97 protein-coding genes, 2 pseudogenes and 1 riboswitch (1 of these 100 running past the window's edge) are annotated in these 115,343 nt (G+C 51.5%); of the genes and pseudogenes, 58 read left to right on the top strand and 41 right to left on the bottom strand.

All coding sequences use genetic code 11. From position 1 onward, the window contains the following. Positions 1 to 316 precede the first annotated feature (316 nt). Complete coding sequence (locus WFJ73_RS26000) at positions 317 to 1,081, top strand: hypothetical protein (protein ID WP_336775859.1); 765 nt, start codon at positions 317 to 319, stop codon at positions 1,079 to 1,081. A 57-nt stretch (positions 1,082 to 1,138) separates the two neighbouring features. Here the strand turns inward: WFJ73_RS26000 and WFJ73_RS26005 are convergent, their stop codons facing one another. Both WFJ73_RS26005 and WFJ73_RS26010 read right to left on the bottom strand, forming a co-directional pair. Then, positions 1,139 to 5,515 carry an endo-1,4-beta-xylanase gene (locus WFJ73_RS26005; RefSeq protein WP_336775860.1) on the bottom strand — a complete coding sequence of 1,459 codons (4,377 nt, stop codon included), beginning with the start codon at positions 5,513 to 5,515 and terminating at the stop codon, positions 1,139 to 1,141. Between the two features lie 362 nt (positions 5,516 to 5,877). Beyond that, positions 5,878 to 7,140 (bottom strand): MFS transporter, encoded by a 1,263-nt coding sequence (locus WFJ73_RS26010; RefSeq protein ID WP_336775861.1) that lies wholly within the window; start codon positions 7,138 to 7,140, stop codon positions 5,878 to 5,880. Between the two features lie 125 nt (positions 7,141 to 7,265). On the opposite strand from WFJ73_RS26010, the gene WFJ73_RS26015 reads away from it, so the two are divergent. Further along, positions 7,266 to 7,628 carry a DUF423 domain-containing protein gene (locus tag WFJ73_RS26015; RefSeq protein ID WP_336775862.1) on the top strand — a complete coding sequence of 121 codons (363 nt, stop codon included), beginning with the start codon at positions 7,266 to 7,268 and terminating at the stop codon, positions 7,626 to 7,628. Between the two features lie 139 nt (positions 7,629 to 7,767). On the opposite strand, the gene WFJ73_RS26020 is transcribed toward WFJ73_RS26015, so the two are convergent. Both WFJ73_RS26020 and WFJ73_RS26025 read right to left on the bottom strand, forming a co-directional pair. Then, on the bottom strand, positions 7,768 to 8,046 hold the full coding sequence (locus WFJ73_RS26020; RefSeq protein WP_336775863.1) for a DUF2277 domain-containing protein: 279 nt from the start codon (positions 8,044 to 8,046) through the stop codon (positions 7,768 to 7,770). Positions 8,047 to 8,229: 183 nt separating this feature from the next. Beyond that, positions 8,230 to 8,859, bottom strand: a complete 630-nt coding sequence (locus tag WFJ73_RS26025; protein ID WP_336775864.1) for a YfbR-like 5'-deoxynucleotidase — start codon at positions 8,857 to 8,859, stop codon at positions 8,230 to 8,232. A 225-nt stretch (positions 8,860 to 9,084) separates the two neighbouring features. Between WFJ73_RS26025 and WFJ73_RS26030 the strand changes: the two genes are divergently transcribed. From WFJ73_RS26030 to WFJ73_RS26040, 3 genes are all read left to right on the top strand, one after another. Beyond that, the gene (locus WFJ73_RS26030; protein WP_336775865.1) at positions 9,085 to 11,862 is read left to right on the top strand and encodes a glycoside hydrolase family 3 C-terminal domain-containing protein; all 2,778 of its coding nucleotides are present in this window, start codon (positions 9,085 to 9,087) and stop codon (positions 11,860 to 11,862) included. Positions 11,863 to 12,002: 140 nt separating this feature from the next. Beyond that, positions 12,003 to 13,160: a YecA family protein gene (locus tag WFJ73_RS26035; RefSeq protein ID WP_336775866.1), complete on the top strand. Its 1,158-nt coding sequence runs from the start codon at positions 12,003 to 12,005 to the stop codon at positions 13,158 to 13,160. Between the two features lie 157 nt (positions 13,161 to 13,317). After that, entirely contained in the window at positions 13,318 to 15,072 is a 1,755-nt protein-coding gene (locus tag WFJ73_RS26040; protein ID WP_336775867.1) for a methyl-accepting chemotaxis protein, read from the top strand. Between the two features lie 32 nt (positions 15,073 to 15,104). On the opposite strand, the gene WFJ73_RS26045 is transcribed toward WFJ73_RS26040, so the two are convergent. Both WFJ73_RS26045 and WFJ73_RS26050 read right to left on the bottom strand, forming a co-directional pair. Further along, positions 15,105 to 15,974, bottom strand: a complete 870-nt coding sequence (locus tag WFJ73_RS26045; RefSeq protein WP_336775868.1) for a chemotaxis protein — start codon at positions 15,972 to 15,974, stop codon at positions 15,105 to 15,107. A 1,006-nt stretch (positions 15,975 to 16,980) separates the two neighbouring features. Then, positions 16,981 to 17,865, bottom strand: a complete 885-nt coding sequence (locus tag WFJ73_RS26050; RefSeq protein WP_336775869.1) for a LysR family transcriptional regulator — start codon at positions 17,863 to 17,865, stop codon at positions 16,981 to 16,983. A gap of 136 nt (positions 17,866 to 18,001) precedes the next feature. On the opposite strand from WFJ73_RS26050, the gene WFJ73_RS26055 reads away from it, so the two are divergent. Then, a complete protein-coding gene (locus tag WFJ73_RS26055; RefSeq protein ID WP_336775870.1) occupies positions 18,002 to 19,252 on the top strand; it encodes an MFS transporter in 1,251 nt (416 codons plus the stop codon). 73 nt (positions 19,253 to 19,325) lie between these two features. Here WFJ73_RS26055 and WFJ73_RS26060 read toward each other — a convergent pair whose 3' ends face one another. Then, on the bottom strand, positions 19,326 to 19,685 hold the full coding sequence (locus tag WFJ73_RS26060; RefSeq protein ID WP_336775871.1) for a winged helix-turn-helix transcriptional regulator: 360 nt from the start codon (positions 19,683 to 19,685) through the stop codon (positions 19,326 to 19,328). A 138-nt stretch (positions 19,686 to 19,823) separates the two neighbouring features. Between WFJ73_RS26060 and WFJ73_RS26065 the strand changes: the two genes are divergently transcribed. Continuing rightward, a complete protein-coding gene (locus WFJ73_RS26065; protein WP_336775872.1) occupies positions 19,824 to 20,462 on the top strand; it encodes an FMN-dependent NADH-azoreductase in 639 nt (212 codons plus the stop codon). Between the two features lie 45 nt (positions 20,463 to 20,507). Here WFJ73_RS26065 and WFJ73_RS26070 read toward each other — a convergent pair whose 3' ends face one another. Further along, a complete protein-coding gene (locus tag WFJ73_RS26070; protein ID WP_127497302.1) occupies positions 20,508 to 20,873 on the bottom strand; it encodes a winged helix-turn-helix transcriptional regulator in 366 nt (121 codons plus the stop codon). A 135-nt stretch (positions 20,874 to 21,008) separates the two neighbouring features. On the opposite strand from WFJ73_RS26070, the gene WFJ73_RS26075 reads away from it, so the two are divergent. Continuing rightward, positions 21,009 to 21,362 carry a DoxX family protein gene (locus WFJ73_RS26075; protein ID WP_336775873.1) on the top strand — a complete coding sequence of 118 codons (354 nt, stop codon included), beginning with the start codon at positions 21,009 to 21,011 and terminating at the stop codon, positions 21,360 to 21,362. A gap of 60 nt (positions 21,363 to 21,422) precedes the next feature. On the opposite strand, the gene WFJ73_RS26080 is transcribed toward WFJ73_RS26075, so the two are convergent. Together WFJ73_RS26080 and WFJ73_RS26085 are read right to left on the bottom strand one after the other, a co-directional pair. Beyond that, complete coding sequence (locus WFJ73_RS26080; protein ID WP_336775874.1) at positions 21,423 to 21,935, bottom strand: DUF302 domain-containing protein; 513 nt, start codon at positions 21,933 to 21,935, stop codon at positions 21,423 to 21,425. Positions 21,936 to 22,010: 75 nt separating this feature from the next. Beyond that, the gene (locus tag WFJ73_RS26085) at positions 22,011 to 22,865 is read right to left on the bottom strand and encodes a LysR family transcriptional regulator (RefSeq protein WP_336775875.1); all 855 of its coding nucleotides are present in this window, start codon (positions 22,863 to 22,865) and stop codon (positions 22,011 to 22,013) included. 135 nt (positions 22,866 to 23,000) lie between these two features. Between WFJ73_RS26085 and WFJ73_RS26090 the strand changes: the two genes are divergently transcribed. Next, entirely contained in the window at positions 23,001 to 23,510 is a 510-nt protein-coding gene (locus WFJ73_RS26090) for a GNAT family N-acetyltransferase (RefSeq protein WP_336775876.1), read from the top strand. A gap of 29 nt (positions 23,511 to 23,539) precedes the next feature. On the opposite strand, the gene WFJ73_RS26095 is transcribed toward WFJ73_RS26090, so the two are convergent. The 3 genes from WFJ73_RS26095 to WFJ73_RS26105 are packed head-to-tail and all read right to left on the bottom strand — an operon-like array spanning position 23,540 to position 26,232. Continuing rightward, positions 23,540 to 24,028, bottom strand: coding sequence for a hypothetical protein (locus tag WFJ73_RS26095; RefSeq protein ID WP_336775877.1), 489 nt, complete (start codon positions 24,026 to 24,028; stop codon positions 23,540 to 23,542). A gap of 9 nt (positions 24,029 to 24,037) precedes the next feature. Further along, the gene (locus WFJ73_RS26100; RefSeq protein WP_336775878.1) at positions 24,038 to 24,736 is read right to left on the bottom strand and encodes a response regulator transcription factor; all 699 of its coding nucleotides are present in this window, start codon (positions 24,734 to 24,736) and stop codon (positions 24,038 to 24,040) included. Next, the gene (locus WFJ73_RS26105; RefSeq protein WP_336775879.1) at positions 24,733 to 26,232 is read right to left on the bottom strand and encodes a sensor histidine kinase; all 1,500 of its coding nucleotides are present in this window, start codon (positions 26,230 to 26,232) and stop codon (positions 24,733 to 24,735) included. The genes WFJ73_RS26100 and WFJ73_RS26105 overlap by 4 nt, the downstream gene beginning before the upstream one ends. A gap of 182 nt (positions 26,233 to 26,414) precedes the next feature. Between WFJ73_RS26105 and WFJ73_RS26110 the strand changes: the two genes are divergently transcribed. From WFJ73_RS26110 to WFJ73_RS26120, 3 genes are all read left to right on the top strand, one after another. Beyond that, entirely contained in the window at positions 26,415 to 28,952 is a 2,538-nt protein-coding gene (locus tag WFJ73_RS26110) for a beta-mannosidase (protein WP_336775880.1), read from the top strand. Between the two features lie 617 nt (positions 28,953 to 29,569). Beyond that, positions 29,570 to 30,670, top strand: a complete 1,101-nt coding sequence (locus tag WFJ73_RS26115) for a glycosyltransferase (RefSeq protein ID WP_336775881.1) — start codon at positions 29,570 to 29,572, stop codon at positions 30,668 to 30,670. Continuing rightward, entirely contained in the window at positions 30,667 to 31,266 is a 600-nt protein-coding gene (locus WFJ73_RS26120) for a glycerol-3-phosphate acyltransferase (protein WP_336775882.1), read from the top strand. Before WFJ73_RS26115 ends, WFJ73_RS26120 begins: the two co-directional genes overlap by 4 nt. An 83-nt stretch (positions 31,267 to 31,349) precedes the next feature. On the opposite strand, the gene WFJ73_RS26125 is transcribed toward WFJ73_RS26120, so the two are convergent. After that, complete coding sequence (locus tag WFJ73_RS26125; protein ID WP_336775883.1) at positions 31,350 to 32,636, bottom strand: WD40/YVTN/BNR-like repeat-containing protein; 1,287 nt, start codon at positions 32,634 to 32,636, stop codon at positions 31,350 to 31,352. A gap of 279 nt (positions 32,637 to 32,915) precedes the next feature. On the opposite strand from WFJ73_RS26125, the gene WFJ73_RS26130 reads away from it, so the two are divergent. Both WFJ73_RS26130 and WFJ73_RS26135 read left to right on the top strand, forming a co-directional pair. Then, a complete protein-coding gene (locus WFJ73_RS26130) occupies positions 32,916 to 36,368 on the top strand; it encodes an Ig-like domain-containing protein (RefSeq protein WP_336775884.1) in 3,453 nt (1,150 codons plus the stop codon). A 22-nt stretch (positions 36,369 to 36,390) separates the two neighbouring features. Continuing rightward, positions 36,391 to 38,226 (top strand): S-layer homology domain-containing protein, encoded by a 1,836-nt coding sequence (locus WFJ73_RS26135; protein ID WP_336775885.1) that lies wholly within the window; start codon positions 36,391 to 36,393, stop codon positions 38,224 to 38,226. Between the two features lie 52 nt (positions 38,227 to 38,278). On the opposite strand, the gene WFJ73_RS26140 is transcribed toward WFJ73_RS26135, so the two are convergent. Further along, positions 38,279 to 39,184: an AraC family transcriptional regulator gene (locus WFJ73_RS26140; protein ID WP_336775886.1), complete on the bottom strand. Its 906-nt coding sequence runs from the start codon at positions 39,182 to 39,184 to the stop codon at positions 38,279 to 38,281. Between the two features lie 139 nt (positions 39,185 to 39,323). Further along, entirely contained in the window at positions 39,324 to 40,244 is a 921-nt protein-coding gene (locus WFJ73_RS26145; protein WP_336775887.1) for an aldo/keto reductase, read from the bottom strand. A 278-nt stretch (positions 40,245 to 40,522) separates the two neighbouring features. On the opposite strand from WFJ73_RS26145, the pseudogene WFJ73_RS26150 reads away from it, so the two are divergent. Beyond that, a pseudogene (locus WFJ73_RS26150) lies at positions 40,523 to 41,381 on the top strand (patatin-like phospholipase family protein). A gap of 240 nt (positions 41,382 to 41,621) precedes the next feature. Further along, positions 41,622 to 42,275, top strand: coding sequence for a FusB/FusC family EF-G-binding protein (locus tag WFJ73_RS26155; RefSeq protein WP_336775888.1), 654 nt, complete (start codon positions 41,622 to 41,624; stop codon positions 42,273 to 42,275). 46 nt (positions 42,276 to 42,321) lie between these two features. Here the strand turns inward: WFJ73_RS26155 and WFJ73_RS26160 are convergent, their stop codons facing one another. Continuing rightward, a complete protein-coding gene (locus WFJ73_RS26160) occupies positions 42,322 to 42,774 on the bottom strand; it encodes a DUF4395 domain-containing protein (RefSeq protein WP_336775889.1) in 453 nt (150 codons plus the stop codon). A gap of 198 nt (positions 42,775 to 42,972) precedes the next feature. Here WFJ73_RS26160 and WFJ73_RS26165 point away from each other — a divergent pair, with 198 nt between their 5' ends. Both WFJ73_RS26165 and WFJ73_RS26170 read left to right on the top strand, forming a co-directional pair. Then, positions 42,973 to 43,428 (top strand): HPP family protein, encoded by a 456-nt coding sequence (locus WFJ73_RS26165; RefSeq protein WP_336775890.1) that lies wholly within the window; start codon positions 42,973 to 42,975, stop codon positions 43,426 to 43,428. A gap of 117 nt (positions 43,429 to 43,545) precedes the next feature. After that, positions 43,546 to 44,943: an MATE family efflux transporter gene (locus WFJ73_RS26170; protein WP_336775891.1), complete on the top strand. Its 1,398-nt coding sequence runs from the start codon at positions 43,546 to 43,548 to the stop codon at positions 44,941 to 44,943. A gap of 276 nt (positions 44,944 to 45,219) precedes the next feature. On the opposite strand, the gene WFJ73_RS26175 is transcribed toward WFJ73_RS26170, so the two are convergent. From WFJ73_RS26175 to WFJ73_RS26205, 7 genes are all read right to left on the bottom strand, one after another. Beyond that, positions 45,220 to 45,459 (bottom strand): DUF6953 family protein, encoded by a 240-nt coding sequence (locus tag WFJ73_RS26175; protein ID WP_442955992.1) that lies wholly within the window; start codon positions 45,457 to 45,459, stop codon positions 45,220 to 45,222. 135 nt (positions 45,460 to 45,594) lie between these two features. Beyond that, positions 45,595 to 46,029, bottom strand: coding sequence for a hypothetical protein (locus WFJ73_RS26180; RefSeq protein ID WP_336775892.1), 435 nt, complete (start codon positions 46,027 to 46,029; stop codon positions 45,595 to 45,597). Between the two features lie 39 nt (positions 46,030 to 46,068). Further along, a complete protein-coding gene (locus tag WFJ73_RS26185; protein ID WP_336775893.1) occupies positions 46,069 to 46,974 on the bottom strand; it encodes an ABC transporter ATP-binding protein in 906 nt (301 codons plus the stop codon). After that, complete coding sequence (locus WFJ73_RS26190; protein ID WP_336775894.1) at positions 46,961 to 47,992, bottom strand: ABC transporter ATP-binding protein; 1,032 nt, start codon at positions 47,990 to 47,992, stop codon at positions 46,961 to 46,963. Before WFJ73_RS26190 ends, WFJ73_RS26185 begins: the two co-directional genes overlap by 14 nt. Positions 47,993 to 48,049: 57 nt before the next feature. Beyond that, positions 48,050 to 48,895 carry an ABC transporter permease gene (locus tag WFJ73_RS26195; RefSeq protein WP_336775895.1) on the bottom strand — a complete coding sequence of 282 codons (846 nt, stop codon included), beginning with the start codon at positions 48,893 to 48,895 and terminating at the stop codon, positions 48,050 to 48,052. 4 nt (positions 48,896 to 48,899) lie between these two features. After that, complete coding sequence (locus WFJ73_RS26200; RefSeq protein WP_336775896.1) at positions 48,900 to 49,850, bottom strand: ABC transporter permease; 951 nt, start codon at positions 49,848 to 49,850, stop codon at positions 48,900 to 48,902. Positions 49,851 to 49,976: 126 nt separating this feature from the next. Further along, positions 49,977 to 51,593, bottom strand: a complete 1,617-nt coding sequence (locus tag WFJ73_RS26205) for an ABC transporter substrate-binding protein (RefSeq protein WP_336775897.1) — start codon at positions 51,591 to 51,593, stop codon at positions 49,977 to 49,979. Positions 51,594 to 52,018: 425 nt separating this feature from the next. Between WFJ73_RS26205 and WFJ73_RS26210 the strand changes: the two genes are divergently transcribed. The 7 genes from WFJ73_RS26210 (at position 52,019) to WFJ73_RS26240 (ending at position 59,798) form a co-directional block, all read left to right on the top strand. Next, positions 52,019 to 52,906 carry a hypothetical protein gene (locus WFJ73_RS26210; protein WP_336775898.1) on the top strand — a complete coding sequence of 296 codons (888 nt, stop codon included), beginning with the start codon at positions 52,019 to 52,021 and terminating at the stop codon, positions 52,904 to 52,906. 139 nt (positions 52,907 to 53,045) lie between these two features. Beyond that, positions 53,046 to 53,954 (top strand): ArsR/SmtB family transcription factor, encoded by a 909-nt coding sequence (locus WFJ73_RS26215; protein ID WP_336775899.1) that lies wholly within the window; start codon positions 53,046 to 53,048, stop codon positions 53,952 to 53,954. 203 nt (positions 53,955 to 54,157) lie between these two features. Further along, positions 54,158 to 55,879, top strand: coding sequence for an ABC transporter substrate-binding protein (locus tag WFJ73_RS26220; protein WP_336775900.1), 1,722 nt, complete (start codon positions 54,158 to 54,160; stop codon positions 55,877 to 55,879). Between the two features lie 60 nt (positions 55,880 to 55,939). Then, positions 55,940 to 56,893 (top strand): ABC transporter permease, encoded by a 954-nt coding sequence (locus WFJ73_RS26225; protein WP_336775901.1) that lies wholly within the window; start codon positions 55,940 to 55,942, stop codon positions 56,891 to 56,893. A 17-nt stretch (positions 56,894 to 56,910) separates the two neighbouring features. After that, positions 56,911 to 57,843, top strand: coding sequence for an oligopeptide ABC transporter permease (gene opp4C / locus WFJ73_RS26230; RefSeq protein WP_336775902.1), 933 nt, complete (start codon positions 56,911 to 56,913; stop codon positions 57,841 to 57,843). 13 nt (positions 57,844 to 57,856) lie between these two features. Next, the gene (locus tag WFJ73_RS26235) at positions 57,857 to 58,840 is read left to right on the top strand and encodes an ABC transporter ATP-binding protein (protein ID WP_336775903.1); all 984 of its coding nucleotides are present in this window, start codon (positions 57,857 to 57,859) and stop codon (positions 58,838 to 58,840) included. Continuing rightward, positions 58,833 to 59,798: an ABC transporter ATP-binding protein gene (locus WFJ73_RS26240; protein WP_336775904.1), complete on the top strand. Its 966-nt coding sequence runs from the start codon at positions 58,833 to 58,835 to the stop codon at positions 59,796 to 59,798. Before WFJ73_RS26235 ends, WFJ73_RS26240 begins: the two co-directional genes overlap by 8 nt. Positions 59,799 to 59,899: 101 nt before the next feature. Here the strand turns inward: WFJ73_RS26240 and WFJ73_RS26245 are convergent, their stop codons facing one another. From WFJ73_RS26245 to WFJ73_RS26285, 9 genes and pseudogenes are all read right to left on the bottom strand, one after another. Then, the gene (locus WFJ73_RS26245) at positions 59,900 to 60,301 is read right to left on the bottom strand and encodes a helix-turn-helix transcriptional regulator (RefSeq protein WP_336775905.1); all 402 of its coding nucleotides are present in this window, start codon (positions 60,299 to 60,301) and stop codon (positions 59,900 to 59,902) included. A gap of 51 nt (positions 60,302 to 60,352) precedes the next feature. Then, positions 60,353 to 60,772, bottom strand: coding sequence for an SRPBCC family protein (locus WFJ73_RS26250; protein ID WP_336775906.1), 420 nt, complete (start codon positions 60,770 to 60,772; stop codon positions 60,353 to 60,355). A 2-nt stretch (positions 60,773 to 60,774) separates the two neighbouring features. After that, entirely contained in the window at positions 60,775 to 61,104 is a 330-nt protein-coding gene (locus tag WFJ73_RS26255) for an ArsR/SmtB family transcription factor (RefSeq protein ID WP_336775907.1), read from the bottom strand. Between the two features lie 39 nt (positions 61,105 to 61,143). Then, a pseudogene (locus WFJ73_RS26260) lies at positions 61,144 to 61,564 on the bottom strand (DoxX family protein). Positions 61,565 to 61,865: 301 nt separating this feature from the next. Continuing rightward, on the bottom strand, positions 61,866 to 63,497 hold the full coding sequence (locus tag WFJ73_RS26265; RefSeq protein WP_336775908.1) for an S-layer homology domain-containing protein: 1,632 nt from the start codon (positions 63,495 to 63,497) through the stop codon (positions 61,866 to 61,868). A gap of 57 nt (positions 63,498 to 63,554) precedes the next feature. Then, positions 63,555 to 65,732 carry an amidase family protein gene (locus tag WFJ73_RS26270; RefSeq protein ID WP_336775909.1) on the bottom strand — a complete coding sequence of 726 codons (2,178 nt, stop codon included), beginning with the start codon at positions 65,730 to 65,732 and terminating at the stop codon, positions 63,555 to 63,557. 486 nt (positions 65,733 to 66,218) lie between these two features. Further along, positions 66,219 to 66,758, bottom strand: a complete 540-nt coding sequence (locus tag WFJ73_RS26275) for a DinB family protein (RefSeq protein ID WP_336775910.1) — start codon at positions 66,756 to 66,758, stop codon at positions 66,219 to 66,221. Positions 66,759 to 66,824: 66 nt separating this feature from the next. Continuing rightward, on the bottom strand, positions 66,825 to 67,772 hold the full coding sequence (locus WFJ73_RS26280; RefSeq protein ID WP_336775911.1) for a helix-turn-helix transcriptional regulator: 948 nt from the start codon (positions 67,770 to 67,772) through the stop codon (positions 66,825 to 66,827). Between the two features lie 17 nt (positions 67,773 to 67,789). Then, on the bottom strand, positions 67,790 to 68,230 hold the full coding sequence (locus WFJ73_RS26285; protein ID WP_336775912.1) for an oxidoreductase: 441 nt from the start codon (positions 68,228 to 68,230) through the stop codon (positions 67,790 to 67,792). A 243-nt stretch (positions 68,231 to 68,473) separates the two neighbouring features. Here WFJ73_RS26285 and WFJ73_RS26290 point away from each other — a divergent pair, with 243 nt between their 5' ends. From WFJ73_RS26290 to WFJ73_RS26355, 15 genes are all read left to right on the top strand, one after another. Then, on the top strand, positions 68,474 to 69,697 hold the full coding sequence (locus WFJ73_RS26290; protein ID WP_336775913.1) for an ABC transporter substrate-binding protein: 1,224 nt from the start codon (positions 68,474 to 68,476) through the stop codon (positions 69,695 to 69,697). Positions 69,698 to 69,718: 21 nt separating this feature from the next. After that, the gene (locus tag WFJ73_RS26295) at positions 69,719 to 71,545 is read left to right on the top strand and encodes an ABC transporter permease (protein WP_336775914.1); all 1,827 of its coding nucleotides are present in this window, start codon (positions 69,719 to 69,721) and stop codon (positions 71,543 to 71,545) included. 2 nt (positions 71,546 to 71,547) lie between these two features. Next, positions 71,548 to 72,915: an ABC transporter ATP-binding protein gene (locus WFJ73_RS26300; protein ID WP_336775915.1), complete on the top strand. Its 1,368-nt coding sequence runs from the start codon at positions 71,548 to 71,550 to the stop codon at positions 72,913 to 72,915. Next, complete coding sequence (locus tag WFJ73_RS26305; protein WP_336775916.1) at positions 72,887 to 73,648, top strand: PHP domain-containing protein; 762 nt, start codon at positions 72,887 to 72,889, stop codon at positions 73,646 to 73,648. The genes WFJ73_RS26300 and WFJ73_RS26305 overlap by 29 nt, the downstream gene beginning before the upstream one ends. 28 nt (positions 73,649 to 73,676) lie before the next feature. Next, positions 73,677 to 74,525 (top strand): MurR/RpiR family transcriptional regulator, encoded by an 849-nt coding sequence (locus tag WFJ73_RS26310; RefSeq protein ID WP_336775917.1) that lies wholly within the window; start codon positions 73,677 to 73,679, stop codon positions 74,523 to 74,525. A gap of 377 nt (positions 74,526 to 74,902) precedes the next feature. Continuing rightward, positions 74,903 to 76,177, top strand: a complete 1,275-nt coding sequence (locus WFJ73_RS26315) for a hypothetical protein (RefSeq protein WP_336775918.1) — start codon at positions 74,903 to 74,905, stop codon at positions 76,175 to 76,177. Between the two features lie 84 nt (positions 76,178 to 76,261). Further along, positions 76,262 to 79,423: a DUF3427 domain-containing protein gene (locus WFJ73_RS26320; protein WP_336775919.1), complete on the top strand. Its 3,162-nt coding sequence runs from the start codon at positions 76,262 to 76,264 to the stop codon at positions 79,421 to 79,423. A gap of 12 nt (positions 79,424 to 79,435) precedes the next feature. Beyond that, positions 79,436 to 79,834, top strand: a complete 399-nt coding sequence (gene mutT / locus WFJ73_RS26325; RefSeq protein WP_336775920.1) for an 8-oxo-dGTP diphosphatase MutT — start codon at positions 79,436 to 79,438, stop codon at positions 79,832 to 79,834. Continuing rightward, a complete protein-coding gene (locus tag WFJ73_RS26330; protein ID WP_336775921.1) occupies positions 79,824 to 80,690 on the top strand; it encodes a phosphorothioated DNA-binding restriction endonuclease in 867 nt (288 codons plus the stop codon). The genes mutT and WFJ73_RS26330 overlap by 11 nt, the downstream gene beginning before the upstream one ends. An 82-nt stretch (positions 80,691 to 80,772) precedes the next feature. Next, positions 80,773 to 81,435 (top strand): DUF2625 family protein, encoded by a 663-nt coding sequence (locus WFJ73_RS26335; protein ID WP_336775922.1) that lies wholly within the window; start codon positions 80,773 to 80,775, stop codon positions 81,433 to 81,435. 34 nt (positions 81,436 to 81,469) lie between these two features. Continuing rightward, positions 81,470 to 81,757 (top strand): hypothetical protein, encoded by a 288-nt coding sequence (locus tag WFJ73_RS26340; protein WP_336775923.1) that lies wholly within the window; start codon positions 81,470 to 81,472, stop codon positions 81,755 to 81,757. A gap of 290 nt (positions 81,758 to 82,047) precedes the next feature. Then, complete coding sequence (locus tag WFJ73_RS26345) at positions 82,048 to 84,399, top strand: family 78 glycoside hydrolase catalytic domain (protein WP_336775924.1); 2,352 nt, start codon at positions 82,048 to 82,050, stop codon at positions 84,397 to 84,399. Further along, positions 84,330 to 84,758 carry an alpha-L-rhamnosidase C-terminal domain-containing protein gene (locus WFJ73_RS33485; RefSeq protein ID WP_442955993.1) on the top strand — a complete coding sequence of 143 codons (429 nt, stop codon included), beginning with the start codon at positions 84,330 to 84,332 and terminating at the stop codon, positions 84,756 to 84,758. Before WFJ73_RS26345 ends, WFJ73_RS33485 begins: the two co-directional genes overlap by 70 nt. 143 nt (positions 84,759 to 84,901) lie before the next feature. Next, positions 84,902 to 85,471: an RNA 2'-phosphotransferase gene (locus WFJ73_RS26350; protein WP_336776052.1), complete on the top strand. Its 570-nt coding sequence runs from the start codon at positions 84,902 to 84,904 to the stop codon at positions 85,469 to 85,471. Positions 85,472 to 85,473: 2 nt separating this feature from the next. Next, positions 85,474 to 86,259 (top strand): TatD family hydrolase, encoded by a 786-nt coding sequence (locus WFJ73_RS26355; RefSeq protein WP_336775925.1) that lies wholly within the window; start codon positions 85,474 to 85,476, stop codon positions 86,257 to 86,259. 158 nt (positions 86,260 to 86,417) lie between these two features. Here WFJ73_RS26355 and WFJ73_RS26360 read toward each other — a convergent pair whose 3' ends face one another. Next, a complete protein-coding gene (locus WFJ73_RS26360) occupies positions 86,418 to 86,705 on the bottom strand; it encodes a hypothetical protein (RefSeq protein ID WP_336775926.1) in 288 nt (95 codons plus the stop codon). Between the two features lie 138 nt (positions 86,706 to 86,843). On the opposite strand from WFJ73_RS26360, the gene WFJ73_RS26365 reads away from it, so the two are divergent. The 3 genes from WFJ73_RS26365 (at position 86,844) to WFJ73_RS26375 (ending at position 88,011) form a co-directional block, all read left to right on the top strand. Next, a complete protein-coding gene (locus tag WFJ73_RS26365; protein WP_336775927.1) occupies positions 86,844 to 87,380 on the top strand; it encodes a hypothetical protein in 537 nt (178 codons plus the stop codon). Between the two features lie 144 nt (positions 87,381 to 87,524). After that, positions 87,525 to 87,725: a cold-shock protein gene (locus WFJ73_RS26370; RefSeq protein WP_012772304.1), complete on the top strand. Its 201-nt coding sequence runs from the start codon at positions 87,525 to 87,527 to the stop codon at positions 87,723 to 87,725. Between the two features lie 79 nt (positions 87,726 to 87,804). After that, positions 87,805 to 88,011 carry a cold-shock protein gene (locus tag WFJ73_RS26375; protein WP_132312856.1) on the top strand — a complete coding sequence of 69 codons (207 nt, stop codon included), beginning with the start codon at positions 87,805 to 87,807 and terminating at the stop codon, positions 88,009 to 88,011. Positions 88,012 to 88,050: 39 nt separating this feature from the next. On the opposite strand, the gene WFJ73_RS26380 is transcribed toward WFJ73_RS26375, so the two are convergent. After that, entirely contained in the window at positions 88,051 to 88,347 is a 297-nt protein-coding gene (locus WFJ73_RS26380) for a hypothetical protein (protein WP_336775928.1), read from the bottom strand. Between the two features lie 146 nt (positions 88,348 to 88,493). Here WFJ73_RS26380 and WFJ73_RS26385 point away from each other — a divergent pair, with 146 nt between their 5' ends. Beyond that, a complete protein-coding gene (locus WFJ73_RS26385; protein ID WP_336775929.1) occupies positions 88,494 to 89,315 on the top strand; it encodes a (2Fe-2S)-binding protein in 822 nt (273 codons plus the stop codon). A 202-nt stretch (positions 89,316 to 89,517) separates the two neighbouring features. On the opposite strand, the gene WFJ73_RS26390 is transcribed toward WFJ73_RS26385, so the two are convergent. After that, positions 89,518 to 90,444 carry a LysR family transcriptional regulator gene (locus WFJ73_RS26390; protein WP_336775930.1) on the bottom strand — a complete coding sequence of 309 codons (927 nt, stop codon included), beginning with the start codon at positions 90,442 to 90,444 and terminating at the stop codon, positions 89,518 to 89,520. A gap of 120 nt (positions 90,445 to 90,564) precedes the next feature. Here WFJ73_RS26390 and WFJ73_RS26395 point away from each other — a divergent pair, with 120 nt between their 5' ends. The 3 genes from WFJ73_RS26395 to WFJ73_RS26405 all read left to right on the top strand — a co-directional run bounded on the left by WFJ73_RS26395 (position 90,565) and on the right by WFJ73_RS26405 (position 92,509). Beyond that, positions 90,565 to 91,320, top strand: coding sequence for an SDR family NAD(P)-dependent oxidoreductase (locus WFJ73_RS26395; protein ID WP_336775931.1), 756 nt, complete (start codon positions 90,565 to 90,567; stop codon positions 91,318 to 91,320). 41 nt (positions 91,321 to 91,361) lie between these two features. Continuing rightward, a complete protein-coding gene (locus tag WFJ73_RS26400) occupies positions 91,362 to 92,105 on the top strand; it encodes an SDR family NAD(P)-dependent oxidoreductase (RefSeq protein WP_336775932.1) in 744 nt (247 codons plus the stop codon). A gap of 125 nt (positions 92,106 to 92,230) precedes the next feature. Then, the gene (locus WFJ73_RS26405; protein ID WP_336775933.1) at positions 92,231 to 92,509 is read left to right on the top strand and encodes a hypothetical protein; all 279 of its coding nucleotides are present in this window, start codon (positions 92,231 to 92,233) and stop codon (positions 92,507 to 92,509) included. Between the two features lie 65 nt (positions 92,510 to 92,574). Here the strand turns inward: WFJ73_RS26405 and WFJ73_RS26410 are convergent, their stop codons facing one another. Beyond that, entirely contained in the window at positions 92,575 to 93,825 is a 1,251-nt protein-coding gene (locus WFJ73_RS26410; protein ID WP_336775934.1) for a YibE/F family protein, read from the bottom strand. A gap of 159 nt (positions 93,826 to 93,984) precedes the next feature. Here WFJ73_RS26410 and WFJ73_RS26415 point away from each other — a divergent pair, with 159 nt between their 5' ends. The 3 genes from WFJ73_RS26415 to WFJ73_RS26425 all read left to right on the top strand — a co-directional run bounded on the left by WFJ73_RS26415 (position 93,985) and on the right by WFJ73_RS26425 (position 99,232). Next, positions 93,985 to 95,094 (top strand): HupE/UreJ family protein, encoded by a 1,110-nt coding sequence (locus tag WFJ73_RS26415; RefSeq protein WP_336775935.1) that lies wholly within the window; start codon positions 93,985 to 93,987, stop codon positions 95,092 to 95,094. Between the two features lie 171 nt (positions 95,095 to 95,265). Beyond that, a complete protein-coding gene (locus WFJ73_RS26420) occupies positions 95,266 to 97,461 on the top strand; it encodes a metallophosphoesterase (protein WP_336775936.1) in 2,196 nt (731 codons plus the stop codon). Positions 97,462 to 97,531: 70 nt separating this feature from the next. Then, complete coding sequence (locus WFJ73_RS26425; protein WP_336775937.1) at positions 97,532 to 99,232, top strand: S-layer homology domain-containing protein; 1,701 nt, start codon at positions 97,532 to 97,534, stop codon at positions 99,230 to 99,232. 204 nt (positions 99,233 to 99,436) lie between these two features. On the opposite strand, the gene WFJ73_RS26430 is transcribed toward WFJ73_RS26425, so the two are convergent. Continuing rightward, positions 99,437 to 100,552 (bottom strand): PdaC/SigV domain-containing protein, encoded by a 1,116-nt coding sequence (locus WFJ73_RS26430; protein WP_336775938.1) that lies wholly within the window; start codon positions 100,550 to 100,552, stop codon positions 99,437 to 99,439. Between the two features lie 91 nt (positions 100,553 to 100,643). After that, a complete protein-coding gene (locus WFJ73_RS26435) occupies positions 100,644 to 101,042 on the bottom strand; it encodes a VOC family protein (RefSeq protein WP_336775939.1) in 399 nt (132 codons plus the stop codon). Positions 101,043 to 101,893: 851 nt separating this feature from the next. On the opposite strand from WFJ73_RS26435, the gene WFJ73_RS26440 reads away from it, so the two are divergent. Further along, on the top strand, positions 101,894 to 104,056 hold the full coding sequence (locus WFJ73_RS26440; RefSeq protein WP_336775940.1) for a glycoside hydrolase family 3 N-terminal domain-containing protein: 2,163 nt from the start codon (positions 101,894 to 101,896) through the stop codon (positions 104,054 to 104,056). Between the two features lie 294 nt (positions 104,057 to 104,350). After that, a riboswitch (cyclic di-AMP (ydaO/yuaA leader) is annotated at positions 104,351 to 104,544 on the top strand. Between the two features lie 153 nt (positions 104,545 to 104,697). Beyond that, the gene (locus WFJ73_RS26445) at positions 104,698 to 106,524 is read left to right on the top strand and encodes an APC family permease (protein ID WP_336775941.1); all 1,827 of its coding nucleotides are present in this window, start codon (positions 104,698 to 104,700) and stop codon (positions 106,522 to 106,524) included. Positions 106,525 to 106,566: 42 nt separating this feature from the next. Here the strand turns inward: WFJ73_RS26445 and WFJ73_RS26450 are convergent, their stop codons facing one another. Beyond that, the gene (locus tag WFJ73_RS26450) at positions 106,567 to 107,025 is read right to left on the bottom strand and encodes an Lrp/AsnC family transcriptional regulator (RefSeq protein WP_127498721.1); all 459 of its coding nucleotides are present in this window, start codon (positions 107,023 to 107,025) and stop codon (positions 106,567 to 106,569) included. 302 nt (positions 107,026 to 107,327) lie between these two features. On the opposite strand from WFJ73_RS26450, the gene WFJ73_RS26455 reads away from it, so the two are divergent. Genes WFJ73_RS26455 through WFJ73_RS26480 form a run of 6 tightly spaced genes read left to right on the top strand, consistent with a single transcriptional unit; the run spans position 107,328 to position 114,463 of the window. Further along, positions 107,328 to 108,713: an amidohydrolase family protein gene (locus WFJ73_RS26455; protein ID WP_336775942.1), complete on the top strand. Its 1,386-nt coding sequence runs from the start codon at positions 107,328 to 107,330 to the stop codon at positions 108,711 to 108,713. A gap of 22 nt (positions 108,714 to 108,735) precedes the next feature. Further along, positions 108,736 to 109,908, top strand: a complete 1,173-nt coding sequence (locus WFJ73_RS26460; protein WP_336775943.1) for an ABC transporter permease — start codon at positions 108,736 to 108,738, stop codon at positions 109,906 to 109,908. Continuing rightward, a complete protein-coding gene (locus tag WFJ73_RS26465) occupies positions 109,905 to 110,843 on the top strand; it encodes an ABC transporter permease (protein ID WP_336775944.1) in 939 nt (312 codons plus the stop codon). The genes WFJ73_RS26460 and WFJ73_RS26465 overlap by 4 nt, the downstream gene beginning before the upstream one ends. Positions 110,844 to 110,854: 11 nt before the next feature. After that, positions 110,855 to 112,378 carry an ABC transporter ATP-binding protein gene (locus tag WFJ73_RS26470; RefSeq protein WP_336775945.1) on the top strand — a complete coding sequence of 508 codons (1,524 nt, stop codon included), beginning with the start codon at positions 110,855 to 110,857 and terminating at the stop codon, positions 112,376 to 112,378. A gap of 34 nt (positions 112,379 to 112,412) precedes the next feature. Beyond that, complete coding sequence (locus tag WFJ73_RS26475) at positions 112,413 to 113,447, top strand: BMP family protein (RefSeq protein ID WP_336775946.1); 1,035 nt, start codon at positions 112,413 to 112,415, stop codon at positions 113,445 to 113,447. 17 nt (positions 113,448 to 113,464) lie between these two features. Next, complete coding sequence (locus tag WFJ73_RS26480) at positions 113,465 to 114,463, top strand: aromatic ring-hydroxylating dioxygenase subunit alpha (RefSeq protein WP_336775947.1); 999 nt, start codon at positions 113,465 to 113,467, stop codon at positions 114,461 to 114,463. Positions 114,464 to 114,589: 126 nt separating this feature from the next. On the opposite strand, the gene WFJ73_RS26485 is transcribed toward WFJ73_RS26480, so the two are convergent. Beyond that, on the bottom strand, positions 114,590 to 115,343 hold the final stretch of the coding sequence (locus tag WFJ73_RS26485) for an MMPL family transporter (RefSeq protein WP_336776053.1). It continues 1,451 nt past the right edge of the window; only the last 754 of its 2,205 coding nucleotides appear in the window; its start codon lies beyond the right edge, outside the window — the gene reads right to left on this strand; its stop codon occupies positions 114,590 to 114,592.

The raw sequence follows: 115,343 nt of genomic DNA on the forward strand, positions 1-115,343 counted from the left end.
GAATAGGTTATAGCTTTGTCGCTTACATTCTTGACGTTTTTGTTCTTAGAGAGCAGCTCCTGATCTGCCTTGGAGAAAAGTTTCTTACTCATGATAACCTCCTTAGATGCCAATACCAGTATACAAAAAGGACCCCACAGCCTAAACACTTTTTTTTTCAAGTGTTCAGTCTATGGGGTCCAGTTTAACATACCCCTCCTTCTTTCTTTTTTTGTCCAGACAAATAAATGCCAAATAGAGGGAACTTTTGGATCTATTCGGAAGTCTAATAGATAGTAATTGCAAAGAATACGAACAGAGACGAGGGAATCCGATTTTGCTGAAACGTAAAACTAGCGCATGCCAACTCCTTATGGGGTTAGCGGCGGCTTCATTATTATTTACAGGCTGTTCATTTGAAAAGGAAGCCGCTTATTCTTCTTCAGCAGCAGATGAGAAAGCTGGAGCTCCGCTGGCATCGCTGCCTGAACACCATATTTTTCTGTATGCTGGAACAAATGACACGGTAAGGCTGCAAATAGAGGATAATGAGCATGAGATGAGTTGGATTCCTACAACGCCAAGAGGAATGATGCCAGAGCTAAAGGTATATGATTTTGACGAGGATGGAAAAGAAGAGCTTGCTGTTATTCTTAATGTCGGGTCGGGAACGGGCATTAGCCTTTATGAGCTTCATGTTGTTGAATATCAATCTACGGGAGTACACGCAGGTCAAGAACTGCTGGACTACATCTTTGCGCAGGAAGACTACAAGAGAAAACTTGCAAAGGCAATTCAATTCAAAAAATCCATAAAAAACAATGAATTAATTGGACAGATTGCCCTTGATGGTCAAACGTATGAAGTAAATCTAGGTGCTTATCAAAAGGATTATGGAGAAGAGAAAATTGGTAACCAGCTTGGTTATGGCGGAATTGTACGTTTTGAAGCCGTAGAACAAGGACTAAAAATAGTCGTAGCTGTAGGTCTGGTAATAGAGGGTGTTGCAGAACCCCAGTATATTGGCGAGGTAGAAGCGAAAGTGACCTATTCTCCCGAAGGTATTTTTGCCTTGGGGGATTTTCAATTTAGAGCAGTCTGAAAATAAAGAAGGAGGGGGCAGTTTGCCTCCTCCTTCGACTTTTATTCCTATTTTTTCTTACAGCTTCCAGATGCGGTACAGAATAACCGCTGCTTCCGCGCGTGTCAGCTGGTCTTGCGGAGCAAGCTTGCTGCCGCTGCCTTGAACAACACCGGCTTTTACAAGCGCTGCTACGCTGTCTTGCGCATAGCCCGCAACGCTTGCTGCGTCGGAGAATGCGTTCAGGGAACCGCCAGCCGGCAGCTGCTTGCCGAGTACGGCAAGAGCGCGCGTGGTCAGCACCATCATGTCTTGGCGGGAGATACTGCTGTCCGGTTTAAAGGTATTGTCTTCAAAGCCAGTCGCGATGCCAAGCTGCTTCGCAACAGCCAGTTCATTATAGTAATAAGCGTTTGCCGGTACATCGCTGAACATGGCGTTATTCGTGGTAACGGTACCTTGAAGCTCAAGCGCTCTAACGAGAAGAGCGATAAAGTCTGCCCGCTTAATGGAGGAAGCAGGGGAGAAGGTGTTCTCTCCGGTGCCATTAATCACGCCGCGGGAGGCCATAGCGTCAATCGCTTCTTTGGCCCAAGGTACTTTTGCCAGATCGCCAAATGTCTTGAAGACGGATACGGCTGCATAAGTGCTGAAATGCGTCGTTTGGAAAACGACGGCTCCAAGCGTTGCGTCGTAGCGGCTGTTTGGTACCGGCGTTGCTTTGCCGCTGCCATCGATATACCAGATTACAATATGCTCCGGATGCTTCAGCTCATCCGCTGTTGGCGAATAAGGAATAGCTACCGTGACCGGAGCAGCAGGGTTGTTCCATGCGATCACATTGCCGCCCGCAACAAGGCTCAGGTCGATAACCGGACGGTTGCCGATCAGCTCGCGAGTCGCGGCATCCACATTATCAAGAGATGCTTTCGCTACCCGGATCGATACTTGATCCGTTGTTACGTTCGTGTTCGCAAGCATATTGCTTGGAATTTGAATAAAAGCGTTGGCGATTTTCGCCGTCAGCTGGTAGCCGTCTTGGCTCTTTAAGCTTTGCGTCGGCAGTTGAACGGCATACGTAGCGGCATTGGCCTGCAGCGGCACGTCAATAATGACTTGCTTCTTGCCGCCTGCAGCCGGAGCTGCTTGCTCAAGCGCTTTTTTTAGATCGTCGCCGGTAACCGTACCAACGGCATTGCCGCTAGCGGTCTGGACTTCAGGCTTCAGCGTTGTGGAGCCATCAGGATTCTTCACCACGTTGCTCGTTTGCGGTATGGAGGTACTGCCTGTGCCTCCTGTGCTTTTGCCAGTGAGCGTGAGCTCGCCGTATACCGAAGTGTCCTGGTAACCGTTGCCGGTTGTATCGTTCCAAGCGGCAACGCTGGTGCGCGCTCCGTCCGTTGCGTCATTGATTTGTACGTCAAAGCCAAGCTTTTTCTGGTTGGCAGGCGTTACAGCCGTAAGCGGAATTTTCAGCTCAACGGTGTAGCTGTTAGCCGTTTTCTTGGTTTGCGATTCGAAGCCCGCTGCAATGCTTGGCGGACTAAACGAAGTTTCGTTGTCAAAGTTAACGCGGTATTGTCCGTCATCGCTTTGATAGGAGGTTGTTTTCCCATTGTTTTGGTCCAGGAAGACCTCCACGGAATCCTGTTCCCATGCGTTGTCGTTAGCCTTGTTGAGCTGAGTGTCACTGACTTGCACAAGCACGTACAGGTTCTGATCGTCCCAGAGCGCTTTAGCGGTACCCGTTGCACCCTGCCAAGCCATCTGATAACGGTTGACCGGAATAGTCTGTGCGCTGTTCCATAAGGAGTCTACGGTGCCGTCAATAACCGGCGTACCGTATTGGGCATTTGCCTGGTTGGCATCCTTGGACTCAGGCGCATGTTCTTCCATGTATTTGTCCGGATCGATAACGCCGTAGTAGGCCGGTTTAGCCTGCAGGTTCTTATCGAACAGGAGCGGGTTGTTCTCGGCTCTCCAGCTTGTGTTGTCGTCCATGCCCCAGAACGTTACGCGTGCGATATGATCCGCATGCTCATGGTAAAGCTTGAACAACTGGGCGTACAGATAGGCCTGAGCTGTAGACAGATTTTCAGGAAGCGTGTAGTTGGTTCCTGCTGTAACGTCAAGCTCGCTTACGCTGACTTCAACGCCCAGAGATATAAATTTCTCCAAGGAAAGCTTCACGTTCTCCGGATTGGTGTTGATGTTGTAATGCCCCTGCATGCCAATACCGTCGATCAGCAGCTTGCCGTTGTGGGCTGCCGCGTAACGATCGTTAATATCTTTTACCATGTTGTAGATAGCCGTTGCTTTGTTCTGGTTGTCATCGTTGTAATCGTTGTAGTACAGCTTGATGTTCCAGCTAGGATTTTCGTCAAGCACTTCTCTTGCGGCAAGGAATGCCTGCTCCACGTAGTCCGGCCCGATGGCTTGATACCAAGGAGTCTGACGCAGCGAAGCCTTATAATCCGCCGGATTCGGCGGGTTATCATTCATGGCTTCGTTTACAACATCCCATGAGATAACCTTGTTGCCGAAATGCTTCATAACGGTCTGAATATGCGTTCTCAGATTGTCGAGAGCTTCCTCGCGTCCGAGCGGTACCGTGTTGTTATTGTCGTCTTTCTTGGTATTCAGCCAAGCAGGCGATTGCTGATGCCAGACAAGCACGTGGCCGTGCATTTTCATGCCTTCCGCCAGCACTTTGTCAACCATGGCGTCTGCTGCCGTAAAGGTAAAGTTGCCCTTCGTTGGCTGCAGGGCATCCGGCTTCATCGCATTGCCCGCGGTTACGACGTCATGATGCATTTTCAGCAGCTCAAGACGTGTTCCTTCCAGATCTTCGGCGGAGATCGCGTTGCCGATCAGGAAGTCGTTTTTATATACGTCTTTAAGCGGAGCGAGATCCTTCTGAATGCCGACAGGGCCGGACCCCGTGCTTTCAAAGCTGATATCGTCGATATAGTAGGATGCGGTTGCATTGGAGCTTTGCACGTAAATGGTCAGATATTCGCCGCCTACGCTGTTATAGCGATAGTTGCCTTGCAGCTGAACCCAGCCGTCGGCTGCGGTAATCGTTTTACTTGCCAGGCTTGGGTAGTTGGCGCTGCCGCCGTCTCCGACTTGGGAGGCGAGCTCCAGCTTGGTGCTGGTTTCAGGAGACAACAGCTTCACCCAAGCGGTCACCTTATACTCGTAGCCTTTATTCACGTACTTCTCTACGCGTAGGGAAGGGCCATGCCAGCTTGTTGTTCTGCCTTCTACCTTCAGGGAGTAGGAGCCGTCTGCCGTATGGTTAGCTTCGTTCGTAACCGTCAGAGTCTCGGTACCTGCACGGCCCGTAAAACCTCCGGTTGTTTGATCCTCAAACGTAATCGTGTTGAAAGGCAAGGCTGGAGGTCTAGTAGGTTCTTCCCCACCGCCCGAATTGACGGTCTCGGTGATCAGAATATCTCCGATGTAGAAAGGAACGGCTTTGCCTTCCTCGCTTGACTGAACTCGTAATTGCGTGCTCACGCTTGTATCGACCGTGAACTCTTTGGTCAGCGTAAAGGCGGCTCCTGCCGCGATAGCTGAGCTTGTTAAAAAGCCGTAGTTTTTGCTGTCCACTGCTTGGAGATAGGCTTGCGCGCCCGCAGGCACGGTCACATCCCCATCCACATAGCCTTTTACGGTTACGGTATAGGTTTTGCCGTTTTCCAGCCCAATGTCAGAGAATTTGAAGTCGGCTGCATCCCAGCTGTCCTTCCGATTACTTACGTACAAAGCTTTTCCGTCATCGTTGCCATCAAATACTTTGTTGGCAACTTGGGATAGTACAGCACCACCTGATTGAGTTGCTTTTCCTTTGTCGATAGAAAAGTCCTCGTGGTACACCGTTTTTGTTGTTGTGGTTGGTTGTGCCGTAATTGAAATATCGCCGATATAGAAGGGAACGGCTTTGCCCTCTTCGCTTGACTGAACTCGTAATTGTGTGCTCACGCTTGTATCCACGGTAAACTCTTTCGTTAGCGTGAAAGCGGCACCTGCCGCGATGGTTGAGCTTGTTAAAAAGCCGTAATTTTTGCTGTCCACTGCTTGAAGATAGGCTTGAGCGCCTGCAGGCACCGTCACATCCCCATCCACATAACCTTTTACGGTTACGGTATAGGTTTTGCCGTTTTGCAGACCGATGTCAGAGAATTTAAAGTCGGCTGCATCCCAGCTGTCTTTCCGGTTGCTTACATATAAAGCGCTTCCATCATTGTTGCCGTCAAAAACCTTCCCTGTTACCTGCGTCAGACTGGCACCGCCGGATTGAATAGCCTTTCCTTTATCAATAGCAAAGTCTTCGTGATAAACAACGGTTGGATTCTCTGCAGCTGCCGCAACCGGTGCAAGTCTGCCAATCGGAATCAGCAGGGCCGCCGCGAGCAGGATCGAGACGAACTTTTTCAAGGATCTACTCATTTATTGCATTCCCCTTCGAAAAGAATTTTTATTAAGCGCTTACAAAAAGTTGTGGAAGTCCCTCCTTTCCTAGAGAGATTATAGCGTGTATTAAATTTCGAGTTACTATAAGAACTAAATGACTTACTGCACTTATTTAACATTTTGTGAAAAAAAGGGGGCTGCAGGGGGGGAGCAGTTCGAGTTGGAAAGGTCGGGCATATCTAAGCAGTGAGGGAAGAGCGTGTGAGGGGGATGCGTGTTCGAGCAGGGCCCTTAACGATGCAAAAGTAGTAGAAAATGAGTGGCTTAATGATGTGCGACATCGCTAAGCCATACGAAAGGCCCGTATATCGTATCAAAACACGGTATACGGGCCTTTATTAACCGGCAAGCTTCTTCCGCTTTTCGCGGAAAAGCACTAAGAAGAGCAGCGAAGCCGTCACGTATAGGCATCCCGTGATGCTGAACGTAATCGCATAGCCCCAGTAGTAGCCGTGGGACGCGATAATATGCGATTGCACCGGGCCCATGGTGGCCCAGCCCATCATGAAGGCGGTCTGCATAACCGAGTTGGCCAGGCTTTGACTTCGGGCGGATACCCGGTTCATGAGTGTCGCGGACAGAAGCGGGTTTGCCGCGTTCATCAACGCCTGGCGAAATAAGAAGCTGACCGAAGCGACAAGCAGCATATTCGTAAAGCCGGTAATAAGCAGGAACGGCAGCGACAACGTCTGGAAGATGACGATGGCCTTCACCTGTCCGACCCGGCTGGCTAGCGTTGGGCCAATCAGCATGGAGAAGATGGTCATCACTTGCCCAAGCGAGAGCAGGAAGCTCATGCCGCTGAGCGAGATTTCGAAGCGGTTCGTGAAATACAGATTCAGGTAAGGGATTACGAGCCCGGAACCGATGCCAATCAGCAGCTCTACGGCGGCAAAAGCGGCAATGAAGCGCAGCTCCTTGTTAACCGTAACGGGCGGAGACGCTGCTGCCGGTTGGTTGCGCTGCTGTTCTGCCCCGTCGTTTGCCCGCAATTTGCTTTCCCGCATCGCCTGCAGCGGCACGAATGCCCCGATTGTCGCGATACTGCCCGCCAGCAGGACAAGCTTGAACGAGAGCAGCGTGCTTACTCCGGCATCCTGCAGCACATCGGAGATAACTCCGCCGCCAAGACTGCCGGCGACTTGGGCTGCCAAGACAAACGCGGAGTAGATGCTGAAGATGCGCAGACGGTCTTTTTTATCGATGTTGTCGGCAAGGAAAGGAATGGCCAGCACCTGAAATACGGTCGCGAAAATCCCGGTCAGAACGGCCATCGTTACCAGACTGCTCTCCGATTCGAACAGCGAACGCCCGGCCAATATGATGCCGCTGCATAAGGCGCCGATAACAAGCAGCCGCTTGCGGCTGATGCGGTCTCCAAACAGGCCAATCGGAATAAAGCAGATTGCCGTTGCGAGAGACTGCATGCTGACGACCGTCCCACTCATGGCGTCGGGGTAGCCTAGCTCGTGGATATATAAGTTGTAGAGTACCGAGAACAAGCCCGTACCGAATTGATATAACATGTTCGACAGGAAGAAGAGACGGATGCTGCGTGACCATCCTCTCCATTCCGCAGTGGTAGATTGAATGAATTTCATGATGTAGGTGCCTCCTGATGCTGTTCCAACCAACAACAATACTACCGGTCGGGCTGTAAAGCAATCGGAAATTATTGCGGATCATGATATGCTAGAGGAAAAAATTGAAGAGATGAGGGAACAAAATGCAGACGTTTGTTGTGCTGGGTTGTATTTTGATGGCTGTAGCGGTAGCCATTGGCGCGTTCGGCGCCCATGCGCTGAAGAGCCGAATCGAACCGGACAAGCTGAAGGTGTATGAGACCGGCGTGCAGTATCATATCATTCATGCGTTAGGATTAATTGGCGTTGGTCTTCTGGCGGACCGTTATCCGGATTCCGGCATCATCGTAACGGGAGGCTGGCTCCTGGCGGTGGGGATTGTATTGTTCTCCGGAAGCCTTTACGTGCTCAGTCTAAAAAGAGTACGACTGCTTGGTCCGGTTACGCCGCTTGGCGGCTTGTCCTTTATTGTAGGCTGGGTGCTCATTGCGATTGGCGTGCTGTAAAAAATGGGACAGCGTCCTGTATTCGACACTTTGCTTGCTGCTAGGTGTTTGTCTTATCATCATCGCTTCTTCGAAGTAACGCAGAGGAGGCAGCCAAGCTTCGCATGGAACATGGCTGCCGCTGCCATTCCAGACGCATCTACTCGGAACCGTTGCCAAAACGCTTTGCGTTTCGAATCCGAGCGCGCTCGATCTCGATCTCGCGATTGCGCGGCTCGGCATTCGTGACCAGCGAGCCGAGCAGCTTGCGCGCCGCCTCCGTGACCTCCTCGATCGCTAGATGGAACACTTCCTCATTCGCCTTGGACGGCGTGTTGAATCCAGACAGCTTGCGGACGAACTGGAGCGCTGCCGCCTTAATTTCCTCATCGGATGCCGGCGGATCGAAATTATACAGCGTCTTAATATTTCGGCACATAAAGCTTCTCCTTTCGGTTGTCCAGCGTTGCCTTTATGATACTATATCGACTGCGGCCGGGCCAGCCGGGTTCTTGCCGCTCCATGTTTATCGCGCCGGTCATGAAGGATGATGGGCACCAAATCTAAAAAGCCAGCCGCAAGAGGCTGGCTTTTGTGCGTAAGGATAAAGAGAGAGAGGAGATTACTCGGCTAAAGCTTCTTTCGTAATCTGTTCGATATCAATCGGGGATTTTACGCCCTGCGAGACGAGGTCGGGGAGAATATGCGCGAGGAAGTAATCGACGCAATGGAGCTTGATTTCTTTGATTTTGATCAACGCCGACCGGTACATCACGATAAATTCTTTTTCCGTGTTGCCCAGCTGCAGCTCGATAAAAGCTTCGTAGATCTGATCCAGCTTATCCGCCACTTCGAGGATTTGGCCCTCCACGGACTGGTCCTTCCCTTCGCGCAGCTGTCTGCGGAAAGTCGGTTTGAACTCCTCGGGAATATGATCGTCGATAAAATGCGCGACCATGCCTTCCTCCACCTGCAGCAGCATCGAGCGCAGCTCCATGGAGTAGTGCTTAACCGGGGTCTTGATGTCTCCGATGAAAATCTCGCCATAGTCATGACTGCTCGTAATTTCATAGAGCTTCTTCCAATCCACGGCAACGCCGTTCATTTCTTCAATATCCGCCAAGGTCTTCGCATATTGAACGACCTTCCAGGAATGCTCGGCTACGCTATGCGCTTGAAATTTAAATTTCCCCGGGCAGCGAATAATCCTCTCGAGGTCGGTTAACGACTGAAAGTACGTATGAATTCCCATAGGCTGAATTCCTTTCTTGGAATAAGGTAGTTTATATTCTGCTGCACTGCTCCAGTATATATCCCAATTGTTATTGGATCGTTAACGACATTTGGGAATTAATGTTTAAACCCGCATTTGTACAATTAATAGGGGAAAATAGTTAAATGTTTATTATGTTTTCGCGATATAGAATTTGTTATGATAATACCTAGTGCTTGTAGAAACTGATTAGGAGATAACATAATGAATACACATGGCATTCCATTAGAGGGTTTTGCGGCGTTCAGCAGGAAGGTAGCGGCGGAAGGCGCGGTGCTGCTTAAGAACGACGGACAAGTGCTTCCGGTTCGAACCGGTGAAAGCGTTGCAATCTTTGGCCGGACGCAAGTGAATTACTACCGCAGCGGAACAGGATCGGGCGGCAGCGTAAACGTAACCCATACGACAAATCTGCTGGACGGCATGCGAAGCAAGAAGAACGTTAAGGTTAACGAAGAGCTGGCAGCTGTTTATGAGAAATGGATTGAGCAAAATCCTTTCGATAACGGCGGAGGCGGCTGGGCGGCAGAGCCTTGGCATCAGAAGGAAATGCCGCTGTCGGCAGAGCTTGTATCGCAAGCTAGAAGCCAATCGGACAAGGCAATTGTTGTGATTGGACGTACGGCAGGCGAGGATCAGGACAATGCGGCAAAGCCGGGTAGCTATCTGCTTACGGATGAAGAGATCGCTATGCTGCAAGCCGTTGCGGCTCAGTTCGAGCAAACGGCGGTCGTGCTAAACGTATCCAACATTATCGATATGAGCTGGTTAAACAGAGAGGAAATGAAATCGATTCCATCCATTATCTACGCATGGCAAGGCGGTATGGAGGGTGGCAACGCGATTGTTGACGTGCTGGTTGGAGACGTAACGCCAAGCGGCAAATTAACGGATACGATTGCTTATTCGATTGACGATTACCCGTCGACGCGCAACTATGGCAATGAGCTCAACAACTTGTACGAGGAAGATATTTATGTCGGCTACCGCTACTTCGAGACGTTTGCGCCGGAGAAGGTTCAGTACGAATTTGGATATGGCTTGTCTTACGCAAGCTTCACCAGCTTGCCGGAGCAGGCGAAGCTTGCGGTCAAAGACGGGCAGGAATTTATCGAACTTGGCGTTACGGTGACCAATACCGGTTCGGTCCACTCGGGTAAAGAAACGGTACAGGTCTACTACGAAGCGCCTCAAGGCCAGCTGGGCAAGCCTGCAAAAGCACTGGCGGCATTCGCCAAGACCAAGGAGCTTGGGCCGGGCCAGTCGCAGCGGCTTACGTTAACCTTCCCGGTTCATGCAATGGCTTCCTATGATGATGCGGGCGTAACGGGTTATCCTTCCGCTTACGTGCTGGAAGCGGGAACGTACCGCATTTTTGTCGGGAACAGCGTGCGGAATGTCTCGGCGGCAGCCGTGGACGGTAAAGAAGGCTATATCGTAGACGCTCTTCAAGTGGTAGAGCAGCTGGCGGAAGCGATGGCCCCAACGGTTAACTTCTCGCGTCTGAAGCCGGGCGCCCGCAAGGAGGACGGCACGTATGAGCTGACTTCCGCGGAAGTGCCGGTTCGCAAGATTTCACTTGCGGAGCGAATCGAGAAGAATCTGCCGGCGAGCCTCGCGCAGACGGGCGACCAAGGATACAAGCTGCAGGATGTAGCGAGCGGCAAAGCAAGCATGGAGGCCTTCATCGCGCAGCTAAGCGATGAGGATCTGGCCGCTATCGTCCGGGGTGAAGGCATGTCCAGCCCGAAGGTAACGGCCGGTACGGCGTCGGCATTTGGCGGGGTCAGCGAAAATCTACTTGGCTTCGGCATTCCGGTTGCCTGCACAGCGGACGGTCCATCGGGTATCCGCATGGACAGCGGCCATAAAGCTACGCAGGTAGCCATCGGTACCCTGCTTGCAGCGACTTGGAATACGGAGCTTGTAGAAGAGCTGTATGTGCTGGAAGGGCGGGAGCTGCTCAGCAACGATATTGATGCCCTCCTTGGACCGGGTCTTAATATCCGCCGCAGTCCGCTCAACGGCCGCAACTTCGAATATTTCTCCGAGGATCCGCTGGTATCCGGAGCCTTTGCGGCAGCATGCACGCGCGGTATTATGAAAGGCGGCTCGAATGCGACGCTGAAGCATTTCGCCTGCAACAATCAGGAGCAATACCGTCACCGCGTGAACGCGGTTGTATCGGAGCGCGCGCTTCGCGAGATTTATCTGAAAGGGTTCGAGATTGCGGTCAAAGAGGGCGGTGCCAATTCGATCATGACCTCCTACAATCCGATTAACGGCCATTGGGCAGCCTCGAACTATGATTTGAACACAACGGTTCTTCGCGGCGAATGGGGCTTTAAAGGTATCGTCATGACCGACTGGTGGGCGATGATGAATGATGTTGTAGAGGGCGGCCAGGCTGACCGCAAGTACACGAACTGGATGGTCCGCTCCCAGAACGATCTGTACATGGTCGTGTCCAACTACGGCGCGGAATCCAACGTATGGGGAGACAATACGCTGGAATCGCTGGAGAACGGAATGTTAACCCGCGGAGAGCTGCAGCGCAGCGCCATGAACATCTGCGATTTTATTATGAAAGCGCCGGTATTCGGGAGAGAGCTGGTGACGGAGGAGAAGGCAGAGCGGTTCGAGCCTGACGCGGAGCTGTCCGCGCCGCAAGCGCAGTCGCTGACCGACCGTGCTCAGGTAACGTTTACGGCGGGAGAGCCGGCTGTGATGAAGGTCGAGCAAAACGGCGTATACCGGATTACGGTGCATTTGATGTCGACCGAGTTCGCGTGGGCGCAAAGCGCATGCAACGTGCTGATCAACGGCGAGCTGATGACCACCGTTCAGACGAACGGCACGGAAAGCGCCTGGATCCGCCAGAAGTTGGTGAAGGTGGAGCTCCAGGCAGGTTTATATGAGCTTAAGCTGGATTTCGTGAAGCCGGGCATGCAGATTGACTGGATTGAGTTCGTGCAGGAATAACAGCCGTCCGTATGCGAAAGGGATGCCTTTGGGCATCTCTTTTTTACGGCTTTATTTGAAATTCGTCAGCTGTCCGTGTATGGTAGAAGCAGCAGATAAGGGATATTTACCGATATCGTACAAAGGAATGGTGTGAAGTCTTGGAATTATTAATAAAAGAATTGCAGCAGATGAACATCCAGTATGCGATTAAAGGCGAGGTTAAGACCAGGCTTGCGGAGATTTTGCAGCTTCTGACGAAGGACAAGCTGAATCTGCTGGCCGGTAATTACGAGATTAAAGGACGCTCCAAGCTGAAGAAGCAGGAGCTTGCGGATGCGGTTCAAGTATCGATTATGGCTTCGGAAGAATTGAACATGGCGCTGCTCATGGCTACTTCCCAAGAGTGGGAGCTAATGCAGAAGCTTCTGCCTGTTCCATCACTGCAGGATGACACTTTGGTTCCCGGGGCATATATTTTTCTGATGAACGCAGGACTTGTCTACTCGTTCTACGAAGAGGACAAGCTGTATTACGTGTTGCCCGAAGAAGTAAAGGAGACATACGCGAAGGTTGTGAATCCGGCCTTGCTGAAAGAGCGCGAACGCTGCCAGCAGGTATTCGACTATATTCTTGCGGCCACGAATTTATATGGAACATGCACGTTTGATCAATTGATCGAGATCTATAATGCGCAGAATGAGGATCAGCTGAATGAAGCGGAGCTTGACCGCATCTGCCAATTGCTGACCCGCCGGGAGCAAAGCTGGCATGTAGAGGGCAACAGACTGCTTGCGGACTATTATGATGAGGACAATCAGGAGGAACTGGAAGAGCTGCTGGCGAGCGTTGCCGGCAAGCCCTACTATATCCCGGACAAACAAGAGTTTCTCCGTTACGCGGAATATGGCTATTATGAGGTAACGCCTCAATTGGCCGGACTCGAGAAGTATGTTCTCCAATATTTATGCCCGGAGACGGAGGTTGTCGAGGATCTCATCTCGGAGATTCAATTCGACTGCTCCATGGCAAAACCGCTCGAAGAGATCATGATGGGGTTCGAGGCACGGGGAATCGAAATTCCGTCGAGAGAGCAGCTGGAGATGGTTGTTCATCTGGTTATCAATGTCTACAACAATACCCGGATGTGGTCGAATGGCGGCTTCAAGCCTAATGAACTGGATTCGTTTGGCGTAGGCGTTGCGCCTGTCAATAACGTTGTGCCGATGCAGCAGCGTGCCGGATCGGTCAAGGTTGGCCGGAATGAGCCTTGTCCATGCGGAAGCGGGAAAAAATACAAGAAATGCTGCGGCGCTTAATCTCGCCTAGGCGAGAACACCTTTAACCTTTACGGTTAAAGGTGTTTTTGTTTTTGCCCAATGGAGGAAAATGCCAAGGTTATGTCGAAACCTAAGGAAAATTAGGGAAATTTGTAGGATGACAATTGGAATAATTAGTCGAAGGGGTAAAGACAGCATGTATATGTTTCGGAGCCGGTTAATACTGAAGTTAGCTGTGATGATATTGGCGATTCTCGTTCTTCTGTCATCTGCCTTGATCTACATTCAGGTTCAGAATACGAAGAAGGCAAGCGAGGAAGCGATCGGCAACTTCAATATTCATATGGCGAAGGCTTATGCCGGGCAGTTTGATGTAAGCGCTTATGCGGATTTTTTGAAAGACCAGCAGGAGAATGAACTGTACTGGACGATCCGGGAGCAGATGAATGCGTACCGGGAACGTATCGGGGCGATGTACGTCTATACGGTGCAGATTAATGATAAGGGAGAGCCTATTCTGCTTATCGACGGGCAGCCGAAGGATTCGGATTCCGCTTCGCCGATTGGCGAAGTAACGGATATTCCATTGGACGCGATCGGGAAGCTGAATAACGGGGAAACGGCAAAGTCCGGCATCATCCGCAATGAGGAGTACGGAGATTATATTTCTTCGTACGCTCCTTTGCTCGATGCGGGCGGTAAGATGATCGGCGTGCTTGGCATCGATACCGACGTATCGGTATCGAAAACGATCTATAAGGACGTTATTGTGGACAGCGTGCCTCTTTTTATCATTATGGGAGTGCTCACCCTACTCGTGTTCCTGTTTATTGCTTTCTTCCTGGCACGTACGCTTAGACCGCTCGGGGTTATCGTAAAAGGAGCCGAAGCGATCGCCAATGGCAATCTTGCAGAGGCGCGGCAGCAGCTTCAGGTAACGAAAGTGAAGTCGAAGGACGAAATTGGACAGGTCTATTCGGCCATGACCCAGATGATCGCGCGGCTTGGGGTTACGCTTGAGGATGTCGTCCGCGACATGGCGTTGACGACGCAAAGCATTGTTCATTCCACGGAGCAGTTCGGAACCGAAGCAGCCCAGATGGTCGCGATGAACGAGAAGCTCGAGCATTCCGTAACAACGATGGCCGATGGCGCGCGTCATCAACGAATTGGAGCGGAGGAGAGCGCCAGCTCGATGGAGGATATCACGCAGGCGATTCAGCGGGTATCCGAAGCTTCCATGCAGGTATCAAGCGTATCGCATGATGCGCTGGAGTCGGCCGAGCACGGAAGGGAATCCATTCACGGGTTGCGGCAGCAGGTCGAGCTGATGGCCTCGGTAGCCAAGCAGACGGCAGACTCGGTGGACCTTCTGCAGAGCTATATGCAGCAGATTGAGCCGGTGCTTCAGTCGATTACGAGCATCTCGGACCAGACGAAGCTGCTTGCGCTGAACGCTTCCATCGAAGCGGCTCGCGCAGGCGAGCACGGTTCGGGTTTCGCCATTGTAGCGGGAGAGGTGCGCAAGCTGGCCGAAGCGTCCGCTATCTCGGCCTCCCAGGTAACATCTTTACTGGAACAGATTGGACAGGAGTCCGTCCATATCGGAGTGAGAATGCAGGCGGGCAGTGCCGAGATGGTAAAAGGCACGGAGCTGTCGGGCCAAGTAGAAGCATTGTTTGACCGGACGATGAATCAGTTCATTCATGTAAACAGCCAGATTCAGGAGATATCGGCGGCGGCTGAAGAGGTGCTGGCCGGCTCCGAGGAAGTAGCGGCTTCGGTGGAACAGATCGCCCAGATCTCCCGCACGACCGCCGACAGCTCGGCCACGCTAGAGCAGATGTCGAAGCATCAGCTGGAAGCGGCCAAGCGGATTGCCGATACCACCGCACAGCTGAAGAGCCGCAGCGCGGGCTTGGAAGCGGCGGTAGGCAAATTTAAGCTCTAGTCTTTTCTATATAAAAGAAGAAGCCCGGCCTCTTATGGTCGGGCTTCTTCCTCTTCTTCTTCGTAATACACTTGCAGCGTGCTCAGAGAATGAACAATCCGGTCGATGACGGCTTGCGTTTGAAAGTATCTGCGGTGGGATAATGGCGTCCAGCTTAGCAGACCCGGGCACTCTACCTCGATATCCGCGGTGACGACTTTTTTATAGCGTTCGTTCAATGGCTTGATGGGATAGGCGATGACATCATCGGTGTCGTAGAAGTTCACCCACTCGCCAATCCCAAGTCCTTGAAGCGGTGGGGCGGGAACCGCAATCGGCACGCCAAAGTCCTTAAAGCGCAAAGCCCATACGGCAAGCGGGCTTCCAAGCGTATAAAAGTGAGTCAAGGTCTTGCCATGCACCAGCCTGGACTCGCTTGCCCCGATAACCTCCGAGACCTTAGGCGTCAGTTTGTTACATTGCAAGTCGTGGAAAAAGTTGCTCGATATGATAGACCCCAGGCTGTGAGAGATAATGCAGAGCGGAGCATCTTGTCCCGCGAGATCGGACAGGCGCTGCAGGCATACGGCAAAACGCCGGTGAATCTCGTCATATATATAATCATCGGGTGAAGGATCATTGTCGCGGGGGACAGCCTGATAGGCAATGGCTTCGCCCAGCTGGTTAACGAAGAAGGGTCTTAACCGCATCCATTTGGCCCAGCGCAGCGGCTTGCCCCGAATTCGGCTCCATAACCTTTCCTCCAGCCGGTTCACAATATCTCCCCAATAGATGCCTTCCACATACAGCTTTACGCTCGGATTCACAATAGCCATCTGGGCACACAGATTGTTGGCCAGCTCGGCATGGAAATTCTCCCTGCTCTGTCCGATCCCATGTATGACAGCAACGGCAATTTTCACGGGGACAACCCCTTCCTATGCGTAGATCATACATTAATGTATTCGCATACATTCGCTTTCGTCAAAGCTAGAGCCCTGCTAGATACGGGAAGATGATGCCTTCCTATGGGCGCTTAAAGGGATTTACGTTGGTGATAGAGGAGGGCGGTGGGCTGAGGTGGAACGGAGAATGGCTTATGCCCGAATGGGTTTTTTACGCTACGCTGGATTTCATCCAGCGTAGCGTAGGTTAAATGTATCGCAACCCGTCTACATTGGATTCCGTGCAGTAAAATTCGCTTATATCGCCCAGTAAACTCGCTTTTGGATGATTACGCTGGAATGAATCCAGCATAGAGGCTTGATAGCAGCGGAATAGCACAATATTACTGAAGAGATTCCAACGTACGCTGCGGTGAGGTGTTGTTGGTTGCAGGTTAAGGTCCTTAAGGGACCTTAAAAAAGCCAAATAGCTGGCCAGATAAGAGGATAAAGTCCCTGAGGGACCTTAAAGTCTGCTGAATGCAGCAAAACCCGCCGATATTCGGCCGCTACAGGGCGGTTAAGGTCCCTAGGGGACCTTAAAAAAGCCAAATAGCTGGCCAGATAAGAGGATAAAGTCCCTGAGGGACCTTAATTTCTGCCGAATGCAGCAAAACCTGCCGATATTCGGCCGCTATAGGGTGGTTAAGGTCCTTAGGGGACCTTAACCTAGCGAAATAGCTGGCTAGATAGGAGGATAAGGCCCCTTGGGGATCTTATCCATACCAACTCCAAACGATAAGACCCTGCCAGGGTCTTATGCAATCTAAAAAAGTCATCAGGTAGCTCGATAGGGGATCAGCAGGGTCTTATTTCAAGCGAACCGTTAGTTAAGGGAGTGAAGTCGGCCGGGTTACCAGACGATAAGACCCTGCCAGGGTCGTATCCAATTGAAAAAAGCCATCAGATAGCTCGATAGGGGGCTTGCAGGGTCTTATTTCATATTTCATTCGGATATAGTGCATGCGGGGTGACTTGAGCCTGCTTACATTTTCCCGAAGAAGCTGATCACGAACTCGCGGAAACGGACCGCTGCTTGGGACAGGTAATGCTTCCGGTTCCAGGCGATGCCGAAGGTGCGGCGGCAGACCGGGTCCGAGATCTTGAGCTGCACGGTACCCGGGCTGGATGCCCGGTTGCCTAGCGACAGCGGTAGGGTAAAGGTGATGCCAAGACCCATCTCGACAAGCGTCTGGATGGAGCTGACCTCTTCAAGCTCGAAGGCGATCCGCGGCTCGAAGCCGGCTTTCCGGCAGAAGCCGTCCGTAATTTCGCGGAAGTTGGAGCGGGAGGAGAGCGAGATAAACGGCTCGTTCGCCGCTTCAATCAAGGAGATGCTTTCCCGAGAAGCGAAAGGATGCCCTTTTGGTACCGTCAAGCAGAGTTCCTCTTCCGCAAGGGTAAGCCACTCAATGTCGGGTCCGTTCATTTGGGTGGTTGAAATGCAGAAATCGATATCCGCATTCTCCAGCTCGCTAAGCATGTCCGAGACGGAGCCAAGCTGATGCTGGATAATCCGGACATGCGGATGCTGCGTCAGAAATTCCTTCAGCATCATGGGCAGCACATAAGGCAGCGTAACGGAGATGGACACGGTGCCATGCTCAAGACCCGCCATATCCGTAATTTCGCGCTCGCCTTCTTCCAGCTCAAGGAAGGCTCGTTCGACGCGTTTGAGATAAGTCTTGCCGAAGGCATTCAGCTTCACATGCCTGCCTTGCCGCTCGAAGAGAGGCACGCCAAGCCGCTTCTCCAGCCGGTTGATGGAGTTGCTGAGCGACGGCTGCGAGACGTTCAGTTCCTTCGCGGCTTTCGTAATATGCTCATGCCGGGCGACGGCTTGAAAATATTTTAACTGGAGAAACTCCAAGCGGATCACTCTCCCCTATATAACTTCCATGTGATGATTTCATTATAAAATAAGTATTATACTTTATAAATTTGAGATTTTATAATGATTCAGCATATACAGAAAGTTTCAAAACAGGGATTGGAGAGCGTTGACCTTGCTAAGAGAGAAAATCTGGACGAGAAACTTCGTCACTATTTGCGTGAGCAGTTTTTTCATGTTCCTGACCTTTTACGTCCTGACGACGGCGTTTCCGCTGTATGTCCGGGATAGTCTGCACGGCGGCCAGCAGCAGATGGGTCTTGTCATTACGATTTATGTCATCGGCGGCGTGCTGATCCGGCCGTTCTCCGGCCAGTGGGTCGACCGCTTCGGCAAACGAAAAATGGCGATTATCGGGATGGTTATTTTCCTGCTCGCCTGCCTTAGTTATTTCGGAACAAAAGGCATTATTCTGTTCCTTATTGTCCGCTTCATTCACGGCATGAGCTACGCGGTTGCCTCAACGGCGATGAGCACGGTTGCGGCAACGATCGTTCCCGTATCCCGGCAGGGTGAAGGAATGGGCTATTATACGATGTTTATGAGTATCGCGATGGTCGTGGGTCCGGCGCTGGGGCTGTTCCTGTGGAAGGACCAGAATATTAACGTGCTGTTGCTAGCGATAAGTATCATTGCGGCATTGTCTCTTGGCTTCGCCTTTGTGCTGAAGATGCCGGGCGAAAAAGGCCTGAAGACAGCGGCCGTTCAAGCCGCTGCTGCAACCGCCGATCCAATTGTCCAGGAGCAGCCGGCGAAAAAAGGCTGGCGCCTGAGCAGCTTCCTTGAGCCCGCGGCACTGCCGATTTCGCTTGTGGGCTTTATTCTTTCTTTTGCCTATAGCTCTTTATCCAGCTTTATGGCCTCGTTTACCGATGAGATTCACCAGTCGCAAGTGACGGGCACCTTCTTTATGGTGTTTGCCGTGATGATCGTTGTTTTCCGGCCGGTTATCGGCAAAGTATTCGACCGTTACAAGGAGCATTATTTGTATTATCCGGGCATTGGCCTGTTTGCGGTGGGCATGTTCCTGCTGAGCCAAGCGCATTCCGCGGCTATGGTATTGTTCGCCGGCGTCATTATGGGGATCGGCTATGGCGCCTTGCTTCCGTGCTTTCAGACGCTTGCGATCAAGCTGTCGCCGGAGCATCGGCGGGGCAGCGCCAACGGCACGTTTTTCCTCATGTTTGACCTTGGTTACGGGCTAGGCTCGTATTTCATGGGGATGATCGCATCCCTGACGGATTACCGGATGATGTACCTGGTGGCGGGCATTATAGCTGTTATTTGCGCCGGAGGTTACTACATTCTTCATCACCGCCCTCGGGCAAGAGAAGCTGTTCGCACTCAGCAAGCAGATGTTGCGTAAGGCAGGGGATAGACAAAAGAAGAGGCCATGACGGGCCCGATGCAAACGGAAACGGACTAGCGCAACACGAGCGCTAGTCCGTTTTTGTTTGTTCATTTTTCGCCTTTTTGAGCTGGTTTCGCTCGACATGGACTTTTCCCCACTGATGCAAGGACTCCAAAATCGGAGACAGGCTTTTGCCGTATTCCGTGATGGAGTATTCCACTTTCGGCGGTATTTGCGGATAAATGACTCGTTTAACGATTTCTTCCTCTTCCAATTCGCGCAGATGGAGCGTAAGCATCCTTTGGGTGATATCGGGCAGCAATCTTCTTAGTTCATTGAACCGCAAAGGTTCGCCTTGAAGCAAATGATAAAGGATTATCGGCTTCCATTTGCCTACGATCGAATCCAGCGCCGCAACGAATTGACATTGGACAGGATTCTTTTGCATACCGTTCGCCTCCTCCGTTTACAGTACCTTTTTTAATACTATACTACAATATTGTGCGTACTTAAAATAAGTGATTATATATATTATCATCTACCTAGCAAGGTATTTCATTTCACAACAGAAGGGAAGTTTCGAATCATGGCAACAATATTGTACATCACCGCACACCCCCTTGATCCAGAGCAATCCTATAGCCTCGCGGTAGGCAAAGAATTTATTGAAGCGTATCGCAAAGCAAATCCAACGGATGAAGTTATTCATTTGGATCTGTATAACGAACATATTCCGCAATTTGATGCTGATGTTTTGAGAGGCTGGGAAAAGCTTCGGTCGGGTTCCTCTTTCGATCAGCTGACGGATGGTGAGAAAACAAAGACAGCCCGTCTTGAGGAGGTTGTTGATCAATTCGTGGCAGCCGATAAGTACGTCTACGTGTCCCCGATGTGGAATTTCACGGTTCCGCCGGTTTTGAAAGCATATACGGATGCGACTTCAATTCCGGGCAAGACTTTCAGATATACCTCGAGTGGTCCCGAAGGCTTGTTAACCGGTAAAAAAGCGTTACACATTCAAGCTAGCGGTTCCGTGTACTCGGAGGGTCCTTTAGCTCCGCTTGAAATGGGCTACAGCTATCTGAGAAAGATTTTACAGTTCTATGGGATTCAATCCATGGAGGCCATTTTTGTCGAGGGAACGGCGTTACAATCACAGGAGCAAGCACCCGCTATCAAAGAAAAAGCAATCGCGCATGCTAAAGAGGTCGCCAAACGCTTCTAATAGGTTTGATTTCCTAATAAAAAATCCCCACTTAGGTGGGGGTTTTTATTTCGTTTCGGCGTCCTCGAGCTTGCGATCCTCACTGTACAGCTCGTTCAGATGCTGGATATGCATGGTGCCCCATGCATTAATCGCTTCCAGGAGAGGGGTCATTTTCATCCCGTATTCGGTAATCGAATATTCGACCTTTGGAGGGATTTGCATATAGATTTTCCGGTGCACGATGTCGTGGTATTCCAACTCTCTGAGCTGAGAGGTCAGCATCTTTTTCGTAATGTCCGGCAGCGCCCGTTGGAGCTCGCTAAAGCGCATCGTGCCGTTGGTGAACAGCTGATATAAAATAACAGGCTTCCATTTGCCGACTAAAATTTCTAATGCGGTCTCCACCCGGCTGCAGTTTTCGTCTGCCATAATTCCTCCAATCCCAAGCGGGGCTTAAGGTTTCTTTTTGGATACTAGGTTTATTTGAGGTGCCTACTTCCGCACCTTAACCCTTGGGTTTATTATATCGCTATAAACAACACGTTATCAAGGAGGACCTATCTTATGAATATTGCATTGTGGATCGCGCAAGCATTGTTAGCTTTAATGTTTATTCCGGCAGGCGTCATGAAAACCTTCCAGCCTAATAAAGTAAAAAGCACGATGCCTTGGGCAAAGGATGCTTCTACGGGCTATGTTGCTTTTATCGGCTTGTCCGAGCTGCTTGGCGGATTGGGATTAATTCTTCCGTGGGCAACCGATATCGCGCCGGTACTGACGCCAATCGCGGCAATCGGAATCGCGGTCATTATGCTGTTTGCCGCCGTATTCCATGCCAGACGCGCGGAATACAGCAGCATCGGGATGAACATTATTATGCTTGCCGTGGCTTTGTTTGTGGCAATCGGCCGTTTTTAAGCGCGCCGAATGAAAGAAGGAGGGTACTGCCTCAGGCAGTACCCTCCTTCTATTTTCTCGCTACATCATAATGGCTCGCACAACGCTGTAGATCTTCGTATCCAGCAGCTTGCCGTATGGCGCAAGAGCCGGCTGATGGAGCGCGCCAAGGAACGAAGATGGCCGGTCAAACGAGATGATCGCCCCGCGCGGGCTGCCATTATCGTACAAGGTGACGCGGAACGGAACGTACAGGCTGGCTCTTCGGTCAATAGCAAGGATAGGCTCCGCGATAAGCGGATTGCCAACCAGATAAAGACGGCTTTGCTTGATACCGTTCTGAAGCGACAGGAGCTCTCCCTGGTTCACCTCAGAGAAAATCATCAGTCCATGCGGGCCTTCCATCTGTTTAACAGCTGATTCTACCTGTTCCCAGGAAGCCTGCTGCTGGACCAGCCGGTTCCCGATATACGGATCCCATCTTCCCATCTGCCGCTCGAATGCGGCGACAAGCGCTTCATAAGAAAGTCCTGTCGGAATATCGTCTCTTACGATCATCGCATAACCAGCTGTTATTGGCTCTCCGTGTCTCATCCGCGATCCTCCTTTTTTGCCGGATAAGCAGTCAGCAAATTGTATGAGAGGAAGAGGAAGCATATGACAGAAAAATTACGATAGGCCAAGCATCCGGAGAGCAAGCATAACGCTTATGCTCTGCCGCTGGTCGGTTAAATAGGTGGCGTATGCCCGGATCGGCGGCGCCTTGACGGCACAAGACAGCTCGAACAAAGTCTGCGAATCGAGATAAGGCTGCGCAATGGCGCGTGGCAGGAACCCGAATCGATCGCCTTGCAGCAGAATGGTCAGCATAATGGAGGAATGATCGAGCTCCAGGGCAGGGACGTAACCCGTGCCTGCTAGCTCGGCGAACCATTCCGGAAAAGGAGCGCCCCACGCAAGGTGGCAATAATCCGGAGACCGGAAATCCTCTTGCCGCATAACCCCGGCTTCAGGCTGCTTGGACACGAGCAGGAGCTCATCCTCGAACAGCAGCTGCCGGGTTACTTTCGGATGCTCGGGCGGATCAAACCGGATCGCTAGATGCACCATACCATCCAGGAGCAGGTCGCGGACCATATAGCTGGGGTCGATATGACTGAAGAATTTCACGGCGACCTGAGGATTGTCCCTCTTGAAGGCGAGAATCCGGGACAAATACCGGTAGTGCCAGACCGAGCCGGGACCGCTCATCACAACCGAATGCTCGAACGTATCCGACAGCGTCAGCTTGCTTTCCTCGAAAAGTCGGAGCATTCTTTCGGCATAAGGGTAAAAGGCGATGCCTCCTTGAGTCAGGCTCACATTCCGGTTATCCCGCTGAAACAGCTCTTTGCCGACCGCTGCCTCCAGTGCCTTGATCCTTGCGGTTATGGCCGACTGGGAGATATGAAGATGCTCTGCCGCTTTCGTAAAGTTAAGAAGGTGAGCGACCGCGATAAACGCTTCAAGCTGGGAAGAATCCATAGGAATGATTAACGCCCTTTCATTATCGAAAATATGAATCACATCAACCTATATTATTCGTTATACAAATGATAATCATGCCATTATGATGGGGGTATAGGCAAGCTTTGAAGAAAGATGGAGGGAGACAGCAGTATGAGCAATGATATCGTTATCGAACAATTAACATCGTTAGAAACCTCGCTTGAGGAACTGGCAACCGTGCTGGTTCAAGTCGTTGAGGACGGTGCATCCGTCGGGTTCCTGCCGCCGCTCAGCCAAGAGGAAGCGATAGAATACTGGAGGAGCGTAACGGATCCGGAGGTCCTGCTGTTTGTCGCCAGGCTTGACGGGAGAATCGCGGCTACCGTACAGCTTCAGCTATGCGGCAAATCAAACGGCTCGCATCGCGCAGAGATTGCGAAGCTGATGACTCATCCGGAGTACCGTCGCAGAGGGATTGCCCGAATGCTGATGCTTGCGGCGGAGGAGGCGGCGCTTGAGGAGAATCGGTCGCTGCTTGTACTGGATACCAGGGAAGGAGATCCGTCGAATCTGCTGTACGCGTCTTTGGGTTATCAGCCGGCGGGCCGTATTCCGGGTTTCGCGAGATCGGCTGACGGAAGCCTGGACGCGACAATGATTTACTACAAGAATATCGGCTGAATCTGGATAAGCAAAACCAACCCCGGACCTTACAAGGCCGGGGTTTTCCGTTTGCCGCCCGGCTTCCACACGGACAGAATATACATGATGATTATGGATACCGTCTGCAAAGCAATGCCGATCATAAGCCAGGTATGGTGAACGGTCAGGGTTCCATTGTCACCCAGCCCCCGCAAGGTCCATTCGTATAAACCGAAAAAGCCGATACCGATGGCAAGCAGAGTAAGCACCTCTTTGACGATCACCCAATAGTACCGGAACAGTCCCCAGGAGGTCAGCACCGACAACGCAATGCCCGTTACCGTGGTGCCAATCGTAGAGGCGCGTACGCTGGAATCGGCAAGCAGATGCATAATGGTATAACAGGACCTCAGCACGGCGGCATCATCCGTAACGGATGCGGTTAAAGCCAGGATAATAAACGCAACCTGCACGCCAAACATAATCGCCGCAAAAAGAATATGAAGCAGGAGTAAGATTCGCCGCTGCTGCAAGGTAATTTTTTTCAAGCGTTTCATTCCTCCCCCTCAAATATTGAACCGGTATCCGACTCCCCAGATCGTCTCGACATATTGAGGCTTTGACGGATCGCGTTCGATTTTCTCCCGCAGCTTGCTGATGTGGACGGTAACCGTTGCGTGATCGCTGCCGATCGCATCCATTCCCCAAATCTGCTCGAACAGATCCTCTTTCCGGAAGACACGGTTCGGGTGGGTGACGAGATAGAGGAGAAGATCGTATTCCTTGGCTGTAAAAGGCACCTCGCGCTCGTTCACGAACACCCGGCGGGACTGCTTCTCGATCCGGATGCCGTTCAGCCGCAGCTCATCCCGGCGCTGACCGTTTTGACCCTGCCCAACCAGCCGCTCATAGCGCGACAGATGGGCTTTCACCCGGGCTACCAGCTCGCCAAGGCCAAACGGCTTCAGGATGTAATCATCCGCTCCAAGTCCAAAGCCGCGGATCTTATCGATCTCTTCCTTCTTAGCCGACACGATAAGGATAGGAACGTTGCTTGCCTCGCGAATCCGGCGGCATACCTCGTAACCGTCCATGGACGGGAGCATCAGATCCAGCAGGATGAGGTCATACCCGCCTTGAAGCGCCATCTCTAAGCCCGAATCACCGCGCTCGGCAATATCGACCTCAAGGCTGTGGGCGAGCAGATAATCCTTCTGCACCTCGGCAATAACCGGATCATCTTCAATTATCAAAATCCGTTTCATTGTATACCTCCATTCTCCGGCTTCGTCCTGTCTTGTTTCCATGAAGGGAGCCGAAGCAGTATCGTTGTTCCTTCACCCGGCTGGCTGGCAGCCGCTGCGGTTCCGCCATGCGCTTCTATAATTTGCTTCACAATGGCGAGGCCAAGTCCGTTGTTGCCTTTGCCGGGACTCCGCGAAGACTGCGCCCGGAAGAACCGGTCGAATACGCGGGGCAGAGCATCGGCAGGAATGCCTTCGCCGTTGTCCCGTATTTGCAGGAGATAAATGCCGCCAGGCTCTTCATCAAGCGAGAATTGCAGCTTTTTCGTCTCGCCTTTCATGTATTGGAGGCTGTTGTCGGCCAGATTCATAAGGGCGCGGTGGAGCTTTTGCCGGTCAGCTCGGATAAGGACCTGCTCCGTGCTCGCGCCTGGGGTGAAGGTAACCTCCGTCCCGCTGAAGCGGGGATCAAGCCGCAATTCGTTAACGAGCTGAATCATATAGGCCGTTAAATCAACCGTATCCCAATGGAAAGGCAGCTTGCCCGTATCCAGAGTCGAATACAGCTGCAGCTCCTCGATCATCCGATTCATCTCGGTTGTTTTGCCGGCGATCATTTGCACGTACTTTTGCCGCTTCTCTTCCGTATCGGCAATGCCGTCCCGCAGGCAATCCGTGCAGCCTTGAATCGCGGTGATCGGCGTCTTCAGATCATGGGAGATGTTCGCCAGCAGCTCCTTGCGGTCTTGCTCCAGCTCAAGCTGGGCTCCCAGGGAGGCCTGAAGGCGAACGCGCATTTCTTCGAAAGCCGCCCCAAGCTGCCCGATCTCATCTTGCCTTCGCAGTTGAATCGGATGATCCAGATCGCCTTCCCGAATATGGCCGGCTGCTTCCCTCAAGGCATACAGCGGCTTAATGATACTGCGGGAGACAAGATAGGTAAGCAGGCCGTTAGTGATGATAAGCGCTCCGAGCAGGGTAATCAGTACCAGCGGTACGAGCCGCTTGAAGAAGTCCGCGACCGGCTTCATATCGGAGACGATGATCAGCTTGCCGCTGCTGCCGTCCGGACTCAAGAAGGGGATCGTTTCCCATTGGTTGCCGCTTGGCGGACCGGGATGCTCCGCTTTCATGCGTCCGTCAGACAGGTTAGCCAGAATTTTATCCATAGGCAATCCGGACGAGGCATACGTTACTTCATCATGCCGGATGACAATCATCCCGGAATCGACCTCCTCGAGCTTCGCTCCCGTATCCGTTAGGAATGCTTGATCGGACAGCAGCTTGGGATCATGCTCGGCGATGAACTTTAGGCCGGAGCTCAGCTCAATGCGTCCCGTAAAGAGATCGCGAATGGAGCTGAGCGGGAACGAATGCCCGGCTTTGCCGCCTCCGGCTCCCGGAAGGGCGTCTTTTATGAGTAGATTCCCCAGCAGCGCGATCGTCAGTCCGAACAATAGGATAGGCACGGCGATCATGGCCGCATAGGAGAAAATCAGTTTTTTTCGGATGGACATAACTCCATGCACCTCATTTCTCTATCATTGTAGCCTGCCCGTTCAAATTTTCTATAAAATAAACCTGAAAAAAGTATAAATTAATGCGGTATACATTTGTTTCGCACCTCCGTTATACTACAGTCGAATGCATCCGTTTACGCGAAACCATTGGCAATGGCCTTATATTTAGGAGGATTCTAATGAGCGAGTTGAAGTGGCAGATTTCGAACTGGACGTTTAAGAATAGCGAAGAGCAGGAGTGGAAGCCGGCTTTTGTACCGGGCTGCGTGCACACGGACCTGCTGAAGAATGGCCTGATTTCCGAGCCGTTTATCGGGACCAACGAGAAGGACCTGCAGTGGATTGATAAAAAAGTATGGGAATACGAGTCCGTCTTCGACGCTCCGGGCGAACTGCTTGGGCATGCCAAGCTCGAGCTGGTGTTCGAAATGCTGGACACGTACGCGGACGTGTATTTGAATGATGCTTTGGTGCTGTCGGCGGACAATATGTTCCGCACTTGGACGGTTGACGCGAAGCCTTACGTACGGGAAAAAGGCAACCGCCTGTATATTCGCTTCCGCTCCCCGATCGAGGAGGGATTGGCTAAGCTTGAGTCTTACGGTCCCGGATTGCCGGCGCCTAATGACGATTCCGTTATTGGCGGACTTGAAGGCAAAAAAGTAAGCGTATTCTCGCGTAAAGCGCCGTATCATTACGGCTGGGACTGGGGGCCGCGGTTTGTCACAAGCGGACTTGGCCGACCGGTGTATTTGCGGGGCTGGAGCGGTGCGCGAATCACGGACCTGTATGTTCGGCAGGATGAAGTGACGGCGGCCGAGGCAAAATTAACGGTTCAGCTTGCGGTGGAATCGGAGCAAGGCGGCGAGTTTGAGCTTAAGCTTCATACCGATCACGGACAGGAATGGACCCGCAAGGTCGTTCTTGAGAGTGGCGCGCAGACAATTGCTTGGCCGCTTACGATTGAACAGCCGAAGCTGTGGTGGTCGCGTGGTCTTGGAGAGCCACATTTGTATACGTTTACAGCTGTTCTCTCGCAAGAGCGGGAGGAACTGGCTCAAGCTTCCGCAGTGACCGGTCTTCGTTCCATTAAGCTTATCCGCAAGCCGGACGAGCGGGGATCATCGTTCTACTTCGAGGTGAACGGCATTCCGGTCTTCGCAAAAGGCGCTAACCATATTCCGAACGACAGCTTCTTCGCCGAGGTAACCGATGAACGTTACCGCCACGAGATTGCAAGCGCGGTGGAATCGAACTTCAATATGCTCCGCGTATGGGGCGGGGGGATTTACGAACAGGATATTTTCTACCAGTTATGCGATGAGAACGGGATTCTGGTCTGGCAGGACTTTATGTTCGCCTGCAGCATGTATCCCGGCGACGAGTCTTTCCTGAGCAGCGTGCGTGCGGAAGCAGAGGACAATGTGCGTCGTCTGCGCAACCATCCAAGTATCGCGTTATGGTGCGGGAATAACGAGATTGATACGGCTTGGTCGCAGTTTGAGGAGGATAAAGGCTGGGGCTGGAAGCAGTTGTACACCGCCGAGCAGCGGGAACAAATCTGGGCGGATTACGAGGCTGTCTTCCATCAGGTGCTGCCGGAGGTTGTGGCGGTTATGGCGCCGGACGTTGAATACTGGCCGTCATCGCCGATGCAGCGCCTGACGGGCAATAGCGAGCAGCATGCGACTAACAACTCTTCGCATGGCGATATTCACTATTGGGCGGTGTGGCATGCACAGGAGCCTTTCGAGCATTATAACCAGAATATCGGACGTTTCATGAGCGAGTACGGCTTCCAGTCCTTCCCGGAATACAAGACGGTGCTTGCTTATGCGGAAGAGAAGGATATGGCGCTGGATTCCGAAGTGATGCTTCATCATCAGAAGAATGGCCGGGGCAACTTCCTGATCAAGGATTATGCGGACCGGTATATGAAGCAGCCGAAGGATTTCCCTTCCTTCCTTTATATCAGCCAGGTGCTGCAGGCCGAAGCGATGAAGCAGGCGATTGAGGCTCACCGCCGGAGCATGGACTATTGCATGGGATCGTTATATTGGCAGATCAACGACTGCTGGCCGGTTGCCTCCTGGGCAAGCATGGATTACTACGGCAGATGGAAAGCCGCTCAATATCTGATCAAGAACAGCTTTGCCGATGTTCTCTTGTCCTTTGACCAGAAGGACGACGTGACGAACCTCCATGTCGTATCCGATCTCGGACAGTCCATTGACGCCGTGCTGGAATGGAGCCTGCATGAGCTGGACGGCTGCCTGCTGAAATCGGGCTCCGAGACGATTGCTATTGGCGCCCGCTCGGCCAAGCTGGTTCTCTCCCTGTCGGCCGAACAGTTGGGCGAGTTTGATCCAAACGGCACGGTACTTGTTGGCCGCCTGATTCAAGCTGGTCATGAGCTGGCTAGCTCCAAGCATTATTTTGTCTACACGAAGGAGCTTGCGCTTACGGATCCCGAGATTGCGGTGGAAGAAGCCGCCGGCAGCGAAGGAACGGCCTTTGTACTAACGGCCAAGCGGCTGGCCAAGCAGGTCTTGGTGCAAGCGGAGGAGGAAGGGATCTTTACGGATAACTTCTTCGATCTGATCCCGGGTATCCCCGTAACGGTTCAGTTCAAGAAAAAAGCGGCAAACCGCGTTGGGTTTGTCCCTGCAGCGCCAGGACAGGTAACCGTGCAGTCGATGTTTAACTACGCGAAGTAATAAATATAAGAGAAGATGCAACGTTGCTGAGTTGGCAATGGGGCATCTTTTTTGTTTGCCGGAGCGTTGGCATGGAAGTTAAGGTCCCTAAGGGACCTTAAGCAAGCGAAAAGAGCAGCTAGTTAGACGGTTAAGGTCCCTGAGGGGCCTTAAAGCCGTTGAAGTGGCTTCCTTGAGCGCCAAAGTGGACGCTGGCATGGAAGTTAAGGTCCCTAAGGGACCTTAAGCAAGCGAAAAGAGCAGCTAGTTAGACGGTTAAGGTCCCTAAGGGGCCTTAAAGCCGTTGAAGTGGCTTCCTTGAGCGCCGAAGCGGACGTTGGCATGGAAGTTAAGGTCCCTAAGTGACCTTAAGCAAGCGAAAAGAGCAGCTAGTTAGACGGTTAAGGTCCCTGAGGGGTCTTAACGCCGCTGAAGTGGCAGTCTCGAGCGCCGAAGCGGGTGCTGGCATGGAAGTTAAGTCTTCTAGTTCTTCTTTAAGATTCGTCATGCACACGAAACAAATCACAGTGCTTTTATAAAAAATTAATGGATCAAGCCTCCCCCGGGCAGATAAACGTTCTTAGAACGACCGCCAAAGCCATATATTTGCTATATAAGCTTATTGGGGGGTGTGAGACATGGGGGTATTGATCACAGCCTTACTCGTATGCGCCTCAGCCATGGGGTTTGTGCTCTTCCGAAGAAATACGGTGCCTGTCTGCAGCGAAGGTCCCTTTCAGGAAAGGAAGCTGTCGATTATAATTCCAGCCCGTAATGAAGAGGGGAATTTACCTTTTTTACTGGGTTCCCTTAAGGCTCAGTCCTATAAACCGTTTGAGATTATTGTGGTAGACGATCATTCGGAGGACCGCACGCAGGCCGTTGCGGAGAGCTATGGCATAAAAGTCATCTCGAACCCGGAACTTCCGTCCGGATGGACAGGCAAGAACTGGGCGGTATGGAACGGATATCTGCAGGCTGAGGGCGATCTGATCCTGTTTCTGGATGCGGATGTCCGGCTTGCGCCCGATGCGGTACGCTCCCTGCTGGCTGCTAGAGAGAAGGAGGGAGGGGTCATCTCCGTTGTTCCTTTTCACGTGGCGGAAAAATTTTACGAGCGGTTGGCGCTTATCCCGAACCTGCTTGGCTTATTTGCCTTTACGTCTCCCATGGAGCGGACAAACCCGGATAAAGGCTTATACGGCTCCTGTATTCTCGCCACTAGAGAGGATTACGAGCAAGCGAAAGGGCATGAGAGCGTCAAAGGCGAGGTGCTTGACGATCTGAACCTGGGAGCGCGGTTTATCCAGGCTGGAGTGAAAGTGGCGAATTATATCGGCCGGGGCGTGGTGTCCTTCCGTATGTATCCGGGCGGGATCAAGAGCGAAATTCAAGGCTTCAGCAAAGGGGCGGTGCTCAGCACAAGCAAGCTGCATATCCGGACAACATTGCTTGTAGCCGTCTGGCTGATCGGGCTGATTGCGGCGGAAGCGGCTCCTTTTGTCATTGGAACGTCCGCCCTGCTGCCCCTCGCCATCGGTTATGTAGTCTACACGCTGCAGATTTATTATTTTGTCCGTTATACGGGGCGCTTCGGAAGCTGGCTTCCTGCAGTTCATCTATTAAGTACCGTCTTCTTCTTGTACATTATGCTTTATTCCTTGTATCAAGTGGTATGTCTGCGGAAGGTGGCCTGGAAGGGCAGAAGCATTGAGGTAGGGGGGCGTGGCAATCCATGATCATCGGATGGACGGCACTAGCGTTTCTGGCGGGTTCCTTGATGTTCTCGTATTGGATCGGCAGAATAAAGAAGCTTAATCTGAAAACTTACGGAGACGGTAATCCGGGTGCGATTAACCTGTGGAAGGCAGCGGGATACGGTTATGGCCTTGCCGGCATTGTGCTGGATTTTGCAAAGGGTTACCTGCCGATGGCCTTGATGCAGCACGGCGGATCGGTTACCGGTTTCGATATTATTTTTCCCGCGGCGGCAGCTATCCTTGGCCATATATTCTCTCCGTTTACCGCCTGGAAGGGGGGCAAGGCGATTGCCGTTACCTTTGGCGTCTGGAGCGGACTCACCGGCTTTTCGGCATCTCTCGCCTACGCGATTATTTTGGCGGTGCTGCTTTTGGCATCCAGACGGCTGAGCAAGGGCAGGCCTATCTCCTCGGAGACTGACGCCTTTCATGTTGTGCTGGGGATGCTGCTCTTATCCATCTATCTGGTGCTGGACAATTACACCTGGCCTTACGTACTTCTGGGGTTGATTACCTTTATTCTGCTGGCCTATTCGCACCGGAAAGAGCTGATAGGTATTAAGGATACGAACTGAGTTGCTATAAGAGAAAAAGCAAAGCCCTCCTGCAGAAATGCAGAAGGGCTTTTTGCCAATTATAAGAGTTTATTTGTTTGAACTTATTTTTGAGCCTGCGGCTTTTTGAAAGTGAAGGCCTTGTGCCAGGTCTTGCCGCCGTCGGAGGACGTGTTCAGCACGGCTGCATTGGCTCCGTCCGTCGTGATGAACCAGATATGGCTGGCATCCGATGCACCGATAAATTGCGTGCCGTAGCCCGTGAATTCAGACTTGCTGATTGTCCAGTGCTTGCCGCCGTCCGTTGTTTTCATGATGGTGTTTGGTTTGTCGCAAGCCGAGCATTGTCCGCCCATAATCGCGGTTTGCGGATTTACGACATACAAGGTGCCGGGGGCTGAGCTGGTCATGCCTTTAGGAACCGATGCATCGTCCATCGTAAAGCCTGGTGCCGGGCCGGAACCCGCCCCGTTCCTCACGATTGCCGGAAGCCAGGTTTTGCCGCCGTCCGTCGTATGGAACAGCGAGTAGGAGGTTTGGGACATGCCGGAGCCCCCAACAAGCTCAATCCAGGCATCGTTAGCCGCTGTGGAACGGATGATGACGTTAGTAGGAGCCTCTTCCGTTTTGCGCGTCATTACGGTATTCCAAGTCTTGCCGCCGTTTCCGGTATGCATGAAGAGAAGCCGGCCGTTGACCACTTGTACCGCCCAGCCGTTGTTCACGTCATGGAAGTATACCTCGCCAATCTCTTTGCCCGGCGTCTGCAGTTCCGTCCATGTTTTACCGCCGTCCTTGGTCATCGCATTGCCGCTGAAGGCCGTTTTGTCATTCGTGAAATGGAGGAAGCCATGATTAGGCACGGTGCCAGCCTTCGTCCATGATTTGCCGCCATTGGTCGATTGAATGAGGATCAGGCTCTTGGCATTGCTGTCGCCAATGGTTGCCCACACTTTATTGCTGCTAAGGGCAAAAATCTGATTAATCGGCTTGCTTCCGGAATATTGCAGCTTCCAGTGTGCGCCGCCGTCATCGGTTCTTGCGATTTGGCCATTGCCGGCTACCCAGCCCGCCTTCGAATCGGCAAGACGAAGTGCCGTAATGTTGCCGATCTGAACGGTTTTCTCATTCGTGCTGATCGGAGTTGGATTCTCGGAAGTGCTGCCGCCGTTATTGCTTGGCTGCTGCGAGGGAGTGTTCTCCGGTTCCGTGCTAGGCGCATTCGTGCTCGTATTCGTCGAGCCTGTATCCGTATCGTTAGAGTTTGACGACTGGTTGGTGGAGTTGTTAGCGGATGGTGTATTGGCCGAGTTATCAGCCTTTGAACAGCCTGCCATAAGCAGGGTCAAACTGAGCGTTACCAGTAAAACAAGGGTGCTGATTTTTTTCATGATGTTCACCGCCTGGTTTTTTATTAATAGCTTAACCTTCCTCCCCTTAGACGAACCATGTTTCTGCAGAGTTGCAGGGAATTTTAGTAATAAAGTATTTTAGTCATTCGGTAGGGGGGATTCGACAATTAAGTGTGGAAATTCATGCCTCTATATAAAGGATTTTGCCAAATAACGTCGAAACATAGGGATAAAGACTCATATAAAGGCGCGAAAATAGTTCCTTAGTCTTTCTTGGTTCGCAGCGTAGAGTCCAAACATCAGGAAGGGAACGATGACATGAACGTACGAATGAACAGCTCTCGTCTTCCGAAGAGAGCAGCATGCGCCTTATCTGCTTTCCTGCTTACAGTTCCGCTAGTTGGCGGACAAACCGTACATGCAGAGCCGGTCAATACGGTGTTGACGCCGGTTACGGGAGACAGCGGGTGGCTGAATGCCGGCATGGCGGTGAACGGAGACTCCTTCAGCTTTGACGTTAGCGGCGTATTCCCGCAGTTTACGGGTCCGGTCACCGTAACGGCCTCCTCGAGCAAGCCCAATGTGGCAACTGCAACAGCGGCTAATGGCCGGATCGAAGTCCGTGTTAAAGAGCCTGGTGTTACCCGTCTCGCGATTACGGGCAGTGATTCTACCTCGCTTGCTTTAACCGATTACGTAGATCTGAACGTAACTCTCCTTGGAGATACAACGGGGGACGGTCTATTAACCTCAGCCGACGTGCTGTACATCTATAAAGTGATTAATTCCAAGCTTCCCATAACGGATCAGGAGAAAAACAGGCTCGACGTTAACCGCGACGGCGTTATTACGACGGCCGATGCAACCGTTCTGATGAACAGCTATGTCGGCAAGACGCCGGCAACGGGCGGAGTAAAGTTTATTGCCGATCTGAAGGACAGCAATGATGCGCCTTCGGCTGACCGTATTGCCGTTACGGGAACCGTGCATACCGGAAGCACGTTAACCGGCAGCTACCGTTATGCCGATCCGGAGAATGATGGGGAAGGAACCTCGCTCTATCAGTGGTACCGCGGTACGCTGGCAGACGGCTCCGATAAGACGCCGATTACCGGTGAAGTTACCACTGCCTATACCGTAAAGGACGCTGACGTCGACCATTATCTATTCTTCGAGGTTGTACCGGTAGATTCCCGCGGGGCAGCAGGCTCTGCCGTGCATACAGGCACAACCGGGACCGTTCCGGACACTTCGCCGCCTGTCGTAACAGGAACTACGCCGGTTGTTCTTTCGAATACCGCAAGCCGGACCGAACAGCTGCAGATAGATTTTAATGAGCCAATCAAAGCGTCAGCAGGCAAAAGCATACATATATACCGTGCGTCGGACAACCAACTGGTGACCACCTACCTGGCATCGGATCCTTCGAAAGTGGCGGTTACGGGCAGCACCGCCGTTCTTGTGAATCCGGGACTTGGCAATGCAACCGCTTATTACGTCACGATTGATACTGGCGCCTTTACCGATCTTGTTGGAAATCCGTTTGAAGGTATTTCCGGCAGCATGGGCTGGGGCTTTACAACCGTAGATACGGAAGGACCGGTTACGGCTGCGTTATCTCCTGCGAACGGAGCGGCAGACGCCAATAAAGCCTCGAACTTCACCTTGACGCTGGATGAGAACGTGCAGGCGTTTAGCGGTAAAAAAATAACGATTCTTAACGCGGATCAAAGCGAGCTTGTCTCCTATGACGCTGCGGATACATCGAAAGTGACGATCAGCGGCAAGTCGGTGACGATTCATAATCCGGGCTTGGCCGAGACATCGTCTTATTCCATCGAAGTGGAGGCGGGGGCGTTGACCGACCTTAGCGGTAATGCTTTTGCGGGAATCAACGGTACGGATTGGTCGTTCACCACGCCGGATACGATTGCGCCGGTTCTTAAGGCAACGACGCCTGCAGATGACGATTCCGGCGTAGACCGGACGGCCTCGATCTCGATGGTATTCTCGGAGCCTGTACAAGCCGTAAGCGGAAAGACCGTGCGTATTTACCGGGCTTCCGGCAACAGTCTTTTCAAGAGTTATAACATTACGGACACAAGCAATGTCCAGATTAATGGTAATACCGTAACGCTACTTAACCCGAACCTGGCGGACGGCGCTGATTTCTATGTGGAAATCGATGCGGGAGCCTTTAGAGATGCGGCGGGTAACACTTATGCAGGACTGCAAGGAATATTGGCATGGAACTTCACCACGCCGGATACGATTGCGCCGGTTGTGAGCAGCTTGAATCCTACGGATAACGGTACGGGAGTAGGACTGGCGGATGAGCTTGCGGTGACGTTTAGCGAATCGGTTATACCGGTTAACGGCAAGACGGTGAAGATTGTTAATGCCAAGGATCAAACCGTGTTTGCCGTCTATACCTTTGGCAGCGATTCGGAGGTAGCGGTTAACGGCGACACTCTGACAATCCAGCATGCTCCGTTTGATGCGTTGAAGGGATATGTTATTCAGATTGAAGCGGGGGCCGTGAAGGATGCGGCAGGGAACGGCTTTGCCGGGATCACGGATTGGAAATTTACGTCCAAGGATACGCGTAAATTACTGGCTGCCGAAGACCCTGGCGCACCGCTCTTAGAAAGCAAATTAAATGCCGGAGCTTTTGTAACGCTGACGCTTGACGGGGATACATTCCTGGCTGATGCGGATAAAGATGATTTTGTCTTGAACCATGCCCCGGCGGGCTTATCGATTATCGGAGCGGGAGTATATCCTGATGGATCGGCTTACGTCATATTCGATTATGACGGTACCGATTTTGATACGGATATTACGGATTTCTCGGTTACCGCATTATCTTCGGCTGTCGCAAGCGGTCAGGCGATTACCTCGCAGAACCTGACGATTAAGGCGGAAATCGAACCGGACGTAATCAGCACGGTTCCTGCAGCGGGAGCAACCAAGGTGAAGAAGGCAGATCCGCTTACGATGACCTTTGACAAGAACGTTACGGCTGCAGCAGGGAAAAAGATTACGATCTACAAGAAAGCCGATAACAGCGTAGTCGAGACGATGGATGCGGCCAACGGATCGAAGGTATCCGTAAACGGTTCAACCGTTACGATTCAGCATAATGCTTTCACGACTAATACGGAGTATTATGCAGTGGTCGAAGCGGGAGCTTTCGTGGATGCCAGCCTGATCGGCAACAAAAAGGTCAATGCGTTTGCCTTCAAAACAACGTCGGTTGAGATCGTGCCAGATATGTATATTTCAGAGTTCCTGAGAGGTTCGGATTCTCAAATAGCCATAGAACTCTATGCGCCAATGGCGGCTGCAGGCGGCGACAAGGTCCCTGCGAATACCTACTCGGTGTCGGTGTACCGCTATGACACGAAGAGCAACACAACCGTGGTCAGCGACTATCCAATCACTTTTGAAATCTACAAAAACATGCCGTTTATTTTTATTGACCGAACGTTTTACGACTTTTTTGATGTTACGCATGCAGCGTATTACAACGATGAAGTTATTATTAACGACCCCGACAAGATTCTAAAAGCAATCGTTCTAAAAAGAGGCAATCAAGCGATCGACGTACTTGGCGATCCAGCCGAGACAGGCCCGGGCGGGTTATTAGCCAGCGGTAAAACCCTTGTCCGCAAATCCGGGGTTAACGGCGCTTCGATTGAATATGACGAAGATCAGTGGAACGTCTATCCGAAGGGTTCATTCCAGTATATAGGCAATCATACGCCGTAAAACAACTTAATGGAGGCTCAACATGACCATACAGCAGAAGATGTTTAACCCTTTATTGACGGGGATGCTGGCTCTTGCCTTGCTGCTGAGCGGACTTTTTATCGGGAGTACCCGCGTACATGCCACGCCAGCTTTTCCTGTTCAACTGAAAATTAGCGACGTAGCGGTTATGTCAGGCCGAACGGTTGATGTTCCGGTATCGATTAATAAGCAGGAGACGGGGATCGGCTCTTATAACATCCAGTTGAATTATGATCCAAAGGCGATTGAAGTTATCAGCGTAACGCCGAAATACGGGGACGCGAATGCGGAAACCTGCAGTCAATCCGAAGAGGGCTGCTTTGCCTCCAATATTGATCAGGAGAATGGATGGCTTCGCGTCATCTGGGTGGATACAACGGGCGGAGAGCGGTTGATTAACGCGGCAAAACAGCTGTTTGTGGTACAAATCAAAGCCAAACCCGGCTCGGAATCGGCCAAGCAGACGTTAACCGTAAACTCGGAGGACCCTGCCAATCTGACGTTCACCGACGGTGATATGCACACCTTGGCCGTTACGGTGGCTGAGGGTACCGTTACCGTTTACCGGAACCTGCCGGCTGACTCCGGCAAAGTGAAGGTGATTGTAGACGGCAAGGAGCAAGGCGAATCGGCGACTCAGTCGAATGCCACCGTCAACGGGCGCGATGTGACGACAATCAGCGTCGATAATGACAAGGTTGCCGAGCAGCTCAGCAAAAATCAGATCAAGACGCTGATGCTTCCCGTTGGCGGCAGTCGTGATGTCGTGGTTGGCGAGCTGAACGGGCAGCTGGTGAAGCTGATGGAAAATATGGCCGCCAAGCTTGTCATTCAGACAGGCCAGGCAAGCTACACGTTGTCTGCGTCGCAAATGAATATCGATCAGGTTGCTAGTCAATTAGATGCGGGAACGGCTCTGCAGGATATTAAGATCCATGTGACGATCTCGGCTGTAAAAGATAAGCAAGGCGTGGAGCAAGCGGCCGCTGCCGGCGGTGCGGACCTTATCGCTTCTCCGGTTGAGTTTGAAGTTACGGCAAGCTATGGAGGCAAGTCGGTCACGATCGACCGTTTCTCGAATTACGTAAACCGTACAATTGCGATTCCGGACGGCGTTGATCCATCCCGTATTACGACTGGCGTTGTGATGGCAAGCGACGGTACGGTTATGCATGTACCTACTCTGATTACCCAGTCGGAAGGCCGCTACTACGCGCAGATCAACAGCTTGACGAACAGCACGTATGCGGTAGTATGGCATTCCAAAACCTTTGCCGACGTAACGAAGCATTGGGCGAAAGCCGACATTAACGATCTGGCATCCCGCATGGTTATCCAGGGCGTATCAGCAGACACCTTTGCGCCGGACCGCTCCGTAACGCGGGCGGAATTCACCGCTATTTTGCTGCGGGCTCTAGGCATTCATGCTTCCAAGGACGATACCCAAGTATCCTTCCGCGACGTGGGTGCGACAGCATGGTACCATGACGCGGTATTGGAGGCCGTATCGTACGGTCTTATTACGGGATATTCGGACGGAAGCTTCCATCCGAATGCTTCGATCTCCCGCCAAGAAGCCATTGTGATGATTAACCGGGCTTCCGCCATGACTGGCCTGGTACAAGCTTCGGCTAACGAAACCGCAGGGCTCATCGGCCAGTTTAGCGACAGGAAGAACATCGACAGCTGGGCGCTTGAGGCGGTAGCATCCGGAGCGAAGCAGGGCATTGTAAAAGGAACAAACGGCAAGCTTCTGCCGAAGCAGCCGATTACCCGCGCGGAATCGGCTGTTATGATGAAGCGTGTGCTGGTTGCAGCCGGACTTATTAATTCATAAGCAGGCTATAAAAAAGGCTATCCCCACGCTGGGGATAGCCTTTTTCGCTTCATTAAGCCTTTTTCTTGATTGGGATATAGATGTCCATCTGAATCTCCGCCAACTCATGATTGCTGCGCTCGTCATACAGCTCGAACTCCGGCTTGCCGGTATGCTCATAGCCCGAATGTGGGAACCACTCGCTGAAGACGGTCATCCACGTATTCTGAATCGAGGAGGAGAACTGCTCGCGCGGCACCTTCGGCGTGGTGAACACGGCATATTCGGCTCCGTCAAACTCGCGGCATACCAGGCCTTCGCCTTCCACGCCGTCAAAGGTTTCCGCTTCCATGCCAATCAGGTAAGAGAAGCTGTCCGAGCCCATATCGAAGTTGTAGCAGATGCCAAGCTCGACCGGAGAATCCTTGTGCACGCGGTTCGGGATATTTTTGTACAGCTCTTTCTGAATATACTCCTGCCAGAAGGCCGGAATCTCTTTATGATTGTCTCCGTTTGCCCGGGTACGGATCTCGTAGCCGATAACCTTGAAGGCAGGCTTGGTGATGATCTTGTATTCCATTCGTATTCCTCCTAAATAGGGATTGTACTTGCGCTGCAGCATGTTCAGCCTGGAGTAGGCAGGAGGCTTGATCTCCCGCTTGCGGTACTCGGCCGGCGTCATTTCGAACATGCGCTTGAAGGCGCGGGTGAAGGTCTCATGGTTCTGAAACCCGGTATCGAGAGCGATATCAATCAGCTTTGCATCCGAATAAGCCACTTGGTAAGCGGATATCGCCAGACGCCGTTTCCGCACATATTCCATCACGGTCTCTCCTGCCATGGATAGAAAGACCCGGTGGAAATGAAAGTCCGAGAGCCTCGCAACCTGCGCCAGCCGCGATAAAGACAGCTCCTCGCCGATATGGGCTTCAATGTAATCGATCGTCTGCTGAATCTGCACCAGATAGTCCTGCTTCACTCGAATGTTTGCCTCCTTGTTCTCCGGGTGACCTTATTGTATACGAATGGAAACATCCGTTCTTGATGATTCTTGCTATAGGAAAAGAAACAGCCCCCGGTTGTTGAACCAGAGGCTGTTTGTAAATCTAGAAGGCATCTTATGGCAAAATGTTGCCTGCCGCGCGATAAATTTCGTACCACTCTTCGCGGGTAAGCGTAATGTCGGCTGCTTTAACGCAGTCCTTCAGACGCTCGATGTTCATCGAGCCGATAACCGGCTGCATTTTGGCAGGGTGGCGGAGCAGCCACGCAATGGCGATCGTTGTGTTGCTCACGTCATATTTGCCGGCAATCGCGTCGATGGCTTTGTTCAGCTCAGGGAACTTGTCGTTATCCAGGAATACGCCTTCGAAGAAGCCGTATTGGAATGGCGACCATGGCTGAACCGTAATGTCGTGCAGGCGGCAGTAGTCCAGGATGCTGCCGTCGCGGTTAATTGCGGAGCTGTTCTCCATGTTCACGTTAATGCCATTGGAGATCATGTTCGCGTTCGTGATGCTCAGCTGAAGCTGGTTCGCCACGATCGGCTGTTTCACCGATTTTTTGAGCAGCTCGATTTGCATCGGGTTTTGGTTCGATACGCCGAAGTGGCGTACTTTGCCGGAGCTTTCCAGACGGTCGAACGCTTCAGCCACTTCATCCGGCTCAACCAGCGCATCCGGACGGTGCAGGAGCAGAATGTCGAGGTAGTCGGTTTTGAGACGCTTCAGGATCGCGTCCGTCGAAGCAAGGATATGCTCCTTCGAGAAGTCGAACATAACGCCCGGCTTAATGCCGCATTTGGACTGCAAAATAATATTTTCACGAACGCTGTCGTTCATATGAATCGCTTCGGCGAAGATTTCCTCGCATGTGCCGGCGCCGTAAATGTCCGCATGGTCGAAGAAATTCGCCCCTTGCTCCAGTGCCGTTTGGACAAAACGCTCTGCCCCTGCTTTATCCAAGGAATTGATACGCATACAGCCAACCGCAACTACCGGTACCTCAAGCGCAGTGCTTCCGAGTTTAATGGTTCTCATTGATAAGTCCCTCCTAAAATGGATGATTACACAAAGCGTGAATCACGCTATTTGTGATGATTCTTGTTGCTGGAATCGGATTGGAATGCCGCCAACTATGTAATCGGTTGCAGACTTACGGTGCAGAGATAACTGTCCCGTGTATCCTTCTCGATTGTGACATAGTTGATGGCTGGTTTCAAGGCATGGACTTAGGAAAGTTTGTTAAGTTTCTTTAGCGTTTACGCTACAATGAAAGGAACGAATAGAGGCAAAGCCTCAGGCAGGGGGCAGAAAGCATGAGCACGGCGCATGATATCGGACTGGTACTGGAAGGCGGCGGCATGCGGGGCGTGTATACGGCCGGCGTGCTGGAGTATTTTTCGGAGCATAACTTGTATTTCCCTTATATGATCGGCGTGTCGGCAGGGGCTTGCATGGGGGCGAGCTATCTGTCGAGACAGCTTGGGCGCAACCGGACCGTCAACGTGGAATGGATAAGCGATCCGCGGTATATCTCTTGGAAAAATCTTTGGAAGAAGGGGCAGCTCTTCGGCATGGACTTTATCTTCGACGAGATTCCGAATAAGCATGTGCCGTTCGATTACGCGGCTTTCGAGCGGAGCCCGGAGGAGTTCGTCATTGGTACAACCGACTGCGAGACGAGAGACGGTCTATTACCGGAAAAGCGATCCGGACTTCGATCTGCTGCAGCTGCTCCGGGCATCCAGCTCGCTTCCTTTTATCGCGCCGATTGTGGAATACGGCGGGCGGAAGCTGCTGGACGGCGGGATCTCCGATCCGATTCCGCTCGGAAGGGCTGAAAGCGATGGCTATAAGCGCAATCTGCTTATTCTGACGAGGAACGAGGACTACCGGAAATCGGCTGGCAAGTTCGGCTGGATCGTGCAGCGCGCTTACCGGAAGTATCCAAAGCTGGTGGAGCAGATGCTCGGCAGGCATGAACGTTATAACGGGACGCTGGATTACATCGTCGAGCAGGAGAGGCGCGGCACGGTTTTTGTGATCCGTCCGCAAGAGACGCTCGTGGTGGGAAGAATGGAGCGGGATCCGGCGAAGCTTGATGCCTTGTACAAGCAAGGCTACGAGGATGCGAAGCGGATGATGCCGCAGCTGCGGGAATGGATGGAAGGGTAAGCCGAGACGATTGCGGGCGGAGCCGGATTTATTTTATAATCGAGTAGTAAAGGGAGGCGGTAACAATGGCAAATCAATTTGCCGGATTACGAATCAGCTTCATGCAGAGCCTGAATTAGGGGCGATACTTTGCATGGGGCGTACTTGAAGGATGGTCGCCCGGCTATCGTTTCTAATAATGGGCTTTGCACCTTATTTGAGAGTAAGTCGATCAAATAAAAATAAGGGGCTGACAAAGCAATGTGTACACCATTTATTAGAAACCATCAACTGAATTTGATTAAGAAGCAAGTAGGAGACCTGCAAAAGGCCTGCAGCACGGTATCCGATCCCAAGGTTATTGCATCGGTGCGGTCAAACACGCCTTTTAAAGTGATGGAAGCATTCCCGGGGGCAACGGAGGCTGAGCAGAAGCTGCTCGAAAGCTTTGCGTCGTTAAATACCCCGCTGGAGTTCCAGAGTTATCTGAGGTCGCTTGAGGAATACGTGAAGCCGTTCGATACAGTAGAGGAGAAGCAGCTGAAGAAGCTGTTCCCGAAGGCCAAAAAGCTGAAGGTTCCCGATCTCGCTGCGATCGATCTGCGTTATGTGACTTATCTCGGCTGGACGGATATCGCAACGAATAAAATGTATCTCGCGTATCATCTGAACGGCCGGCTTGTAGGCGTGGAAGGCAGATTTACGCCGGTGCAGAAGAAAAGCGTATGCTTCCTGTGCAACCGGCATAAGGAAGTGGCATTGTTCTCGGCCGTAACGAAGTCGAGACCCGCTAATGCTTCGCCGGATTACTACAAGGCCATCGGCAATTATATGTGCGTGAACAGCGAGAGCTGTAACAAAAATATTACCGATGTGACGGTATTGGAACGGTTTATTTCCGATATTGTTCTTTAATCGAATAGAGAGAAAGCCCGCCGGAGACGGCGGGCTTTTCGTTATTTCATTTGGCTTTTGCAGCCTGGCGATAGCGGAACTGCTTGTATTGAAAGTACATGAAGCAGCCGAGGCAGAAGCCGCTTAAGGCAGCGACAACGGCGGCAGTCAGCATGCCGAGGGCGATGTAAGACAGAATCGTCAGCCCGAGATAATGGGAGGCAAGGGTGACGACAAGGAACAGAATGGCGAGCAGATTGTTAAAGCGCAGCAGCTCGCGAGCTTCGGTCCGCTGGCTCACCGGGAGCAAGGGCGAGAGCAGGCGGACAAACAGGTTATATTTGACTCCGTACGTACGGCTGACGAGCTGAACGGCCAGCGGCAGGATTAGAATCCACCATTGATGGGTTAATACCGTTGCGATCACGCTTAACAGTATGCCAAGCTGATTGCCGCGGACGCGGTGCAGGGGCACTTCCTCGACACACTCGTAACTGAGGTTAACGGTAGGCTGGGACATATAAATCCTCCATTCACGCGAAATGGTTTACGTTATGATTACTCTCAGTATATAATAATTCTGAGTTTTCTGGTAGGGATTTAAGTATAAATAACTGAGAATATTTTGAGATTGACGCTCTTTCCAAAACTCATTAAAATGGAACGAGCGCAATTTTGTACGGCAGCTGACTGGAGGTATAACAAGAAGCTCATGAACTTGAAAACCATAGCAATTTGCCTGTATGTGATGCTGATTTATTGGCTTTCCCTGCATTTTTCCTTCCTGGACACCTTATTTTTCCCAACGCTTGGCGCGTTTAGCTTTCTGTTCATATCCCGTTCTTCGAAGATATCCGAAGTGGGCAAAGTCACCTTTGGTGCAGTAGTATCCTCTGTCATCGGGACGGTGTTGTACTACATTTATCCAAGCCCGATATCGTTGTTTGTTAATGTCATTATCACGATCTGGTTAATCAATAAATTCAAATGGAATGCCCCGCCGATTGTGGCTGTGGCATTGATCCCGTTCTTCTCGCACTCCAACCATCATTGGGCTATTCCGATCTCTGTAGGCGGGGCGCTGCTTGGTCTTATGCTGGTGCTCTACGTGTCCCAGCAGCTTGAGAGCAGAAGAGCTCAGACGTATGAATCCTCCGAATCCACGGCCGCTTAAGGCAGGTGGATTTTTTGTAGTCATTTGGAAATCCGTCATGGACAAATCATGGCGATAGTAGTAGCTTAGTAGGTAGTTTAGGCTTCACCAATTCAACGAGAAGAATGAGATGATGATATGGGTATAGGACGACCCAGACTGAGAGGAAAGCATGAGGCTTTCCTGGAACGGCACTTCACGGGAGTGTCGATTGATTACCGGCAAATTATTGCCTTGTTTATTCCGATTTTGATTGACCAAGCGTTTATCGTTGGCCTCAACCTGGTGAATACGGCAATGGTGAGCTCGTCTGGCGTAGATGCGGTCAGTGCCGTCAACATGGTCGATTCGCTGAACATCTTCCTGATCAGCGTCTTTATCGCCGTATCGACAGGGGGAACGGTTGTTGTTGCGCAATACAAAGGCAGCGGCAATCATCAGATGGTATCGAAGTCTGCGGCGAGCTCCGTCTCGTCGGTTACGCTTGTCGCTTTTGCAATCAGCCTGATTGTTGTGGTGTTCCATAGCCAGATGCTCAATCTGCTGTTTGGAGCTGCTTCGCCGGAGGTATTCCGGGAGGGTCGGACGTATCTGATCGGCAGCGGCTTGTCTTATGTCGGCATCGCCATGATGGAGGCGGTATGCGGGGCGCTTCGCGGTATCGGAAGAAGCCGGGCATCGCTGATGCTATCGCTTGTCATGAACCTGACGTACGTGCTGCTCAACATCGTCTTTATTAACCTGATGAATATGGGCGTGCTGGGGCTTGCCATCTCCGTTAATATTTCGCGGTATGCGGCAGCTATTCTGGCTATTGTCTACCTCGTAAAGATTGATACGAACCTGAGACTTCGCCTTCGGGATATGCTGTCGGTCAATTTTTCGATGCTTCGGAAAATCCTGTTCGTTGGACTGCCGTTTGCGGCAGAGCAGATGTTCTTCAACGGCGGCAAAATCGTTACTCAAACGTTTGTCGTTGGTTTGGGTACTTTTGCTATCGCAACCAACGCGATTAGCGGCTCGCTTGCCAACGTGCTTCAGATTCCGTCCAATGCGCTGGCGATTACCGCAATCACGGTTATTGGCCAATGCATGGGGCAGCGGAATATCGAGGATGCCCGGAAGTTCACCCGATCCTTCCTCTGGTTGTCCACGGCTTGCCTGTTCGTGATGGCTTGCCTGATGCTGCCGCTATTCTATCCGCTGGTTGGGTTGTTCCATCCGCCGGCTGAGATTGTAGACGATATCTTCATCATTACGATTATTAATGCTCTTATGCAGGTAGTGTTCTGGTCCATCAGCTTTATCATGCCGTCAGCCCTTCGGGCGGCGGGCGACTCGAAGTTCACGTCGGTCGTATCGCTGCTGTCGATGTGGCTGTTCCGGATTGTGCTTGGTTATCTGCTCGCGATCGTCTTCGACTTCGGAATCATCGGAGTCTGGCTTGCGATGAACCTCGAGTGGGGCGTAAGGGGTACGATCTTCCTCTGGCGCTTCCGCGGCAAGAAGTGGTACCGGCATCGGTTGATTGACTAGCTTAAATAGATAAAGGGGCTGTCCCATAAGCTGGGGTAGCCCCTCTTTTATTCAGGTTAACCAGCAAGCTGCGCATTTGAATGTTCTTCCGATCGCCATTGCTCAGAGATTCCTTTGAATCAACTTGTTAAAGTAGGAATCTCCTCACAAAAGCGACCGCTTAAAAGCTTTCTGAAAGAAAGCTACTTCGTAAGGATTCACTACGCTTCTCCAGAATCATTCAAATTGCTCCGTTCACCATTAGCCCATTCATGAAATACTCAAGCTAAAAGAGGCTTAAGTCCACGCCCAGAAGAAGCCGTCCCGGTCCCATGCGACCCGTCCCTTATGCAGCTTGCGGAATGCCTTTTTCACTTCCTTTTCCAAGGAGGCATTCCCGTTCTCGTTCACAAAGATATATTGCTCGCCAAAATGCTGCTTCACATGCTCAATCGCTTCTTCCTGGCGAAGCATCCCTCTGAATTTAATCTCATTAACCATCCACTCCGCGATTTGCTGCTCGGTTGTTGTTTCCACGTTCTTATGCGACCCCCAATACCTGATTGGCGTTATTATATCATGGTTAGGTTAGCGGCGAGAAATAATAGGGGCTGTCCCAAAAGTCATGATCATGACCATGGGACAACCCCTTAACAATTAATCGCCTAAATCTTATCGCTGGATCGGTTCGATCCGATAAGAGCCCGCCGCGCCTGCAACCGGCTCGATGGACCAGCCGAAGGACAGCGCCGTTCTCAGGCGCTCCAGCTGTTCCGGCGTGAGCTGAGCGGTTACGGCTTCTTGCCCGGCTTCAAGCTCGAGCTGAGGCTCGTCGCCGAAGGCGACCCAAATCCAGCTGCGGAGGCCGCGTACGGTATTGTACTTGATCTGGTAGCCGCCCCGGACAGCCGCTTCAAACGTCTCCGGCTCTTTCTCGGCAAAAGCCGCCAGATCGCTATAGTTGAACTGGAAAATGCTATCGTCCGTCGGGAGATCAACTCCCGCCTTTACTCTTGCAATAATCTCGTCATCCGACCAGCCATGTCCCTTGCGTAGAGACTCCACAAGCAATGCATCCCATTGCGACAGCTTTGCGATATTCGTCATTTGGTTTCAGCCTCCCTTAACGTAGCTCTATTCATCATTTTACGGCAAAGCGACCCAATGCCCCGGGTTTACTTCGCGCAGCACCGCGGCTTCTTCAGCGGCAGCATCCGGCGTATAGATGACCCGTTCAACGGCGGCGCGGGGATCCGGTACCGGAATCGCGGACAGCAGCGCCTTCGTATACGGGTGAAGCGGATTGTCGTACAGCTCATCGCTGTCCGCAATCTCTACGAGACGCCCGTGATACATCACGCCAATCCGGTCGGAAATATGCCGTACCATGGACAGGTCATGGGCAATAAACAAATAGGTCAGGCCGAATTCAGCCTGTAAATCTTCAAGCATGTTAACAACCTGCGCCTGCACGGACACGTCGAGCGCCGAGATCGGCTCGTCGCAGACTACGAAGTCCGGGCGTACCGACAACGCGCGCGCAATCGAGATCCGCTGGCGCTGTCCACCGCTGAATTCATGCGGGTAACGGTACAGATGCTCGCGCTTCAGACCTACCCTCTCGAGCAGCGAAGCGATAACTTCTTTCCGTTCCTCTACATTCTTGTACAGACCGTGGATATTCATCGGTTCGCCGATCAAATCGAGAACGCTCATACCGGGATTAAGAGACGAGTAGGGATCCTGGAAAATCGATTGAATCCGCCGGCGGAAAGGCTTCAGCGCTTTCTCGCCAAGCTTCGAGATATCCTGGCCGTCGAACTTGACCGTCCCGTCCGTGTAATCGTACAGCCGCAGAATAGAGCGGCCAACGGTGGATTTACCGCTGCCGGATTCGCCAACAAGGCCAAACGTCTCACCCTTGTTGATCTGGAAGCTTACGCCGTCAACGGCTTTCAGCACTTCCGATGTACGGCCCCAGGCATCGCGGCTCTTCACAAAATGCTTTTTCAGCTGCTGGACATCCACCAGCACTTTTTTATCCTCTGACACGGGCAGCGCTCCCTTCGATTTCCGGATGGCGCGCTAATTCAGCCTGAACCTCGGCATCGTTCAGCCAGCAGAGTGCGCGATGGCCTTCGCCGATCTGAAAATGCGGCGGAAGCTCCGCGCATTTCGGCATCGCATGCGGGCAGCGTTCCATAAACGGACAACCCGGCGGCGGGTCGAGCAGATCCGGCGGGGAGCCTTCGATCGGCACCAGACGCTCGCGCGAGCCGCCTTGCCGCTGCGGAACCGAGCGCAGCAGACCTTGCGTGTACGGATGCTTGGAGTTATAGAAAATATCTTCTACGGTTCCTTCTTCCATTACCATGCCGCCGTACATCACGATAACGCGGCTGCATACCTGGGCGACTACGCCAAGGTCGTGGGTAATTAATGCGATAGAGGCACTGGTCTTCGCTTTCAATTCCTTCAACAGATCGAGAATCTGCGCCTGAATAGTCACGTCGAGAGCCGTTGTTGGTTCATCGGCGATCAGGAGCTCCGGCTGGCAGGATAACGCCGTTGCGATCATAACGCGTTGACGCATGCCGCCGCTGAATTCATGCGGATACTGCAGGACGCGGCGCTCAGGTTCGTTAATCCCGACCTGACGGAGCATCTCAATGGCTTCTTTCAGCGCGGCTTCCTTGCTTAGACCGCGATGCCGGCGGATGACCTCCGTCATCTGATCGCCAATCTTTTTAACCGGATTAAGCGAGGTCATGGGATCCTGGAATACCATTGCGATCCGGTTGCCTCGGATTTGTCTCCATTTGCGCTCCGGCAAGTTGTTCAGCCTCTCGCCGGCAAAGGTAATGTCGCCGCTGATAATCTCGCCCGGAGGCGGAATCATCGCCATAATCGCTTTGGCGGTGACGCTCTTGCCGCTGCCGGATTCACCAACGATGCCGATCGTCTCGCCTTGATCGATGTGAAGGCTGACGCCGCGAACCGCTTTGTTTTCTCCGCTGCGGGTGTGGAATGATACTTGTAGGTTATTGACGGTTAGCAGCCTGTCTGCCATCTAACGTTCACTCCTTTCGGAAGGGCGCGGGCGAGGGTAGGAAGGGGTAAGCCCCGATTACCGCTTGCCAAGCTTCGGTTCGAAGCCGACGCGCAAGATATCGCCTAAAATATTAAAACTGAGCACCGTCAGCAGAATGAATAAACCCGGGAACAACGCAAGGTAAGGCGCTTGCGCGATATAGCCCTGCGCATTGTTCAGCATGCTTCCCCATGTGGCGTTCGGAGCCTGCACCCCAAACCCGAGGAAGCTGAGCGACGATTCCATCATAATCGCGGAAGCCACGTTGTTCGTTGCGGCAACAATAATGACCGGAACCAAGCTCGGGAAGATATGACGGAAAATGATGCCCAAATGATTCTGACCGGAGGCTTTCGCATACAACACGTATTCGCGCTCCAGAATCGTCATCGTCTCGGCACGTATGATACGGGACATGTTCATCCACATCAGCAGCCCGATAATGAGTACGATGCTTGTCAGGTTCGGCTTCAGGAATACGCTAAGCAGAAGCATGACCAAGAAGGTTGGAATCGATAAAATCACTTCCAGCAAACGCATCAGCAGGTTATCGATCCAGCCGCCGAAGTAGCCGCTGACAACTCCAACGATCGTACCGATCGTGGTTGCCAGAACCATGGCGGAGAAGCCGACCATCAGGGAGACGCGTCCGCCATACAGAGCGCGGGCGAAGTAATCGCGGCCGTAGTCGTCGGTTCCGAACCAGTGCGCGGAGCTTGGCGACTTCAGGCGCTGCAAGGCATCCAGAGCGTTGGGATCTTTAGGGGAGAGAAAAGCAAAAATCGCTCCCAGTATAAAAATAACGAGAATCGCGATTGCGACGATCCCCATTTTGCTTCGAACGAGCTCGAGGCCCGCATTTCGCCATTTGGTCCGATTCATGAGCTCACCTCGTTGATTTGATTCTCGGATCGGCGAATCCGTATAAAATATCCGCAAGCAAGTTGCCAAGGATCAGGAACAAGGCGGAGAACAGCGTAATGCCCATAATAACGGGATAATCCATCCCTTTGACGGCCGTCATGCCAAGCGAGCCGATGCCCGGCCAGGAAAAGACGGTTTCCGTGACGATTGCGCCGGTAACCAGATCCGCCATGGACATGCCGAGCAGCGTAATAACCGGCAGCAGAACATGCTTCATGACGTGGCGGAACAGCACTTGCCGGCGCGTTGCGCCAAAAGCGTATTGAATCTGAACATAATCTTCCTTAAGCTGACCAATCGTGCTGGAACGGATGTAACGCACGTAGACGGACAGGAAACCAAAGGCCAGAACGACGCATGGCAGAATACCGTGCTTAACGACGTCCCAAGCGGAATGGACGCCAATCGTCCGCATGCCCATAATCGGAAGCCAGTGCAGTTCAATCGCGAATAAGTAGATAAGTAAAATAGCCAGATAGAACAAGGGTACCGATATACCGATATAAGAGATCATGTTAATGATCTTGTCCTGCCAGCGGTTACGGTTCGCTCCGGCAGTCAGGCCAAGCGGAATAGCAATGAGCACGGACAGTGCGATGGAGCTGCCCATCAGTCCCGCGGTTGCAGGCAGACGGTCCAGGATCTGATCCATCACCGGCTGGTGATTGACGAGCGAATAGCCCAGATTGCCTTGGAACAACTCTTTGAGCCACAGTAAATATTGAATATAAGCCGGCTTGTCGAGCCCGAGATTATGACGGATGCGTTCAATATCCTCGGGATGCATATTCGGCGTCACGAAGGATAGAACGGGGTCTCCAGGAGCCAGCTTGATTAAGGCAAAGCAGGCGATCGAGACGAAGAGCAAGAGCGGAATCGTCTGCAGTAAGCGTCTAGCGATGAGTTGTCTCATGCGATTGTCTCCTATGCTGTTTACGGCAAAAAATAATACCCCCAATGTCATTAAGTTAGAACTTAATGACATTGGGGTAGCCTCAGCTATTTTTGCCTATTCCATAATTTGATTCTTTTTTTAAGCTTACTTCATGTACAGCTTGGACGGATCTTCGAAGATTACGACCGGCTTCAGAACGGCTTCGTTCAGGCCGCCGAAACGCTTGTCGATCGCAACGATTGTTTTGGTGTAGCCGACAGGGTAGATAACCGCGTCATCCGCGATTGTTTTTTGCAGCTGCTGGTAAGCCTCGCCGCGTTTCGTAGCGTCTGCTTCGCCAGCGCCTTGTTCGAACAGCTTGTCTACTTCAGGGTTGGAGTAGCGAGCATAGTTGGAGTTCGAACCGGTTGTGTAAAGAATACGGTAAGCGTCCGGGTCGTAGCCCATGATGTAGCCGGCATAGGACAGCTCGTAGTCTTTCGATTTCAGGTCAACAAACTTCTGGCCGTACGCCGAAGCGTCCATGCTTTGCAGTTCAACCGTGATGCCAACGGCTTTCAGCTTTTGCTGAATGTACAGGGAAGCAGCTTCTTGCGCTTTGTTGCCGCTCGATACGATGAAGCGGAGCTTCAGGTTGCTTTCGCCAGCGGAGGCCAGCAGTTCTTTTGCTTTATTTACATCGTTGTCATACGATGGAACGTCATTTGTTTGGAACAAGCCGTCCGGTGTTACGAACGATTTAGCAGGGTCTGCGTATTCGCTCGAGCCGTATACCGTTTGGATCAGCTCCTCGCGGTTCAGCGCGTAAGAGATCGCTTGACGAACTTCTTTTTTCTTCAAGGCGCCAGTGTCGCTGTCTTCATTGAAGAGCAGGTAAGCCAGACGGCCTTCGGAGTAAGCTTGAATATCGAAGTTGCCCGTGCTTTCGATTGTGGATACGTCTTGCGGATCCAGGTATTTCACGTTGATCTCGCCGTTTTGCAGAGCCAGGTTAGCTGCATTGGCATCTTTCGCGATACGGTAAGTAATCGAATCCAGATGCGGCTTGCCGCCGAAGTAGTTATCGAAACGCTCAAGCGTTACGTACTCGCCTGTTTTGTACTCTTTGAACTTGAATGCGCCGGAACCAACTGGCGTGTTGTTCTTTGTGCTTTTCTCGATATTCGCTTCGCCTTCGAAAATATGCTTAGGAATAGGAGTCAATTGCACGAGAGTTGCTTCAAATGCCGGGTTTACTTGCGGCAGTTGGAATTCAACCGTAGTGTCGTCAACCTTAACCGCTTTGATCGGCTTGCCATTGATGATCAGGTTCTCGCGGAAGAAGCTGTTTTGTTTCTCGTCGAGAATGGTATCGAACGTGAAGACAACGTCGTCAGCTGTCAGTGGTTGACCGTCATGCCAAGTCAGGCCGCTTTTCAGCTTCAGGGTATAAGTCAGGTTGTCAGCCGAAGGCTCAAGGCTGTCAGCCAGGTAGAAGGTTTTCTTGCCGTTGTTCACTTGGAACAGCGGAGCGTAGAGAGCTTGGTCGATTGTCAGGCTGACACGGTCGCCTGCATAGATTGGGTTAAGAACAACGGGGTCGGCTTGTACACCCAGGATCAGGTTGCCGCCGTCCTTCGCTTGCTCGGCTGCTGCCGTGTTCGAAGGCGATGCTTCGGAATTGTTGCCTGCAGTGTTGCTGCCATTGTTGTTGCCGCTGCAAGCGCTAATGATTACTGCTAGAATAATGAGGGTAAGTAAAGCGGGAATGCTTTTGCGCATGATTCCATCCTCCAGTTTGTCTGTGGTGTTCTAATGTATTTATAATACATCGGATTACTCGGAATTACAATCTTTAAATTTCCACAACTGAAATTTTCAAAATCAAAAATTTTGTTTGGCAATAAATCCTTCCATTAAGCGCGTAAGCGCGGTGGCTCATCGTGAATAAGCTTCGATAAAGGATTTATTATATTTCTCTCATTATGCTCCAAAAAGCTAGAACTGTCGATGCAAGGAACCTCCTGTTATTCCTGGATATGACAAGGTTTCCCTAATGTTGGGTGACGTTATTCAGAAAATTAATGTAACCTTTACAGCGGTGGCAACGTTTGTAATAACGAGCAATGCTTACGAAGTAAGAATGTGACGTTAAAGACATGAGCTTGTTACTCAACAAAGAGCAATTCCTTTTAGGAGGTATAAGTATGAAGAACAAAAACATTACGACGAAATGGACCATTCTGTTGAGCAGTACGGTGCTAGCGGCCTGTCTATTGTCGGCCTGCAACAACAATAACACGAATACGAATGCGAACTCGTCGCCAAGTCCAACGGTATCGGCCTTGCCAACCCCGTCGGAATCCGCCTCTCCTGAGGTTGTAACCAAACAAGGAAAAGGTGAATTCGTCGGTCTGGCCGACTCTCATACGGCTGAGATCACGGTGGCCGGCGAAGCGGCTGCCTTCCAGCTGGGGGAAGGAACGGACAGCGCGGTAGCTGCCCTTAAAGAAGGCGACAACGTAAGCTTCGAGTATACGGAAGCGGCTATCGAGGGCGACGCGACGGCGAAGCTTCTCACCATTACCAAAATCGAGAAGATGCAGAAGTCGGCGGAGGATATGCCGGCGCAAGAGCTTCCCGCAACGAAAGATTTCAAGCTCCAGATGGAAGGCAATGAGGAGACCCGTACCGGCACGCTTGCCAAGGGCGACGGCTATGCGCTCTACATCTTCGAGCAGTTCAAGTTCGACGCGGCTGCTAACAAGCTGATTATGAACGTGGATAACAACTACTATGTAGAGATCAGCAAGCTGCCTGCAGGGTTCAAGCTGGACGATGTGAAGGCGGATGCGGAAAAAGAGCTTAAATCCGTAGGCGATGTGCAGACAATGGATCCAAAGGATGTCAATTCCATGATCGGCGGCGTTGACCTGATGGTCATTGGTCGCAGCGATAAGCTGACGAAGGAAGTTATCGTGAAAACGGTAGACGGCGCAAGCTTCCTGTTTAAAGTGAACATGCCGGTAGGCGAGCCTAGCGAAGGCTTTGGACCGCTGGCGTTTGCGTCCATGGGTTCAATTGCGGCGCAATAAGGGTAATAGGATATGAACAGTCTCCGGGGAGCTTAGCGCTCTTCGGGGGCTGTTTTTTAATTTGCAATCGTATTCATTTCCGTGTAGAATACGCCAAAGTTAAGGTATAATGACCTAGAAAGGCGAAGGGGGTGTGTGGATGGAATATCAAATAGACATCGAATTTAAGCCGCTGAACGAAGCGATCAGTAGTTTGCATACCTATATCTGCCGCAAATCGCATAAGAAACTTGATCTTTCACCAAGCTGGGCACAGGAAACCCGTACCAAGCTGACGCCGGAACTGGCTGACTGGCTGGACGAGCTTTCCATTGACCAGGAGTGGAAGTTTGCGTTTCTGCTTGTATATTTGAGTGAGGAGGCCGATGTTCCCGGCTTTGTAAATTGGCTCTCCAAGCAGAGCACAGGTGATTTGTATGATAGGATGTCGCCCTACAGCAGCAGTTTTCCCGTGGACATGAATGCTTTTAAAGATAAGGTCCTAAAGCTGTTCACTCTATGGCAGGACCAATATTTCGAGGGGATCAGCCCGGAAATATTGAGGAGCCTCGAAGAGGTTGCTGCGGAGAGGAGAAGGGTCCAATCCACCACTCCGGCCTGGCAGTTCGTCGACGAGACAACGAATGGACTTATATTTGAGCCTATTGCGAATCTTAAAAAACTTGTGCTGATACCTCAATATCATTTTCAGCCTATCAATATCGTATCGCACTTTAATCAGCTAACGCTTTGCTACTACTCCGCAAGAGTAGACCTCAGCGAAGAGGATTTCATGTCCGCCCATGACTATCGAATATTAAGAAGTCTGGGAGAGAAGAGCAGGCTGAAGATCCTGCGTTATTTGCATCAAGGACCGAGGACTTTTATCGAAATTCATCGTTATCTCAAGCTGTCGAAGGGAATCACGCATGATCATATCTCCAAGCTGCGCAGCGCGGGACTGATTCATGCTCATTTCGAAGGCGAGAACCTGACGGTATACAGCCTGCGTGCCGGCGCTCTTGATCGGTTGCAGCATGTGATTATGGATTATATAACCGGTAATTAGCGAAATTTAGGATGCCGCTTTTCCCTCATTGGGGGAAGGCGGCATTTTTGTTATTTTCTTTATTTCTTTGTGAGGAGAAATATTTTTTAGTTCTCTCTTTACAGAACTGTCTTAGGTTTCTATAATAGGGACTAACGATTCCAATTCATAGTTTACCAATCGGAATTAAAAGAAGCTATATTGTAACTTATGGGAGGGCTTTTATGAAGAAGTTAACTCTAGCCGCAACATCCGCCGTGCTTGCCGGCACTTTGCTCTTTGCTGCTTGCTCCAATAATAGCAACGGGGGCAGTGGCAACCAAGCTCCGGCGAATTCGCCGGCAGCCAGCAATACATCCGCTTCACAAGGTTCGCCAGAGACGATTCAGGCCAGCGACATCAGCAAATTGCCGGATCAAGCGAAGAAGCGGACGGATACGATTATCGTCGGACTTACCGACCCTAGCGGTGCATTTACTCCTTATTTCCAACAAAGCGGCTATGACGGCAACGTTTCTTCGCTTCTTTATACCCCGCTTGTTACCGTGGATGACAAAGGCGCTCCTCAGCCGGGGCTGGCGGAGAAATGGGAAGTATCGCCCGACAGCTTGACTTATACGTTCCACCTGCGCAAAGATCTGAAATTCAGCGACGGCTCTCCGCTGACAAGCGATGACGTAGCGTTCACGTGGACGATCCTGAATGACAAGTCGTATGACGGCGACTCGCAGGTTAACACGCTGGGTATCAAAGGAAGCGCGGCTTACAAAGACGGAAGCGCGACTACTATCGAAGGAATCAAGGTCGTTGATCCGCAGATCCTCTCCGTTACGTTGGAAAAGCCGAATGCGGCTGCTCTTGTGCTTCTTGGTTCCGATGTTCTGTCCAAAGCTTACTACGGCAAGGACTACAAGCAGGGCGATCTGGGTTATATGAAGCAACTTAGCTCGAAGCCGCTTGGCACCGGCCCGTACAAGCTGGAGAAATTCCTTCCTGGTCAAGAGGTTCGTTTCACGGCCAACGACAACTATTACGGCGAGAAGCCAAAGACTAAAAACTTCATTTACAAAACATCCGAAGGCGATACGTGGCAATACCTGGAGACAGGCGAGGTTGACTACGCCTCCTTCAGCGCTACTACCGAGAATATAGACAAGCTGAAGTCGCTTGGCTTCGTTAATATCGTTCCGTATACACCAAGCACTTACAGCTACCTGCAGCTTAATTTCGAGCACAAGGCGCTTGACGATAAGAAGGTACGCCAGGCTTTAACCTACGGTCTTGACCGTCAAAGCATCTACGTGGATGCCAACCAAGGGGCAGGCGTTGTGGCTAACATTCCGTCTTCGCCAATCTCGTGGGCTTATACGGAAGATAACATTAATCCCTACAAATTCGACACGGAAAAAGCGAAATCGCTTCTCGATGAAGCAGGTTGGACCGTTGGTTCGGGCGGCATTCGCGAGAAAGACGGCGAGAAGCTGAAAATCCATTATCTCGGCACAAAGAGTAAGAACACGGATATCTTCATCGCGGTTGCGAAAGAAAACTTTGCGGCGCTGGGCATCGAGTTTGAGCCTGAAGTATTCGCGGATTTCAATGCGCTGGTCTCCAAGGTAGAAGGCGGAGATTATGACATGGTATCCTTCTCGACTCCGCTTCTGACGGATCCGGCTGACGGTTTGCTGCAATTCGTAGACGGCGAGATTAAAGGCTACGACAATCCGAAGTTCAAAGAGCTGTACGAGAAGGGCCTTGCCACAACCGACATGGAAGAGCGCAAGGCGATCTATAAAGAAACGTTCCAGCTGCTTAACGATGATCTGCCTGTTATCTTTACCAACTACAAGAAGAGCGTCTATGCTTACAACGCAAGAATTGAGAACCTGTCCGTCAGCCCATTCTACGGACTGGCTTCAAGCCTGCCGAATTGGACCCTGAAGTAAAAATAATGTCCCCTGCCCGGACCTATTGCCGGGCAGGGGATGTGAGGTTAAGGAGTCGATATGAGCACTTATTTCGTGAAGAGATTGACCTACATGGCTATTATATTGCTCGCCGCCTCCTTTCTGATTTTCAGCTTGTACGCCATGACGCCGGGTGATTTCATCACCGGCAATATTAAATTAACCCCGGAACGAAAGGCGGAGCTCCGGGAAATTTACGGACTTAACAAGCCATTGATCGAGCGGTATCTCACTTGGATGAAGAATGCTGTGCACGGAGACTTCGGCTATTCCCTTGCCCAGCAGAAGCCGGTGCTCACTTTGTTCAATCAATACATCTGGAACTCATTCCTGCTTGCGATTGTTTCTACGTTCTTAACCTGGTTAATTGCCGTCGTGGTAGGGGTAATCGCGGCCTATAAACAGTATTCCTGGTTCGATACGCTCGTCATGGTGCTGATCTTCGCCGCGATGTCCATCCCGTCTTTCTTTATCGGGTTATTCCTGATTAAGGTGCTTGCCGTTGACTTGAAGTGGCTGCCGCCGGGAGGAATGATTACGACGGGGAGCAATGCCCAAGGATTTGCCTATGTGAAGGAAGTTATCCATCATATGACGCTGCCGGTCATCGTTATGACGCTGCTCGGCGTTGGCTCGCTGACGCGTTACTTCCGCAGCAATATGATTGACGTCATTAAACAGGACTATATAAGAACCGCCCGGGCAAAAGGGCTGGCCGAGCGCAAGGTGTTGTTCACTCACGCCCTTCGCAATGCCTTGCTGCCTGCCATTACGCTGGTTGGCTTCGAGCTTCCGGCTTTATTCGGCGGATCTCTAATTATAGAGAAGATCTTTAATTGGCCGGGTATCGGACAACTATATATGCAGTCATTCGGGCTGCGCGATTATCCGCTGCTGATGGGCTTTACGATGTTTATCGCCGTGCTGACGGTAATCGGAACGCTATTGTCCGACATTCTGTATCATCTCGCGGACCCGCGGGTGAAGCTGTAGGAAGGGAGGACTTATAGATGACGGTTGCTAGCGGAGAAACGGCCCAGGGAATAAACGTTAATAAAAATCAACCACATGCAAGATCGTCCCTGTGGCGGCAATCCTTCCGAAGGCTTGTACGCAATAAATTGGCGATTACGGGATTTGCTGTTGTCGTGATTATGTTTTTGGCTTGTTTTATCGGTCCGTTCTTCTCCCCTTATACGGATAACAAAATCAATATGGCCATAATGAATCACGCGCCTAATGCCAAGCATTGGCTTGGTACGGATACGCTTGGGAGGGACGTGCTGACCCGTGTGCTGTTGGCAGGCAGAATCTCGCTGACGGTTGGACTTGCTTCGATGGTATTGTCCGTGTTTATCGGTACCCTGCTTGGCATTATTGCCGGTTACTATCGCGGTGTTGTCGACCAGCTCATTATGAGGCTGGCTGATTTGCTGCTTACGGTACCAAGCCTTCCGCTTCTATTCATTATCGGTGCCTTGCTGTCCGAGTGGAAAGTGCCGCCGGACTACCGGATGTATATCGTTATGCTGATGCTCAGCGTCGTCAGCTGGCCGGGCTTGGCCCGAATGATCAGAGGTCAGCTGTTGTCCTTGCGCGAACGGGAGTTTATGCAGGCAACCATCGTGCTGGGGTTAAGCGACAAAAGAAAGCTGTTCCGGCATCTGCTGCCGAACCTTGTGCCGCTTATTATCGTCATTGCAACGCTTAATATCGGCGGCGCGATTCTTAGCGAATCCGTGCTCAGCTTCTTCGGATTGGGCGTTATGCCGCCTACTCCGACTTGGGGCAATATGATTGACGCCGCTAATAATATGATCGATTTCCAAGAGCGTCCATGGCTATGGCTGCCGCCGGGCTTTTCGATTTTTGCGACGGTTATTGCCATTAATATTTTTGGTGACGGCCTGCGCGACGTGCTGGATCCGAAACAGAAAAGGTAGGTGAGCTTCTATCATGAAGGAATTGCTAACCATTGAACATCTTCGGACCTTCTTCAAGACGGAAGCGGGGACCGTCCGAGCCGTGGACGATGTCAGCCTGCAAATCAAGCCGGGTGAGACCGTCTGCATCGTAGGGGAGTCCGGCAGCGGCAAAAGCATTACGGCCATGTCGATCATGGGACTCATTGAGAGTGCCGGGGGCAAGGTGGAAGGCGGCAGTATCCAATTCCAGGACCGCGATCTGCTGAAGCTGTCCCGCAATGAGCTTCGCACGATCCGCGGCCACGAAATCGCGATGATCTTCCAGGAGCCTATGTCCTCGCTTAATCCGGTCCTGAAGATCGGGGAGCAAGTGATCGAGCCGCTGATGGAGCATCAGAAGCTTGGCCGAAAAGCGGCGCGCAAGCGTGCAATCGAGCTGATCAAGCAAGTCGGCATCTCCAGAGCGGAACAGATTGTCGATGCGTATCCGCATGAATTAAGCGGCGGCATGCTGCAGCGCGTAATGATTGCGATGGCGATCTCCTGCGGTCCCAAGCTGCTTATTGCCGATGAACCAACCACCGCGCTCGACGTGACCATTCAGGCGCAAATCCTCGATTTGCTTCGCAGCCTGAAGGAAGAGAGCGGGATGTCGATTCTGCTTATCACCCATGATCTTGGCGTGGTAGCCGAGATGGCGGATTACGTAGCGGTTATGTATGCCGGCAAAATCGTCGAGCAAGGGGAAGTGGAGGAGATCTTCGCTAATCCGAAGCATCCTTATACGAAGGGATTGCTTCGTTCGAAGCCGATTATGAATCAGCTTCAAGAGGAGCTGTATTCCATTCCCGGACAAGTCCCGAATCCGCTTGAGCTGACGGAGTCGTGTTACTTCCATGATCGCTGCGAGCAGTGCATGGCCATTTGCCGTACCAAGCAGCCAGCGCTTGTTCCGGTAGGCGAATCGCAGCAAGCGGCGTGCTGGCTGTACGAGGAGGAGAAGCGGTATGCCTGAAGCATTGCTCGAAGTACGCAATCTGAAAAAGTATTTTCCCATCCAGTCGGGGCTTCTGAATCGGACGGTTGGTCATGTGAAGGCGGTTGATGATCTCAGCTTTACGATCCGCAAAGGCGAGACCTTTGGCCTTGTCGGCGAGTCGGGCAGCGGAAAGAGTACGGTTGGGCGTTCCATCGTCCGTTTAAACGAAAAGACCTCGGGCGACGTCTTCTTTAAAGGGACGGATATCTACTCGCTTTCGAAGGAAGAGCTTCGCGCCATGCGGCCTTCCATGCAGCTGATTTTCCAGGATCCGTACAGCTCTTTGAATCCGCGTGTACGCGTGGGCGACGCAATTGGCGAAGCTCTGCTCGATCATCAGCTGGCTGACAAGACGGAGATTCGGAGCAAGGTGCTGGAGGTGCTTGAATTATGCGGTCTGTCCGACTATCATATTGACCGCCTTCCGCATGAATTCTCCGGCGGCCAGCGTCAGCGGATCGGGATCGCAAGGGCGCTTGCGCTGAATCCGGAGCTTATCATTGCCGATGAGCCGGTGTCCGCGCTGGACGTATCGATCCAAGCCCAGATCATTAATCTATTCCGGAAGCTGCAGCAAACAAACGGACTGTCTTATTTGTTCATCTCCCATGATCTGAGCGTCGTCGAGCATCTATGTACGCGGATCGGAGTCATGTATCTCGGATCCCTGGTAGAAACGGGAACAAGGGAGGACCTGTTCCTCCGCCCGCAGCATCCGTATACGAAAGCCTTGCTGTCAGCAGTACCTATACCGATTCCGAAGCTGAAGCGGGAGCGTATTGTGCTCAGCGGCGATATTCCGAACCCGGCTAATCCGCCTTCCGGTTGCAAGTTCCACACCCGCTGCCCCTTCGCCACGGAACGCTGCAAGGAAGAGGTGCCGGCCCTTCGGACTATTGGCACCGACCATATGGTGGCTTGCCATTTGGTATAAGGGGACGCATGGAAAAGGACTCTCCAGCCGTTATCCGAAGATAACCGTTGAGAGAGTCCTTTTTTTGTTTACGGAGGAAGGTCGCTGGCAGTTTGACCCCGTTAATGATTCTGCCGGAACTCGCTCGGCGAGATCTGGAAATGCTTCTTGAACACGCTCGAGAAATAGGTGGAGTCCTCGAACCCGACGGTCTGGCAGATCTCCGAGATTTTTATGTCCATGTTGCGCAGCAGCACCTGCGCTTCCTGCAGCTTAAGCTTGGTGACGTAGCCGGTGAAGGTCTCGCCGGTTTCTTTTTTGAACAGGGTGCTTAGGTAGCTTGGATTCAAATGAATGTTCTCCGCCACTTGCTTGATTGACAGATCGCTGTCTAAATAATGCTCCTCGATATAATCAATCGCCTGTTGAATGCTGTTCACATACGGATTAGCCTGCTGCTTCCAGCGGTCCAGCCGGGTCTCGAAATCTTGGCAGGCTGCCTTGAACCAGCTCTTCAGCTCCATGCTTCCCGGAAGCTGGTCAATCGTCTGCAGCAGCGCCTCTTCTACTATATATTAAGCAACGATCTTCTCAAGCTCGCCGCACCATTTGCTCCAGCCGTACTTGGCGCCATGCAGCGCTTGTTCATAGGTGATTCCGGCTTGCTCGAGATGAAGGTTAATCTTGCCGTCTTTTGCGTCTTGCAGCGTCCAAGTAACGGTATGCTTCATTCCGCCGCTGTTCCATGTATAGGATAATTTATTGTAAGCGTCCACCGTCAGCACTTCGCCGTCAATAATGCCTTCCCAATACTCGGTTGGCTGCGTGCGGAATTCGAATTGGTGTCCGAGCTCGGGTTTGAAGTTATTTTCCATAGCTTCACCGGTATGGATATTAGCCACCCACTTGCCAAGCTTGCCGGAATCGGTCAAGGCCGACCACAGTTTCTCGATCGTTGTTGCGTATTGAAAATCCAGGGATAAAGTTAAACTCATTTCTAGTCATCCTCCTCTAATAGTTGGTTAAGGCGCTTCATATTCGTACTCCAGGACTTGCTGTAGTCATCCACCCATTCTTGAATCTCGCGGATGGGGGCGGCGTTCAGCCGGTATCGCGTTTCCCTGCCGATTTTCCGGTCAAGGACCAGTCCAGCGCTTTTCAGAATGGCCAGATGCTTGGATACGGCTGTACGCCCCATGGGGAACTGTTTCGTCAGCTCGTGAAGCGGGGCCTCCGCGTTAGCCTCGGCTAACAAGCGGATCAATTGGCGCCGGGTTGGATCGGCAATGGCTTCGAATACATCCTTCAACTGGTCGTTATCGCCCACAACACTCCCTCCAATATAGTAAACCTCATTTGTTGAGCTTTAGAGTTTGCGGTTCTCGGGACGCAGCGCCCACGATGCGATATTTAAGGCAGCATAGAACAGCGGAAGAATGACGTTAAACCCGCCGGCGCCGTAGTCGTGATCAAGCAGGTGGGAGAATATTGCGCCTGTCATCAAGAAGAAGATCCCGGCGTGCGTCCATTCCTTCAGCCGCGGGAAACGCGGTGCCAGAACGGCTCACGCCAAGCAGCTTCCAGACCCCTAAAATCTGCATGATATACAGGGGATACCCCAGATTCGTGACGAGATCGACATTGCCGCCTAATTTCATCAGCTGCCCGAGACCGCTTAACGTAAGAGCTGCCGCAAGCAGCAGAGTAACGGACCAGTAGGCGACCTTTATTCCTTGAATCTTTGTTCCTGCGTTTGCGGCTGTTACCGCACTAACTGTTTTACTCATTTTCATTTTCTCCTCGAATGGTTTTGTTTTTTTTTTATGCGAGCTGCGACTTCGCTGTATGACGTTTACGCTAATTTGACACCTTTTAGTGTTGGTTTGTGTTTTCGGTATATGACACCTTTTGGTGTCATGTCAACGGCATTTTTAATAAAATTTGTAAAAGGTTTTAGAGGAGGACGGGAGCGATGCCAATCGCGCCTTATTTTGAAGGTGTTGCAAACAAACAAAAAACCGGAAGGGAAATAAATTCCCTTCCGGTTCTGATGAAGATTCGAATGGCTATGTTCCCGGTGATCCGGGCTTACAGCTTATTTATTACTCCATAAAGCATTTGAGCGGCTTCCGCCCGGGTCGAGGTGCCAAGCGGAACGAATTCGCCCTTTGCCCGCCCTTGAACGATGCCAAGCGCCGCAGCTTTTTTGACGTTATCTAACGCCCAAGCGGAGATGGAGGCCTCATCCTTGAATGGCTCGGCCGTCACGGACGCAGGCTTGCCCTTCATTAATTCGTAGCCTCGCATCGCGAGCGTAACCATCTCCTGGCGGGTGATGTTGGCGCCGGGGGAGAATGCCGTGCTGCTTACGCCCTGCACGATACCGGCTTTGTACGCGGCGGCAACGTCGGAAGCATACCAAGCGCCTGCGGGAATATCCGTAAAGGCAGGCGTTCCTTCCGCCTTCAGCCCAAGCGCTCTGACAAGCAGCGCGGTAAATTCGGCGCGGGTAACGCTGCGGTTCGGCTCGAAGGTGGATGCCGTCGTGCCGGTCACAATCTGTTTCGCGAAGAGCTCCTTAATCACGCCGGATGCCCAGTAGCTGTTAGGGACATCGGAGAAGTTCTTGTTGATCTCGAGTACCGCGTAAGAGCTGAAATGCGAAAGCTGCGCGACATAAAAGCCATTCCCGTACGTCCCGCCAACAAACTCGGGAGCTCCGCTATCCGGGAGGTAGAAGATGGAGGCCAGCTTCGGATTAATCGAAACGTCTACCGGCAGTCGAAGCGTCACGGGCTCCTTGAATTGATGCAGATCGTACGTCTTGCCGTCCGCAGCGATCCATTGCAGCTTCAGTTCGTAGCTGTATCCGCTTAGCTTGGTATCTGTGCCGAGTGCAGGCTTCGCTGCTCCTTCAACCGGCTTGATAGTAAGGGAGATCGAGCCGCCTTGCAGTTGAGCGGCGGTTAAGCTTGTCTTCAGTTCGCTGAACACGCTTGAAGGTATGCCCAGCTCGGCTTTGTCGGAGGTGACGATGCTCAGCGTACCTGTTCCAAGCAGCTCGTCCGTATTGGACGGCAGCTTGATCACGGCAGCGGATGCCGGTACCTCAATCGGTTTGCCATTCTTTAATTGATCGGTTGTCACCGTAAAGGTTCCTGCCGGCTCGACGGGCGAGCTGCCCGAGGATCCGCCGGATCCTCCTGAACCGCCACCCGATGAACCGATTTGAATGGAGATGCCGGAGGGGCTGTCGATTGTATTTGAAGCCAGCTCCGAATCGACGAGCCGGATCTTTCTGACCTCGACGTCGGCCTTTCCGTTGGCAGCTGCGGTGAAGGTGAAGGATGCCAGATCCAGATCGCCGCTGTCGCCTGGCGAGCTTCCCGACTTCGTGTGGGCGAATACGAGATGGGATTCGCCTCCTCCGTCCGCGACAACCTTGGCCGGCGTGCTGAAGCCGACCAAGGCCGTCTTTTCGCTGCCCGTCTTGAACGTCAGCAGATCGGAATCATAATACACATGCAATTCGTAAGCATATACATCCTGCAGCTTGCTTCCTTTTACCGTTACGGTGACCTCATCGCCGCTGTTCAGGGCGTTTTTGTCGGTTGAGACGGAAAAGGAGGGCGGATCAGCCGCGGCCATCGCATATTGGGGGACGAGCATGGCTATCGCCAAGCAGATCGTCGCAAGCAAGGAAAGTCTTTTACGCGCCATAACAGGTTCGTCCTTTCTCGTATAGTAAAACGCCGGCGAAAACGAATGCCTTGTGCATTATTTGCCGGTCAGAGCAGGAACCGACGTCGGCGCTTCACGGTGATGCGTCGCTTGTTCGTAAGCATAGCCAAGCTTGATCAGCTCGCCTTCCTCGTAAGGGCGTCCAAGCAGCTCAATGCCAACCGGCAGACCGCTGGATACGTAACCAGCCGGAACGCTGATTGCCGGGAAGCCGGAGAATGGGCTCAGGCGGTTCGCGTTACCGGAGCTGGAACCGGCAGGTCCCGAGGTCGAAGGATATAAGATCGCGTCAAGATTGTTGTCGGCCATCAAGCGAAGCAGCGACTGCTGCGTCGTGCGCGGACGGAACAGCACGATATCCTTGTATTCCTGGGTATCAAGCGACTCGACGCTGTTTCGAGTGGTCAACGTGCTCTTCAGAACCGACAGGAAGTCGGTGCCCGAGTTGATAATATCCTGCAGGGAATGATAGCGGACCACGTTAGGGTCGACAAACCTGGTGTTGGACAAGTAGTCGTTCAGGTTGAATTTGAATTCATAACCGCTGAGGCTCGGATATTTCAAAATATCGGCGATATTCGGAATATTAACGCCAACTACCGTTGCGCCTTGGTCGCGCATATCCTGGGCAGCTTGATTAAGCAGAGCCAGCACTTCCTGATTGCTGCCTGTAACGCTGCTGTCCATGACAAGGCCGATACGGGCGCCTTTAAGTCCATTCTTGTCCAAAAATCTCGTGTAGCTGACTGGCTTTCTGCCGACGCTTCCTGCTGTGGCGATATCGTTCGGATCGTAGCCGCTGACCGCGTCAAGCAGAATGGCTGCGTCGGATACGTTTCTCGCCATTGGTCCGCCTACGTCCTGGGACAGCGCGAGCGGAATGATGCCGTCGCGGCTTGTCAGGCCAATCGTTGGACGGATGCCGACAATGCTATTCCATGACGAAGGGATGCGGATCGAACCGCCTGTATCGGTGCCGAGACCGGCTACGCCAAAGTTGGATGCAAGCGATGCGCCTGTACCGCCGCTGGAGCCGCCCGGGTTTAGTTTAATATTGTAAGGATTCCACGTTTGTCCGCCCAACGAGCTGTTCGTGTCCGTGTTAATCGCGAATTCGCTCAGGTTGGCCTTGGCCAGGATGATCGCTCCGGCATCCTTCAGCTTCTTGATCATGAAGGCGTCGCTCACCGTCTGGTTGTCCTTCAGGCAGGTACAGCCTGCGCTTGTCGGCATGCCAAGCGTATCGTAGTTATCCTTGACGATGATCGGAATGCCGTGCATAAGACCGCGCGGACCTTGCTCCTTGCGCTCTTCGTCGAGCGCTTTGGCGGTAGCCAGCGCATCCGGATTAACCGTGATAAGCGAATTGATCGTATCGTCGTATTCATTGATCCGGTCCAGATACATCTGAACGAGCTGCTCGGAAGTCAATTTGCCGGCAGCCATGGCATTCTGAATGCTCATGATATCGGCTTCCATCAGTTCGAAGGGCTGACCGTTGTCGTAGAGCACCTTTTTGCCCAAGGTGGCGAGATCCTGGACATCGATGGTATTGTTTTTGTTGAAATCGCCGTTTGCAACCTTCGTCCAGTTCGAATCATCCGAGGCAATACCGAAGTATTTGATCAGGACGGAGAGATCGCCCACGTCGATTACGCTGTTATTATTCAGATCACCCTCGGCTGCGCCCGTAATCTGGACGGCAAGCGATTCCTCCGGCGTTTGAACCGTGCTTCCGTCGTCGATGCCAAGCTCAACCGTGCCGGTTATTCCGCTTAGATCCGAAGCCGTGTTGGCTTTGAAGGTCAAGGTGAGGAGAGAGCCGGCCGTTGTGAGGCTGCCCTTTGTATCCGTGGTTACGATGGTCACCTTGCCGGACTCGGCGTTTATTCCGGCAATGTTTACGGCTGAATTGGCTGATGTCGCGGATAAATATTCAAATTGAGTCGGGTCGTATTCGAAAATGAATTTGCCTGCGGTTGCATCGCCGGTAGCGCCCGTTAGCGATACCGTTACGTCGAAGGAGTTGCCGACCGAGGTGAGAGCAGGGCCGGAGAGCTGAACCAACGCCTTCGGATCCTGTGCTTGGGGCTGCTCCAGAGCGGTTGGCGTGCTTGTGCCGCTGGCATAAGCGCCGGTATCCAGGATCGGGGTGAAAAGAAGCGAGGTGCTTAGCATTACAAGGCTGGCTAATTTCGTAATCGGTTTAATCATGGCGTCCTCCTTGGGTTGGCAATAGGCCAGTCTATCAATGTCAAATATAATAACCTAGTAAACAGTTGAGATAGAGAGAATTGAATTATATATGACATACAAGTTACATAAAACGTTTCTCCCTTGAATCTCTCTATTAATCTATCGCTAATATTAGTTAAGTTGGTTAAGCAAATCAAACGAGATAAAAGCTTAAGAAACCGCTTAAACCCTCTGTTTTTAACGTTATAGTCGGTTTTTTAATAGTGATCTCCTTAGAGTGCAAAACATGTAATATAAATGTTAATTTTTATAACACAAGGGTTTAAGAAATAGAAATAAAAAAGAGGCAATCATAGACCGAAAGGTCTCGACTGCCTCTGGAAACGCGGGCTTTCTTTGCGAAGGGCAATTCCGTAAACGATAGCGAGTAGAGGGTTGTGCAAGTGGACTTAAAATAAAAACAAATCAGCGTCGCCATATTGGAATGGCAACGCTGATTTGTTTTTATATATTTTTTAGAAAGCTTTTCAACCGTTCCAGCTGCAGGAAATGATGTCTGTAGTGCATCTCGACTAACAAAAACCACTCGACAGCATTTAAAGCTCCAAAGTTGGGATGGGGAACTGTATTTTCAAGAGGTGCTTGGATTAAGGCTGGTTCCGTACGTTTCATTCGTTCCACAACGTCTTGAAGTCCTTCGATCAGCTGCTCCTTATTGTCCGGCTGCTGAGGCGTATACTGCGGAGAAGCCGGAACCCGGATTCGAATGGGCGGAAAGCTTCCAAGCTCAAAGGCAGCTTTGCCGTTTTCTGTTTTGACTCCAGTGCCTACCAACACCGCTTCGCTTCCCGCGATGCATTGATCTACGTTGCGAAGATGCATGTATTGAGCGGAACGGATCAGATGGACGTACATTTGCCCGATCGACCAGTCCTCCTCGCTTGGCTTAGCAAGTAATTGCTCCAGGCTGATACGGTTCAGTTCATCGACATACCGTTCAACCGATTTCTCAAATGCCTGCAGGGCTTCCGTTGTACTTCTCATTGCTTAAACACTCCTTCAATATTTCGGATATTCCCAATATAAAAGAACGCTACTGACAACAGTGTGTCAGTAGCGTTTTAACATTTTTTCGGCTTCTTCCCGAACACGATAGCGTAAAGACTCCGGTTCCATAACCTCAACCTCTCCGCCCCAGCTAAGGATAAGAGGAAGAATTTCCTCCGGCACCCGAACGCGCAGGTGTACCCAAAGACCGTCCTCGCGCTCTTCGGCCGACTCGATATAGAAGTTGCCGGTCTCGGCGATTTTGTCGGCGATCTCCGGGTTAGCCCGAATCCATATATGCTCATTGCGGTCATCCTGCGGACGGTAACGATTTAAGTTGAACCCCTGCGGCATGGCAAACGGTGTGTCGAGCACGGCCAGCTCCGTCATTCGCGACAACCGGAAATGGCGGATATCCTGACGCAGCCCGCAATGCCCGACCAGCATCCAATTACCTTGGGCAAAAGCCAATCCGTACGGAGCTACCTCGCGGGTGCTCTCCCGGTTGCCGTCCGCTTCCGGCGTCTTTTTCTTATAGGAGAAGCTGATTTTACGACGCTCCAGGATGGCTCGCCTCACTTGTCCGAGAATGTCCTTTTCCTTCAAGCCGGTTCTTGGTTCTCCGGCATTTAGCAGCCGCATCGTTTCCCGGACGCGTGTCGACTCTTCCCGTACAGTCTCCGGGAGGATAGCTTCAATCTTGCTTCTCGCAGCCTTCGCTACTCTTGCGTAATCGCCATCCAGCCGCTGCTCGATAAAATCAGCGCCCATCAGCAGAGCCACCGCTTCTTCAGCGGAAAATCCGATGGGTGGCAGAAAATAGCCTTCCATCAAGGAGTAGCCATGCCCGGGAGCGCCAAAGATCGGAACACCCATCTCGCTCAAGGCTTGAATGTCCCGATAAATGGTCCGCACGCTTGTCTCGTATAGGGAGGCCAGATCCTCCGCTCTTAATACCTTGCTCCGCTGCAGCTCAAGCATGATGGCGAGCTGCCGATCGGTTTTGTTCATTTTTTACCTCCGTTGAACTATTGAATGCCCACAACGCCAAACGTACTGTTTATCACACTTCTATAAATATTCCACTCAAAGTAAAAAGGGCCGATATCAATCTTTTTCATATCAGGCTCAAGGAAAAAGTTCTTCCAAGTTATAATATTATTCTCTTTATCGACTTTTATTGAAATGTACCCGCAACCTTCATCACCGCACCAATAGCATACCATGACGGGATACCTGTACCACATGGTTTCATGCGGCTTCCGAAGCAGGAAATAATCAATCATTTCTCTCTGACAATCCTGACTCATCCAGCCAAGGGAAGGGACCATATCATACGTTTTTAGTATCTGATAAAGCGATCTTCCATCGATGATAAGATCCGCGAATCGAGTATTCTTTTCTCCTTCTGCAATTGGCCCGAAATCCGCACGGCTTGCGGGTTTCATCTCTAAGCGGTTTATTTTCATCTTACTGCTCCTCACTATTGGTCCCCATGTTCTTACAATTCTACGAATGAAACGCAATTTCAGCAACTTACCACTCGCGCCTCAAAATGAAGAAAAACTTTCATGAAGTGAAAAATAATAGTTTTTTACTAAAAATCCACATAGCCGTAACATGCCTCTTACAATCGGGCTCTATCATCTAACTCGAGAGACAAACAAAGATGAGGACGTGGAGAGCCCATCTACTAGGAGGAAGTTATCCTTATGTTCATTTCGAAGAAAAAAACAGCTTTAGTCCTACTAACGGCAGCATCCGACATGACGATTATGTCGGCCTGCGGCCAAGACAACAAGAGCTCGAATACACTCTCAGATGCGGTGCCAACAGATGCACCAACAAGCGCAAATGCAAATGCTGCGGCGCCTTCCACCGACCCGTCCGCTGCACCGGCAGCCGAATCGGTTGACGAATTGTACGCCAAAGCGAAGGAAGAGGGCAAGCTGATCGTCTACTCCACCTCCGGACGCGCGAACGATGCGGCGGAGACCTTCATGAAGCAATACCCAGGCATCAAGGTGGAAGTGAGCAAGGTGAAATCCGACGAGATGATGGACAAGGTGACGAAGGAGCAGGACGCAGGGCAGTTCAACCCGGACGTTATTCTGACGAAGGAAGTCAGCGGAGCCGTTGAGGAAGAGATGGTGATGACGGGCCGCTATATCAAATACCTGCCGGAGGATATCGCGCCGATGGTCGACGAGCCTTACCGCACGCAGGCGGAAGCTTATGCGAACTACGTGGAGTTCCGGACTCTTTTCTACAATAAATCTACATACGCGGAAGCGCCCGTAACGAACTGGTGGGATCTGACGACTCCGGAGTTCAAGGGCAAAGTCTACACCGCCGATCCGCTCAGCTCCCCGGCATTTATGGATCTGTTCACGACCATGGTCATCAACAGCGATGACATGGCGGCGGCTTACAAGGAGAAGTTCGGCAAAGACATCGTACTTAACGGAACGGACAACGCAGGTTACGAATTTATCAAAGAGCTGTTCGACAATGGCCTTATCGTGTTAAAAGGAAGCGACGACGTTCTCGACGCCATCGGCAAAGCCAAAAGCGACGCCCTTGGCCTTGCGGTGTCGGGCGACGTATCGAAAAATGAAGAGAAGGGCTGGACGATCGCTCCGATCTATGACATTAAACCGAAAACATCGGTTCCGGATTCCGGGTACTTTTTCATCGCGAACAAAGCTCCTCACGAAGCAGCCGCGAAGCTGTTCATCCGTTGGATGATGGGCGAGAAGGACGGCACGGGCGAAGGACTTGCCCCGTTTAACGAAGTGGGCTCGTGGGTACCGCGTTCGGACGTAAAGACGAAGAACGATATTTCCTTCGAGGAGCTGAACCTGTGGCTGTTCGACGGCGATGCCCTGTACAAGATCGCACCGAAAGTGCGCGACTTCTGGATTAAGCAAAAATAAAGCAGCAAGGTGGAGAGAGAATTGGCGAACAAACCGGCGCTAACCGTAAGGCGCACGCGGATCTATAACGGGCTGACGAACTGGCTGACCAGTCCCGTGCATCTGATCGGGCTTGCAGCCCTGGCTTTCCTGGCGTATACGATCGCTTGGCCGGTACTGAAAATCCTGTATACGACCTTCATCTGGAGGCAGCAGGATGTCCGTCTGACGGGGGAAGCGAACCCGGGGCATTTCACGCTGTACCATTGGACCCGCGTGCTGGCGAGCGATATGAGCATGAATTTGTTTTACAAGCCGATTCTTAATTCCCTTGGCGTTGGCTTCGCCGTCTCGGCGCTGTCGATGCTGATTGGATGCGGGCTGGCGTGGCTGGTCGTGCGGACGAATGTTCCTTGGAAAAAAACGATCGCTTTCCTGGCCGTCATCCCGTATCTGCTGCCTTCCTGGATTATTTCGCAGGCCTGGCTCACCTTCTTCAAAAACGGCAAGATCGGCGGAACGCCCGGCATTATGGAGGCACTTATCCATGTGTCTCCGCCGGACTGGCTCTCTTACGGCTTTGTGCCGATCGTGGTCTCCCTGTCGATTCACGACAGCGTGTTCTTCTTCCTTATTGTTGGCGCGGCGTTAAGCTCGATGAACAGTCAGCTTGAAGAGGCGGCAAGCGTAACGGGAGCGGCGAGATGGACCATCCTGCGGCGGATTGTGTTTCCGCTGGTGCTGCCGTCGATTTTGTCCGGGGTTATCCTGATTTTCACCAAGGCCATCAGCTCCTACGGGGTTCCGGCCTTGCTCGGCACGCCTGTGAACTTCTATATGATCTCAACCATGCTCTATTCCAGCATGCGCTCGAGGCTGACGACCGAAGCGAATGTGCTTAGTCTAACGCTGATGCTGATCTCTATGCTGACGATTTATCTAAACCAACGGGTAGTGGGGCGAAGAAAAAGCTTCGTTACCGTAACCGGCAAAGACAGCGCCAGAACGCTGACCTCCCTTGGGCGTTGGAGATATCCGGCGGCTGGGACGGCAGCGTTTGTGATGATTCTGATCTCCGTTGTGCCGCTGCTTGTGCTGCTGTTTCAGTCTTTTATGCTGAAGGAAGGCGTCTACTCGTTCAGCAACTTTACCACGCATTACTGGTGGGGCGGCTCCGATCCGAATATTAACACGGGTGAGAAGGGCGTCCTGCAAAACAATATTTTTATGCTCGCGCTGAAAAATTCCCTGTACATCGCAGGGGCCGCCTCCGTCATAGCGGCGGTTATCGGGCTTATCTTGGGCTACGTTGTTGCTAGAGGCAGGCAGTCGTGGATCGGGCGGATGGTGGATCAGGTATCTTTTCTGCCGTATCTCATTCCGGGTATCTCGCTTGCTGCGATCTATATCTCGATGTTTGCGAAGCCAACCCTGATTATTCCGGCCTTGTACGGAACGATTACGCTGCTCATTCTGATTACCGTTGTAAAAGAACTGCCGTTCACCGTCAAAGCGGGCAGTGCCTCGATGCTGCAGATCGGCAAGGAGCTGGAGGAAGCGGCGCAGATCAGCGGGGCTTCGTGGTTTACGCGGTTCCGAAGGATCCTGCTGCCGCTTAACCGAAAAAGCTTAATGTCGGCGTTTCTCCTCGTATTTATCGGGGCGATGAAGGAAATGGAGCTTATCATTCTGCTGATCACTCCGCGCACGGAGACGCTGACGACCATTACCTTCTATTATGCCGAGAAGGGTTATGAGCAGCTGACGAACGTCATCCTGATGATCATTATCGCGATCGTCATTACGGTATATTTCCTCGCGGTGAAGTTCGGCAAAGCCGACCTGACCCAAGGGATTGGAGGGCAATAACCATGAACGCAATCGAGCTGCAGGGCATCCATGTCGCTTTGGATGGGAAGCAGGTTCTTCAAGATATTGAGTTAACGATCAAGCAAGGGGACTTCATGACGTTCCTCGGGCCATCCGGCTGCGGTAAAACCACGCTGCTCCGCACCATCGCCGGCCTGCAAAAGGCCGACGCCGGAACGATCACGATCAGCGGACGAGAAGTCGCAAACGGGGAGACCCAGTTCCATATGGAGCCGTCGAAGCGCAGGCTGAGCCTGGTTTTTCAAAGCTACGCGTTATGGCCGCATATGACCGTCTACGAAAATGTCGCCTTTGGTCTTCAGGTACGGAAGCTGGCGAAGGCGGTTGTACGGGAAAAGGTCGAGGCAGCGCTGGGCAAAATGCGCATCGCCGAGCTTGCCGGCCGCTACCCAAGCGAGCTGTCAGGCGGCCAGCAGCAGCGGGTCGCCATCGCCCGCGCCATCGTCACCGAGCCGGATATTCTCCTGCTCGATGAGCCGCTGTCGAACCTCGATGCCAAGCTGCGCGTCGAGATGCGCGCCGAGCTGAAGCGGCTCCATCAGGAGCTCAACACAACAGTCATCTACGTCACGCATGACCAGCATGAGGCTATGACGTTATCGACGCAGGTTGCGATCTTTTTCGGCGGACAGATTGTCCAGTTGGATAAACCTCGGGAGCTCTATAAGCGTCCAAAAACGCTTCAAGTCGCCGAGTTTATTGGAAGCGCGGGGATGCAGATGAACCGTCTGGAAGGAGTTGTCCGTACAGATGAGGAAGGATTAAGCTGGCTGGAGACGCCGGTGGTGTTGATTCCTCTTGCGGGTGAGGGGCAGGGGACAGATGACGTGCATGCACCATCGACTCTTGCGAGTGGAGCCAGCGTCGCTAAGCCTTCATCATATCTCGTGAGCGGTGCCAACCTCCCGAAACCTTCACAGCTCACGAGTGGAGCCAGCCTCTCCAATCCTTCACCTCTCACGCGAGGTGCCAGCCTTCCCGCATCTTTACCCCCCGCACGTGGTGTGAAGATGGAGGGAGGGCAGGAAGTGGTGCTTACCGTCAGGCCAGAAGATATCCGACTATACGAGGAGCGCCGTCCGGGGAGCATTGCCATGTCCGTGTCGGCGGTATTCCCATCCGGCGCGGAGACGCTTGTCCAGCTGGACGCCGCTGGCATGTCCTTAATGGCCCGCGTCATCGGCGAATCCGAATATGAGCCGGGCACTACCCTGTACGCGGTGCTGCGTCAGAATCAGATGAACGCTTACGATAAGAAAACAGGTATCCGAATGGAACTACCATATGCGAATCACAACAACGAACCGGGGGAATCCACTCATGAAAATCGACTTTCATATTCACGTTAAACTTTCGAAGAAAACCAACTTCGAGATTGAACATTTCAACAGCATGATCAATGAAGCAAAGGCTCAAGGCCTTGACGCGATTACGCTGACGGAGCATTTTAACACGCATCGCTTCGAGGACGTATACGGCACGCTTGATAAAATGTACCCTTTCAACAACCACTATTACAATGTCGACGGATTCAAGCTGTTCACCGGCATGGAGGTTGACGTAGCCGAAGGCGGCCATATCCTCGTCAGCGGTCCGAAGGATAAGCTGCTCGAAGTACGAGCGTTGCTGGAGGATCACCTGACAGCGGACCGTTTTATTGGACTGGAGCGCTTGTTCGAACTTTGCCATCCGCGCGGCCTAATGGTCATCGGCGGACATCCTTTCCGCGAATCCAACCATCTCTACCATATCGACAAAGAGCTGCTCAAGCGGTTCGATGCGTTCGACCTGAACGGGAAAGACCTGCACGAGATCGGCATCCAAGAAAATATCGCAAAGGTCCTGACGCTTGGCGCCGAGCTTGGCGTACCGGTTATCGCGGGAAGCGACGCGCACCAAATGTTTCAGGTGGGCTGCGTATACAACCAGTTCGAGGGAGACTTTGAGACCGTAGCCGATCTGAAGGAAGCGATCCGTGACGGAGCGTACAAGCGCGTGATTTCGCCAAGCCTTGATCTGCAGGTGCGCGCGGCGAATTACGTGAAGAAGCTGCTCAAGAAGAAAGTCGAAGTTGTAGTCTAACAGGGGCGGACGGGGGAGAATCGTAGCTATGATGCAATTTGAACATGCAAAGCTCACCCGCGGTCACCAGCGGATCGCGGATTATATAAGCAAGAACATGGACGATGTACCGTTCATGATAGAGGAAGATATCGCGGCGGCATGCGGCGTGAGCGTCTCCACTGTCTCTCGCTTCTGGGCCGAGGTCGGCTCGAAGAACCTGAAGGAATTCAAGCAGCGCGTCAAGGACGAGGCGCTGCTTTCTCCTGCCCGGAAGCTGCAGTCTGCTTTTGACAAGGTAGGCGGGGAAAGCGGTGCCGCCGCTAATGTGCTGGGTGTAGCGGAGTATATTGAGCAGACCGCTGATCGTATTGATCAAGCAGCGTTTGATGCGGCAGTGGGGTTGCTCGCTAAAGCGGGCACCGTCCATATCTACGGTCCCGGCTCCGCCGAATGCTTAACCGCATTAATGGACTTCCGCTTATCACGCTTCGGCGCCGACGTCCGCCGCCTGGACCGCGGCGGTCACGAGCTGTTTGAGAGCATGGTGCCGATCGGTCCGGAGGACGTCATCGTCATCTTCGGCTTCGTCTCCGAATCCCCGGAGATGGCCGTCCTGCTCGACTTCGCCCGCGAACGCGGCTGCCGCACCTTGCTCATCACCGACCTCGCCGTCAGCCCCATGCTCGCCAAAGCCGACATCTCCCTTTTCACCGCCCGCGGCCAACTCTGGGAATTCCACTCGATGGTGGCTCCGATCGCCGTCATCGAGGCATTGATCGTCGCGGTAGGGAAAGAGCGGGAGCAAGCTGCGCTTGCGGGGAGCGAGGAGCTGCATCGGTTGAGAAGGAAGTATGCGAAGTTGTTGCCGAAGCGGTTTAAGTTAGTACGAAACTAGGGAGCATATCGAAAGAACTCGAACCAATAAGTGGTGGGGTTCTTTATTTATAAATTCTTGATAATAAATTGATATCAGTTAATCGTAATGATTCAAATTAACTACTTCAAACAGCAATAATGTTACAAATTTCGCCAAATTCAGGTGTTAGGCAATAAAGGGGCATGGTAAAATGTAGAAAGTAAACAGGGGGGAATAGATTTGTCAACTACTGCTGACTATGCAATATCCGGATTTCTGTATCAATTTAATAAGACGCTTCATGAGATATTAAATTCTCAAGAGGATGATCCTTTAATGAAGTGATAAAAAGATGGTGCAAAGAGTAGCAATATATAGTCACTTTTGAATTAGTTAATAACGGGAGAGGAATTATTTTGAAGCTTCTAAAGAATATTGAAAAAAATGTTCGAAGTAAATATTTTGAATTTTTTTATCCTCTATTTATCCTAATAGCAATTATTATTGCTAATAGGGCTTCATTGTTACCCCCAATGCTATTGAAGCATTTAAAAATAAGCGATGATAAGGATATAGTTTTAGCTATTACTGGCGGGATTTTATCCCTTGTGGGGCTTGTAGCAATATTTGTTTCTTTAAATGTACAACAAAGAATAGAAAAAACTCGTGAAGTATACTGGTCAATGATTAAAGAACATAAAACAGAGGAAAATCCATTTGAATTAAGTAAAAAAATAGATGCATTACTATTTGAATATGCAAATGTATCGCATAAAGAAAGTTACATCGATTCTGTTATAACTTTATTTAAAGCTGCATTAGCATTTATTGCACTATCATGGAGTATATACGTAGGTCAAATGTATCCCACTATGACCGTACATATTCTCGCATGGTTTGTATTCTTCTTTGGCCTTATTATACTGTTATTTTTCAGTATGATGTTCGATAGATTTAAAAAACCTGTCGAGATTACTGAATTACCTTCTATTAATAATTTATTAAACGTTAATTTTGTGTTAAAAAATAAAATTAAGATCCATACGTTATTGTTGGCAGGGACTAGCTTGCAGATAACACCTATACTTAATCTAAGTAAAACAGGGGACACTCGTAATACTATGCGAATTAGTGTGGCAATCCCTGTGAATAATTATAAATTGGTTTTTACTTCTGTTGAGGCTATTTGTAAAGTTAGGGAGAAGGAAGATGCATTGAATAACAGCAGTGGACAATTAAAAAATTTATTTATTGATCCCAATTTCTCATTAAACATAGATTCCTCCCAGGAAGTACATGAGGAAATAGTTAGGGAATGGGTGCATCCTTTCTCTTTAAAGAAACAAGTTGGCTGGTATCATGATTTTAAGGTATCAGAAGTTGCAACAGGAGAGAATTGTTTCATTAATGATAATGAAATTGTGTACCCAACAGGAATGAAAGAATTAAGATTTAAAATAAAATTAATTCCTTTGGTCAATGAGAAGGAGACGAGGGAAGATATAATTGAATTAGAATACAAGTACACGGGCTCATTCCGTGGAGAACCAGCAAGAAGTATTGATTATTATATTTTTGGTAGGAAGACAATTTACATGCGAGGATTAACGCAATTTGAAAGTAATCATGATGAAGAGGTTGAGGATTTAATGACTATCAGAATTAATAAAAATCTTTCAACTGTTAAGTAGGAATATATTGGATTGAAATGCTGTCCTTCGATTGTTTATTTTTTTCCTTTGATTTTACTTTTGAGCAATTTAGAGGTGCTCCCCATGAAGCAAGGTCTCTACGAACAACTCATCAACAACGTAACCTTACAGCAGCTAGCTTCACTGGACACCTCTGCTTTTGACATCGGTAAAGAAGCCCTTGATCCAGAAGAAGCACGCAAGCTGCTCTCTAACTATATCGCCACCGTTACACGCCGGGCCTTGAAGGCAGTACGAGAAAACTCCGATACCGACGAAGAGGCCGTACTCGCCCAGGTCCGTGCTTGTAACGACATTATCTCCACCCTCAAAAACGCATTAGACCAGCAAGACTTTGAAGAGTTGCAGCTCGCTGAACAAGGGGAAGTGTTGACCTATGTTTATGCGAAGCTCAACTCTATTCGTGCGGTTAAGGAAGAGAAGGTGCTGCGCCCGACGACTCCACTCTCCCAAAGTTCACTCTTCACGGGTTCACACGCTGAGCCGAACATGCTCAGTGAGCTGAAGCATGAGATCCTCACGTCGGACCGTATTGAGTTTCTAGTGTCTTTCATCAAATGGAGCGGCCTTCGCTGTATGATTGAACAGCTTGAGCAGTTCACTGCTAGAGGCGGGCAACTGCGGGTTATCACGACTACATATATGGAGGCCACGGACTTCAAGGCCATTATGGAGCTAAGCAAGCTGCCGAATACGGAGATCAAAATCTCCTACGACTCCACTCGAACGAGGCTTCATGCCAAGGCCTATGTTTTCAAGCGGGACACCGGTTTTACGACGGCCTATGTGGGTTCTTCGAATCTTTCCAACCCTGCTCTTACAAGTGGACTGGAATGGAACTTGAAGGTGACAGAGAAGGATTCCTACGACGTTCTCAAGAAGATCGAAGCAACCTTTGAGAGCTATTGGAATGACCGTGAGTTTTCCGATTTTTCTGGAGATAACTCTGCCCATGAGGAGCAGCTCAAACAAGCACTTGGCAAAAACCACTCCAAAGACCAAGCCCAAGACGCCATGTTCTTCAAGTTCAGCATCCAGCCTTATGATTATCAGAAGGAGATTCTTGAGAAGCTAGAAGCGGAGCGGACGTTATACGGCAGGCATAAGAACTTGCTTGTGGCTGCGACTGGCGTTGGGAAAACGGTCATTTCGGCTTTTGACTATCGACGATTTGCCCAGCGGAACCCGCAACGTGCGCGGCTGTTGTTCGTGGCTCATCGCGAGGAGATTCTGAAGCAGAGCTTGGACACGTTCCGTTTTATCCTGAAGGATCTGAACTTTGGTGAGCTCCATGTTGGCGGCAATCAAGCAAAGTCGCTTGAGCATCTTTTTATAAGCATCCAGAGTCTTAACTCGATGAAACTAACCGAAGTTACAACGCCGGATTACTACGACTTCATCATCGTGGACGAATTCCATCATGCTGCGGCACCTTCTTATCAGAAGCTGCTTGCTCATTACCAGCCTCAGATCCTGCTTGGCTTAACGGCTACGCCTGAACGGATGGATGGCAAGAATGTGCTGCGCTACTTTGACGATACGATTGCAGCCGAGATCCGGCTGACTGATGCGATAGATCGGAAGCTGTTATGTCCTTTTCAGTATTTTGGCGTGAGTGATCATGTGGATCTCTCGCAGGTGAAGTGGACCAGACGGGGATATGACCAGTCCGAGCTGGAAAATCTGTTTACGAACAATAAAATCCGGGCGACGCAAATCCTCAATAGCTTGAGGAAGTATGTGACCGACCTCGATGAGGTCAAAGGGCTCGGATTCTGCGTTGGCGTTGAGCATGCTCTCTATATGGCCAAGGTATTTAATGAAGCGGGTATTCCGTCAATTGCCTTACATGGCGGCTCCAGCGATGAGGATCGGGATCAAGTGAAGGGCAGGCTGGTTCGCGGCGAGATCAAAATGGTCTTTGTTGTTGATCTGTACAACGAAGGCGTGGATATTCCAGAGGTGAACACGGTGCTGTTCCTTCGTCCAACGGAGAGTTTGACCGTGTTCTTGCAGCAATTGGGCCGGGGACTTCGCTTAGCCGAGGGAAAAGAGTGCCTGACCGTCCTTGATTTTATCGGACAAGCTCACAAGGATTATAACTTCCACGACAAGCTGCGGGCGTTGCTCGGTAAAACGAAGCATTCCGTCCAGCACTATGTGGAGCATGGCTTTTCGAGTCTGCCTAGAGGCAGCTTTATTCAGCTGGAGAAGGTCGCTCGCGACTACATCCTGCGGAATCTGAAGCAAGCGACCAATAATCGTCGCAGTCTCATTCATAAGATGAAGTATTTTGAAGGCGATTCGGGGCAAAAGCTTACTATAGTGAATTTCCTGCGTTATCATGGCATGAGCATTTATGAGCTCTACGGAGGCCGAACGGGTAACCGTACCTTCCGAGGGCTGATGGTAGAAGCGGAGCTTCTTGAGCCATTCGAGTTCGAAAATGGGGATTATTTAACGAAGCGAATTCCGGCGCTCCTAAGTCTCAATTCCCGGAGATTGCTGAGATTCCTCATCGCTTATTTCTCGGGCGAAAAACAAGCAAGTACCGAAGAAGAGCAGCTTATGCTGAATCTTTTCTATTATACGTTTTACCGGTCAGAGCCTAAGAAGAATGGGTTCGATAGCATCGAGCATGGTATTCGCACCATTGTGGGCTGTTCTCAGTTCCGTGAAGAGCTGCTGGAGATTCTGCAATATAACGAGTCGCATATTAGCTTCGTGGATGATTCGAATGCTTTCCCTTATGCTTGTCCGTTAGATGTGCATTGCAGCTATTCGACGGATCAGGTGCTGGCCGCGTTTGGTTATTGGAATGAGGCGAAGTCGCCGGCTTTTCGCGAAGGGGTAAAATATTTCGACGATAAAGAAACGGATATTTTCTTCATCACGTTAAATAAGTCGGATAAAGATTTTTCGCCGTCTACGCTTTATGAGGACTATGCCATTAACGAGCGGTTGTTCCATTGGCAAACGCAGAGCCGTACGTCGGAAGAGTCGAAAACCGCGCAAAGATATATTCATCATCGCAAGCTCGGGACTCGTATTGCTTTGTTTGTTCGGGAATACAAGGAAGAGAATAACTACACGTCTCCGTTTATTTTCCTGGGTGAAACGGAGTACGTCAGACATGAAGGAAATAAGCCGATGAGCTTCGTGTGGAGACTCAAGACCGAAATGCCGCCAGCCCTTGTGCCAGCGGCGAATAAAGCGATTGTTTAGGACGTGAATGAAATGATAGAAGTTGCGGCAGCTATTATTGAGAATGGACAAGGTCAGATTCTGATCGCGAGAAGGAAGCAAGGGAAGTCTCAAGCGGGCATGTGGGAGTTTCCCGGCGGCAAGATTGAAGCGGGCGAGACGGCAGAAGTTTGTCTTAAAAGAGAGTTGCTTGAGGAGATGCATATCGAGATTAATCCCTATGCTTATTTTGGGGTTAATGATCATCACTATGGGGCAACTCATATCAGGCTGATTGCTTATAAAGCGACGTTCGTGAGTGGTGAGATCATGCTGGTTGATCATGATGAGTACCGTTGGATCGCTGCTGCCGAACTCGGGGAGTTTACGTTTGCTCCGGCAGATATACCGTTTGTTGAGATGCTGGAAGTAGGGAAGCAGCATGGAGGTTAATGAGCTTAAAGAAAGAATTGCGAACCTGTCCATCTGGAAAAAGAACGGTCAGCGCGCTCCGCATAAGCCATTGTTAATCCTGTTAAGCTTAGCTCAGTTGCAACAGCAGCATACCACTTTGCCTTATGAGAGGGTAAGAGAGAAGCTGAAGAAGCTGCTTGTTGAGTTTGGTCCGGCGAGAAAGTCCTATCATCCGGAGGAGCCTTTTGTTAGGCTTTCCACCGACGGGATATGGGAGCTTAGTCAATCCGTAGATAAGAAGAACTTCTCGGATAAGCTGTTGTTAATGGAACATGTATCCGGTGGTTTTAACAGCGAGGTGCTTGAGCTGCTTCGCCACAATAGTTCTCTTACTCAGGAGTTGGCGGAGATCCTGCTAACGGAACATTTTCCGGATAGTATTCATCAGGATATTCTGGACGAGATTGGACTCGACTTATCTATTAAGCGGAAAAGGCCGCGTGACCCGAACTTTAGAGATCGTATTCTTAAAGCTTATGAATACAGCTGCGCGGTGTGCGGTTTTAATGTTCGGTTGGGTAATAATCTAGTCGCAATAGATGCTGCCCATATCCAATGGCATCAAGCCGGTGGGCCTGACAAAGAGGATAACGGGATTGCGCTATGTTCCTTGCACCATAAGCTTTTCGATCGTGGCGTTTTTACAATAACCGAGGAGCGGGAGCTGCTAGTTGCGGAACAAGCCCATGGCACAAACGGTTTTAACGAGTGGCTCATGAGATACCATGGTCACAAGGTTCGCGAACCGATTAATCCGGACTATATGCCGAAGGAGAACTTCGTTCATTGGCATTTCCGAGAAGTGTTTAGAGGTCCGGCGCGGTATAAGGTTTAGGAGATTCTTATAAAAGCTCAGCCAGTGAGATGGTTGAGCTTTTTCTTAAAGAAAGTTCAAAACTAAATTAGAGGAAAAACTTATGAAACCACTATCTGAACTTATTTATAAAGAAAATGCTTGGTCTGACATTCAAGCCTGGATTGCTGACTCGGATAACAAAGTAACGATTGTTGCCAATGAGAGGGGAGATGGTGAATTAGCTTTGTACCGCCTCCAAATTTCTAACAAATCGACCATGGGAGCAATCGCTTTAGAATGCGGGGGGCTGCTTATTGATAGGGGATGGTTGAGAGTTTTAGGTTCTGGAAACAAAGAGTTGAACAATTCATTAATATCTTGGAATGAACAATCCACCTCAAAAATAAAATATCCTTTAATCGGTGGGCTAATTGTTGCCTATGATGTAGTCGGAGGATTTTTCGCAATTAATAATGGAGCCTTTGATCCTAAGTCACACAGTGTGTACTATCTTGCTCCTGATACACTGGAATGGGAAGATACTGAAATGACTTATACGGATTTTATTAACTGGTCATTATTTGGTGATCTGAATCTGTATTATGAATCCTTCAGATGGTATGGCTGGGAACAGGATGTAGAGAAGCTTTCCCTTGAAGAGGGAATTTTGATTTACCCTTATCTCTGGAGTAAAGAAGGTAAAGAAGTTAATAACGCTCATAAAAAAGCAGTCACTATGAAGGAATTATGGGAAGTACAAAATGAATTTATGAACGCTCTGTAAGGGGATCTAATATTCCAATAAAAAGGGTGAAGATATGTTTAAAAGAAAATGGGCATTTGAAGATCCTAAAAATGTGGCTGTCATAACCTTAGATAAAATAATGAAGCTTGAAAGCCCAGTTCTGTATGTGACACATGACGAAGAAGATGGAATGTGGCAGTTTCTTGATGGTGATGATGTAATCGAAGAAGAGGCACGTCTAATATCGTTAAAACAGATGGTCGATATAGACCCAAGTTTGACTAGCCTCGCCAATCTTCCCTTGGGGTGGGTTGCATGGAGAGAAACGAAAGATAGTGAGTGGATCAGAGCGCAAAGATAACATGTAGCTTAGGTACATATTATTCTATTCTTTTGAGTAACAGAATATGGTAAGTTACTTGAATATAGAGAGTTAAGCCACATACAATGTGGCTTTTTTTATGTTTAAGCAGAGGTTTTACAACTTTATACTTTAGACTTTTTGTTCAGGTTTGTATGAGTTTTGTGGTTCATGCGGTTAGGTTGGTATGCTATTATATCTGTAATAAACAACGTCTAGGTATACCAACTTTATTTATTCTTGAAAACGAATACACGGCCATTCATCCTTTACTAAAGGGGACTACGATCATGCAAAAAATCGTTCGATTACGCTGTGAGTACAACCACAACCCCATTGGCATACAAACAACCCAGCCTCGCTTCAGCTGGGAATTAGAATCTTCCAAACGCAACCGGAAGTTGGCTGCCTATCAGATTATCGTATCCGAGAGTGAAAAGGATGCGCTCTCCGGAATCGGTAAGCTATGGGATTCGGGCAAAGTCGAATCTGCCGAGACCTTTCACGTCGAGTATGCTGGCAGATCACTAACTAGCGGACAACGCTGTTACTGGACGGTCAAATGCTGGGATCAGGACGGAGAGCTATATGAAGCTGAAGAGGCTGCTTTTTTCGAGATGGGTATACTGAGCCCGGATGAATGGACCGCACAGTGGATAGGTGCAGATGAGACAATCGCATCGCCATTATTCAGAACCTCCTTCCACATACATAAAGCAGTTAAGCGGGCTTCCATTTCCGTCTCAGGACTGGGTTACTTCAAGCTGTATATGAACGGCAATCGAGTCGGTGATCATGTCCTTGTTCCAAACTGGACGGATTATGATGATCGCAAGATCGAAGGGCTGCTGTATCCTTTCGACGATCAGACGTCCAAGAGGGTTAATTATCTTCAGTACACTGTAACGGACAATATTCGGCAAGGCGAGAATGCAATTGGAGTGATGCTGGGAAACGGCTTCTACAATCAGACGGAGAGAACGATTGAGGGCAAAATGCGTTATGGCGCTCCTAAGTTAATCTTGCAGTTAACCATTACCTACGAGGATGGTACGGTGGATTTCATCCGCAGCGATGAAAGCTGGAAATGCAGCTCCGGGCCAATTGTGTTCAATAATATTTTTTACGGAGAGATCTATGATGCCAGGCTGGAGCAGCCGGGTTGGAATGACCAGGGGTTTGACGATTCGTCCTGGGAGCAGGCCCGCTTGGTTCGTTCTCCGAAGGGTCAACTGACGGCTCAAATGTCTCCTCGGGATAAAAAGATCAGCACGCTCAAACCAATCTCCTGTGCTGAGCCGCAACCTCATACCTACATCTTTGATTTTGGTCAGAACTTCTCGGGCTGGGTGCGCATTCGCATGCAAGGAGATACCGGGCAGCAGGTTACGCTGAAGTTTGCGGAAAATCTCAGCGCCGATGGCGCGCTAGATACGCTGAGCTGCGGTGGGGACGACCAAATCCAGTCCGATACTTACATCATGAAAGGCGAAGGAATAGAGCAATACGAACCCCGATTTGTCTGGCATGGTTTTCGTTATGTGGAGGTTACCGGATATCCCGGAGTACCGAACCTAACGGATCTCGAGGGCATCGTTGTTCATGCTTCGGTCGAACCTACCGGCGAGTTCTCTTGCTCTGATCCTTTACTTAATCAAGTGCAAAGCGCGTATCGCTGGTCGCAGCTTACGAATATGCATGGCGGCGTGCCAAGCGATTGTCCGCATCGCGAGCGACTCGGATATACAGGGGACGGACACCTGACAGCGGAGTCGGCGAGTTACAACTTTGATATGGCTGCATTTTACGCCAAGTGGATTGAAGACATCAGTGATTCGCAGAACAAAAGGACCGGCTTTGTCCCGCATACGGCCCCGTTTAACGGGGGCGGGGGCGGAGTCGCTTGGGGATCCGCGTATATCATTATGCCGTGGACGATGTATCGCATGTATGGGGATCGTCGTCTGCTCGCTGAGCATTATGAAGGGATGCAAAGCTGGATCTACTATCTAGGTACGCGTAATCGCGGAGGTCATCTAGTTGAATTCGAAGAACCGGACAGCTGGTTCCTGGGGGATTGGTGTATCCCGGGAGCGAATGAGCTTCCTCCAACTCTAGTGAGTACGTTCTACTATGCCTACACGGTGAAAATGATGTCCAAGGCTGCCGCGGTGCTTGGTCATGAAGAGGACTCGAAACATTACGCGGAGCTGTTTGATCTTATTTGCGCAGCGTTTAACGAGGCGTTTTTCAATCCCGAAACCGCCACTTATTCCATAGGTAGGCAGGGTGCGGATCTGTTCCCGCTGGTTCTTGGCTGCGTTCCCGAGGGTTACGAGGATCAAGTGTGGGAGCGGGTGCTTAGGCATTACAGGGATGATCAAGGCGGGCATTTGGACACGGGCATATTCGGGACATTCTTCTTGTTTGGGCTTCTTAGCGAGCGGGGGGAGACGGATCTAGCGTTAAAGATGGTCACGGCAAAAGACTACCCCGGCTACGGCTACATGATTGAAAACGGCGCCACCACCCTGTGGGAATCTGGGACGGACATGACTCTCATAATCATCCGATGTTCGGAAGCGTCAGCTCCTGGTTCTACAAGCATGTTGCCGGGTTGGCTCCGCATCCCGATTCCGTAGCATTCGGCCAGGTTGTCTTTAAACCGTTCCAAACCTCAAATTTAAACCATGCGTCTGCATCGGTTCATACTATTCAGGGTCAGTATGCCATTCGCTGGTCCAGAGAAGATAGGAGCAGTTGGGCCTGTGAGCTCCAAATCCCGCCTAACGGCTCGGGAGAGTTTTATTTTCCTATAAAAAGCGGCAATGTCCTTATAACGTCCATTTTCGAAAAAGGATACAACCGTACCATATGGCCGTCATCTGATACAGATCAATTTTCACCCGATACAATTCAGTGGAGGACGGAGCCGAACGATATCGTCGTCACTCTAGGTTCGGGTCGATATGAGTTCCATGTGACCGTAAATCCCGAGTAAAATAATGCCTGAGCCAATCCTCATTGGTTCAGGCTTTTTTAATGGGAACGTTTGGCTAAATCCGATTAATCCTGCCCACGCATCTTAGGAAGGGGCTATAATGAAATGACTGGAAGTTTAATGGAGAAAGCGAAGTGAAAGCCATGCTGAATCAGGCCATGGAACAAAGCTTAAGCAAATTAATGACGAAGATCCTTCGGCATACGCCGGAGCAATTCGGGGTCAGCCTTGATCCGGAGGATGGTTCCTGCGGGATGCACGTTCTGTTAGAGGCGATACAAGCTCAGCCCAAATGGGCTGGGATCACAATGGAAGATATAGAGCAGGTCGTCCACAACTCGGAAAAGCAGCGTTTTGCCATCGAGGATGGACGTATTCGGGCAAGATATGGGCATAGTCACGATCGAGTCCAATATACGGCGGGCGATCCGCCAGCAATCCTCTATCACGGCACCAACAGGAAGGCCTTGCCGTCCATCTTGGGAGAGGGGCTTCAACCGATGAACCGTCAGTATGTGCATTTGTCGGAGGGGACTCATTTTGCAACGCTGGCGGGAAGCCGCAGGGGGAAGCTTGTGATTTTGAAGATAAATACGTCGCGTGCAAAAGAAGCGGGCGTCGTCTTCTACTTTGCAGGCAACGAGGTATGGCTGGCGGACCGTGTTCCGGCAGATTGCTGCTCGGTCTATGAGCAGGAAAAAGGGAGTAGATAACGATGACAAATTCCATTATAGATATCGGTGTTAATCTGCTGCACCGATCTTTCCATGAGGATCGTGAACAAGTTGTTGCCAGAGCGGCGGAGAATCATGTCACGCCTCTTATTATCACCGGCACTAGCTTAAGGAACAGTGTGGACGCGGCTCGTTATGCCGGGAGATATTCCGGGAAGCTGTATTCCACAGCTGGCGTACATCCGCATGATGCGAAGAATTGCAATGAAGAGACAATTGCGAAGCTGCGCGAGTTAGCGGCGATGCCGCAGGTTGTTGCGATCGGGGAATGCGGGCTGGATTACAACCGGGACTTCTCGCCGAGGGACGTGCAGCGGAAATGGTTCGGAGAGCAGATTCGTCTGGCGCTTGAGCTGGATATGCCGTTGTTCCTTCATGAACGGGAGGCGTCGTCGGATTTTATCGGGATGCTGAAGGAGCATAGCGTGAAAAATGCCGTCGTGCATTGCTTTACAGGTACGGTGCAGGAGTTGAAGGCGTATCTGGAGATGGGTTACCATATCGGGATTACGGGCTGGATTTGCGATGAGCGGAGAGGCAAGCATCTCCGGGATCTGGTGCGGATGATTCCGCTGGACCGGCTGATGATCGAGACGGATGCGCCATTCCTGACGCCTAGGGATTTGAAGGAGAAGCCGAAAGACGGGCGGAATGAACCGGCCATCCTGCCGCATATTTTGCAGGCGGTTGCGGAGTGTATCGGAAAACCGGCGGAAGAGGTGGCACTGGCAACTACGCAGACGGCGAAAGCCTTTTTCCGCATCTAAGCATATAAAAGAAGCGCCGGGCTTCCCTTGACCGACGCATCTTGCCACAATAGAATTTATAAATTTTTGATGGCAGGAGAAAATGAAAATTCTATTTGGCGATAAAACCACCTCTAAACGCGGTCACTCAACTTCGAAAGGCTTCGATAGAGGTTTTCTCATTTTCTTTTGTACCACTTGGCCCATTCGTTGATGACCTCGGCCCGGGTCTTTGCCAGATCTCTGGGGCATCGGGATGTCTCCCATTCTTGAATGGCTTGTTGTTTCGTTTTGTAGAAACGGTAATCGCAAATATTCCATGGACAGTACAGCTTTCGGTACCATTTCCCGTTTGAACTATCGGCGGTGAAGCGGCGTACGGTTTTTGCGGCTTGTCTTTTAGCCCAAATGGTATTCGGTGTAGTATGATCCGTCCATGCAGGTGATTTCTTGAAACTTCTGCTCATAACTCTCTAACCTCCTTAGGGGGAAGCTAGAGGCCATCTAAAGTTTTCATGGGTCACCTCAATTCGAAGTTTGCTGCGGGTTGCCTATAATAACGCATCGGATAGAAAAATGTTTCTTAGGCGAAGGAGATGATTCGAATGAAATATTTCAAATCCAGCCTTTGGTCAGCCATCAATTCAGGCGATCCGGAAGTGCAAAAGCGAGCGGATGCAGAGTGGAAGGTGAACGATCAGCAGTACTGGACAGAGTACTTGAAGCTGGAGGGCAGGTTGGGCAAGGAGCTGTATGAATTTTTTCATACCTTCAGTTTCCATGACTATGACCTCAAGGAATATAAGCTCGTGCAATCCGAAGTGCATGACGATAAGGTTGTTGACTTGTATATCACCGTTACGGGTGTCCAAGACGAATGGACTTTGGTTTATAACCATATCAGCAGGATCGGAATCACGATGGATCCGCCCGACCTGCTTGACCACAGAGGTTTTGATGATTGGGGCTACGATGAGCTGCTGATCGTGGATGAAAAGACGCTTTCACATGAGATTCTCTTCGCCTCCGGAGCCTATTTCTCGTCCATTTTCCCGATAAAAACCTCGCCGTTAGGCAGAATTAATGTTTTTTTCCTAATGGGTTCCATTGGTATTAGCTATTTCCATTTGGATGTGCTATAATGAATTTATTAAACGTGACCTGAATTCACATCTCGTAGAGGGTTATTTTTATCAAAGGAAATAATCCTGCACGATATGTGAATTTTTTATTTTTTGAACAAAATAAGAATGTCATGTAAATCATATACAAGGTGGTAATTGAACATGGAACAAGGTACAGTTAAATGGTTTAACGCAGAAAAAGGATTTGGCTTCATCGAAGTTGAAGGCGGCAACGACGTATTCGTACACTTCAGCGCTATCCAAGGCGACGGCTTCAAATCCCTTGACGAAGGTCAACGCGTTGAGTTCAACATCGTACAAGGCAACCGTGGTCCTCAAGCGGAAAACGTTGTAAAACTGTAGGATTACGTAAAAAATGCCCCGGACTTCAAGGTTTGGGGCTTTTTTTCATTATTACAGATCAGAGGAAAGAGGGATATGAATGTATTCTCGGAAAAAGACGGCTGAAGAACTGCCTACTGAATTAACAGTGGTATGGTCATGCTCTAGCGAGCAATGCAAGGGATGGATGAGGGATAACTTCTCATTATCCGAAGCTCCCGTGTGCTTCCTATGCCAATCCCCGATGATCAAGGAAGAACGAATGCTGGCTGTGGTGGCGAATACGAGCTACAGCTATCAGAAATAGAAGAACGAAAGCATCTCCTGAGCCAGGAGATGCTTTTTTTTATGTCCGGGCCGCCCCGCGCCCAATCCCCACAACCATCCGCGCAATGCCGTACACCATCAAGTATCCCGTACTGATGATGAAAGTCGGCGACCCCAGCACAGAGTGGATCTCGGTCATGTATATGGTATTGTCCAAAATGGTACGGGTGGCGGAAGTGGCGATGACGGTGGAGGCCAGGAAGATCGCGATGGCGGCGAGACCGCCCAAGACGGATTTGCCCATTTGGCTCCGGTAGCTGATCCATCCGACAATTGCGGCGGCTATGGCGAGCCCTGCTCCGATGATAAAGATCATATGGTTCACCTCTACCTACAGCTTTAGGCAAAAAGGCGGATCTTATGCGGAAAATTGACAGTAATTATGAGAATCGTTATCATATAAGAGGATTCTTTACATAGGATGAAAGTGGCAGTCTGGCGAACCAGAGGCCTAGGGGAATAATGAAACGGAGGTCGGAGGCGTTGTTCGATTTTAGTCTCGTAAAGATGTATTATCATATTTCGCCCGAGGGGGCGGAGCATCCGATTTACGATATACCGGCAACGGGCTTTTTTGATCCGACCACTCTGCAAGAGGCGCTTCAGCGGAGCGGGGAGACGGTGCAGGCGATCTCGAATGCGCTGCCGGCTTCGTTTATCGGAACATCCCTGTGCAAAGTGAGCATCGTACAGCTGTTGTTCGCTTCGATACATAATCAGTTAATCGATATGTACCCGGATAATATCAACTACCAGGTGGAGATGCATAACGATCATGCCCATCTGGGTTATAAAATAAATGAGCTCCGCTCCATTCCTGTGCCAACGGAGCCCGAGGCGCGTAAAGCGTTCCTGCTCCAGCATTGGGCGGAGTATTTCACGAATTTCGTTACGCCTGCGATTGAAGCGATCGCTGCGGCCGGCGACTTGAAGCCCGATGCAATCTGGCAGCAATTCAGCGGTCAGCTCAAGATGACGCAGGATTTCATTGAGGCTCACATGCAAATGCCGCAGCTCACCGAGCAATTCCTGGCGGATGGCAAGCTGCTTGCGGAATTCCTTGATCCCGCCTTGTTCAACCGCAGACGCAATCCGTATTACCTCGCGAACCCGCGTTACGTGGAGAACCCGTATAAGCCAGAGGAGAAGTGGCTTATTCCTTCCTCCTGCTGCCTGTACGACCGCCGCGAGAACGGAACAAAATGCTACACATGCCCGCGTATGACTAATGACGAGCGTGAAGCGAGAAAATGCGAAATTCTAGCGGAAGCCGCCGTACACTAATACTTGCTTCCTACATAAAAGAGTATCTCCCGATCCGATTATCCGGAAGGAGATACTCTTCTTCGTTCATCCGTTCGTCATCCATTATCTTCGCGCAGATAAGAATGCTCGCTATTGAGCAGCTCCTTTAAGCGTCAACCTGTATAGGTACAGGTTGGAGTAAACCGAACCTTCTTATACACTTCGAGCCGCGAATGTCCGATTAATTCGACACCGGAAACTGCATTTGGAGCCGATGAATAAAAGTTTTGATGATCTTGGAATTGGACTTGCTCTTCGATTGCATCCAGCCAAGCGGGACGGGCGGTGCGGTAGGCAGATCAATGTCCAGTATTTTGTATGTTGGGTAGTTCTGATAATTCCCGTAGTTGAAGGAATAGTTCAACCCCAGCGTAATGGCAAGCTCATCGTCGAGAGCCTGACGGATCGCCTCCAGGTTATTGGTCGTAAACAGCAGATTAGTTGCACCGTAATTCTCATTCAGATGCTTAATGTACCAGTCGATATAGTCCTCATTATAGAGGGCAAGCGGATAACGCATCAGATCCTCCGCTTTAACCCGGTCGCGCAAGGCGAGCGGGTTATTCTTATTAACGCAGCAGGTCATGCTGACATCCATCACTTTCGTGAATTTGAGTCCCTCGACGCTGGGCTCGAGATCCTTATAGAGGACGAGCAGACCAAGGTCGATTTTATCCTGATGGATGCTTGTGATCATCTCCTGGGAGTGGGTCTCCGAGATCTCGATCCGGATATTCGGAAAATCCTTCTTAAATGCCGCTATCGTCTTCACTAACAGCGACATCGGTCCCGGAATCGTGGCGATGCGAAGCTCGCCGCTGATCGTATTGGTGAAGCTTTGCGCTTCTTCCCGCAGCTCCCGCACTTTTTCGATAATCTCGCTGGCTTTTTCGATTAATATGCGGCCTTCGGCGGTTGGGAAGGTTCCGTGCCGGGAGCGGGTGAACAGCTTCACGCCAAGCTCGGTCTCCAGATGCGTAATGGATTGGCTGATCGCGGGCAGCGTGACATGCAGATTGTTGGAAGCGGCCGAGATCGACTTCACCTTGGCGACTTCCAGGATATATTCCAGCTGGTCAATATTCATGGTGGATGATCGTTCCTTCATTTTTATTTAACATCCCGTAAATTTAACTAAATTTATTATTACACTAAACCGACCTATACTTGAATTGTAACTTAATTCGTTTCGCGCAACACAATATAGAGACAAGGATGGTGCTTGGTTATGCGTCTGGAGGGCAAAGTAGCGATTATTACAGGTGCGGGTACCGGGATTGGGAAATCGACGGCGCTTCGTTTTGCAAAAGAGGGAGCAAAGGTTGTCGTAACGGATATTAATGAAGCAAGCGTGCGGCAGACAGCTGATGAGGTGAAAAAGCTTGGCGGAGAAGCGCTGGCGATTCGTCACGACGTGGGCAGCGAGGACAACTGGATACAGGTAGTTGACGAGGCGGTTAAAGCGTTCGGAACCATTGACGTGTTGTTCAATAACGCCGGTATTTACGTAATCAAGCCGTTGTTTGATACAACGGTGGAGGATTGGAACCGTCTGATGAACATCAACGTGACCAGCGTCTTCCTCGGCATGAAGCATGTCATTCCGGTTATGCTGAAGCAGCAGCGCGGATCGGTCATTAATGCTTCTTCCATCGCGGGGATCGGCGGTTCGCCAAACCATGTGCTGTATGGAGCAAGCAAAGGCGCGGTGCGGACGATGACGAAGGATGTGGCGATGGAATTTGCCACTCAGGGCATACGGGTCAACTCGATTCATCCGGGGTACATTAATACGGCTATGGTTGATTACGCAGCGGCAACAACGCACCTTGACAAGGAAGCGCTTGGACAGGCCGTTTCTCCGCTTGGACGCGTAGGCAACGTGGATGAGGTATCGAATCTCGTCTTGTTCCTGGCTTCGGACGAATCGTCTTACATGACCGGCACCGAGATGGTTATCGACGGCGGCGCGATGGCTAGATAAGCAATCATTTATTATTCTTCGAATAAGAGGTGGAAATAACGATGCGTTTTGAAAATAAAGTAGCAATCGTAACCGGCGGAGCAAGCGGCATTGGGGAAGCAACAGTCCGTGCCTTTGCGGCTGAAGGAGCGAAGGTCGTAATTGCGGACTTCTCGGATCACGGGTCAGCGGTATCCGAAGAACTGAACAACCAAGGCTATGATACCCTTTTCGTAAAAACAAACGTAGCCGAAGAAGCAAGCGTCAAGGCGATGGTTGCTGCCACGGTGAAAAAATACGGCAAGCTTGATATTCTGTTCGCGAATGCCGGAATCGGCGCGCAAGGCGTTACCCATGAGCTGTCCATGAAGGACTGGCAGCGCATGATCGACATCAATCTGACAGGCGTATTCTTGTGCGATAAATACGCGATTGACCAGATGCTGAAGCAGGGCACTGGCGGGGCGGTCGTGAACTGCGGCTCGATTCACAGCCATGTGGCGCGCAACACCATTCCGGCTTATTCGGCGGCAAAAGGCGGCGTGAAGCTGTTAACGCAAAGCACCGCGATTGCTTATGCACAGAAAAACATTCGCGTAAATGCGGTTTGCCCAGGCTATATCGATACGCCGCTTATCCAAGGCGGCAGCGAAGAGGCGCGTCAATATCTGATTAACCTGCATCCTATGGGCCGTCTCGGCACGCCGGAGGAAATAGCCAAGTCCGTTCTTTTCCTCGCAAGCGAGGATGCATCCTTCATTACGGGTACGACCGTGACTGTAGACGGCGGCTATACGGCGCAATAATCTTCATCGTAGATCAAACCCCTTATCCATTACGGATAGGGGTTTTTTAATGGACAGATTTTTGAATCTGACCTCCGGGATGGTACAATAGTCCAAGAATTTGAATTCGAGGAGTTGTTTTAACGATGAGCGAACCGAACGAAAAAGAATTGGTGAACTATCTGGCGGAGAAGACAAAGGTTCCGGCTGAAACGATCAGCCTGGTGCTGAAGCATGAGCAGGCTTTTATCGATAAGGCGCAAAGCTCTGCTAAAGGCCAAGTCATTGATATCGACAGCGACGAGCTGATCGATTATGTGCTGAAGCAGCGCGATGTGAAGCTGGATGAAGTGACGGTCGAGAAAATTCTCGATATGGAGATGGATTATCTCGTCGAGAACGGCTTTGCGGAGCATGAAGACTAATTGAGCTACATAACGAAGAAGGCCATCTGTCCGTTTGGGCAGATGGCCTTTCTGTTATCGGCTTATTATTGCGATACAGCGGCTTTCTCGCTGTCTACCGGAACAGGGTGGGCTTGTTCGATCTTTAATGTGGAAGCGGCCTTGCGAGCCGTCATCCGGTCGTAATAAGGCATCAGCCTTGAAGAGACAAAGGCCACGATTGGCGCAGTGAGAATCACGCCGATACTGCCGGTCATGCCTTGCAGTACTTCGATGGTGACGAGGTTCATATTGACGAGCTGGTCATAAGGAACCTTGTACGCATAGAGGACAAGCAGGGACATAAGCGAGGAACCGGTGAAGGCGAGAATCAAGGTGGTTGCCATCGTCCCCATCATATCGCGGCCTACGTTCATGCCGGCAAGGAACAAGGCGCGTGGTCCAAGCTCGCGATTCGTTGTGTAAACCTCATGGACGGCGGATGCGATGGAGATGCCTAGATCCATAATGGCTCCAAGGGCGGCGATAATGACCCCGGCAAAGAGAAGGCCTTCGACCTTCATGCCGGTATCGTCGGCGATAATGAGGAGCGTCTCGGAATCATTTGTATTAAATCCGGAAATATGAAGCAGATGGCCCGCCAATATAGCTACGCCTCCGGCCAGGATAACGCCAATCATCGTGCCGATGATGGCGGAAAGTGACTTGGAGCTCCAGCCGTCGAGCAGCAGTAAGGTGGCGATTATCGTCGTCGTAACGACGATGATCGCTGCGAGCATCGGCGAATAGCCTCTATACAGCATCGGAAGGAAGAGGAAGACGATGCTGCTGAACGTAAAGAGGAGGGCAACGGCCGATTTCAGCCCTTTTTTACCCCCGATCGCCCATAAAATAGCCAGGAAAATCGCGATCATGCCATAGAGATACGGCGCGCGGTAATAGTTGTAGATCGTTACATTGAAATGGGAGGCATCGGCCGTTGAGATGTTCACGACAAGCTTTGTGCCTGCCTTTGCATGAATGTTAAACATGGTACTGAGGTAGTTGGTCACCGGCAAAATTTCACCCTTATGTTCGCCGGACAATATTTTAATCTTCAGCTCTTGCGTACCCCTGTACAGCCCTTGGATATTCGCATCCTTCTCGAGCTGTTCCTTCGTAACCTCCACGACTCGTGCTTTCTCGTAGCGTTCATAACCGCTGCCTAGCTGTTCATTAAACGTGAATTCATCCATCCGGTTGAATTGGTACACCGAAGCTGCAAATACGATCAGCAATGCGATAAATACGCCTGTCCGAAATCTGGGCAGCGCCATTTTGCTCCAAAATACGTTCACTGAAGATTCCCTCCGTGTCCTTCGATCTTGTCCTCATCATAATAATGATTTGTTAATTAGGGATTAATTTACAATTTATTAAAGGAATAAACCAATTCCATTAACAATTGACCTATACGATAAGACAAGATTAGACAAGAACTGGAGGTTATTTGGACTATGAACCGTAAGAGGATCCGCCGGCTGCTTGCGGCAAGCATGCTGGGTCTGTTCCTGCTTGTTGCCGGATTAGGCGGGGGGACCGCCGCATTAGCGCATAGCGGAAATAGCGTTGCTTATTCCGATATTCAATTGAAGGACGGCTCCATCGCTTATGATCTTCGGATCGATATGTACGATCTTCGCCTTGCTGTCGCGCCGAATGACCCGGATGTAGGCGACTTTTCGCCGGAAGTGCTGCAGAAGTTCGTTACCGAGCATAAGGACGATGTGGAGATTTACCTTTTGGACAAAATCCATCTGTATGCGGACAGCCTGCCGCTGGACGGTTCCTTGCTGACGCTGGAAGCAACGGTAGCGCGGGATCAGCCGTATGCGGAAGCGATCCTTCGCTTCGATCTTTCGGGCAAACCGGAGCATTTTGTTCTCGACTACCAGCCGATCTACGATGATGTGGATCAATGGCATATGAATTACGTGACGCTGGACCTTAAGCAGGACGGCAGCGATAAGCAAAGCTATGTCCTGAACTTCGACAAACGGGAAGTGGAGCTGGGGAAAATCAGTCTGCTCCGCGCGGTGAAGCAGTTCTTCATCCTTGGCATCGAGCATCTGATTACGGGTTATGACCATATTCTGTTCGTGCTCAGCCTCTTGATTGGCGCGCGTTCGATGAAGCAGATTCTTGGCGTCGTGACGGCCTTTACCGCGGCCCATACGGTAACGCTCCTGCTGGCCGGCTTTGGCGTCATTCATCTGCCGGGCAAGCTGGTCGAGTCGGTTATCGCGCTGAGTATCATCTATGTTGCCTTGAACAGCATCCTGAACAAAAATGCGAGTAAGCATAATCTGTTTCTGGCCTTTGGCTTTGGTCTGATTCATGGGTGCGGCTTTGCGGCTACGCTGTCGGAGATGAGGCTGGACGGGGGGCAAATGGCGGCATCGCTATTGACGTTTAACGTTGGCATCGAGTTCGGCCAGCTGATGATCGTATTGCTGCTGTATCCGGTTATTCATTATGCCCGCCGGATCCGTTGGACTATGCCGGCTATGTCGGCGACGATTTCGGTATTTGGTCTGATCTGGCTGATTCAGCGTGCGTTTTTATAAGACGGAATTGCGCTGAGGAGTGTATAGATTTTATAAAGGTACGACAAGGTTTTACAAATACTTCACTATGAGGATAACATTGCCAAAACATTTAACCACTAAGGTTTTTATGATGCCTTAGATAGACAAGCCTCACAGGTCAAGGCAATCAAAAAGTGGGAGGGTATTACATTGTTTAACGTTTTGAAGCAACAAAAAGGCGTGCGCAAAGGACTGTACTCCGTACTAGTCGCTTCTGTACTCGCTACGTCACTGACGGCAACGCTGGTTAATGCGGCGGATGAGCCGGGCACAGGTGTCAGCACGCAAGCGGTTGATCCGTACACGGTGAGCAACATTATGCTCAATCCGGGCGCAGACGAAACGCAGGTCAACCTGACTTGGTATTCGGCAGCTACGCAGCCGGTAGGCACGGTTGTTCAGATCGCGAAGAAAGCGGATGTGGTTGACGGCGTATTTCCAGTTGCAACGGCTGCTTCGTTTAACGGTACATCCTCGGCTGCGGTGACGGGCTTTTTCTCCAACAAAGCTACGATCACGGGACTTCAGGAATCGACCGATTATGTATACCGCGTAGGTGACGGTCTGGACGAGCATTGGAGCACGTCTTATAACTTCAGCACGAAAGACTCCCATGATTTCAGCGTCATGTTCGTAGGTGACCCGCAGATCGGTGCAGGCGGCAACGCGGTAACGGATGGTGCCGGCTGGGCGAACACGCTGAACAAAGCAACTCAAATGTTCCCGGACATGAGCTACATCATGTCGGCAGGCGACCAAGTCAATACGGCGTCCAGCGAGACGGAATATACGAACTTCCTGAATCCTTCGCAGCTGCGCAATCTGCCGGTTGCAACCGTTGTCGGCAACCATGACGGCGCTGTAAACTACAAGTACCACTACAACCAGCCGAACGAATCGGCTCAATACGGTACGACCGTTGCTGGCGGAGACTACTACTATACGTACGGCGAGACTCTCTTCATGGTCCTCAACTCCAACTCGTCGAACAGCGCTTCCCATGAAGCGTTTATGAAGGATGCTATCGCAGCGAACCCGAACGCAAGATGGAAAATCGTAACCTTCCACCACTCGATCTATAGCGCGGCAAGCCATGCGACGGATACGGAAATTCTGAATCTGCGTAAAGTGCTGTTTCCGGTATTCGATCAGCTGAAGATTGACCTCGTCTTTATGGGTCATGACCACTCGTACGTAAAAACGTACCAAATGGAAGGCGACCAAGCGATCAAAGGCCAATCGATGGATAACGGCGTATTCGTTAACCCGAAGGGCATTATGTACTTGACGGCGAACTCCGCTTCGGGCAGTAAGTACTACGATCTGAAAACAACGCTGAACGACTACTACTCCGATGTGAAGAGCCAGCTGAAGGTTCCAACCTTCTCGATGATCAACATCGACCACAACTCGATTTCCGTAGATACTTACCGCACGGACACGATGGCTAAAGTGGACACTTACACGATGGTTCACACGGACATGTCGGGTCTTGAAGTAACAACGCCTCCAACGAAAAAGAACTACGCGGTAGGAGAGCTTCTGGATACAACGGGCCTTACTGTCAGCAAAATCAACCTCGACGGCTCCAAAACGCCGTTGCCGCTTGACCAAGTAACGATCACTGGCTTTGACTCCGTAACGGAAGGCACGAAGCATGTGACGGTAACGTACACGGTTGCCGGTGTTCCTTACACGACAGGCTTCGACGTTAAAGTAGGCACGATGGTTAAGATTTACGCGAAGCAAGACACGGTTATCCGTGAAGAAAGCCCGCAGGTGGACTTCTATGTGGCGGTTGGCAAGCTGACGAACGTGAATACGATTGACGTGACGTTCAAATACGATGCGACTAAATTCACCTTCGATACGAAAAGCGGAGCCGAGCTTCTTGATAAAACAAACGGTTTCCTGCAAGCAAACGAAACCGCGCCTGGTACGATTCGCGTTATCGCCGGCTTCCAGGAGCATCCGCTTACGCTGACCGAATATTCGGATCTGATCAAGCTGTCCTTCAAGCCAATTGAGCCGATTGCGGATAACGTTCAAGCGGATGTTCAACTTGATGACGTTATCGTGAACAGCAGCTCGGAGAACTCCGATCTGGGCGCTATTTTCGATAAATTGCCATCCTCCATCTTGATCCGTTCTTACAAAGATATTACGGACCTGTTCAAAGACGGCAAGCTGACTTCCGCCGACTTGTCGGTAGCGATTGACCACTATCGCGCAAGCTCGACTGACGCTGACTGGGCAACATCGAAGCTGGCGGACGTGAACTTCGACGGCAAGGTCGACTTGACGGACTTTACGATTATTATCCTTCATATTTTCCAAGGCAAGTAAGCACTTATTAGCAGCAGGAAAAGGCGCCTCGCCGCCTTTTCCTGTATTTTAAACCTATGAGGAGTTCATAATGATGAAAAAGAAATTGTTAGCAGGTCTGCTTTTTATCTGCTTCCTGGTTCTCCCGTTTAACGCCTTGGCTTTTGCGGCCGATTCTTCTACGGTTCAATTCTCGAAGCAAGCGATCGAAGTCGACAAGAATGCCTCCTCCTTCTCGGTTGATCTCGTTCTGAACTCGCAGAGTCCATTTAGCAGCGCGGAGTTTGGTATCAAGACAGACAGCCATGTACAGTTAAAATCGGTTACTTATTCGCAAGCGATTGGCAGTGCCTCGCAAGTATCCATTAAAGAAAAGAACGGCATTAGTTATTTCGGATTCTTTGATACATCGAACCATTTTTCTGGAAGCTTTACGGCTTGTACGCTTACTTTTACTTACACGGACAGCACGGCTGCCGTTGTGACCTTGGCAGAGACGACTCTGACGAGATTAACCGGAACGGGCGGGGCCACCAGCGAGAGCCTCACTCCTAATCAAACGTTGCAAATTACGCGATCAGCTTCGAATACACCGGGCGGGGGTACCACCGATCCGGGCAATGGCGGAAATACAGGCACAGGCAATACGGGGGGATCGGATTCTAACGTTTACACGCATGTTATCGACAATTCGAAAGCTCTGGAAGCTCTGGAGCATGCGGCTCCGAACAGCCAAAACATTAAAACGATCTCCTTCGAAGTGAAGAGCACGGACGTAGGCAGCGCGAAGGAAATTGCGTTCCAATTGCCATATTCTCTGATCAACGCCGACGAGAAACGCCAGGTTGAGATCAATACGCCGTTTGGTACGGTTACCATTCCGGATCATGTCATCCCGGCCGGCCAGCTTGGCTCGGCGCAAAGCCTGACGCTTCGCATCAAGCAGGTCGATCCGGCTTCCTTGCCGGCTTCCACCCAGCAGCAAGTAGGCAGCCGCCCGATGCTGGATCTGCATTTTGAACTGGATGGCAAAGCGATTGAATGGAAGAACGAGCAGGCGCCTGTTCAGGTCGTGCTTCCGTTCACATTGTCTGCTACGGAGAAAGTAAACGCGGATCTGATTGTTGCCGCTTATATCGACAGCAACGGTAAGCTGCAGATTGTACCGACAGGACGCTTCCACGCGGAAAACGGTGAATTGAGCTTCTCCACCACGCATTTCAGCTTGTATACGATTGTGAACAGCAGTAAAGCCTTCAAGGACACAACGTCCTCGTGGGCGCGTCAGGACATTGAAGCGCTGGCGATCCGCGGCATTATTAACGGCACAACCGCCGATACGTTCTCGCCAAACGCGAATATTACGAGAGCGGACTTCACGAAGCTGCTGGTAGGCGTACTTGCTAAGCATGCGGAGTCGACGGGCATGGGCTTCAAGGACGTTACGTCCAAAGCTTACTATTATGATGCGGTTATGACCGCTCAAGCGCTTGGTCTTGCAAGCGGCTCGGGTGACGGCAAGTTTAATCCGGGGGCGTCGATCTCCCGTCAGGATATGATGGTGCTGCTCGACCGTGCCTTTACGGCAGCGGGTCATCCGCTGAAGGAGACGGCATCGCTGTCCGGCTATAAGGATGCCGCCAAGGTAGCGGCTTACGCGCAGCCAAGCGTAGAGAAGCTGATTGCTTCGGGCATCATTAACGGCAGCAACGGTTACCTGACTCCTCAGAACAACTTGACCCGCGCTGAGGCGGCTAAGGTTCTTCATTTGTTGTATAACGAGCTTTATTAGACGCAAAGACACCGTGGATGAAGTTCACGGTGTCTTTGTCGTCGAAACGCAAATCGCCTCACTGATGAAATTCAGGGGTGGTTTGTCGTCGAAACGCAAATTTCACTGGAGTCATAAACGCTAAGAAGCAAAGCAAAGGGCTGTCTCAATGAGACAGCCCTTTGCTTTGAGCATCGTAGATCCGTTCCGCGATATCGGTACTGACTATCCTTTAATCGTTACCGAATTATCGTTCGTATTGTTCTTCATCTCGAGGCGAAGGATTTTACTGAAGAATTCATCCGGCACATAGAGCGAGCCCTTAATTAATTTTGGCGCGGCAAACAGCTGAATCGGAGCCATTTTGTTAATGGTATAGCTATTTTTGCCTACGGCTACGGATGTCCATTGCGCATCGCGGGAGATCTCCGCGCTTTGCGTTTTGTTGCTCCATTTTACCTTGTAGCCCAGCGCTTCCGCAGCTTTTCGAAGCGGAATGTAATGGGCGCCGTTCGGGCCGGCCGTTAGATCCTTGGTGGACAAGGTTAAAGTTGGGCCAACCGAAGTGGCCGCATCCACCGGAATGTTGATGATGCCGCCGGCATAAGGCGCAATCTCGTATTGCTGGAACACCAGATTCACGGCACCTTTGCTGTCTACGAAGTAAGTATGATCGGCACCGATTTTGAACGTTGTCATAGCGTCCGGGAAGAAGTTATCCGGGTTTTTGCTGATGGCGTACCGCACCGCGCTGTTGGCTGCCGCAAAGCCGCCGTCGCCAAGCGCCTGCTCAAGCGTCAGCTCGGCAGCCTGCTGGCTGTTTACGATATTGTAGCCCTCAACGGCTGTACCGCCGTGAGCGCCGCCGGTATACTCATAGGTGGACACGGTGAACGAGACAATGCCCTTCGCGGCCGTGCTGCCGTCGGCCTTCAGCTCGTAGGCTACATTAAGTTCATAAGCACGGAACGGATAATCGTTCTCTTGCGCAGACTTTTTGTCATCCGCCGCGAGAGCTTTCAGCTTGTCGATTTCCTTCGTCGCTTTCGCCTCGATGCTGGCGTTTAATTTATCTTGATAGGAAGTATCGAGCATACCGCTGATAATAGGGACGGAGATTTTTACGGTAAGCAGGTCGGAGGATTCCTCAATCACTTTTGTTGTTACTTTTACGGCTTGCGTATCGGGAAGCACTGCGCTGATTGGCACGGCTGTAATCGGTTCTGCAGTTACGGCAACGGGTACGGCTGTGGATTCCGCTGCCATGGCCAGCGCAGGAGTAAAGGCAAGCAGGCAGGAGCCGGCAACGGCAATGGTAAGCATTTTAAAAGTTTTTTTCATGATGGGTGGCCTCCTAGTTATCGATTCGGGAATTGAAGTCACCAAGTAGACGGATAAGGGGATCGAAAAGTTTCATTGCTAAACTAAATTTTTATTCCGGCCGGGTGGAGACGCCTCCTCCGAACGCGATCCGGTATCCATCGGCGTCCTTGATGGTAAATTCGCTCCAATGCTCCGAGTAGTTAGGGCCGTTAACAATCTCGACATTTTTAGCCAGGCACTCTTCCGCCAGCAAGTCGACGGCATTCGTGTATGCAAAAGCATCAAAGTACAAGCCGCCTTGCACAGCGGAATTTGGACGCACGTCATTCTTGTTTACGGCAGGGTGCAGAATAAAGGTGATATTTTCTCTTGTTACATGGACATGTCCGCCAATCTCTTCATAGGTAAACCCGAGATTGAGGTAGAACGATGAGGCCTCTTGTATATCTTTAACCAGCAAAACGATAGATGAACCCGTAATCTTGGCTCCTGCCGTTGATCCGCTCATTTTACCCTCTCCAAGCTTATGGAATATAAATCCAAATACATCAAAGATCATACAATGGGTCTCGAACTGGAGCAATATAAGAAATGGACTGGCCGGCCGGTCGGGCAAATTTTAGGTTTGGCGGGGGATCCATTTCGTCTACGTTGCACGGAATACAGGATAATTAGCCCCGAAGGGTCAGTGCTAGGCCGTACGTTGCACGGAATGCAGGATAATCGGCCAAATTGGTTCAAAAAGCCCCGAGGAGGGCAAATATACTGCATTCTATACAACATAGCATGAGCGGGCAGCGCGAAAGCGGCATTTATCCTGCATTAAATACAATCTGGCCATGGCAGATTGAACCGGTGAAGAGCGGCGGGGCCGGAGCGGAGCAAAAGACATGCTCGCTGAGAAGCGCAGCGCTTGCCTTTGTACCCGGATTTCAACCGCTATAGCGGTATATTCGAGGAAATCGGGGTACTACAGCGATCGAAGAAGCATGTCTTTTGCGCAGTGATAACGCCCAGAAACCAGCCTAAAAGCTTGAATCTGGCCATGGCAGATTGAACGGTTGAAGAGTGGCAGGGCCGGAGCGGAGCGGAAGGCATGCTCGCTGAGAAGCGTAGCGCTCGCCTTTGTACCCGGATTTCAACCGCTATAGCGGTTATTCGAGGAAATCGGGGTACAACAGCGATCGAAGGAGCATGCCTTTCGCGCAGCGACCATGCCTGCCACCGCCAAGCCTGTTCAGCAGCACACAGCCAGATTGTAGAGTTTTTCGGCTATTCCCGACATATTGCGGCCCGGCGGCAATCGGTATAATGGAAGAGAACAAGAAATCATCCGATTCAAATGGAGGGTTTGTCCACGTGACGAAACAATCGATGACAGCATTACTTGAGCAGATGACGCTGGAAGAAAAGATTTTTCAGCTGATGCAGCTTACCCCTAATTTTCTCAGCGAAGATGACGCTAACCTGACGGGTCCGCTGGCCTGGATGGGCGTTACGGAAAATATGGTGAACAATGCAGGATCCGTACTGAGTGCCGTTGGCGCGAAGGAAACGATAGCTCTGCAGAAAAAATACATGGAGAACAGCCGCCTCGGCATTCCTCTGCTTCTTATGGCGGATATTATCCACGGCTACCGTACTATTTTTCCGGTGACGCTAGCGATCGGCAGCACTTGGGACCTGGAGCTGGCGGAGAAAAGCGCCGCGATTGCTGCCAAGGAATCGGCCGTTACGGGCATTCACGTGACGTTTGCGCCGATGGTGGACCTCGTACGCGACCCGCGTTGGGGCCGCGTAATGGAGTCGACGGGCGAAGATCCGTACCTGAACAGCGAATATGCGCGTGCCTTCGTCCGCGGCTTCCAAGGCGATGACCTCGCGGGCGATATGGACCGCGTTGCCGCGTGCGTGAAGCATTTTGCCGCTTACGGCGCAGCGGAAGGCGGTCGCGATTACAATACCGTCAACATGTCGGAGAGACAGCTTCGCGAGTCCTATCTGCCGGCTTATAAAGCCGCGCTGGACGAGGGCTGCGAGATGGTGATGACGGCCTTCAACACCGTCGACGGCATCCCGGCAACCGGCAACAAGTGGCTGATGCGGAACCTGCTCCGCGACGAGTGGGGCTTTGACGGCATGCTGATCTCCGACTGGGGCGCGGTAGGCGAGATGATCCCGCATGGCGTTGCGGCGGACGGCAAGGAAGCCGCGCGGAAGGCGATTGAAGCCGGCGTCGACATGGAGATGATGACCTCGCACTATGCCAATCATTTGAAGGAGCTTGTGGAATCGGGCGAAGTGGATATCAAACTGATTGACGAGTCCGTGCTCCGCATTCTGAAGCTGAAGGACAAGCTGGGTCTCTTCGAGAATCCGTACCGCGCCGCAAGCGAAGAACGGGAGAAGGAAGTGCTGCTGTCGCCTGAGCACCGGGCTGCGGCACGCGAGATCGCGGCTAAATCCTTCGTGCTGCTGAAGAACGAGCAGGAGGCTCTACCTCTTCGCGGCGGGCAAAAGCTTGCGCTTATCGGACCGTTTGCCGAAAGCGGAGATATTCTGGGCCCTTGGTCGATCTGGGGCAAGCAAGAGGAAACGGTGCAGCTGCATGCGGGTCTATCTGCCCATAAGGGAGCGGATATCGTTGCGGTGGCGAAAGGCTCCGATATCGAAGCCGTGACCGAGGAGCAGCTTCAGGAAGCGGTGGCTGCGGCATTGCAAGCCGACGTAATCGTGCTGGCGCTGGGCGAAAGCTCCGAGATGAGCGGGGAAGCGGGAAGCCGCGGCGACATCCGTCTGCCAGAGGCGCAGCTGGAGCTTGTTCGGAAGCTGAAGCCGCTTGGCAAGCCGATCGTGGTTGTATTGTTCAACGGTAGACCGCTTGATCTGCATGGCGTGATCGAGGAGGCGGATGCGCTCCTTGAGGTTTGGTTCCCTGGTACGGAAGGCGGCAATGCGATCGCGGATGTGCTCTACGGCGACGTGAACCCGTCAGGACGTCTGACCATGTCTTTCCCTTATTCCGTTGGACAAGTTCCGGTATACTACAACAACTACAATACGGGACGTCCGCTTACGCCACAGAATGCGAATGAGCGTTACGTCTCGAAATATTTGGACATGCCGAATGCGCCGCTTATGCCGTTTGGTTACGGCTTGAGCTATACGAGCTTCTCGTACAGCGAAGCCACCCTGTCTACGGACGTTATGAGCGCAGGAGATACGCTTCGGGTATCGGTTGACGTGACAAACACGGGAGCTTCTGCCGGCGAAGAGGTTGTCCAGCTATACGTACGCGATCTTGCCGGCGAGGTTGTCCGTCCGCTGAAGGAGCTGAAGGGCTTCCGCAAGCTGGCCATCCAGCCGGGCGAGACGCGGACGGTGACGTTCGAGATTACCGAGGAACAGCTTCGTTATTACCATGCGGATCTGCAACTGAAGAGCGATGCAGGCGAATTCCATGTCTTTGTAGGCCCTAACAGCCGCGATGCGGAAGCGAAATCGTTCCGTCTTACGAAATAAAAACAAAAAAAGCGCGGGCCAGCCATAGGCAGGTTCGCGCTTTTTTTGCTGACAAAGCCTTTAATAGGGCATGCCTGTCAGATAATAGCCAATCTCCACTGTCATAGCAGGGATTATCTGCCGATTGCACGGTAAAAGAAAGCATGGCGGTTTATTTGGGACATTCCGAGAGCGAGCCAATTATGTATCCGCATTCATGAATGGAAAACAGACCATTCTGCCCTTTTTCGCGTTTATATCGCAGTTTACAGAATTGGGGGATCGGGTCTATGATCAAATCTGCAAAACTTCATATGTTCATATTCGCTGAGTTTCCGTTAGAAACGGAGAGCAGGGGAACCAATTGCGATAGGCAGGAAAGTGCATGCTTGTCGCCGGGGTGAATCGGCATGCCGGCCGCATTATAGGATTGCGGGCAGCAAGCTGTAGGGCGACTCTAAACGCCCGAATCCGTCAGCTAACCTTGTAAGCGTTGATAGAGAGGGTGAACTTCGGTTATTTACGGGCCGCGGGAGGATACTCTGCGGTCTTTTTTCTATGCGTAGAAAGAAGCAAAGGTGGTTACATTAGCACTGATAAGTGTTCGAGTAGCCAAGTATCCAGGTATTAGATGTTTAACTTCAATGTTGGCGGTGACCTGTGTGTTTACTCTTATCAAAAGATTACTGATCGGGCGTCCCCTCAAGTCCACGGAATTAGGGGAACAGAAGCTCATTAAAACGAAGGCGCTTGCGATCCTGTCCTCGGATGCCTTATCATCCGTTGCTTACGGGCCAGAGCAGATTTTGCTCGTCTTGATGACCGTTAGCGCAGCGGCGTTTTGGTATTCGATTCCGATTGGTGTCGGGGTGCTGGTCTTATTAACGGCGCTTATCTTGTCTTACCGGCAAATTATATTTGCCTACCCGCATGGCGGGGGAGCGTATGTCGTATCGAAGGAAAATCTCGGGGTGTTCCCGGGTCTCATATCAGGCGGCGCCCTGCTGGTCGATTATATTTTGACCGTAGCGGTAAGCGTTTCGGCGGGTACGGACGCGATTACGTCCGCTTTTCCAAGCCTGCACGAGCATTCAGTACTAATCTCTATCGTGTTTGTCCTTTTTATTACGATCTTAAACCTGCGGGGCGTGACGGAATCGGCGTCTATCCTTGCTTATCCCGTTTACTTGTTTGTGCTCGCGATTGTTGTCATGGTCATTGTAGGCTTGTACAAAATCGCCACAGGCGACGTATCGCCTGCGCTTCACACCTCTTTAGGAACGCCGGTTGCAGGCATCAGCCTGTTCCTGCTGCTTCGCGCGTTCGCATCGGGCAGCTCGGCTTTGACCGGGGTTGAGGCCATCTCGAACGCGATCCCGAACTTCAAGGATCCTGCGCCGAACAATGCGGCCAAGACGTTATTAGCGATGGGTGGCCTGCTCTCGATCCTGTTCTCGGGTATCGTCTTCCTGGCGTATTACTACGGTATAGCGCCGAAAGAAGAAGTAACGGTTGTGTCACAGATTGCCGAGAGCATATTCGGACGCCATACGATGTATTATTTTATCCAGGGTACTACGGCACTTATCTTGATCCTGGCGGCTAATACCGGCTATTCGGCCTTCCCGCTGCTGGCTGTTAACCTGGCGAAGGATAAGTTTATTCCGAGAATGTTTACGGCTCGCGGTGACCGTCTCGGTTACTCGAACGGCATCATCAGCCTTGGGGTTCTGTCCATCATCCTGATCGTGGCGTTCCAGGGCAAGACCGAGCATCTCATTCCGTTGTACGCGGTTGGCGTATTTATCCCGTTTACGTTGTCGCAGACGGGGATGCTGGTCAAATGGTTCCGCCAACGGCCGAAGGGCTGGGTCGGCAAGTTTATCATTAACTCGATTGGCGCGCTCATCAGCTTTATCGTCTCGATGATGTTTTTCCTGACGAAGTTCGCGCAGGTATGGTCGATTCTGATCTTCCTGCCGCTTATTATCTTCGTGTTCCACCGGATCAAGAAGCACTACGAAGCGGTGGGCGAACAGCTGCGCCTCGCTACCTGCGAGCCTGTAATGCCGATTGAGGGTAACGTAATGATTCTGCCGGTATCGGGGATTACGCATGTTGTCGAGCATTCGATTCTATATGCCAAGTCGCTTAAGCCTGAACAGATCATTGCCGTGTACGTTCCTTTTGAAAAAGAGGATGAAGCCGTCTTCGAAGAGAAGTGGGAGAAATTCCAGCCGGATGTCCGGCTCGTGACTCTGCATTCGCCTTACCGCTCGATATCGAATCCGCTGTTCAAGTTTATCGATACGGTGCAGCGCAAGGCGGGCGAGAACAATTACCAGGTAACCGTCATTATTCCGCAGTTTATTCCGAAGAAGGGCTGGCACAACATTTTGCATAACCAAACGAGCCTAATGCTCCGTGCCCAGCTTCTGTACCGTAAGGACGTTATCATCACCACAGTGCCTTACCATTTGAAAAAATAGCCCAAAGCCTCGGTCCCGTCGGGACCGAGGCTTTTTGTCTGCCTACAGCTCAAGCCCCGTACCCTGCTTAAAGCGTTTGATAACCATATGGGTGTTGACGTTTACGATCCCTTCAAGCACATAGATTTTTTTGAACAAAAAGTGCTCCAGCGCCTCCTCGTCCTTCAGCAGCGCATGCATATGCAGCGAGCTTGGTCCCGTCATCTGATAGATGCTGATCACTTCCGGTTCCTCCGATAACAGTGCCCCGGCTTGCTCTACGAATCGAGGCTCAACCTCAACTTCGAAAAAAGCGGAGATGGATTTGCCGAGCTTGGTTGTGTTTAACCGTACGGTGAAGTTCTCGATAATTCCGTTATTCACCATCGCATCCACGCGCTTCTGGATCGCGACTCTAGATAAATTGAGAAGCTCGCCGATCTTGGCGTACGACATCCGTCCGTTATCGTGCAGCAGGCGGATAATTTCCTGATCTGTGTCATCCAAGTGCAGTAAATGCATGAGACCACTCCTATTCGATAAAATTTCACGTTAAGCTACTTTGTGCGAGATAAATGTTAGGTATTAGTTTCGAATTCGTTCGTTTTTATGTAAATTAATATAACATCAGTAACCAAAATGGTCTATAGAAAATGACAAAACAGTCCAGAAAAGCCCTTTTTTAGTTACGATGTGGTTGACGCTCTGCTGGGGCGCTCTTATACTGATGTCATAAAACATTACATACGAAACCAGAAACAGACGGAATGGTTGCGAAAACTTCAAATTGCGGGTTAATCAACTTACATGAGGGTGTGATCGGTATGAAAAAGCAGCTGATTCGTAACGGGACCGTCATCACGATGAATGAGGAGATGCGGGTGATCCCTAATGGTTATGTTCTCATGAAGGGGGATCTTATTGCGGAGGTGGGAGAGTGGCCGGCGGACGGCTCGAAGGATGAGCTTCTCCGGCAGGCGGATATCTTGATGGATGCGCAGGGGAAGGCCGTCATTCCCGGATTGGTGAACGGGCACACCCATTTGTTTCAGACCTTTATAAGGGGCGTTTCCGATGATTTGCCGCTGGCGCAATGGCTTCGGCAAATCATATGGCCGGCATCTCTTGCCATGGAGGAAGAGGATTTCTATCTGGCGGCCATGATCGGCTGCATTGAGAATTTGAAGTCAGGCGCGACCTACATTATGGACCACCACTATGTTCACACCCATGCCGGCAATGATGACGGTGTCCTGAAGGCCATGCAGGAGTCGGGCATTCGAGGTCATATGGCCAGGGGAGGCGTTGACCTCAGCTACGAGCCAAGGCTTAGCGAAACGATTGAGCAAATATTCGGCAATACGGATGTTCTGCTTGACCGCTGGCAGGGAGCGGGCGAAGGCCGGATCTCCATTGCGCTTGGCCCGCTTAATTTATACGGCTGCTCGGAGAGCTTCCTGAGGCAGGCGGCTGATTACAGCGAGCGGAACAAACTGATTACTCACCTTCACGTCGCGGAAACGAAGGACCAGATTGACAATACGATGGAACGTTTCGGGCTTCGGAATTTGGAGCTGGTTGAAGCGGTGGGCCTGCTCGGCAAGCACACGCAGGTCGTTCACGGCGTCTGGCTGGATGATAAAGAGCTGGATTTACTGAAGAAGAATGAGGCTACCGTTATTCATTGCCCGATTTCCAATATGTATCTGGCTTCCGGCGTAGCGCGCGTGCCCGAGATGCTGGAGCGAGGCATTAATGTGGCCTTGGGGACGGACGGTCCCGGCAGCAATAACTGCCAGGATAATCTCGAAGTGCTGAAGTTCACGGCCTGCCTGCATAAGGTTGATCAGCTCGATTCAACGCTGCTGCCGCCCATGCAGGTGCTGAAGATGGGGACAATCAACGGGGCCAAGGCCGTTGGGAGAGAGCAGGAGCTTGGCAGCCTGGAGCCGGGAAAAAAAGCGGATGTCGTGATCATTGATCTGCAGAAGGCGCATATCGCGCCCATTCACCGGGTCAGCTCGGCCATTGTATATAACGCAAACGGCAATGACGTGGATTCGGTTTTCGTGAACGGTCAGCTTGTCGTTCATCGCGGCAAATGCACGCTGGTGGATGAAGAAGAGATTATCCGCAGGGCGCAGGCAAGGGTCGATGTGCTGCGGCAGAGGCTGGGCACGGCTTATCCGGTATTTAGCGTAGTGGAATAAAGAAGGCGGAGGTGCGGTCTTCATGAGTGAGGCAAGGAGCGTTAACGAAAAGGCGGAACGATGGGTGAAAGCCGTGGTCGAGGTTCTGTTTTACGCCGGGGCGGTGCTTGTCGCTCTGCTCGCCGGGGGTCTGGTGATGGCAGCTGCGGGCGTATCGCCGCTGGAGGCGTACCGGCTTATCTGGGACGGCGCAGCCGGCGACGCGAACAGCGTGAAGGAAACGCTGGTCAAGGCAACTCCGCTCTTGTTCGCCGGTCTATGCTACACGTTTGCTTACCGGAGCGGCTTGTTCAACATCGGCGCGGAAGGCCAGATCTATATCGGAGCGATGACCGGCACGATGGCCGCGCTGTATGTCCCGGGTCTTCCGGGCTTTGCGCATCTGCCTCTCTGCATTGCAGCCGGTGCGGCTGGAGGCGCGGTCTGGGCGGGTATTGCCGGAGCGCTCAAAATATTCAAAGGCGCAAGCGAGATTATAAACACCATCATGCTCAATTATGTGGGAATTTACTTGGTCAGCTACATGGTGACCGGTCCAATGAAGGATCCGTCCGGTACGCTTCCGCAGTCCGCGAGGCTCCCGGAATCGGCGCTGCTTGCGAGGCTGCTCGACTCCAGGCTGCATTACGGCTTTGTGCTGGCGGTTGCGCTGGCGGTCATTCTGTACGTTGTCTTGAACCGGACGGTCTGGGGCTATGAAATCCGGTCGGTCGGCTTCAACAAGCAGGCGACGAAGGTTATGGGCATTCCGGTCAGCCGCAATATGCTGCTCGTCATGATGGTCAGCGGAGCGATTGCCGGAATCGGGGGTTACGTGGAAATAGCCGGCGTGCAGAACCGTCTTTTCCAGAACTTTTCGCCCGGCTACGGCTATGACGGCATCGCTGTCGCGCTGGTCGGCGGGGCGCATCCGCTTGGCAATATCGGCTCGGCTATTCTGTTTGGCGGATTGCGGAGCGGGGCCAATGCCATGCAGCGGATGACGGGTACCTCGACCTCGCTTGTATACGTTATTCAGGCCACGATTATTGTGCTGGTTGTATGCAACCGGTATTGGTTCGGCGGCTTGAAGCGTCGGCTGATCGCTTCGCTTGCGGCCCGATTCGGCGGCAACAGCCGTCCGGAAGAGTTGAAGGCTGTGCAAGCGGCGCCGGAGACGGCTCTCAGCCTGAACAAAGGGGAGGGATCGAGATGAGCGAGGAAGTGATTGTCAGCTATTTGGCTTCCGCCATTCGCCTGTCGGTTCCGCTGCTGCTCGCCGCGCTTGGCATTCTGTTCATGTCGAGGAGCGGAATTCTGAACATCGGGATGGAGGGCATCGTTCTGATTGGCGCATTGTCCGGTGTCGTTGGCGCGCATTATTTCGGCAGTGCGGCAGCAGGCGTAGGGTTTGCCATCGCCGTTACCGGGCTGGTCGGACTGCTGTTCGGTTTTCTCGTAATTACGACGGGGGCCGATCAAGTTGTGATCGGGACGGCGCTTAATCTGTTCGGCTTAGGCATCACAACGGTGTTTGGCCGGAGCCTGCTTGGCATGGGGCAGGAAGCGGTGCGGGTGAACGGTATTCCAAGCCTGCGGATCCCGCTGCTGAGCGACATTCCGTATGTCGGGGAAGCATTGTTTGATCAGAATGTGCTTGCGTATGCTTCTTACCTGCTGGTGCCGGCTGCCGCGTTTATTTTCTACAAGACCAATTGGGGGCTCCGGGTTAGGGCGGTAGGGGAGAATCCGCTGGCCGCCGATACGCTTGGCGTACGCGTTCACCGCATCCGATATATCTGCTGTCTTATCGGCGGGATGCTGGCTGGCGTAGCCGGCTGCTCGTTATCCCTTGGCATTCTGAATCAATTTACGGAAAACATGGTGGCAGGCCGTGGTTTTATCGCCTTGTCGGCGGTTATTTTCGGCAAATGGACGCCGCTTGGCACGATGGGGGCTTCTCTCTTGTTTGGCGGGGCGGATGCCCTGCAGTTAAGGTTCCAATCGTTCGGAATTAAGATTCCGTACCAGTTCATGCTGATGTTTCCTTATCTGCTGACGATGGTGGCTCTCGCTTGGTTCTCGGGCAAGAGCAAGCAGCCTGCTGCGACGGCCGCTGCTTATAAAAGTCTCGCAGACCGGAACGGTTAGGAGGGAAGCTTATGGAGCCGATTTTGGAAATACGAAATTTAGTAAAGCGTTTTGGTTCCTTTGTGGCGAATGACCGGTTGAATCTGGCCATTCGGCAGGGCGAGATTCATGCTCTTCTCGGCGAGAACGGTGCCGGCAAAAGCACGCTTATGAACATGCTCTCAGGCATGCTGGAGCCCGACTATGGCGAAATTCTGTATAAGGGCAAGCCTGTTCGGTTTGCATCGCCCCGTGAGGCAGGCAGCGTGGGGATTGGGATGGTGCATCAGCATTTTATGCTCATTCCGGCGCTGACGGTCGCGGAAAACGTGCTGCTTGGATTGAAGCGGGATCGCAGCCCGTTCTTTCGCTTTAAGAAGGCTTGCGCGGAGATTCGGGAGCTGTCGGACCGCTTTGGTCTGGATGTTCGGCCGGAAGCGAGAGTTAGCGAGCTGTCGGTCGGTCAGCAGCAGCGCGTGGAAATCGTCAAGACGCTGTTTCGGGGCGCCGAGTTCATTATTCTGGATGAGCCGACGGCGGTGCTGACACCCTCGGAGGTGAAAGATTTGTTCCGGGTGCTGCGGACGCTTAAGGAGCAGGGGAAGACGATTATTTTCATCAGCCACAAGCTTCAGGAGATTCGGGAGATTTGCGACCGCGTGACCGTGCTGCGGCTCGGGAAGCTAATTGGTACGCATAGCCTTGACGGCATAACTCCGGCAGATCTCGCACGCATGATGGTGGGGCGCGATGTTGTCTCTCCGGTCCGGAAGGCAGGCGTCGTTAGTCAGACGAACCGTCTGAAGGTGACGGGGCTCCACGCTAGCGAAAGCGGCGTACCGGTCCTTAAGGATATTTCTTTTCGCATTCGTGAGGGAGAGATTCTTGGCATAGCCGGCGTAGACGGCAACGGGCAGCGCGAGCTGAGCGAGGTGCTGTTCGGACTTCGTCCCAAGGATGCGGGAATCATCGAGCTGGATGGAGAGGCTCTGCAGCGCCAGCAGCCCCGAAGCATGAAGGAGAAGGGGGTCGCTTATATCCCCGAGGACCGGCATAAGGAAGGGCTTATGCTTCAGATGAGCGTGGAGGAGAATCTGATTGCGAAGGAATACCGGAAGCGCAGATTCAGCAAGGGCGGCATCATCAGCCGAAGGAGGATGCGGGAATGCGCGGAGGAGCAGATCAAGAGCTTCGCGATTAAGACCTCAGGTGCCTCGGTTCCGGTCGGCAGGCTGTCCGGAGGCAATCAGCAGAAGGTGATTCTGGCCCGTGAGCTGATGCTGAATCCGAAAGTTATCGTCGCTATGCAGCCTACGCGCGGAATGGATGTCGGCGCGGCGGAATATGTCCACAAGCGGTTGCTTGAAGCTAGTGAGCATGGCTGTTCCATTCTGCTTATCTCGACGGAGCTGGAGGAAGTGATGGCGCTGTCGGACCGCATTGCGGTGCTGTACAAGGGTGAGCTGCTGGGCACGATGGATAGAGAAAGCGCGGATAGGGATCGCATTGGCCAGCTGATGGCGGGGATCCGGCCGAATGCTTCTTTTGCCATATAGAGGGGACATATCATTCCAATTTGGAGGGGTTAGGATGAGAATGGGGAAATGGGCGAAATCGATGGCGGTATTAGGCGTGTGCGTACTGATGATTGTGTTGGCGGCCTGCGGAAGCGATAAAGCGGAGAACAGCGGTGAATCGGGGGCGGCCGGGAAATCGGAAAGCGGCGGCAAAAGCCTGAAGGTGGCTTTGCTCACCCCTGGTCCGGTCAATGACAACGGCTGGAATGCAACGGCATACGCCGGGCTTATGAAGATTAAGGAAGAGCTTGGCGCGGAGACGGCTTATTCCGAGAAAGTAAGCAACTCCGATGCGGCTGAGTTCATCCGCGGTTATGCCGATGACGGTTACGACGTTATTATCGGGCACGGCTTCGAGTACGGCGACATTATGAAGGATATCGCTCCCGATTACAAGGATACCTGGTTTCTCGTCAACAGCTCGACTATATCGCAGGAGCCTAATCTCGCTTCCCTCAGCTTAAACAACAGCGAGCAGGGCTACCTGATGGGTTCGATTGCGGCCCTGATGTCGAAGTCCGGCACGGTTGCGGCTATTGGCGGCTCCGATATCCCTCCAATCGCAAACTCGGTGAAGGGTTTTGAGCTTGGCGCGAAGGAGACGGTCCCTTCTATTAAAGTGCTGTCTACGATGATGGGCGGCGACAGCGATGTCGCCAAAGCGAAGGAAACCGCGATCTCCTTTATCGAGAAAGGAGCCGATGTCGTCATGACCAATGCGAACCAGGCTGGACTCGGGGGAATCGAGGCGGCGCAGCAAAAAGGCGTATTGGCCATCGGCTCGAACCAGGACCAGAATCCAAACGGTCCGGATACGGTCGTCACCAGCGTCATTCAGGATTATCCGGAAGCGATGAAGGTCGTCGTGGAGCGTATTCAAAAAGGCGAGATGAAGGCCGAATCCCAGCTCCTTGGCGTGAAGGACGGCGCGATTTATCTGGCTCCATTCCATAGCTTCGAGGATAAAATTTCGAAGGACATCATGGACAAGATTAATGCCATTGTCGAAACTCTGAAATCCGGCGAGAAAGTCATCGGCAACCAATAACAAGGAGAGTGGCTCATATGCTGACAGCAACCGTAAAAGATACCGTACTGCTTAACGAATGGCATCCCGTGTTTATTGCGAAAGACCTCAGGGAAGAGCCTGTCTCCGTTATCGTATTGGGCGAGCGGGTGGCCGTATTCCGTGCGGCAAGCGGCCAGGTCTATGCGCTGCGAGACTTGTGCATCCACCGCGGTGCCATGCTGTCGAAGGGGAGAGTGGAGGGGGAGACGCTGGTCTGCCCTTACCACGGCTGGAAGTATGACGGCAGCGGCGCATGCGTATGTATCCCGGCTCAGGCGAAGACGGACAAAATTCCGCTGCGGGCGAAAGCGACCAAGTACCAGGCCGTTGAAAAGTATGGTTTCGTATGGGTTTGCCTGGGCGAGCCGACATGCGAACTGCCGTATTTGGAAGAGTTCGAGAACGCGGAATACCGTCCGCTTCCATGCGGTCCTTACGCGGTGCATGCGGCGGGAACCCGCGTGATCGAGAATTTTACGGATTTTGCCCATCTGATGTTTGTTCACGGCGGTCTGCTTGGTCACCCAGACTATGCGGAGCTGCCGGACTTTAAGGTGTATAAGGAGCCTGGTCGCGTCTATACCGGCGACGTTCCGATCTTCCAGCCCGTAGCCCATTCCGGCTCCGAGATGGAGGAAGGCACGACGTATGTATACGTGAAGGAAGTGTTCCGTCCGCTTGCGGCCCGGCTGTCCAAACGCGATGCGGCAACAGGGCAGACGCTGTGGATTCTGTTAACGGTGCTTCCGGTCGAGGAGAAGGAATGTCTTGTCTACATGTCCGTCTCCCGGAATTACGGCTTCGACGTACCGGATGAGCAGTTCGTCAACTTCCAAGACACCGTATTCGAGCAGGATAAGTGGATTATCGAAACGCAGAAGCCGGAGCTTCTGCCGCTCGACCTTCAGCTCGAGCTGAACCATAAGGCGGACTCGCTGTCCGTCGCCTACCGCCGCTGGCTCATCGAGCTTGGCGTCACGTTTGGCACAACGTAGCCGCAATGACAAAAGAGACGACCCGCCAGCCGGAGGGCATGGCGAGTCGTCTCTTTTTGTTTTATTTATGCGCTTAACGATGCTGCGCATCGTTAAGCGGAATGGCGGCCACCCGCCTGCCCAGGGTTACAACTCCAATTCCTTGGCGGAAGCGGCTCTTTGCTTCGACGGCCAGAATACCCATTTGCCGATCCATACCGTCAGCGCCGGTACGAGGAAGGAGCGTACGATAAACGTATCGAGCAGAACGCCGATGGCGGTCACCGTGCCGAACTGCACCAGAACCTGAATCGGCAGCGTCGCGAGCACGGCGAAGGTACCCGCCAGAATGATGCCCGCGGAAGTAATAACGCCGCCGGTCTGTGCAACGCCTTCTACGATAGCGCGGTTAAGCGGCATCGTTTTGCTCTTTTTCCAAATGCTCGACACCATAAAGATGTTGTAGTCCTCGCCCAGCGCGACCAGGAAGACAAAGGCGTACAGCGGAATCAGTCCTTGAATCGCTTCGGCGCCAAACAGGTAATGGACGACAAGCCAGCCTATGCCCAAGGCGCTGAAGTAGGAGAGAAGCACGGTGCCCATCAAGTACAGCATCGCCACGAACGAACGAAGGTAGAGCAGCAGGAGCAAGGCGATCATCCCGATAATAACGGGAATGATTCGATACGCATCATTCGTTGTTTCATGACGGGTATCGTACTGCTCGGCAGTCGCGCCCGCAATCCATACTTTATCCGCGGCATCCGTAATGCCGGCGTCCGATAGCGATTGTTCCGCGGCAGAGCGGATCACCGGTATCATATCGAGCGCTTCAATCGAATACGGGTTCATCGCCAGCTCAACGTTGTAGGAGACGATGCTCGAATCCTTCGTATTCGCC

This window comes from Paenibacillus sp. MMO-58 (assembly GCF_037146255.1).
Lineage (GTDB): Bacteria > Bacillota > Bacilli > Paenibacillales > Paenibacillaceae > Pristimantibacillus.

Coding starts and splice junctions, on each gene's coding strand:
- WFJ73_RS26040 (WP_336775867.1), top strand. CDS start 13,318: ATGTATATGTTTCGGAGCCGGTTAATACTGAAGTTAGCTGTGATGATA.
- WFJ73_RS26415 (WP_336775935.1), top strand. CDS start 93,985: ATGAACCGTAAGAGGATCCGCCGGCTGCTTGCGGCAAGCATGCTGGGT.
- WFJ73_RS26370 (WP_012772304.1), top strand. CDS start 87,525: ATGGAACAAGGTACAGTTAAATGGTTTAACGCAGAAAAAGGATTTGGC.
- WFJ73_RS26310 (WP_336775917.1), top strand. CDS start 73,677: ATGATGCAATTTGAACATGCAAAGCTCACCCGCGGTCACCAGCGGATC.
- WFJ73_RS26120 (WP_336775882.1), top strand. CDS start 30,667: ATGATCATCGGATGGACGGCACTAGCGTTTCTGGCGGGTTCCTTGATG.
- WFJ73_RS26430 (WP_336775938.1), bottom strand. CDS start 100,552: ATGAAAAAAACTTTTAAAATGCTTACCATTGCCGTTGCCGGCTCCTGC.
- WFJ73_RS26350 (WP_336776052.1), top strand. CDS start 84,902: ATGCTGAATCAGGCCATGGAACAAAGCTTAAGCAAATTAATGACGAAG.
- WFJ73_RS26275 (WP_336775910.1), bottom strand. CDS start 66,758: ATGAGAAGTACAACGGAAGCCCTGCAGGCATTTGAGAAATCGGTTGAA.
- WFJ73_RS26320 (WP_336775919.1), top strand. CDS start 76,262: ATGAAGCAAGGTCTCTACGAACAACTCATCAACAACGTAACCTTACAG.
- WFJ73_RS26170 (WP_336775891.1), top strand. CDS start 43,546: ATGGGTATAGGACGACCCAGACTGAGAGGAAAGCATGAGGCTTTCCTG.
- mutT (WP_336775920.1), top strand. CDS start 79,436: ATGATAGAAGTTGCGGCAGCTATTATTGAGAATGGACAAGGTCAGATT.
- WFJ73_RS26390 (WP_336775930.1), bottom strand. CDS start 90,444: ATGAAGGAACGATCATCCACCATGAATATTGACCAGCTGGAATATATC.
- WFJ73_RS26400 (WP_336775932.1), top strand. CDS start 91,362: ATGCGTTTTGAAAATAAAGTAGCAATCGTAACCGGCGGAGCAAGCGGC.
- WFJ73_RS26270 (WP_336775909.1), bottom strand. CDS start 65,732: ATGATTAAACCGATTACGAAATTAGCCAGCCTTGTAATGCTAAGCACC.
- WFJ73_RS26360 (WP_336775926.1), bottom strand. CDS start 86,705: ATGAGCAGAAGTTTCAAGAAATCACCTGCATGGACGGATCATACTACA.
- WFJ73_RS26345 (WP_336775924.1), top strand. CDS start 82,048: ATGCAAAAAATCGTTCGATTACGCTGTGAGTACAACCACAACCCCATT.
- WFJ73_RS26245 (WP_336775905.1), bottom strand. CDS start 60,301: ATGGAGCTGAAGAGCTGGTTCAAGGCAGCCTGCCAAGATTTCGAGACC.
- WFJ73_RS26090 (WP_336775876.1), top strand. CDS start 23,001: ATGAGCAATGATATCGTTATCGAACAATTAACATCGTTAGAAACCTCG.
- WFJ73_RS26235 (WP_336775903.1), top strand. CDS start 57,857: ATGAAGGAATTGCTAACCATTGAACATCTTCGGACCTTCTTCAAGACG.
- WFJ73_RS26405 (WP_336775933.1), top strand. CDS start 92,231: ATGAGCGAACCGAACGAAAAAGAATTGGTGAACTATCTGGCGGAGAAG.
- WFJ73_RS26130 (WP_336775884.1), top strand. CDS start 32,916: ATGAACGTACGAATGAACAGCTCTCGTCTTCCGAAGAGAGCAGCATGC.
- WFJ73_RS26030 (WP_336775865.1), top strand. CDS start 9,085: ATGAATACACATGGCATTCCATTAGAGGGTTTTGCGGCGTTCAGCAGG.
- WFJ73_RS26180 (WP_336775892.1), bottom strand. CDS start 46,029: ATGACGAATATCGCAAAGCTGTCGCAATGGGATGCATTGCTTGTGGAG.
- WFJ73_RS26330 (WP_336775921.1), top strand. CDS start 79,824: ATGGAGGTTAATGAGCTTAAAGAAAGAATTGCGAACCTGTCCATCTGG.
- WFJ73_RS26095 (WP_336775877.1), bottom strand. CDS start 24,028: ATGAAACGCTTGAAAAAAATTACCTTGCAGCAGCGGCGAATCTTACTC.
- WFJ73_RS33485 (WP_442955993.1), top strand. CDS start 84,330: ATGTTCGGAAGCGTCAGCTCCTGGTTCTACAAGCATGTTGCCGGGTTG.
- WFJ73_RS26385 (WP_336775929.1), top strand. CDS start 88,494: ATGAAACGGAGGTCGGAGGCGTTGTTCGATTTTAGTCTCGTAAAGATG.
- WFJ73_RS26250 (WP_336775906.1), bottom strand. CDS start 60,772: ATGAGTTTAACTTTATCCCTGGATTTTCAATACGCAACAACGATCGAG.
- WFJ73_RS26015 (WP_336775862.1), top strand. CDS start 7,266: ATGCAGACGTTTGTTGTGCTGGGTTGTATTTTGATGGCTGTAGCGGTA.
- WFJ73_RS26025 (WP_336775864.1), bottom strand. CDS start 8,859: ATGGGAATTCATACGTACTTTCAGTCGTTAACCGACCTCGAGAGGATT.
- WFJ73_RS26160 (WP_336775889.1), bottom strand. CDS start 42,774: ATGTCCCAGCCTACCGTTAACCTCAGTTACGAGTGTGTCGAGGAAGTG.
- WFJ73_RS26455 (WP_336775942.1), top strand. CDS start 107,328: ATGAAAAAGCAGCTGATTCGTAACGGGACCGTCATCACGATGAATGAG.
- WFJ73_RS26070 (WP_127497302.1), bottom strand. CDS start 20,873: ATGGCAGACGAAAACTGCAGCCGGGTGGAGACCGCATTAGAAATTTTA.
- WFJ73_RS26280 (WP_336775911.1), bottom strand. CDS start 67,772: ATGAACAAAACCGATCGGCAGCTCGCCATCATGCTTGAGCTGCAGCGG.
- WFJ73_RS26080 (WP_336775874.1), bottom strand. CDS start 21,935: ATGAGACACGGAGAGCCAATAACAGCTGGTTATGCGATGATCGTAAGA.
- WFJ73_RS26200 (WP_336775896.1), bottom strand. CDS start 49,850: ATGAGACAACTCATCGCTAGACGCTTACTGCAGACGATTCCGCTCTTG.
- WFJ73_RS26155 (WP_336775888.1), top strand. CDS start 41,622: ATGTGTACACCATTTATTAGAAACCATCAACTGAATTTGATTAAGAAG.
- WFJ73_RS26195 (WP_336775895.1), bottom strand. CDS start 48,895: ATGAATCGGACCAAATGGCGAAATGCGGGCCTCGAGCTCGTTCGAAGC.
- WFJ73_RS26020 (WP_336775863.1), bottom strand. CDS start 8,046: ATGTGCCGAAATATTAAGACGCTGTATAATTTCGATCCGCCGGCATCC.
- WFJ73_RS26450 (WP_127498721.1), bottom strand. CDS start 107,025: ATGCATTTACTGCACTTGGATGACACAGATCAGGAAATTATCCGCCTG.
- WFJ73_RS26265 (WP_336775908.1), bottom strand. CDS start 63,497: ATGGCGCGTAAAAGACTTTCCTTGCTTGCGACGATCTGCTTGGCGATA.
- WFJ73_RS26380 (WP_336775928.1), bottom strand. CDS start 88,347: ATGATCTTTATCATCGGAGCAGGGCTCGCCATAGCCGCCGCAATTGTC.
- WFJ73_RS26060 (WP_336775871.1), bottom strand. CDS start 19,685: ATGCAAAAGAATCCTGTCCAATGTCAATTCGTTGCGGCGCTGGATTCG.
- WFJ73_RS26335 (WP_336775922.1), top strand. CDS start 80,773: ATGAAACCACTATCTGAACTTATTTATAAAGAAAATGCTTGGTCTGAC.
- WFJ73_RS26365 (WP_336775927.1), top strand. CDS start 86,844: ATGAAATATTTCAAATCCAGCCTTTGGTCAGCCATCAATTCAGGCGAT.
- WFJ73_RS26115 (WP_336775881.1), top strand. CDS start 29,570: ATGGGGGTATTGATCACAGCCTTACTCGTATGCGCCTCAGCCATGGGG.
- WFJ73_RS26110 (WP_336775880.1), top strand. CDS start 26,415: ATGAGCGAGTTGAAGTGGCAGATTTCGAACTGGACGTTTAAGAATAGC.
- WFJ73_RS26435 (WP_336775939.1), bottom strand. CDS start 101,042: ATGAGCGGATCAACGGCAGGAGCCAAGATTACGGGTTCATCTATCGTT.
- WFJ73_RS26100 (WP_336775878.1), bottom strand. CDS start 24,736: ATGAAACGGATTTTGATAATTGAAGATGATCCGGTTATTGCCGAGGTG.
- WFJ73_RS26460 (WP_336775943.1), top strand. CDS start 108,736: ATGAGTGAGGCAAGGAGCGTTAACGAAAAGGCGGAACGATGGGTGAAA.
- WFJ73_RS26125 (WP_336775883.1), bottom strand. CDS start 32,636: ATGAAAAAAATCAGCACCCTTGTTTTACTGGTAACGCTCAGTTTGACC.
- WFJ73_RS26305 (WP_336775916.1), top strand. CDS start 72,887: ATGAAAATCGACTTTCATATTCACGTTAAACTTTCGAAGAAAACCAAC.
- WFJ73_RS26145 (WP_336775887.1), bottom strand. CDS start 40,244: ATGAGAACCATTAAACTCGGAAGCACTGCGCTTGAGGTACCGGTAGTT.
- WFJ73_RS26475 (WP_336775946.1), top strand. CDS start 112,413: ATGAGAATGGGGAAATGGGCGAAATCGATGGCGGTATTAGGCGTGTGC.
- WFJ73_RS26355 (WP_336775925.1), top strand. CDS start 85,474: ATGACAAATTCCATTATAGATATCGGTGTTAATCTGCTGCACCGATCT.
- WFJ73_RS26075 (WP_336775873.1), top strand. CDS start 21,009: ATGAATATTGCATTGTGGATCGCGCAAGCATTGTTAGCTTTAATGTTT.
- WFJ73_RS26205 (WP_336775897.1), bottom strand. CDS start 51,593: ATGCGCAAAAGCATTCCCGCTTTACTTACCCTCATTATTCTAGCAGTA.
- WFJ73_RS26425 (WP_336775937.1), top strand. CDS start 97,532: ATGATGAAAAAGAAATTGTTAGCAGGTCTGCTTTTTATCTGCTTCCTG.
- WFJ73_RS26190 (WP_336775894.1), bottom strand. CDS start 47,992: ATGGCAGACAGGCTGCTAACCGTCAATAACCTACAAGTATCATTCCAC.
- WFJ73_RS26300 (WP_336775915.1), top strand. CDS start 71,548: ATGAACGCAATCGAGCTGCAGGGCATCCATGTCGCTTTGGATGGGAAG.
- WFJ73_RS26220 (WP_336775900.1), top strand. CDS start 54,158: ATGAAGAAGTTAACTCTAGCCGCAACATCCGCCGTGCTTGCCGGCACT.
- WFJ73_RS26105 (WP_336775879.1), bottom strand. CDS start 26,232: ATGTCCATCCGAAAAAAACTGATTTTCTCCTATGCGGCCATGATCGCC.
- WFJ73_RS26005 (WP_336775860.1), bottom strand. CDS start 5,515: ATGAGTAGATCCTTGAAAAAGTTCGTCTCGATCCTGCTCGCGGCGGCC.
- WFJ73_RS26470 (WP_336775945.1), top strand. CDS start 110,855: ATGGAGCCGATTTTGGAAATACGAAATTTAGTAAAGCGTTTTGGTTCC.
- WFJ73_RS26135 (WP_336775885.1), top strand. CDS start 36,391: ATGACCATACAGCAGAAGATGTTTAACCCTTTATTGACGGGGATGCTG.
- WFJ73_RS26465 (WP_336775944.1), top strand. CDS start 109,905: ATGAGCGAGGAAGTGATTGTCAGCTATTTGGCTTCCGCCATTCGCCTG.
- WFJ73_RS26340 (WP_336775923.1), top strand. CDS start 81,470: ATGTTTAAAAGAAAATGGGCATTTGAAGATCCTAAAAATGTGGCTGTC.
- WFJ73_RS26085 (WP_336775875.1), bottom strand. CDS start 22,865: ATGGATTCTTCCCAGCTTGAAGCGTTTATCGCGGTCGCTCACCTTCTT.
- WFJ73_RS26375 (WP_132312856.1), top strand. CDS start 87,805: ATGTATTCTCGGAAAAAGACGGCTGAAGAACTGCCTACTGAATTAACA.
- opp4C (WP_336775902.1), top strand. CDS start 56,911: ATGACGGTTGCTAGCGGAGAAACGGCCCAGGGAATAAACGTTAATAAA.
- WFJ73_RS26225 (WP_336775901.1), top strand. CDS start 55,940: ATGAGCACTTATTTCGTGAAGAGATTGACCTACATGGCTATTATATTG.
- WFJ73_RS26240 (WP_336775904.1), top strand. CDS start 58,833: ATGCCTGAAGCATTGCTCGAAGTACGCAATCTGAAAAAGTATTTTCCC.
- WFJ73_RS26065 (WP_336775872.1), top strand. CDS start 19,824: ATGGCAACAATATTGTACATCACCGCACACCCCCTTGATCCAGAGCAA.
- WFJ73_RS26480 (WP_336775947.1), top strand. CDS start 113,465: ATGCTGACAGCAACCGTAAAAGATACCGTACTGCTTAACGAATGGCAT.
- WFJ73_RS26210 (WP_336775898.1), top strand. CDS start 52,019: ATGAAGAACAAAAACATTACGACGAAATGGACCATTCTGTTGAGCAGT.
- WFJ73_RS26290 (WP_336775913.1), top strand. CDS start 68,474: ATGTTCATTTCGAAGAAAAAAACAGCTTTAGTCCTACTAACGGCAGCA.
- WFJ73_RS26215 (WP_336775899.1), top strand. CDS start 53,046: ATGGAATATCAAATAGACATCGAATTTAAGCCGCTGAACGAAGCGATC.
- WFJ73_RS26010 (WP_336775861.1), bottom strand. CDS start 7,140: ATGAAATTCATTCAATCTACCACTGCGGAATGGAGAGGATGGTCACGC.
- WFJ73_RS26285 (WP_336775912.1), bottom strand. CDS start 68,230: ATGAAAATAAACCGCTTAGAGATGAAACCCGCAAGCCGTGCGGATTTC.
- WFJ73_RS26395 (WP_336775931.1), top strand. CDS start 90,565: ATGCGTCTGGAGGGCAAAGTAGCGATTATTACAGGTGCGGGTACCGGG.